The 115,343-nt window shown below is 36.5% G+C and carries 103 protein-coding genes and 1 pseudogene (1 of these 104 running past the window's edge); 46 read left to right on the forward strand and 58 right to left on the reverse strand.

What is annotated here, in order from left to right:
- From DCS95_RS17810 to DCS95_RS17830, 5 genes and pseudogenes are all read right to left on the reverse strand, one after another.
- A pseudogene (locus DCS95_RS17810) lies at positions 1-367 on the reverse strand (hypothetical protein); the annotation flags it as partial.
- A gap of 2 nt (positions 368-369) precedes the next feature.
- Complete coding sequence (locus tag DCS95_RS17815; protein ID WP_116772158.1) at positions 370-951, reverse strand: conjugal transfer protein; 582 nt, start codon at positions 949-951, stop codon at positions 370-372.
- 4 nt (positions 952-955) lie between these two features.
- Positions 956-3,358, reverse strand: coding sequence for a TraG family conjugative transposon ATPase (locus tag DCS95_RS17820; protein ID WP_116772159.1), 2,403 nt, complete (start codon positions 3,356-3,358; stop codon positions 956-958).
- Positions 3,345-3,629, reverse strand: coding sequence for a hypothetical protein (locus tag DCS95_RS17825; protein WP_031427462.1), 285 nt, complete (start codon positions 3,627-3,629; stop codon positions 3,345-3,347). Before DCS95_RS17825 ends, DCS95_RS17820 begins: the two co-directional genes overlap by 14 nt.
- The gene (locus DCS95_RS17830; protein ID WP_116772160.1) at positions 3,630-3,917 is read right to left on the reverse strand and encodes a hypothetical protein; all 288 of its coding nucleotides are present in this window, start codon (positions 3,915-3,917) and stop codon (positions 3,630-3,632) included.
- Positions 3,918-4,106: 189 nt separating this feature from the next.
- On the opposite strand from DCS95_RS17830, the gene DCS95_RS17835 reads away from it, so the two are divergent.
- From DCS95_RS17835 to DCS95_RS20545, 4 genes are all read left to right on the forward strand, one after another.
- Positions 4,107-4,748, forward strand: coding sequence for an N-acetylmuramoyl-L-alanine amidase family protein (locus DCS95_RS17835; protein ID WP_116772161.1), 642 nt, complete (start codon positions 4,107-4,109; stop codon positions 4,746-4,748).
- 210 nt (positions 4,749-4,958) lie between these two features.
- Positions 4,959-5,330: an ArsR/SmtB family transcription factor gene (locus tag DCS95_RS17840; protein WP_116772162.1), complete on the forward strand. Its 372-nt coding sequence runs from the start codon at positions 4,959-4,961 to the stop codon at positions 5,328-5,330.
- A gap of 12 nt (positions 5,331-5,342) precedes the next feature.
- Positions 5,343-5,945, forward strand: coding sequence for a mercuric transport protein MerTP (merTP, locus tag DCS95_RS17845; protein WP_116772163.1), 603 nt, complete (start codon positions 5,343-5,345; stop codon positions 5,943-5,945).
- Complete coding sequence (locus DCS95_RS20545; protein WP_116772164.1) at positions 5,945-6,151, forward strand: GDCCVxC domain-containing (seleno)protein; 207 nt, start codon at positions 5,945-5,947, stop codon at positions 6,149-6,151. Before merTP ends, DCS95_RS20545 begins: the two co-directional genes overlap by 1 nt.
- A gap of 17 nt (positions 6,152-6,168) precedes the next feature.
- On the opposite strand, the gene DCS95_RS17855 is transcribed toward DCS95_RS20545, so the two are convergent.
- The 25 genes from DCS95_RS17855 to mnmE all read right to left on the reverse strand — a co-directional run bounded on the left by DCS95_RS17855 (position 6,169) and on the right by mnmE (position 36,365).
- The gene (locus DCS95_RS17855; protein WP_116772165.1) at positions 6,169-6,831 is read right to left on the reverse strand and encodes a P-loop NTPase family protein; all 663 of its coding nucleotides are present in this window, start codon (positions 6,829-6,831) and stop codon (positions 6,169-6,171) included.
- Complete coding sequence (locus DCS95_RS17860) at positions 6,815-7,567, reverse strand: hypothetical protein (RefSeq protein ID WP_116772166.1); 753 nt, start codon at positions 7,565-7,567, stop codon at positions 6,815-6,817. The genes DCS95_RS17855 and DCS95_RS17860 overlap by 17 nt, the downstream gene beginning before the upstream one ends.
- A gap of 3 nt (positions 7,568-7,570) precedes the next feature.
- Positions 7,571-7,855, reverse strand: coding sequence for a helix-turn-helix domain-containing protein (locus DCS95_RS17865; protein WP_047550478.1), 285 nt, complete (start codon positions 7,853-7,855; stop codon positions 7,571-7,573).
- A 301-nt stretch (positions 7,856-8,156) separates the two neighbouring features.
- Entirely contained in the window at positions 8,157-8,993 is an 837-nt protein-coding gene (locus DCS95_RS17870; RefSeq protein ID WP_116772167.1) for an RteC domain-containing protein, read from the reverse strand.
- Between the two features lie 275 nt (positions 8,994-9,268).
- Positions 9,269-9,673: a helix-turn-helix domain-containing protein gene (locus DCS95_RS20550; protein ID WP_243835334.1), complete on the reverse strand. Its 405-nt coding sequence runs from the start codon at positions 9,671-9,673 to the stop codon at positions 9,269-9,271.
- Between the two features lie 515 nt (positions 9,674-10,188).
- The gene (locus tag DCS95_RS17880) at positions 10,189-10,677 is read right to left on the reverse strand and encodes an asparaginase domain-containing protein (RefSeq protein ID WP_116772169.1); all 489 of its coding nucleotides are present in this window, start codon (positions 10,675-10,677) and stop codon (positions 10,189-10,191) included.
- Positions 10,678-10,757: 80 nt separating this feature from the next.
- The gene (locus tag DCS95_RS17885; RefSeq protein ID WP_116772170.1) at positions 10,758-12,728 is read right to left on the reverse strand and encodes a heavy metal translocating P-type ATPase; all 1,971 of its coding nucleotides are present in this window, start codon (positions 12,726-12,728) and stop codon (positions 10,758-10,760) included.
- Positions 12,729-12,761: 33 nt separating this feature from the next.
- Entirely contained in the window at positions 12,762-13,553 is a 792-nt protein-coding gene (locus DCS95_RS17890) for a cation efflux transmembrane domain-containing protein (RefSeq protein WP_192462282.1), read from the reverse strand.
- 19 nt (positions 13,554-13,572) lie between these two features.
- Positions 13,573-13,995 carry a Fur family transcriptional regulator gene (locus DCS95_RS17895; RefSeq protein WP_116772171.1) on the reverse strand — a complete coding sequence of 141 codons (423 nt, stop codon included), beginning with the start codon at positions 13,993-13,995 and terminating at the stop codon, positions 13,573-13,575.
- On the reverse strand, positions 13,992-14,630 hold the full coding sequence (locus DCS95_RS17900; RefSeq protein WP_116772172.1) for a cation diffusion facilitator family transporter: 639 nt from the start codon (positions 14,628-14,630) through the stop codon (positions 13,992-13,994). Before DCS95_RS17900 ends, DCS95_RS17895 begins: the two co-directional genes overlap by 4 nt.
- A 3-nt stretch (positions 14,631-14,633) precedes the next feature.
- Positions 14,634-15,830 (reverse strand): efflux RND transporter periplasmic adaptor subunit, encoded by a 1,197-nt coding sequence (locus DCS95_RS17905; RefSeq protein ID WP_116772173.1) that lies wholly within the window; start codon positions 15,828-15,830, stop codon positions 14,634-14,636.
- 5 nt (positions 15,831-15,835) lie between these two features.
- Positions 15,836-20,203, reverse strand: coding sequence for a CusA/CzcA family heavy metal efflux RND transporter (locus tag DCS95_RS17910; protein ID WP_116772174.1), 4,368 nt, complete (start codon positions 20,201-20,203; stop codon positions 15,836-15,838).
- Positions 20,204-20,328: 125 nt separating this feature from the next.
- The gene (locus tag DCS95_RS20660; RefSeq protein WP_116772175.1) at positions 20,329-20,637 is read right to left on the reverse strand and encodes a DUF6660 family protein; all 309 of its coding nucleotides are present in this window, start codon (positions 20,635-20,637) and stop codon (positions 20,329-20,331) included.
- A 53-nt stretch (positions 20,638-20,690) separates the two neighbouring features.
- Entirely contained in the window at positions 20,691-22,421 is a 1,731-nt protein-coding gene (locus tag DCS95_RS17920; protein WP_116772176.1) for an efflux RND transporter periplasmic adaptor subunit, read from the reverse strand.
- Between the two features lie 4 nt (positions 22,422-22,425).
- The gene (locus tag DCS95_RS17925; RefSeq protein ID WP_208295117.1) at positions 22,426-22,917 is read right to left on the reverse strand and encodes a DUF305 domain-containing protein; all 492 of its coding nucleotides are present in this window, start codon (positions 22,915-22,917) and stop codon (positions 22,426-22,428) included.
- A gap of 25 nt (positions 22,918-22,942) precedes the next feature.
- Positions 22,943-23,650 (reverse strand): PepSY domain-containing protein, encoded by a 708-nt coding sequence (locus DCS95_RS17930; RefSeq protein ID WP_116772177.1) that lies wholly within the window; start codon positions 23,648-23,650, stop codon positions 22,943-22,945.
- Position 23,651: 1 nt separating this feature from the next.
- Entirely contained in the window at positions 23,652-24,236 is a 585-nt protein-coding gene (locus tag DCS95_RS17935) for a DUF2911 domain-containing protein (protein ID WP_116772178.1), read from the reverse strand.
- A 19-nt stretch (positions 24,237-24,255) separates the two neighbouring features.
- Positions 24,256-26,757 (reverse strand): heavy metal translocating P-type ATPase, encoded by a 2,502-nt coding sequence (locus DCS95_RS17940; protein WP_116772179.1) that lies wholly within the window; start codon positions 26,755-26,757, stop codon positions 24,256-24,258.
- Between the two features lies 1 nt (position 26,758).
- Positions 26,759-27,268, reverse strand: coding sequence for a DUF3347 domain-containing protein (locus DCS95_RS17945; RefSeq protein ID WP_116772180.1), 510 nt, complete (start codon positions 27,266-27,268; stop codon positions 26,759-26,761).
- A gap of 16 nt (positions 27,269-27,284) precedes the next feature.
- Complete coding sequence (locus tag DCS95_RS17950) at positions 27,285-28,586, reverse strand: TolC family protein (protein WP_244178489.1); 1,302 nt, start codon at positions 28,584-28,586, stop codon at positions 27,285-27,287.
- Complete coding sequence (locus DCS95_RS17955; protein WP_116772181.1) at positions 28,583-32,335, reverse strand: efflux RND transporter permease subunit; 3,753 nt, start codon at positions 32,333-32,335, stop codon at positions 28,583-28,585. The genes DCS95_RS17950 and DCS95_RS17955 overlap by 4 nt, the downstream gene beginning before the upstream one ends.
- A gap of 108 nt (positions 32,336-32,443) precedes the next feature.
- Entirely contained in the window at positions 32,444-32,863 is a 420-nt protein-coding gene (locus tag DCS95_RS17960; protein WP_116772182.1) for an HYC_CC_PP family protein, read from the reverse strand.
- A gap of 220 nt (positions 32,864-33,083) precedes the next feature.
- Positions 33,084-33,365, reverse strand: coding sequence for a helix-turn-helix transcriptional regulator (locus DCS95_RS17965; protein WP_116772183.1), 282 nt, complete (start codon positions 33,363-33,365; stop codon positions 33,084-33,086).
- A 264-nt stretch (positions 33,366-33,629) separates the two neighbouring features.
- Positions 33,630-34,796 (reverse strand): tyrosine-type recombinase/integrase, encoded by a 1,167-nt coding sequence (locus DCS95_RS17970; RefSeq protein WP_116772184.1) that lies wholly within the window; start codon positions 34,794-34,796, stop codon positions 33,630-33,632.
- A 171-nt stretch (positions 34,797-34,967) separates the two neighbouring features.
- Complete coding sequence (gene mnmE, locus DCS95_RS17975) at positions 34,968-36,365, reverse strand: tRNA uridine-5-carboxymethylaminomethyl(34) synthesis GTPase MnmE (RefSeq protein ID WP_116772185.1); 1,398 nt, start codon at positions 36,363-36,365, stop codon at positions 34,968-34,970.
- Between the two features lie 111 nt (positions 36,366-36,476).
- Between mnmE and DCS95_RS20330 the strand changes: the two genes are divergently transcribed.
- Together DCS95_RS20330 and DCS95_RS17985 are read left to right on the forward strand one after the other, a co-directional pair.
- Entirely contained in the window at positions 36,477-36,884 is a 408-nt protein-coding gene (locus tag DCS95_RS20330; RefSeq protein WP_116772186.1) for a hypothetical protein, read from the forward strand.
- 70 nt (positions 36,885-36,954) lie between these two features.
- On the forward strand, positions 36,955-37,323 hold the full coding sequence (locus DCS95_RS17985) for a DUF4870 domain-containing protein (RefSeq protein WP_116772187.1): 369 nt from the start codon (positions 36,955-36,957) through the stop codon (positions 37,321-37,323).
- A gap of 75 nt (positions 37,324-37,398) precedes the next feature.
- Here DCS95_RS17985 and dnaN read toward each other — a convergent pair whose 3' ends face one another.
- Positions 37,399-38,517: a DNA polymerase III subunit beta gene (gene dnaN / locus DCS95_RS17990; protein WP_116772188.1), complete on the reverse strand. Its 1,119-nt coding sequence runs from the start codon at positions 38,515-38,517 to the stop codon at positions 37,399-37,401.
- A gap of 277 nt (positions 38,518-38,794) precedes the next feature.
- Positions 38,795-39,625 (reverse strand): SAM hydrolase/SAM-dependent halogenase family protein, encoded by an 831-nt coding sequence (locus tag DCS95_RS17995; protein WP_116772189.1) that lies wholly within the window; start codon positions 39,623-39,625, stop codon positions 38,795-38,797.
- 130 nt (positions 39,626-39,755) lie between these two features.
- Between DCS95_RS17995 and DCS95_RS18000 the strand changes: the two genes are divergently transcribed.
- Positions 39,756-40,709, forward strand: a complete 954-nt coding sequence (locus DCS95_RS18000; RefSeq protein WP_116772190.1) for a PhoH family protein — start codon at positions 39,756-39,758, stop codon at positions 40,707-40,709.
- 8 nt (positions 40,710-40,717) lie between these two features.
- Positions 40,718-41,674, forward strand: a complete 957-nt coding sequence (locus DCS95_RS18005; RefSeq protein ID WP_116772191.1) for a phosphoribosylaminoimidazolesuccinocarboxamide synthase — start codon at positions 40,718-40,720, stop codon at positions 41,672-41,674.
- A gap of 2 nt (positions 41,675-41,676) precedes the next feature.
- Here the strand turns inward: DCS95_RS18005 and DCS95_RS18010 are convergent, their stop codons facing one another.
- From DCS95_RS18010 to DCS95_RS18020, 3 genes are all read right to left on the reverse strand, one after another.
- Positions 41,677-42,333: a 3'-5' exonuclease gene (locus DCS95_RS18010; RefSeq protein ID WP_116772192.1), complete on the reverse strand. Its 657-nt coding sequence runs from the start codon at positions 42,331-42,333 to the stop codon at positions 41,677-41,679.
- Complete coding sequence (locus DCS95_RS18015) at positions 42,333-44,252, reverse strand: DUF294 nucleotidyltransferase-like domain-containing protein (RefSeq protein WP_116772193.1); 1,920 nt, start codon at positions 44,250-44,252, stop codon at positions 42,333-42,335. Before DCS95_RS18015 ends, DCS95_RS18010 begins: the two co-directional genes overlap by 1 nt.
- Positions 44,253-44,330: 78 nt before the next feature.
- Entirely contained in the window at positions 44,331-45,755 is a 1,425-nt protein-coding gene (locus DCS95_RS18020; RefSeq protein ID WP_116772284.1) for an L-serine ammonia-lyase, read from the reverse strand.
- Between the two features lie 188 nt (positions 45,756-45,943).
- On the opposite strand from DCS95_RS18020, the gene dnaK reads away from it, so the two are divergent.
- Positions 45,944-47,848 carry a molecular chaperone DnaK gene (gene dnaK, locus DCS95_RS18025; protein ID WP_116772194.1) on the forward strand — a complete coding sequence of 635 codons (1,905 nt, stop codon included), beginning with the start codon at positions 45,944-45,946 and terminating at the stop codon, positions 47,846-47,848.
- Between the two features lie 102 nt (positions 47,849-47,950).
- The gene (locus DCS95_RS18030) at positions 47,951-48,880 is read left to right on the forward strand and encodes a hypothetical protein (RefSeq protein WP_116772195.1); all 930 of its coding nucleotides are present in this window, start codon (positions 47,951-47,953) and stop codon (positions 48,878-48,880) included.
- A gap of 2 nt (positions 48,881-48,882) precedes the next feature.
- Here DCS95_RS18030 and DCS95_RS18035 read toward each other — a convergent pair whose 3' ends face one another.
- Positions 48,883-49,440 (reverse strand): GNAT family N-acetyltransferase, encoded by a 558-nt coding sequence (locus DCS95_RS18035; protein ID WP_116772196.1) that lies wholly within the window; start codon positions 49,438-49,440, stop codon positions 48,883-48,885.
- Entirely contained in the window at positions 49,440-50,081 is a 642-nt protein-coding gene (locus DCS95_RS18040; RefSeq protein ID WP_116772197.1) for an alpha/beta hydrolase, read from the reverse strand. The genes DCS95_RS18035 and DCS95_RS18040 overlap by 1 nt, the downstream gene beginning before the upstream one ends.
- 64 nt (positions 50,082-50,145) lie before the next feature.
- On the opposite strand from DCS95_RS18040, the gene DCS95_RS18045 reads away from it, so the two are divergent.
- From DCS95_RS18045 to DCS95_RS18085, 9 genes are all read left to right on the forward strand, one after another.
- The gene (locus DCS95_RS18045) at positions 50,146-50,568 is read left to right on the forward strand and encodes a PaaI family thioesterase (protein WP_116772198.1); all 423 of its coding nucleotides are present in this window, start codon (positions 50,146-50,148) and stop codon (positions 50,566-50,568) included.
- Position 50,569: 1 nt separating this feature from the next.
- Positions 50,570-51,682, forward strand: coding sequence for a chorismate-binding protein (locus DCS95_RS18050; RefSeq protein WP_116772199.1), 1,113 nt, complete (start codon positions 50,570-50,572; stop codon positions 51,680-51,682).
- A 49-nt stretch (positions 51,683-51,731) separates the two neighbouring features.
- A complete protein-coding gene (gene menD, locus DCS95_RS18055; protein WP_116772200.1) occupies positions 51,732-53,483 on the forward strand; it encodes a 2-succinyl-5-enolpyruvyl-6-hydroxy-3-cyclohexene-1-carboxylic-acid synthase in 1,752 nt (583 codons plus the stop codon).
- Positions 53,484-53,517: 34 nt separating this feature from the next.
- A complete protein-coding gene (locus DCS95_RS18060; protein WP_071341864.1) occupies positions 53,518-53,862 on the forward strand; it encodes a DUF2853 family protein in 345 nt (114 codons plus the stop codon).
- 92 nt (positions 53,863-53,954) lie between these two features.
- The gene (locus DCS95_RS18065; protein WP_116772201.1) at positions 53,955-54,791 is read left to right on the forward strand and encodes a CvfB family protein; all 837 of its coding nucleotides are present in this window, start codon (positions 53,955-53,957) and stop codon (positions 54,789-54,791) included.
- Positions 54,792-54,961: 170 nt separating this feature from the next.
- Complete coding sequence (locus DCS95_RS18070) at positions 54,962-55,570, forward strand: SPOR domain-containing protein (RefSeq protein ID WP_116772202.1); 609 nt, start codon at positions 54,962-54,964, stop codon at positions 55,568-55,570.
- Complete coding sequence (gene menA / locus DCS95_RS18075; RefSeq protein WP_116772203.1) at positions 55,570-56,478, forward strand: 1,4-dihydroxy-2-naphthoate octaprenyltransferase; 909 nt, start codon at positions 55,570-55,572, stop codon at positions 56,476-56,478. Before DCS95_RS18070 ends, menA begins: the two co-directional genes overlap by 1 nt.
- Before the next feature lie 32 nt (positions 56,479-56,510).
- Positions 56,511-57,278: a LytR/AlgR family response regulator transcription factor gene (locus DCS95_RS18080; protein ID WP_116772204.1), complete on the forward strand. Its 768-nt coding sequence runs from the start codon at positions 56,511-56,513 to the stop codon at positions 57,276-57,278.
- A gap of 423 nt (positions 57,279-57,701) precedes the next feature.
- Positions 57,702-59,654, forward strand: a complete 1,953-nt coding sequence (locus DCS95_RS18085; protein WP_244178490.1) for a tetratricopeptide repeat-containing sensor histidine kinase — start codon at positions 57,702-57,704, stop codon at positions 59,652-59,654.
- A gap of 1 nt (position 59,655) precedes the next feature.
- Here the strand turns inward: DCS95_RS18085 and DCS95_RS18090 are convergent, their stop codons facing one another.
- Positions 59,656-60,441 carry an SDR family oxidoreductase gene (locus tag DCS95_RS18090; protein ID WP_116772206.1) on the reverse strand — a complete coding sequence of 262 codons (786 nt, stop codon included), beginning with the start codon at positions 60,439-60,441 and terminating at the stop codon, positions 59,656-59,658.
- A gap of 54 nt (positions 60,442-60,495) precedes the next feature.
- On the opposite strand from DCS95_RS18090, the gene DCS95_RS18095 reads away from it, so the two are divergent.
- The 6 genes from DCS95_RS18095 to DCS95_RS18120 all read left to right on the forward strand — a co-directional run bounded on the left by DCS95_RS18095 (position 60,496) and on the right by DCS95_RS18120 (position 69,682).
- On the forward strand, positions 60,496-61,548 hold the full coding sequence (locus DCS95_RS18095) for an o-succinylbenzoate synthase (RefSeq protein ID WP_116772207.1): 1,053 nt from the start codon (positions 60,496-60,498) through the stop codon (positions 61,546-61,548).
- Positions 61,539-62,486, forward strand: a complete 948-nt coding sequence (locus DCS95_RS18100) for a CPBP family intramembrane glutamic endopeptidase (protein ID WP_116772208.1) — start codon at positions 61,539-61,541, stop codon at positions 62,484-62,486. Before DCS95_RS18095 ends, DCS95_RS18100 begins: the two co-directional genes overlap by 10 nt.
- A 4-nt stretch (positions 62,487-62,490) precedes the next feature.
- A complete protein-coding gene (locus tag DCS95_RS18105; RefSeq protein ID WP_116772285.1) occupies positions 62,491-63,561 on the forward strand; it encodes an AMP-binding protein in 1,071 nt (356 codons plus the stop codon).
- 40 nt (positions 63,562-63,601) lie between these two features.
- Positions 63,602-64,951, forward strand: coding sequence for a M24 family metallopeptidase (locus DCS95_RS18110; protein WP_116772209.1), 1,350 nt, complete (start codon positions 63,602-63,604; stop codon positions 64,949-64,951).
- A 127-nt stretch (positions 64,952-65,078) separates the two neighbouring features.
- Positions 65,079-67,757 carry a carboxypeptidase-like regulatory domain-containing protein gene (locus DCS95_RS18115; protein ID WP_116772210.1) on the forward strand — a complete coding sequence of 893 codons (2,679 nt, stop codon included), beginning with the start codon at positions 65,079-65,081 and terminating at the stop codon, positions 67,755-67,757.
- A gap of 182 nt (positions 67,758-67,939) precedes the next feature.
- Complete coding sequence (locus DCS95_RS18120; protein WP_164674235.1) at positions 67,940-69,682, forward strand: carboxypeptidase-like regulatory domain-containing protein; 1,743 nt, start codon at positions 67,940-67,942, stop codon at positions 69,680-69,682.
- A 175-nt stretch (positions 69,683-69,857) separates the two neighbouring features.
- Here DCS95_RS18120 and DCS95_RS18125 read toward each other — a convergent pair whose 3' ends face one another.
- Positions 69,858-71,486 carry an acyl-CoA carboxylase subunit beta gene (locus DCS95_RS18125; protein ID WP_116772212.1) on the reverse strand — a complete coding sequence of 543 codons (1,629 nt, stop codon included), beginning with the start codon at positions 71,484-71,486 and terminating at the stop codon, positions 69,858-69,860.
- Between the two features lie 71 nt (positions 71,487-71,557).
- Here DCS95_RS18125 and DCS95_RS18130 point away from each other — a divergent pair, with 71 nt between their 5' ends.
- From DCS95_RS18130 to ettA, 3 genes are all read left to right on the forward strand, one after another.
- Entirely contained in the window at positions 71,558-72,529 is a 972-nt protein-coding gene (locus DCS95_RS18130; RefSeq protein ID WP_341865204.1) for a Gfo/Idh/MocA family protein, read from the forward strand.
- Between the two features lie 76 nt (positions 72,530-72,605).
- On the forward strand, positions 72,606-72,782 hold the full coding sequence (locus tag DCS95_RS20335; RefSeq protein ID WP_164674236.1) for a CAL67264 family membrane protein: 177 nt from the start codon (positions 72,606-72,608) through the stop codon (positions 72,780-72,782).
- A 67-nt stretch (positions 72,783-72,849) separates the two neighbouring features.
- Positions 72,850-74,541, forward strand: coding sequence for an energy-dependent translational throttle protein EttA (gene ettA / locus DCS95_RS18135; protein WP_116772214.1), 1,692 nt, complete (start codon positions 72,850-72,852; stop codon positions 74,539-74,541).
- Between the two features lie 64 nt (positions 74,542-74,605).
- Here ettA and DCS95_RS18140 read toward each other — a convergent pair whose 3' ends face one another.
- Together DCS95_RS18140 and DCS95_RS18145 are read right to left on the reverse strand one after the other, a co-directional pair.
- Complete coding sequence (locus DCS95_RS18140) at positions 74,606-75,424, reverse strand: MBL fold metallo-hydrolase (RefSeq protein WP_425269169.1); 819 nt, start codon at positions 75,422-75,424, stop codon at positions 74,606-74,608.
- Between the two features lie 2 nt (positions 75,425-75,426).
- On the reverse strand, positions 75,427-75,888 hold the full coding sequence (locus DCS95_RS18145) for a GNAT family N-acetyltransferase (protein WP_116772215.1): 462 nt from the start codon (positions 75,886-75,888) through the stop codon (positions 75,427-75,429).
- A gap of 152 nt (positions 75,889-76,040) precedes the next feature.
- Here DCS95_RS18145 and DCS95_RS18150 point away from each other — a divergent pair, with 152 nt between their 5' ends.
- Positions 76,041-76,928, forward strand: coding sequence for a hypothetical protein (locus DCS95_RS18150; protein WP_116772216.1), 888 nt, complete (start codon positions 76,041-76,043; stop codon positions 76,926-76,928).
- A 74-nt stretch (positions 76,929-77,002) separates the two neighbouring features.
- Here DCS95_RS18150 and fumC read toward each other — a convergent pair whose 3' ends face one another.
- Positions 77,003-78,403 carry a class II fumarate hydratase gene (gene fumC, locus DCS95_RS18155; protein ID WP_116772217.1) on the reverse strand — a complete coding sequence of 467 codons (1,401 nt, stop codon included), beginning with the start codon at positions 78,401-78,403 and terminating at the stop codon, positions 77,003-77,005.
- A 172-nt stretch (positions 78,404-78,575) separates the two neighbouring features.
- Here fumC and DCS95_RS20340 point away from each other — a divergent pair, with 172 nt between their 5' ends.
- Positions 78,576-78,749 (forward strand): hypothetical protein, encoded by a 174-nt coding sequence (locus tag DCS95_RS20340; RefSeq protein WP_091609002.1) that lies wholly within the window; start codon positions 78,576-78,578, stop codon positions 78,747-78,749.
- A 69-nt stretch (positions 78,750-78,818) separates the two neighbouring features.
- Here DCS95_RS20340 and DCS95_RS18160 read toward each other — a convergent pair whose 3' ends face one another.
- The 7 genes from DCS95_RS18160 to DCS95_RS18190 all read right to left on the reverse strand — a co-directional run bounded on the left by DCS95_RS18160 (position 78,819) and on the right by DCS95_RS18190 (position 86,780).
- A complete protein-coding gene (locus tag DCS95_RS18160; RefSeq protein ID WP_116772218.1) occupies positions 78,819-81,311 on the reverse strand; it encodes a TonB-dependent receptor in 2,493 nt (830 codons plus the stop codon).
- 4 nt (positions 81,312-81,315) lie between these two features.
- On the reverse strand, positions 81,316-81,816 hold the full coding sequence (locus DCS95_RS18165) for a hypothetical protein (RefSeq protein ID WP_116772219.1): 501 nt from the start codon (positions 81,814-81,816) through the stop codon (positions 81,316-81,318).
- 87 nt (positions 81,817-81,903) lie between these two features.
- Positions 81,904-82,248, reverse strand: a complete 345-nt coding sequence (arsC, locus tag DCS95_RS18170; RefSeq protein ID WP_116772220.1) for an arsenate reductase (glutaredoxin) — start codon at positions 82,246-82,248, stop codon at positions 81,904-81,906.
- Positions 82,249-82,310: 62 nt separating this feature from the next.
- A protein-coding gene (gene prfB / locus DCS95_RS18175) for a peptide chain release factor 2 (protein ID WP_236564497.1) occupies positions 82,311-83,412 on the reverse strand; the annotation gives its coding sequence in 2 pieces (ribosomal slippage) (positions 82,311-83,345 and positions 83,347-83,412; 1,101 coding nt in all).
- Between the two features lie 62 nt (positions 83,413-83,474).
- On the reverse strand, positions 83,475-84,329 hold the full coding sequence (locus tag DCS95_RS18180) for a transglutaminase-like domain-containing protein (RefSeq protein WP_116772222.1): 855 nt from the start codon (positions 84,327-84,329) through the stop codon (positions 83,475-83,477).
- 30 nt (positions 84,330-84,359) lie between these two features.
- Positions 84,360-85,307 (reverse strand): alpha-E domain-containing protein, encoded by a 948-nt coding sequence (locus DCS95_RS18185; RefSeq protein ID WP_116772223.1) that lies wholly within the window; start codon positions 85,305-85,307, stop codon positions 84,360-84,362.
- A 9-nt stretch (positions 85,308-85,316) separates the two neighbouring features.
- Positions 85,317-86,780 (reverse strand): circularly permuted type 2 ATP-grasp protein, encoded by a 1,464-nt coding sequence (locus tag DCS95_RS18190; RefSeq protein ID WP_116772224.1) that lies wholly within the window; start codon positions 86,778-86,780, stop codon positions 85,317-85,319.
- A 194-nt stretch (positions 86,781-86,974) separates the two neighbouring features.
- On the opposite strand from DCS95_RS18190, the gene DCS95_RS18195 reads away from it, so the two are divergent.
- Together DCS95_RS18195 and DCS95_RS18200 are read left to right on the forward strand one after the other, a co-directional pair.
- Positions 86,975-89,383, forward strand: coding sequence for a zinc-dependent metalloprotease (locus tag DCS95_RS18195; RefSeq protein ID WP_116772225.1), 2,409 nt, complete (start codon positions 86,975-86,977; stop codon positions 89,381-89,383).
- A 21-nt stretch (positions 89,384-89,404) separates the two neighbouring features.
- Positions 89,405-90,427 (forward strand): threonine aldolase family protein, encoded by a 1,023-nt coding sequence (locus DCS95_RS18200; protein ID WP_116772226.1) that lies wholly within the window; start codon positions 89,405-89,407, stop codon positions 90,425-90,427.
- 1 nt (position 90,428) lies between these two features.
- Here DCS95_RS18200 and DCS95_RS18205 read toward each other — a convergent pair whose 3' ends face one another.
- Positions 90,429-90,734 carry a YegP family protein gene (locus tag DCS95_RS18205; RefSeq protein ID WP_116772227.1) on the reverse strand — a complete coding sequence of 102 codons (306 nt, stop codon included), beginning with the start codon at positions 90,732-90,734 and terminating at the stop codon, positions 90,429-90,431.
- Between the two features lie 186 nt (positions 90,735-90,920).
- Between DCS95_RS18205 and DCS95_RS18210 the strand changes: the two genes are divergently transcribed.
- Complete coding sequence (locus DCS95_RS18210; protein WP_116772228.1) at positions 90,921-92,021, forward strand: OmpA family protein; 1,101 nt, start codon at positions 90,921-90,923, stop codon at positions 92,019-92,021.
- Between the two features lie 333 nt (positions 92,022-92,354).
- Here the strand turns inward: DCS95_RS18210 and DCS95_RS18215 are convergent, their stop codons facing one another.
- Positions 92,355-92,807 (reverse strand): thioredoxin family protein, encoded by a 453-nt coding sequence (locus tag DCS95_RS18215; protein WP_116772229.1) that lies wholly within the window; start codon positions 92,805-92,807, stop codon positions 92,355-92,357.
- Between the two features lie 41 nt (positions 92,808-92,848).
- Positions 92,849-93,175 carry a YbaB/EbfC family nucleoid-associated protein gene (locus DCS95_RS18220; protein ID WP_116772230.1) on the reverse strand — a complete coding sequence of 109 codons (327 nt, stop codon included), beginning with the start codon at positions 93,173-93,175 and terminating at the stop codon, positions 92,849-92,851.
- A 125-nt stretch (positions 93,176-93,300) separates the two neighbouring features.
- Here DCS95_RS18220 and DCS95_RS18225 point away from each other — a divergent pair, with 125 nt between their 5' ends.
- The 3 genes from DCS95_RS18225 (at position 93,301) to capB (ending at position 97,856) form a co-directional block, all read left to right on the forward strand.
- A complete protein-coding gene (locus tag DCS95_RS18225) occupies positions 93,301-95,358 on the forward strand; it encodes a S9 family peptidase (RefSeq protein WP_116772231.1) in 2,058 nt (685 codons plus the stop codon).
- Positions 95,359-95,438: 80 nt separating this feature from the next.
- On the forward strand, positions 95,439-96,479 hold the full coding sequence (capA, locus tag DCS95_RS18230; RefSeq protein ID WP_116772232.1) for a cysteate synthase: 1,041 nt from the start codon (positions 95,439-95,441) through the stop codon (positions 96,477-96,479).
- 117 nt (positions 96,480-96,596) lie between these two features.
- Complete coding sequence (gene capB / locus DCS95_RS18235) at positions 96,597-97,856, forward strand: cysteate-C-fatty acyltransferase (RefSeq protein WP_116772233.1); 1,260 nt, start codon at positions 96,597-96,599, stop codon at positions 97,854-97,856.
- 64 nt (positions 97,857-97,920) lie between these two features.
- Here the strand turns inward: capB and DCS95_RS18240 are convergent, their stop codons facing one another.
- Together DCS95_RS18240 and DCS95_RS18245 are read right to left on the reverse strand one after the other, a co-directional pair.
- Positions 97,921-99,039 (reverse strand): GTP cyclohydrolase, encoded by a 1,119-nt coding sequence (locus DCS95_RS18240; protein ID WP_116772234.1) that lies wholly within the window; start codon positions 99,037-99,039, stop codon positions 97,921-97,923.
- An 88-nt stretch (positions 99,040-99,127) separates the two neighbouring features.
- Positions 99,128-100,213 (reverse strand): transporter, encoded by a 1,086-nt coding sequence (locus DCS95_RS18245; RefSeq protein WP_116772235.1) that lies wholly within the window; start codon positions 100,211-100,213, stop codon positions 99,128-99,130.
- A gap of 86 nt (positions 100,214-100,299) precedes the next feature.
- Between DCS95_RS18245 and DCS95_RS18250 the strand changes: the two genes are divergently transcribed.
- The 4 genes from DCS95_RS18250 to DCS95_RS18265 are packed head-to-tail and all read left to right on the forward strand — an operon-like array spanning position 100,300 to position 105,745.
- Positions 100,300-100,554 carry a DUF4834 family protein gene (locus DCS95_RS18250; protein ID WP_116772236.1) on the forward strand — a complete coding sequence of 85 codons (255 nt, stop codon included), beginning with the start codon at positions 100,300-100,302 and terminating at the stop codon, positions 100,552-100,554.
- Positions 100,555-100,584: 30 nt separating this feature from the next.
- Positions 100,585-103,020: a YfhO family protein gene (locus DCS95_RS18255; RefSeq protein ID WP_116772237.1), complete on the forward strand. Its 2,436-nt coding sequence runs from the start codon at positions 100,585-100,587 to the stop codon at positions 103,018-103,020.
- Positions 103,020-104,291 carry a glycosyltransferase family protein gene (locus DCS95_RS18260; RefSeq protein WP_116772238.1) on the forward strand — a complete coding sequence of 424 codons (1,272 nt, stop codon included), beginning with the start codon at positions 103,020-103,022 and terminating at the stop codon, positions 104,289-104,291. The genes DCS95_RS18255 and DCS95_RS18260 overlap by 1 nt, the downstream gene beginning before the upstream one ends.
- A 23-nt stretch (positions 104,292-104,314) precedes the next feature.
- Positions 104,315-105,745 (forward strand): lipopolysaccharide biosynthesis protein, encoded by a 1,431-nt coding sequence (locus DCS95_RS18265; protein WP_341865205.1) that lies wholly within the window; start codon positions 104,315-104,317, stop codon positions 105,743-105,745.
- Here DCS95_RS18265 and DCS95_RS18270 read toward each other — a convergent pair whose 3' ends face one another.
- Positions 105,746-106,783: an AI-2E family transporter gene (locus DCS95_RS18270; protein ID WP_116772240.1), complete on the reverse strand. Its 1,038-nt coding sequence runs from the start codon at positions 106,781-106,783 to the stop codon at positions 105,746-105,748.
- Positions 106,784-106,922: 139 nt separating this feature from the next.
- On the opposite strand from DCS95_RS18270, the gene DCS95_RS18275 reads away from it, so the two are divergent.
- Complete coding sequence (locus DCS95_RS18275) at positions 106,923-107,795, forward strand: RluA family pseudouridine synthase (RefSeq protein ID WP_116772241.1); 873 nt, start codon at positions 106,923-106,925, stop codon at positions 107,793-107,795.
- A 67-nt stretch (positions 107,796-107,862) separates the two neighbouring features.
- Here the strand turns inward: DCS95_RS18275 and DCS95_RS18280 are convergent, their stop codons facing one another.
- Together DCS95_RS18280 and uvrA are read right to left on the reverse strand one after the other, a co-directional pair.
- A complete protein-coding gene (locus DCS95_RS18280) occupies positions 107,863-109,071 on the reverse strand; it encodes a hypothetical protein (RefSeq protein WP_116772242.1) in 1,209 nt (402 codons plus the stop codon).
- 162 nt (positions 109,072-109,233) lie between these two features.
- A complete protein-coding gene (gene uvrA / locus DCS95_RS18285) occupies positions 109,234-112,014 on the reverse strand; it encodes an excinuclease ABC subunit UvrA (protein WP_116772243.1) in 2,781 nt (926 codons plus the stop codon).
- Positions 112,015-112,258: 244 nt separating this feature from the next.
- Here uvrA and DCS95_RS18290 point away from each other — a divergent pair, with 244 nt between their 5' ends.
- From DCS95_RS18290 to DCS95_RS20350, 4 genes are all read left to right on the forward strand, one after another.
- Complete coding sequence (locus DCS95_RS18290; protein ID WP_116772244.1) at positions 112,259-112,840, forward strand: RNA polymerase sigma factor; 582 nt, start codon at positions 112,259-112,261, stop codon at positions 112,838-112,840.
- Positions 112,841-112,914: 74 nt separating this feature from the next.
- On the forward strand, positions 112,915-113,058 hold the full coding sequence (locus tag DCS95_RS20345) for a hypothetical protein (RefSeq protein WP_164674237.1): 144 nt from the start codon (positions 112,915-112,917) through the stop codon (positions 113,056-113,058).
- Between the two features lie 400 nt (positions 113,059-113,458).
- On the forward strand, positions 113,459-114,040 hold the full coding sequence (locus tag DCS95_RS18295; protein ID WP_058103181.1) for an RNA polymerase sigma factor: 582 nt from the start codon (positions 113,459-113,461) through the stop codon (positions 114,038-114,040).
- A 71-nt stretch (positions 114,041-114,111) separates the two neighbouring features.
- Positions 114,112-114,255 (forward strand): hypothetical protein, encoded by a 144-nt coding sequence (locus DCS95_RS20350; protein ID WP_164674238.1) that lies wholly within the window; start codon positions 114,112-114,114, stop codon positions 114,253-114,255.
- A 15-nt stretch (positions 114,256-114,270) separates the two neighbouring features.
- Here the strand turns inward: DCS95_RS20350 and DCS95_RS18300 are convergent, their stop codons facing one another.
- On the reverse strand, positions 114,271-114,933 hold the full coding sequence (locus DCS95_RS18300; RefSeq protein ID WP_116772245.1) for an endonuclease III domain-containing protein: 663 nt from the start codon (positions 114,931-114,933) through the stop codon (positions 114,271-114,273).
- Between the two features lie 55 nt (positions 114,934-114,988).
- Between DCS95_RS18300 and bcp the strand changes: the two genes are divergently transcribed.
- On the forward strand, positions 114,989-115,343 hold the 5' portion of the coding sequence (gene bcp, locus DCS95_RS18305; RefSeq protein WP_116772246.1) for a thioredoxin-dependent thiol peroxidase. 98 nt of this gene lie beyond the right edge of the window; 355 of the gene's 453 nt are visible here — the first part of the coding sequence; its start codon is at positions 114,989-114,991; its stop codon lies off the right edge, out of view.

Genomic DNA, 115,343 nt, shown 5'->3' on the forward strand with positions numbered 1-115,343 from the left:
GACTTACATCTTCCTCTAACGGAATATCCTGCATCTGTAATGGCAATAATGCAGGTGCAGTCCCTCGATATTGACTTTCGATGGCCACTAAAATTCCATCGAAAAACCCTAATACCTGCGTTGAGAAAATGACCAAAATGACAATGGCAAAATTCTTGGCGAGTTCGCCTGGACTCAATCCCCAAGTGTAGCCATCCTTATCTGCAATGCCTTCATTGTATTTTTTGAGGATGTTGACCAGAAAGAACAGGACAGCGAGCGTTTTCATTCCCGCAATCGTGTATTGCGAAAAGTCGCTGGCCTGTATGGTCTGGAAGACGGTATCGATGTATTCCAGTCCAATTCCTAAGAGAATGGTCGCAGTCATTTTTAGTATTCGGTTTCTCGATTATTGACTTTATCCTGCATTTTCCTGAAGGAAATGATGTCTCGATAGCGTTTGGTTTTTGTAGTGATGTTGGAAACCATTTGTTTGGATTCCTGCTCTTTTGCTTTTAGAATTTCAGCACGTTCGGCATCGCTCATTTTTAGGTAATCGCTGGATAGGACTTCATCAATAAAATCTACTGTGTCCAATGAGTTTTGTACTATGGCGTCAAACGATTCCACAACCCTTGAAACTTCATCGGGTTTGATATAGGGCGAATTCAAAATATCCTGCAAATCATTTTGCATTACGTTGATAAGACGCTGATTATTCTGTCCAATTTCCTCAACTGCTCTTAGTTGCTCAACAACGCTTGATACTTTCTCTATTGCCTCTTTTGCATCTTTTAGGAATTTTACAGACTTAATCATTTGAGCTGTCTGCTTTCCAGATTCTATAAGCTGTTTTACCAAACTGATAAAATTTGTATTATCGTAAGTAGGCATTCCTTGGGCGGTTGCTTTGCCTGACATAAATAAGGTCAATACTACCGTTGTTACTAAAATTTTGATTTTTGTCTTCATAATATTATGTTTTAGATGTGAATTGAATTATTGCTTTTTGCATATCGTGATGCTCGTTGTAGAGCTTCATTATTTCCACGTTTTCCTGTCCATCGGTCAGGTATGCGGCATATACTTCCTTTGGAACTTCGAGCCGAAAGATGTTACTTTCCCTGCCAATTTTGATAAACATTTCGGTGTACTTCCGTGGACCGGAAAGATTGTTCTTGATGGATTTCAATTGGTTCAAGTCGTGGCTGGATAGATTGAGCCTTTTGACCAGTTCATCATATCCTTTTTCATTGTTAAGGCTGTAAATGACTTGGGTATTTTCAAGAATACTCGCTGAAGTCGAATTGTTCGGAAGCTGATTGATGGATTGCAGAATAATCCCAATCGCACCGTTTTGTTTACGGATGGCTTGATAGTAGAACTCTACGCTTTCCAATACGTTTTCGAACTTTAATTGCTTTGCAAACTCATCAAAAAGGATTATCCCTTTTTCGGCTCGGTTTTTCCAAATGGTTCGTTGGATAGCGGACTTAATTAGCTTCAACATCACGGACAGGATTTCCTTATTGTCCTTAACTTCATCCAGTTCAAAAACAATCAAGCGTTTGTCTTCGATTTTATAAGTCTGGTCTTCGCTTACTTCAAAAAGGAAGCTATATAGACCATCGCCGACATATTCGGACATTACGTGCAAAAAGCTCGTGACATTGAAATAGTCGGGATGGATTTTTAAGGCGCTCAGAAGGTCTTTCTGATTCCTTTCTATAAAACTGTAAAAACCATCCAACGAGTGATTTTCTGAAGTGCTATCGTAATAATGGCGCAGTATCTTTTTAACCGAAACCGATTGTGCTTTCGTTACCTTTAAGTCTGAAGCGAATAACTCGAAAAGGAACACGGATAAATCTTCCAATCGCTCGGGTGTAAGGTCATTTGCACCACTTATATAAAAAGGATTGATGCCCAGATTCTTTCCACTTTCGTAGCGAAGCACCGTGTATTTTTCAGGATAGAGTTTGGCAAACTTGGTATAGGAACCACCCAAGTCGATAATGACCAAGCGAACACCACTTTCAAAATACTGACGTAGAATATTATTGGCTAAAAAGGATTTGCCTTCGCCTGTTGGGGCAAAAATGGCAAAGTTTCGTGCCTTGATGCGTTTCTTCTTTTCATCCCAAACATCTTTCAAAACAGGAATGTTATGCTCACGGTCATTAAAGATGATTCCGGTGTTATCACTTTTATAATTGGTGTTATTGATAAACAGGCAAAGCGCGTGTTTTAAATCGGTTACGTATAAATCATTGTTTGAGAAATTGGTAGAGAAACAGCAGTAACTATTAAGGATGTAATTCTTGCGTTCTTCCCCTTGTGGATAGTATGGTATGATGTCCAATTCCTTAAATTCGGTCTTTATTTTTGAAGTTATCTTGTCAAGCTCTTTAGCTTCCTTCGCCCAATAGACAATATTGAGATGACCACGAATAATCCGAGCATTATCATCGGCATTGATTTGGTCAAGGATGTGTTGGATTTTACCTAAAACCACTTTATTCTGTGAACCGAAGTTGGAACTTTTGTTGAGTTCCTCAACTTTCTTATCGAGCAATTTGCGCCACTTCTGTTTGTCGTCCAAATACAAAATCTGGTTGACAATATGATTTTCGTTAAGCGTAAGCCCTAAACCATCAATAAACCCTTGATGAAAAACAAAATCGTCAGAAGTGAATTTCTCATTGGTTTTGCTACTCTGTACACTTTCGCCAAAGCACAGTTCGCTGTTGATGGCCAGGGCATCAAAATGGTTTTCGCCAATATTGACGCTTTTCTTATCCAGTAAAATATCAGTATCATAGCCTTCATTAAAGCCGTTGAAATAGGAATTAGCCAGTTGTTGTATTTCTTCCGCTTTAAGCGAAACAAAATCCATCTTTCTGCTATTGTTGATAAAGGAAACCGAATCACTAACCGAGTTGGAGAAGCTCTTGATATTATCATCCAATTCCTGTACGATACCTTTTGAAACTTTTCTGAAAGGGTTGACGTATTTCGGATTGTTGAGCGCCTTATTTTTAGTCAAGATGAAAAACAAATAGCAGCTGTGCTCGATATAACCACGACCTTTAAAATGCTCGTGGGTCGCTTTTTCTAAAAATGTAGAATTGGGAAGTTGTTCTGAAGTATAGGATTTCTTGAGGTAGATATCCTGTTTGTGAACCACGGTTCCGACAGGCAAAGATTTTAAAGCCTGAAACCAAGCACCGTGCATATCTTCAAAATCCTTTTCAGACAACGAGTATATTTCCGGCAGATTTCCTTTGTAGCACAAAATAACATTGCCATTATTGGCAAATACGATATTGTCCTGAATATCTACGATGGGTTGATATGCCGAAAGGTTAATCTTGTTCATAATCGAAGCCAGAATTTCTTTTGTTACTAATGATTTTTGGAAAAGCCTTAGCCATTTGGAATAGTTGTGGATTGTGGGCTATTCTCGTCAGCGCCACATAAAGGGAAGCGTTGAAAACCAACACACCTATGATTATCCCAAAGCTGAAAGAGAAGATGATGATGAGCAACGAAGCCAAAATAGAAACCATCATCAAAGCAAACAGGGAAATGGGCAGCCCAAAAATGACCGCCCTTTTCCTGATGTTTTTATAGACCTCGAACCGTTTCATTTATACAACGATTCCTATTAGGTAAGTAAAGATTCCGACTACTGCACCTGCAATCAATACAAATACTAAAACTCGGGTAATCCCCTTTTTTAAATCTGCATTTTCCCCAAAAAAATGTCCTGCGTTAAACAGGAAACCTACAAGGAAGATTACACCGAGAAGTATTGGAAAAATAGTTCGGATAGTGTCGCCTACATCGTTAACTGAATCTTCAATGCCACCAATTTGAGCAAAAAGCGAAGTGGATAAGAGCGAAAGAATGGATGCGAAATAGTGTGATTTTTTCATAACGGAACAGTTTAAATTTTTGGTTCATTTTCGTTATTGGAAATTTACATATATTTGATTTTAAATAACTGAAAATCAAATAATTGTGAATAAAATATTATTTGATATTGTTTGAATTCCGTTGCTATTATTTGGCATCAAATCCAATGGATTTTTGAAGGGAAGTTGTTGATAACCCGAAAATTGAAAATGAAAAATCTGCTCAAAAACGTCAGTTTTGTGATTTTGGTTCTAAAAATGTGCTTCATTTTTGGACAAGAATCGACTGCTCAAAAACGAATAATAATTGACGTTGGACACGGCGGAAAAGATGCTGGTGCAATTGGTATAAATGACATTCAAGAAAAAGATGTGGTTTTATCGATTGCAAATGAGATTTTAAAGTTAAATGACGACTTGGAAAAACCACTCGATATTTATTTGACTAGGTATAAAGACACTTTAATGTCATTATCGGACAGGACTAAACTGGCAAAAGCATTAAAAGCTGACTTGTTTGTGTCCTTGCATTGCAACCATTCTGATAATCCAGATGCGAGAGGGATAGAGGTTTATGCTTCAAGAAAACAAGAAAAGTTCTCAAAAACATCGGCTTTTATGGGCTATCAAATTGAAAGCGCACTTTGTGAAACAATAGGCTACGAAAATCGAGGTGTAAAGTTTGCCAACTTTCAGGTACTTCGGGAAACTGTTGAGTATTGCGCCTCAATACTATTAGAATTGGGTTTTTTGAGCAATAAAGATGAAGGCAGCTACATTTCAGATAAGAACAATATTGAACGCATTGCACTAACCATATTATTATCCATTCAAAAATCAATAGAATTATGAAAGATATTTTTTTAGAGTTAACAAAGAGCTTGAAGGACATTATATTGCAATTCGTTTCAGAAGTGATTTTATTGTACAAATCCTTTAGAAGTTAGATTACCTAAGTTTATTATCTACACATTATAAAAAAAATTTATCCGATAGTATATTTAAGTATTTGCTTAAATAATATAATAATGATATATTTGTGACCACTTTAAATCAAAAAAGATGAGCTTGGAAATAACCTGTACACGGAACGAAGCAGACAAGAAGCAAATATCGAGATGTAAGGAAACCATAGAGAATTCTTCAGGTAGCTTAGAAGCGATAAGCAAAATTTTGTCTCTTGCGGGAAGCGAGGTACGACTGAAAATTCTATTTCTATTGAACATAGAGAATGAACTTTGCCCTTGCGATATTGCTGACATTCTTGAAATGAGTGTTCCTGCCGTATCCCAACATATCCGTAAAATGAAGGATGCAGGAATTATTTTATCGAGACGTGAAGGGCAAACATTGTATTATTCGCTGGTAAAGAGTGAGGACAATGTTTTGAATGGAATTTTCAATTCAATTTCAGCAAGAAAGAAAACAGCTTAGAAAGTTTACATTATGGCACCTAATAAAACTTCAAATACCGCGACCTATACCGGCATTTTTACCGCAGTTGCAGCATCAATATGTTGTATAACCCCTGTCTTGGCACTAATTGCCGGAACAAGCGGAATTGCATCTACATTCTCTTGGGTCGAGCCATTTAGACCCTATCTTATCGGCTTGACCATTATTGTTTTGGTCTTTGCCTGGTATCAGAAACTACGACCGAAAACACAGGAAGAAATAGATTGCGCCTGTGAAGATGATGCGAAACCATCATTTTGGCAATCCAAACGGTTCTTATTGATAGTAACACTATTCGCAGCATTGATGCTGGCCTTTCCGTACTATTCCAATCTATTTTATGCACAGCCCACCAAGGATATTGTCTATGTCTCTCAATCCAATATCAAAAAGCACACTTTTGAAGTCGCTGGAATGACCTGTGCAGGTTGTGAGGCACACGTAGAAAACGAAGTCAATAAATTGGACGGAATTATTTCGGTCAAAGCCAGCTACGAAAATGCCAATACCATAGTGGAATTTGACAAGACCAAAACCAATTTGCCCACAATCCGAAAAGCTATAGAAAGTACGGGGTACAAAATAATAGAATAATGAAGATTCAATTAAAATCTACGATTACCTGTCCTGAATGCGGCCACAAAAAGGCTGAAGAAATGCCAACCACGGCCTGTCAATTCTTTTATGAATGTGAGAATTGCAAAACGGTCCTGAAACCAAAAGAAGGGGATTGTTGTGTATTCTGTTCTTATGGTACTTTGGCTTGTCCGCCGATTCAAGAAAATAAAAATTGTTGTTAAAAAGCCATACCTTAAATTCACTTCCTCTTATCCCCAGCCTTCGTATCAAAAGCAATCAAATTAAAAAGTTCCCGCATTCGACTACGGACACGATTACCATAACGTTCTTCCAGTTCTTCTGCGTTGAGATTGGTGGTGGCGTGGGTCTTGATTTTGTGTTTGGTTTGTAAGTACAGCTCGTATCGAGATAAAAGCACTTCGCCCATCACATTAAGATCCTTTCCGTAGAATCTGCCAGACGGTTCCACGCCTAAATCATCAAAACAGTAAAATTTGGTGTTACCATATTCTTCAACGGTTTTAAAGCCTAAATGATTAAAACTGAAGGTTACGTTTCGGCAGGGAATCATTTCATAAGGACGTTGTAACGGAACCAAATGGCGCAACAATTTCATCAAACTGGTTTTGCCACAGCCAACTGGTCCGGAAAGTAGAATCCCTTTGTCAATGTCAATGCCATAAGTCTCACAGTTATCCTTGTCCTTGATGAAATAGGAACAGAGCTTCAACAGAATATCCTTGTCCTCATCATAAATCCTGAATCTTTTACCAAACAATAGTTTGCCCTTGGCATTCAGGTAAATCAATATTTTTGGAAAATCGTAGAGAACACTTTTACCATCAAATTTTCCGAGCGAATATACCACGCCGCCTTCGGTTATTTTAGAGGGGTTGTCCATAATCTTTGTTTTTAGTGGTTCGCAAGTTGTCCTTGATTTGGGACGCTTGTTTTTCGTTTGCTTTGTTTTCCTCGTCGAATATTTCGGTCCTGTCCATCCAGTTGATGGCTACGGCTCGCCAATCTCTAATCTCTTTTCCATCGCCTGTTTGCCAATTTCTGGTTTGGTAATGCTCATAGAATTTTTTTGCCTCATTAGCATCAAAACCTTTTTCTTCAAAAAAAATAAAAACGGCCTGCCAGCCCTTTGGCTGTTTTATATAGTTTTCCTGTTTGATATTGTTTGTTTCAGATACCAATGCTTGTCCACCTATGGGACGGTGTAGGTTCACAACCTGTCCATTTTTGGGATGGTGGTTTCCCTCAAGCGGTACACCTCTGGGATGGTACTGTTCCGCAAGTTGTTCTAATATGGGATTGTACTGTCCCACAACAGGTTCATCACTTGTCCCAATAATGACCATCTTTATTTTGCTGCCTTTGTATGGATTGTTGGAAGGGAAATAAGACAAGTATTGCCAAGAATCCAGTTCTACAATACATCTATGGTATGTGGACTTTGAACCTATCTTGGCACAGCGCATTAAATCTCGTCGGTTCACGTAGAATTCATCCATAAAGCGGCAACTGTTCCATTCTTGGAACAGCGCCATATAAAGACTGATATGGGTAGGATTTAGGCGGTCATCAAAATAGAACTTCTCAAAAGCCGCATTAAGTAGCTTTATATAGTTCATCGCTTAAGAATTTAGACCGTGGTGCACACGGTTGGCATCCATCACTTTTTGAATTTCCTCTGTGTCATAATAAATGATGCCACCCACTTTGGTGTATGGTAATGTGCCATTGATGCGAAGATTCTGTAATGTGCCTGGACTCACTTGAAGCAAGTCCATAACCTCAGAGGATTTGAGATATTTCTTCAGCTTACCGCTGGCTTGTCTGGTCAATAATTGTTTAATGTCATCGAGCAATTCCATTTTGAATTCCCGAAGGTCGTCTGTGGTAATGATACTTGTCGGCATAATAGAACGGTTTAATGAAAAGGGACTATTTGTGTTTATTATTTTAAATGACAGTCCCTGACCTGATTTGACTTTCGTTCTACAAATTTGAATAGGTTTATTGGATTTTATTCCCCAGTACGACCGTACTACGGTCAAATTTTAACATCTTGAAATTAGATGGATTTTGTGGTGTTTTGAGGCTTCTGAAATAGTAACGGTGTGCTAAATCACATCAAATTATATGAAGACGGCTTCCAAAATTAAAAGACCGTAGGTTAACCGTAGTACGGTCTTTTTTTTTAAGAGAAAAATCCGCTTGTTATTCCTCGCTCTTGTCCATTTCTATGAGCAACGATGTAGAAAGTTCATCGAGGAAAAGTGTCCTACTGTTCTTGCGGTTTTTGATGTCCTGATAGGTTTTGTAGATATCTTTCGGTTCAATATCGAATAGCTGTTGCATTTTTTTGGAAACCTGCATTATGGCCTGATTGTCCTGTTTGCCCAATCCCTTTGAGCAGAGGGCATATACCAATTCTACATAATCTGTATTTGAAAATGGCCAATGTATCTTTTCAATTGGTTTAGCACCATTTAATTTGCCGTTTATTCCATTCCGAATTCGATGCTTTTTTTTATCCAAATAAATCACTAACAAATCATACGCCTTGTATTTGCCAAGCAGCATATCTCTTGGTGTGCAAAACTCTGGGTCTTGAAAGTAAAATTTGGAAGTTGTGATATGGAATGTTTCGAGGTAATCTCTGGTGTAATATTCCTTGTCAAAATGGGTAGCACCGGAATTTACATAACGTCCAAAATCGATATTGTACAGGAAGAAGCGATTTATTTTGCTGATTTTCTTTTTAATCGATTTTAGTTGGGCATCCTTATCGCCCTTTGGAAGTTGAATTTCAAAGGAATGTATTTCTGAAAAATAGATGAGTTTGATGAGGGGAACCTGCTTAGTGTTCTTGAAGAAGTTTATTTCATTTTGAATCGTCTTAAATTTCGTGTCGATGATCTCTTTTTTATAATCACTCAGTAATTTACGGCACGCTTTTATGGAACGATTAGCTTGTTCTAAAATGCTTGTATTCTGGGTTTTAATTTCATCCAGATCCTTTAATAGTTTTTTTGATTGTAATTGAGAATTCATAAGCAGGAACTTTAACGTTGTAAACCATAGATATGGGATTTAGTTGATACGATTGGTTGGTTGATGTCATAGTCCTACAAAATGGTGTAAATGAATGCCAAGGTTCATAAAATTAGTGGCTCATTATTGTATTTTAGGGAACTCTTACTAAAGTACCTTTACTTCTAACTTGTACAAGGAAAACATACCGTATATAATTACGGAATAGTCCGTATTTTTCTACGGATTATTTGTTAGGCACTATAAATAGTGGCTTTTAAATAAACTCAATTTACTTACTTTTTCTTCCGAAATCGCTTCAAAAATTCACGCCTATTCTTTACACCTGTCTTTTTGAAGATATTTGATGCGTGTTTTGATACGGTACTTTCTGCAATGAATAAGTCTTTGGCGATGTTTCTGTAGCTTGAATTACTTAAAATTGACAAAGCCACTTCGATTTCTCTACGGGTCAAATCTTCATATATAATTTTACGCTCTACCGATTCGTCACGTTGTTTTTTCTTTAATGCAAAGACTTCATACATTCGGTTATTGTTTTCTATGAAGTACAAATACCTATCTGCTTCAATCGCTGTTATGGCAAAGAAAGCCAGATTCATTACGGTAAATGTAATCCATTGGTAATCGCCGATGACTGTGCAAATAGGTAATAAGGCAATACTTGCTACACTTACCATTGAGAGTTTATTTCGTCTTACTATGAAAGGATTCGGATTGCTGGGATTTGATATACGACGATAGAAAATAAACAGAAAAACAAAAGTGACAGCAGATATAGGAATGGTAAATAGAAAGCGTGCAGAATTAAGGGAATCTGTTAGAAAATAAGGGATTAGAAACAATACCACAAAACTCACGCTTGCGAGTATAGCAAGGTTTCTTATGGATGAATTGAACCTTAAAACAACAATATCGTATTCTTTATAGAGATAATAAACGATATAGACACACAGGGCTATGGCGACACCATACGTGATAATGTACTGTAAAATAGATGGGTCAGGAAAGTTGTCAATTGGTAAGAAACCACCAGTAGCATTATAAGCAATAAACAGGATTCCGAGGTAGAGGAAACGTCTTAGACTACTGCGCGTTTTCTTTCTGGAAAAGTAGAGTGTAAGCAATACTATGAACGTATCTATTAATAGATAGAAAAAAGTCGTCCAATGTATCGATGTACCAAACATTTACTCTACTTCCCATTGCGCTCAAATTTGTTGGTTTCTAAATTCTTGGAAACATTGTTCCAATCAAAAATTTGTCCGTTCATAGCAATATAAACATCCGGTTTTAGAAGCTGTACTGAGCTTATTGCATACCCTAAATTGAAGGGTGCATCTGTATCTGCAGATGAACCCAAAATGAAAGACCCAACCAAAACTATTGTCTTGTTTAAATTGAGTTTTCCTATATATTTTGCGGTATCTTCTAACGTGAAAGTACCGTGGGTAATCAGTATCTTAGTCGCATTAGTTTCTTTTATCTTGCGAACCAATAGTTCTCGGTCATCATTTGTTATAGCACGACTGTCTTTTTTAAAGACACCTTCGATAGTGTATTCAAAATCGATATTTGCTTTATTTAAAAAATCTTCAATCCCTACATTGGATGAAGTAATACCACCATCATCTGTATAATCCAACCCTTCGATTGTACCGCCTGTTGTGAATATGAGAATCATAAATTAGGACTTCCTCTACTTATAAAGATAGTGTTAATTTATTTAAAACTAATTTTATTGGTTCGGTCAAAATAAACACTCTAAGCATCCTGCCACTTCATTTTCTGCAATCGTACAGCATTGAGAATAGCCAATAAAGCAACACCCACATCAGCAAAAACAGCTTCCCACATTGTCGCTAAACCACCTGCACCAAGAATGAGGACTATGACCTTGACACCAAATGCAAGCGCAATATTTTGCCAGACAATTCTTCGCGTTGAACGACCAATTTTTATTGCTCTTGCAATCTTACTCGGTTGATCGGTCTGAATGATAACATCGGCTGTTTCGATGGCGACATCACTTCCTAAACCACCCATCGCAATACCTACATCACTTGCTGCTAAAACGGGTGCATCATTAATACCATCACCGATAAAGGCTACTTTGGTTTCGGGTTGCTTTTTGAGCTCTTCAACCTCATTGAGTTTATCTTCAGGTAACAAACCACCTTTTGCCCAATCGATATTTAACTCTTTTGCAATCTGTTGTGTAATTGAGTCTTTGTCGCCTGATAGCATTATAATCTTTGAAATTCCCGAATCTCGAATTTGTTTAATGGCTTGGTGCGCATCATCCTTCAGTTCATCTGCAATGGTTACATAACCTGCGAATGTTCCATCTATGGACACCATAACGATGGATTCTACAATACCATCTGTTCCCGAAGGGACTTCTATGCCATTTGAGGTCATCAAAGCTTTATTACCTACCAATACCGTTTTCCCATTGACCGTTCCTTTTAAACCTTTTCCTGCAACTTCTGAAACATCGGTCGCCTCGTAATCCGAACCGTCTGCTTTATATTCGAGAATCGCTTTTGCGATAGGATGCGTGGATTGTTCTTCCATCGCCATCAGGTATTTCATAAATTCGGCTTCCTCAAATGTGAAGGAATTGATTTCTTTGATTTTAAAAACCCCTTTGGTAACGGTACCTGTTTTGTCCATTACGACCGTGTTTACTTGGGTCATTGCATCTAAAAAGGATGCACCTTTAAAAAGAATACCGTTGCGAGATGCCGCACCCAAACCGCCGAAATAGCCCAGAGGAATGGAAATGACCAGAGCACAAGGGCACGAAATCACAAGGAATATCAACGCTCGGTACAGCCAATCCCTAAACACATAATCATCCACGAAAAAGTAGGGCAAAAACGTCAGTCCAATTGCCAAGAATACAACGATAGGCGTATAAATCCGAGCAAATTTTCTGATGAACAATTCGGTCTTTGATTTTCTGGCAGTTGCATTTTGCACCATATCCAGAATTCGTGCAATGGAACTGTCTTTAAATTCTTTAGTGGTTTCAATCTCGATTACACCATCAAGATTTATGCTTCCTGCAAAAACAGTATCACCTTTAGCAATCGTATCAGGTTTGCTTTCGCCTGTCAAGGCAGCGGTATTAAAAGAACCCTTTTCAGAAAGCAGAATACCATCAAGCGGAACTTTTTCGCCTACACGTACCTGTATCTTTTCACCGATTTCAACAGTCTCGGGATTTACTGAAACAAAATCACCATCACGATAAACCAAAGCCTCATTTGGTCTTACATCGAGTAAGGCTTTTATATTTCCCTTCGCACGGTTAACGGCCGCATTCTGGAACAGTTCGCCCACAGCATAAAATAACATTACGGCTACGCCTTCTGGATATTCGCCGATAGCGAACGCCCCTAAAGTGGCTATGGACATCAAGAAAAATTCGGTAAAGAAATCACCATTTTTAATACTTTTCCAGCCTTCTCTTATCACCGGAAAACCAACAGGGATATAGGCTACCGTGTACCATACTATGCGAATCCATCCTTTGAAGAAAGGAAACGCATCAAAGTAATCAATAGCAATTCCGGCTATCAACATCACAAAGCTGAAAATTGCTGGCAGATAAGTTCTAAATTTAGAAACTTCTTCTGGACTGCTGTGGTTATGGCCATCATCGTGACTGTGCTCGCCCTTATGTTCTTTTGGGTCAATGTCCCGTAAATTTACTTTTTTCTTTTTCATATGTTCTAATCAAGTTTGATATCATTTTAAAAACTACTTCGATAATTTCAGTATTCTCAATGCACCGCGCATTACAAAAGTGAAAACGATCCCGCCAATCACTAAATCGGGCCATTTACTATTCAGAAAATAAACCAGCACCCCAGCTACTATAACACCACCATTGACAATAATATCATTGGATGTAAAAATGGCACTTGCCTGCATATGAGCCTCTTGGCTCTTTGCCTTGTTGATGAGCCAGAGCGATATCAAATTACCTGCCAATGCGAAAATTGAAACTATAATCATCCATTGAAACAGGGGCGTTTCGGTATTGCTAAAAAACCTTCTCAAGACCTCTGCAAACCCAAGTATTGCCAATGCCATCTGAAAGTATCCGCTGTATTTCGCAACCTTCTTTTTTCTTGAAATGGCACCGCCTACCGCAAATAGGCTTAATGCATATACGATGGAATCTGCCAGCATATCTAATGAGTCTGCCACTAGACCCATCGAAGAAGAAATCCAACCAGTGGTCATTTCGATAACGAAAAAGCCAAAGTTGATGCCCAAGACCCACCATAGGATTCTTTTTTGTTTGGATTGGTCTTCCATTACGGGTGGTTCGGCTTCTGTGGTTCCTTCTAAGGAATCCCCAAGTTTTAAGCTGGCTATAGACGTTTGTATCGCCTTGACGTCGTCCACGTGATATACTTCCAATTTTCTGTTAGGAATATCAAAATCCAAGTGTTTTACTTGAGCATAAGACTCTAACTTCATCCGAATCATCTGCTCTTCTGAAGGGCAGTCCATTTTAGTTATTATAAAAGTGCTTTTTTTCAAAATCAATCTAATTTGTTTGTTAAAGTAAATTACTGCTACATTTTTCACATATTCCCGTAACCACGAGATTAACATCCTCTGCCAAATATCCATCGGGCAAATTGATATGCGGGATTTTTTGTTCCGTTAAACAAACCGTTTCGTCACAGTTAGTGCAATGGAAATGTAAATGCAAATCCTGTTCTATTTCACAATTACAGCCTTCTTCACAAAGTGCGTATTTAGAGATTCCAGTTCCGTCATCTATGTGATGCACCACGTTTTTTTCTTCAAACGTTTTTAGGGTTCGGTACAATGTGGTTCTATCCGCTTTTGCGAAAGCATTCTCAATATCAGTCAGGGCGATGGCGGCATCCCTATCGGCCATATACTTATAAATCAATATGCGCATTGCCGTTGGGCGAACCCCATTGTCAATCAATCTTTTTTCTATTTCTTTCATTTCTTATCGATGCTGTTTTTGATTTTTTGTGCCTTGGAAAATGCTTCCCAACCCTCTTTTGCCGCGTATGGCACTATCAACAATGCCGCAACAGGGTCGGCCCACCACCAGCCCAGCCATTTCACGAGCAATAGACCTATTAGGACTACTACGGTTTGATACAGACAGATAAAAGTATCCTTGGCATCAGCTAATAAAGCAGGGCTATCCAATTTATGTCCGTACTTTCTTTTGTAATAAATCAGAAATGGATTTACCACCAAGGAAACTATCAGAATCACGATACCTATCGTAGACCAAGATGCCGTTTCTTGACTTATTAGTTTTGATATGGAATCATAGGATATGAAAATGCAGATGAGGGCAAAAGATATTGCGATGACGTATAGCGTTGTCATTTTTCTTTTTTCTACGCGCTTTTCGTCCAAACCCTTGATTTCGCCGTGCAATCGCCAACCGAGAGTGCCAGCACTTATGACTTCAATGGTGCTGTCCAAACCCCAGCCTATTAATGCTGAACTGTTTGCCGTGAATCCCGCGATGAGCGATACGACCACTTCGATAATGTCATAAATGACATTCCATATTTGAAGCGTTCTTGCTTCCTTTAAATTTTGCTTTCTTTTTTGGTCCATTTTTTAATGTCCTTCTTCCTCGTTTTCCCCTTTTTTCATTTCCGCCATTAAGTAGTAGGCGTTATTAAAGGCATACTTAGTATTTGGTTCTTGTTCCATTAGAAAATCAATGGCAATCCAATCGCCATCGTGAGTTCCTTTTATGATTTCCACGGGCATAAACTTCCAATCCTCACCTTCCTTTTTTGCTATAAATACAAAGGACTTTTCGCCATCGGCTGAGATGGCACTTTCAGGAATTGCCGTGGTCATTGTGTTGTCGGTTTGGATGCGCCCTTGAATATACATTCCTGGTATCAGGTTGCCTTCCTTGTTTTCGATTTCGGCGTGTACGTGTATCGCTTTTGGGTTCTGCTCAAAAGTTTTTCCTACGGAATAAATTTCCGCTGTCAGTTCCTTTCCCGGAATGGATTGGACATTGAACCGCACGGTTTGTCCTTCCTTTACTTTGTACACGTCTTTTTCAAACACCATCAAATCGGCGTGAACGTGATGGGTGTCCACGATTTCCATTAGGTCTGTTTGAGGTTCTACAAATTGTCCTGTTTTGACGGCTACTTTTTCTACAAAGCCTTCAATGGGACTTCGTAATGCAACTCTTTGATAAATAGTGCCGTTTCTCACGCCAGACACACTAACGTTCAGTTGTTGTAACTGTGCTTCTAAACCGTTCGCCATACTTCGGGAAGCTTGATATTCAGCTTCTGCTTTTTGGAAATTGGCACCGCTGCCCACACCTGCATCATACAAGGTTTTTTGGCGTTCGTATTCTTTTTTGAGAAACTGACTGTTACTATATGCATTGAGGTAATCCGTCTGTTTCTGTATGATATTGGGATGTGACAGATAGGCCACCGTCTGACCTTTGTTGACCTTATCGCCCTCAATGACTTCAATAGAAACCACATTGGCACCCACAACCGTAGTAATGGTAGCTTCGTTTTGTGGTGGCACTTCCAGTTGACCGTTGGCTTCTACATATCCGCTCATATTGCGCTGGGCAAGCGTATCGACTTCCATTTGTAGGGCATCATACTGTTTTCCAGTAAGTGTTACTATTTCATCTTCTTCAGAGTGATTTTCTTCTTTTTCTGAATGTGCTGCATCATCGTGGTCGCTTTCTGTTTTTGACTCGCCACAGCTGATAACTGCCAATGCAAAAAACATTGCGGTAATCGGTATATATTTTAATTTTTTCATCTTTTTTAGTTTTGAAAGTATTGTAGTTCAAACAAGGCATCTAAATAATTGTCAAGCGCATCGAGCGCATCCATTTCGGTGTTTATGGCATCACGTATAATCTGTGTAAATGCAGCATAATCCACCGCACCTTCCTTGTAGGCAAGTAACGCACCCTTACGCTGTTCTTCTGCAAGTGGCAAAGCTTCATCTTTGTAAAATTGCCAAGATGTTTTCCATTTTTGATAGGCTTGTACTGCCTGCTGAAATTCAGATTGCAATTGACGTTGGGTATAGTCCGCATTTGTCTTTGCGATTTCGCTATTGATTTTAGCGGCTTTGGCTTGACTGCGCTGTGTGCCCGAAAACAACGGGACGGAAATCCCTGCCTGATAGGTATAAAACCCACTATCGCCATTGACCTGTTGCAATCCACCTTGAAGGTTTAATTTAGGAAGTAGCTCGGCACGAGCGGCATTATAGTTTGCTTCGGCTTCATCGATGCGCCTTTGTGAAAGTTCCAACTCTGGATGTCTTTCTAAATTCGCACCCAATCCCAATAGAGCCACCTCATTTTCTTCAAGCAAATCTGGTACAGAATAAAAAATGTCTGTTGCCAGCCAGAGATTTAGCTTTTGCAAGGCAATGGCATAATCGCTTTCGGCCTGTTGCAGTTTGTTACTGATTTGCAACGCTTGGTTTTTCGCCGATGAATATTCCAATCTGGAAATGGCTTCTACTTCAAAGTTGAGTTGGATGGCCGTTTCAAACTGTGAATAAATGGAATCCAGCTCGCGGTACAGTTCAAATTTCTGTCGCTGTTGGTATGCCTGCGACCAAGCCTTTTTCACTTCCTGTTCCACTTGCAGTTCAGACAAGTCGAGAGCGGTTTCGGCCAAAGCAATTCGTTGTTTTTGCAGTCGCTTTTTTGTGCCGATACCTAAAAGGTCAATATTCTGCTGCCCTACACCAACCAAAGTGTAAATACCTTGACCATCCGCAATTTCTTCGCCACCCGTAAAAACTTGGGTGTTTCCTAAATCATAAGCAGCGCCTTTGAGTGCAACCTGTCTCTGAATTTCCAACTGTTTTATTTTCAATAAGGGATAGTTTTCCTTGGAAATATCTACTGCTCTTTCCAATGAAACAATTGGTAAAGAATCTTGAGGTTGGACTTGTTGTGCTTTCCCTTCGACTGCGCTCTGGGCAGGCGCGATAGCGGAAGTAAACAAAAGACAGACCACGGCTGTTGCGGTAACAAATTTTGGATTAAATTTCTTCTTCCGTTCCGAACGTTTCTCGACCCATTGGTAAAAGATGGGAAGGATAAATAGCGTCAAGAGTGTTGAAGTTATCAATCCACCTATAACCACAGTTGCCAAGGGTCGCTGCACTTCAGCACCTGCCGAAGCTGATATTGCCATCGGAAGAAATCCTAAAATATCGGTAAAGGCAGTAAGCATAATAGGACGTATTCTACGCTTCGTGCCTTCAATTATTCGGTCTTTTAAATTGGTCACGCCTTCTTCCTTCAACTCATTCAGGCCGCTAATCATTACCAGTCCGTTCAGGACGGCAACACCAAAGAGGACGATAAAGCCGACCCCTGCGGAAATACTGAAAGGCATATCCCGAAGCCATAGTGCGAATACACCGCCAATGGTCGCCATCGGGATTGCCAAGTAAATCATCAAGGTTTGCGGAAAGGATTTTAATGCGAAATAAATCAAAATGAAAATGAGCAGTAAAGCAATGGGGACCACAGTCTGTAATCGCTCGCTTGCTCTTTCGAGATTTTCAAATGCACCACCATACCGAATAAAATAGCCTGGTGGTAATTCAAGATTTGCGTCCAGTTTATCCTTAATCTCGTTGACCAAGGATTCCACATCACGTCCGCGCACATTTACACCTACGTAGGTTCTTCGGTTGGTATTGTCCCGACTGATTTGCATAGGACCAGGTGTGTATTCAATAGCAGCCAGTTCTTGAAGCGGAATCTGTGAGCCATTGGGTAAATTGATGTACAGATTTCTGATGTCGTTGATGTCAGTACGGTTTTCTTCATCGAGTCTAACGACCAAGTCAAAACGCTTTTCGCCTTCAAAAATGACCCCTGCATATCCGCCCGCAAAAGCGGACTGTACCATTGTATTCAGCTGGTCAACACTCACCCCATACTGAGCCAGCTTGTTACGATTGTATTTAATGGTCATTTGGGGCAGTCCAGAAGTTGCTTCTGCCCTCATATCGCCTATACCTTGAGTACCTGCAATGATTTTTGTAATCTCATCCGCTTTTGCAGCAAGCACATCGATATCCTCACCATAAATTTTGATGGCAACATCTTCTCGAATACCCTCTAACAGTTCATTAAAGCGCATTTCGATAGGTTGGGTAAACTCATAATTGACGCCCGGGATAATACTTACCGCTTCCTTCATTTTATCAATAAGTTCATCCTTATCATCGGCAGACACCCATTCGTCTTGGGGTTTTAGAATAACAAATACATCAGCGAAATCCATTGGCATCGGGTCTGTGGGCACTTCGGCCACACCGATACGGCTTACAATTTTCTCAACTTCCGGAAATTCGGCCTTTATGATGCGCTCTACTTTTGTAGTGGTCTCAATCGTTTCGCTAAGTGAACTTCCAGGCTTAAGAATGGTATGAAATGCAATATCGCCTTCATCCAGTTGGGGAATGAATTCGCCACCCATCCTTGTAAACATAAAAACGGTAAGGGCGAATATGGCGATGGCAATTCCCACAATCCATTTCCCTTTGTTTAAGGTCTTGACCAAAAGTGGTTCATACTTCCGCTGTACCCAATGCACGAAATGGTCGCCCCAAGATTTTTTTTCTTTTTTGGGTGGTTTTAAGAATAAGGCAGACATCATTGGAACGTATGTCAGGCAAAGAAACATAGCACCTATCATTGCAAAAATGAATGTGAGCGCCATTGGTTTAAACATTTTGCCCTCAATACCTTCCAATGCCAGTATGGGCAAGAACACAATTAGAATTATCAATTGCCCGAAAAAGGCAGCGTTCATCATCTTTTTTGATGCATTTGCAGCTATCTCATCACGTTTTTCCTTGTTTAAAGACTTCTTTTTTAGGATGTAGCTTCCCATTAAGAATACGCTGGCTTCCACGATAATCACCGCCCCATCCACGATGATGCCAAAATCGATAGCACCTAAACTCATCAAGTTCGCCCAAACATCAAAAACATTCATAAGAATAAAAGCGAACAATAGCGATAAAGGAATAGTCGAAGCCACTATAAGACCACCACGCCAGTTTCCTAAAAGGAAAACAAGTACAAAAATTACAATGAGCGCACCTTCAAGAAGATTGTTGCGTACCGTGCCAGTTGTTTCACTTATAAGTTTACTTCTATCCAATAAGGGCTGAATAACGACCCCTTCAGGAAGGGATTTCTGTATTTCGGCCATACGGTCTTTCACACGTACAATAACCTCGTTTGAGTTCGCCCCTTTGAGCATCATTACAAGACCACCAACGACTTCCCCTTCGCCGTCCTGCGTCAAAGCCCCATAGCGCACGGCAGAACCAAAACCTACATCGGCAACATCACTTATGGTAATGGGCACACCATTCTCATTTTTGATGACGATTTTTTTAATATCATCAAGGCTTCGCACCAAACCTTCGCCACGTATGAAGTTGGCTTGATGGTTTTTCTCAATGTACGCACCACCTGTATTTTTATTGTTCGCTTCCAATGCTTCGAACACATCGGTAATGGTAAGGCCGATTGCCTTTAATTCGTTAGGGTCAACGGCCACCTCATATTGCTTTATTTTTCCGCCTATGGCGTTTATTTCCACAACACCGGGCACCATTGCCATTTGCCGTTGCACAATCCAATCTTGCATTGTACGCAAATCGGACAATGAATATTTGTCCTGAAAATCAGGTTCTACCTTTAGGGTGTACTGATAAACTTCCCCCAAGCCTGTTGAAATTGGTCCCATACTTGGCTGTCCAAAACCTTCTGGGATTTGTTCACGTACTTCTGTTAGTTTTTCAGAAACAAGTTGACGCGGTAGATAGGTGCCCATATCATCGTCAAAAACGACGGTCACTACGGAAAGCCCGAAGCGGGAAACCGAACGGATTTCCTTGACATTGGGCAGGTTGCTCATTGCAACTTCCACGGGATAGGTTACAAATTGCTCAATATCTTCCGTTCCCAGATTGGGCGATTGCGTGATGACCTGTACCTGATTATTGGTAATATCGGGTACGGCATCAATGGGTACTTGGGTCATACTGTATATGCCAGCACCAATCAATGCCAGCGTGAGCAGACCGATTATAAATTTGTTATTGATTGAAAAATCAATGATTTTGTTAATCATAGATAAGGATGTTAATTCAGTTGAAATTCTTGTTAAGCACATTGAATAAAATGCAATGCACAATGTTGACGAATCCAATAGATGGACACGTCAAAACAGGATATAGTTATCCTATTAAAACTGAATTATACCTGTGGTGGCTGAAAAAGGGAATGTGGAATATCTTTACCAAGGTTATCGAAATGGGCAAAGAATTCGTGTGGAATAGCAGGCTGTAGCGGTTGAAACGCAGCAAGCCCGAAATTTATCGTGTGAACGTGGCAACAATGGCATTGACAGAAAGGCGAGCATAACTCACAGTCTTGGTCGTGGTCGCCATCAATATCTATTACTGTAACAACTTGGGAATCATTTTCACTATCATTCATATCGCTACAAGGCACCACATTGAGTGCTAAGAAATAAAACGATAGTATGATTGTTATAACTTTCACGATGCAAAGATAAAAATTTTTCGGTGCAACTGTGTTGCAAATGATTTTTACAACTAATCAATCACACTTCCGCAAGTCAACATTGCATCGCCATAGTATGGATTTCTTATTTCTTCTTCCATACTTAACCATACCGCACCTTTATTGTTATTTGCCATAGGGCATTTCTGAATGTAATAATTTGTCGAGTTTTCTATGCTCATTGCAATAGGCACGATATTCTCGTTTAGAATGACGAAGTGAGCGCGCTGGTTTTCCAGATTATCATTGTTTGCAATGGCATCCAGCATCTCAATATTTTTGGTTAAATGTTGTTTTTCCATCGTACCTAAATCATCAGTCGATATTGTTTTTAATTTTTCTGAAGTCGTTTTCGCGAAAGCGGAAACCTGACCAGCATCGCTTGCCACAAAGGCATCTTTCATTTTGAGATACGACGGTAATGCTTCACTAAAGTCAGAACTAAACGCATTACTGAAACTCATTTCCATATCACCCATCATAGCCGATTCATCCTGCATCATTTGCTGATTCATCATTGATTTTTTACCCTGTAACTGTGCCGCTGCATCTACTGTAAATGTTCCATTGGTAACAATTTCATCGCCATTATTTAATCCGGCCGATACTTGGTAAGTTTCGCCAGAGCGATTGCCCAAGGTTACTTCGCGCATTTCAAATACAGGCTCGTTAGGATTGGTTTTCACATATACCAATGAGCGCTCGCCCGTCCATAACACAGCACTTGCAGGCACGGTAAGGGTGTTTTCCATAGTTTGTGTTGCGCCTTTGACTTTACCCGTCACAAACATTCCTGGCTTAAACAGGTCATTCTTATTTTGCAGAGTTGCACGTACCGTTATCGTTCGTGTAGCATTATTTAGAATAGGGTCGATGAATGAGATAGTGCCTTCAAATTCCTTATTGGGATAAGCATTGGTCGTGATATTGATTTTTTGCCCAATGTTGAATTGCGCTATTTGATTTTCATAGGCATCAAATTCTGCCCAAACCGAATTGAGGTTGCTCAACTTCACAATAGGCTGTCCTTGATTTACATAATCGCCTTGTGCTGCCATTACTTCTGAAACCGTTCCGGAAACCGTTGCATAAATCGGGAAGTTCTCACGTACCGTTCCACTTTCCTCAATAGCATTGATTTGTGTATCTGAAAGTTTCCAGTTTTTGAGCTTGTTGCGAACGGCTTTGTATAAAGCGGGTTGCGATTCTTTCAGCGATGCTGCGGTAATCAATTCCTGTTGTGCCGCTACAAGGTCTGGTGCATAAATGGTTGCCAATAGTTGACCACGGTTTAATTGCTGTCCTTCATAGTTAATATTGAGTTGCTCTATCCTTCCTTTAAAATAGCTGGATTGTACGGTATTATTTTCTTCGTTTGCAGCTATTTTTCCCGAAAGCGATATCATCCCATCATCAGCACTGGCTTGTGCATTCCCGACGACTGTGGTTTGGATATTTGCCAACGCCATTGCGTTTTCAGTCATTTTTATCTCGTTTGCAGCGAGACCTTCAGCACCAGCTTCAGCAGGAATTAAGTCCATTCCACATATAGGACAATCGCCAGCTTCTGGTTGCATAATCTGTGGATGCATTGAGCACGTCCACATCTGGTCTGCACTCTCGCCAGAGTGGTCGTGTTGATCGGACATATCGGATATATCCTTATTTGCCATAGTATCACTTGACCCGTTTCCAAAAATGAGCCAGCCTGCGCCCAAACCTATTATTACGGCTATTGCTATATATAAAATGTTCTTGTTCATAATTTTATTTTTCGTTCTCTAAACGTTCAATCATTTCTTTCATTTCGGCGATTTCCCTACGTTGCGCTTTAATGATTTCTTCAGCTAATTTTTTGACTTCAGGGTCTTCAATATCTGCCCGTTCACTTGTTAAAATGGCGATGGAATGGTGTGGTATCATTGCTTTCATCCAAAGTACATCGCCCACGGTTGACTTTTGATCACGTACCAGTCCTAATGCTCCCAAAAACAATATAACACTACCTGCGAGAATTGCAATATTCTTTTTCTTGTCTTGATACATATTCAACATAAATAACAACATAATAACAGCCATAGTAGCTATTCCTAAACACACCATATAAAATCGTGTAAGACTGAACCACACGTGGTCAAACTCGTAGGTATTTAAATACATTGTGATGTACATTGCTATAAATGATGACCCTAGCATAAGGAAGAATTTAGTGTATTGGCTCATTCCTTTGTTCTTGTTTTCGTGTTCGTTTGAATTCATAATTTTTGGTTTTATTTGTTACTAATTATTTGATTTTCTTTTTTAGTTTTCTGATTGATGGGGAACTGATATACCACAAAACGAAACCGCTTAAGACAGTTATCAATCCCAAAAGTGAAAATGCCCTTAACAACAACGTATTGAAATTATCCCTTCCCTGATAATCCATTGTATGGGTCATCCATAGAAAATCAAACCAGCGCCAATCCCTGTGTCTCACCGTTTGAAAAGCGCCATTCTCAACCGCCACATAGGCTTTTAAATTTTGTGGTGTCTCATACGAGATTTCATAAGCTGGAAGTGGGCGACCACGATATTCGTGATGAGACCCTACAGAATCGACTAATTGAATTTTTGCTATTTCTAAATCGTTCAACATATACCTATTTGCAACTTGTTGTGCCTCTTCTTTAGAAATTCCATTTTTCATTTGTCCCGTTCTTGCATTGTAAAGCTGTGCTTCATTAATCCAATAGTAAGGTTCATTTGCTATTTCCAGTAGTTCCAAAGATTGTACGGGTTCATTTGTTGCAAGTTGAGATGTGCCGAGCAAATCATTAAAAGAGGTCTGCAAAGGCGCTACTTTCTTAAAATGGTCACCGTGTATCTCGTCGATATCAGTCCAGCTGAAATACATCCCGCTAATCGTCCACATCAGAAACTGAATCCCTAAAAAGATACCCAAATAGCGGTGTGCTTTTCTAATCCATTTCGCTGTTTTTCTGTTGACCATATTATTTTATTTCGAAAGGGAATTCAATAGTGACTTTTTCCCAACTCATTGAGATTGTTCCGGAAGTCTCAGTTGTTTTGTTTACGTTATACTCTAAATGTTCTTTAATTTCTTCGGAAATTTTAGGTGTCACTTTAAATCGTAATACATCATCATTTTCATTATAGTCGTCCTTACCGTGTTGGTTCCAATTCCTGTTGAAAATGACAGTCCATTCTTCTTGATTCGGAATTACAAAAAATCCATATTTCCCGGCTTTCAATTCTTTACCGTCAATTTCTAAATCCTTATTTGTTTCAAGCCAAGTAGCCATATGGGCACCAGCCTGCCAGACTTGGTCGTATGCCATTAAACCACCGAAAATAATTCTATTCCTCACGCCTGGCGACGAATAATCTATGTGAATATGAGCATCACCTATCATCGCCATTGCCGATGTGTGTGGACTTAGGGTTTTTTTGTTCTCAGATTTAGGTTCACTCTGGGTATGATTGTGCTCTGTCTCTATTTTGGTATTATTCTTTTCTTCATTTTTACATCCGCTGACAGCAACTACCAATAGGATTATCAAAATTTTATATTTCATAAGTATTCAATTAGTTAGATTATATTTTTTTACTTTTTAGACGTAATGAGTTGGCAATTACCGATACCGAACTGAAGCTCATCGCCAAAGCCGCAATCATTGGGGATAGTAGTATTCCGAAAAACGGGTACAGTAGTCCTGCTGCAATAGGGATACCCAGCGTGTTATAAATCATTGCAAAAAAGAGGTTTTGTTTGATATTACGCATTACTACATCACTTAGGTTTCTTGCCTTTACGATACCGTGTAAATCACCTTTCACCAAGGTAATGGCTGCACTTTCAATGGCAACGTCCGTTCCTGTTCCCATTGCGATACCTACATCACTTTTAGCGAGTGCAGGTGCATCATTGATACCATCGCCTGCCATTGCAACCACCTTGCCTTGCTCTTGTAATTTCTCGACTTCTTGTAATTTGTTTTCCGGTAGCATACTTGCTTGAAAATCGGCAAGGTTAAGTTCATCTGCGACAGCTTTGGCGGTGTCGTGATTATCACCAGTAAGCATAATGACCGCAATTCCCTTATTCTGCAAATCCTTGATAGCTTTTGCGCTCGTTTCCTTTATTTTGTCACCTATGACCACGTAGCCTACAACTTGACCTTCAACAGCGAGATAGGAAACCGTTTTCCCTTGTTTTTGGTAGGATTGTGCCTCGTTTTCCATAGCTTCGGTAAGTCTGGCATTTGCCTGTTCCATCATTTTGCCGTTACCTAAAGCCACTTCTTTATCGTTTACTTTACCTTCAACACCTTTTCCAGTTACTGCGTTAAATCCATCTGCTTTTAAAAACTCTGCGTTCTGTTCTTTTCCATATTTTACGGTGGCTTCCGCCAGAGGATGTTCACTTTGGCTGTTCAACGAAACGATGTATTGCAGCACTTCGTTTTCGGTAAACCCCTTGTCGAAAGACCCCACTTTCTCGACCGTTGGTTTTCCTTCAGTTATCGTTCCTGTCTTATCAACAATGAGAGTATCGACCTTGTCCATTTTCTCAAGGGCTTCAGCATTCTTGATAAGCACCCCATTTTGTGCGCCTTTACCAACACCGACCATTACGGACATTGGTGTCGCAAGCCCCAAAGCACACGGACAGGCGATAATCAATACGGCAATGGCATTGACCAAGGCATAAACATAGGCTGGCTCTGGGCCCCAAATTGCCCAAACGGCAAATGTAACAACAGCGATTATAACAACTATTGGCACAAAATATCCCGAAACGGTATCTGCCAACTTTTGGATGGGCGCACGGCTTCGACTGGCATCGTTGACCATCTGTATTATCTGTGATAACAAGGTATCGGAACCTACCTTTTCGGCTTTCATTAAAAAAGATTGGTTACCATTGATTGTTCCGCTACTTACTTTATCATCTATTGATTTGTTTACGGGAATGGGTTCACCAGTAATCATCGATTCGTCGATGGAAGTTTCACCTTCGGTAATCACGCCATCCACGGGAATCTTATCGCCCGGCTTCACACGTAGGATATTGCCCAATTCGATTTTATCGATGGCCACTTCTTGTTCTTCGCCATCAACCACCTTTACCGCTTTATTCGGTGCCAATTTTAAAAGTTCCTTGACTGCGGAATTGGTCTTGCTATGCGCACGAGCTTCCAGAACCTGCCCAAGCAATACCAAAGTTAGAATGACCGTTGCCGCTTCAAAATAGACGTGAACCGTACCGGCTTCGGTCTTGAATTGGTCAGGGAAAAAATCGGGTACGAGCATCCCGAACACGCTGAAGAGCCAAGCAACGCCAGCACCGATACCGATAAGCGTAAACATATTTAAGTTCCACGTCTTTATACTGCGGTAGGCGCGTTCAAAGAACATCCAAGTGGCGTAGAATACCACAGGAATAGAAAGCGCAAATTGAATCCAGTTCCAATATTTTAATTCTAAAACATCATATAAGGGGTTGTTGGGCAACATTTCGGACATTGCGATGATAAAAATGGGCAAGGTAAAAGCGACCGCTATCCAGAACTTTTTAAGAAGTTTTTTATAGGTCTTTTCCTCTGCGGATAAATCGGGTTCCATAGGCACTAAATCCATCCCACAGATTGGACAGCTTCCCGGTTCCTCCTTGATAATTTCGGGATGCATCGGGCAGGTATATTGGGTGTCGGAAGTAGCCGTTAGGTTAACTTCTTCAACCAAATCCATTCCGCAAACAGGACAGTCGCCTGGTTTGTCGTAAGTCTTGTCGCCCTCGCAATGCATCGGACAGTAAAATGTTCCCGTTCCTTGACCTTTGGGTTTCTCAACTTTCTTCTTATCGTGGGTATGCTGATGTTCGCCATTTTGATGGATACTGTATTGCCCACCATCGGCTTTAAGCGCCTCTTGAAATTTCTCTATTGGAATATGGGATTCCATTTCTATGGTCGCTTCGGCTTTTTCTAAATTGACAGTTGCATTGGTAACACCTTCAACTTTAGAGAGCGTTTCTTCTACGTGCGTTCTACAACCATTACAGGTCATTCCGTGTATGTGATAGGTGTGTGTCATTTTACTTAATAGTTTCCGTCACTTTACCACATTTTAGCATTCTATCGCCGAAGTAAGGATTACGAATTTCTTCTTCCGTCGATAACCAATAGCCACCTTCATTATTAAAAGCCATTGGACAATATTGCTGGTACACTTCGCCTGAAGAGATTGATGCGTCGACAATCGCTGTCATTTTCTCTGTCACATCAGAAAACAAGCTTCGTTGTTCTTCAATATCACTTGCTTCTGAAATTTTTGAGAGTAACTCATTTAAAGCTGCATCTTCTGAATTTTCCAAAAGCATTTTTGCGCCAGATTTCGCTTCGTCCATATCTGAATTTACCAATGCGGTTTTAAGGTGGATATAATGCTGAAATTGTTTGCCTACATTTTCATCTTCAAATGACAATTCTGCCATCGTAACAGTATCAGAATTTGATTTGTTTTTATCGTTTTTAGTTTCATTTTTACACGAAACGAAGCTTACCAAAGAAAGCATTACTACTGTTATTTTAATTGCATTTTTCATAAGATATTTGTTTAGATTATTGATTTATTAAATAGTTAATAATGGCCGATTGCACATAGTACGTTTGCACCGACTCGATTTGATTCATCTGAAACTTCAACTGCAATTCCTGAATGTCCAATACATCGTTAAAGTCAATAGTGCCTGTTTCATAATTTTTTACCAGAATTTCTTCGGCATCTTGGGCTTGTTTTAGGTTACGAACTTGTGTGTTGTAAGCGATACGGGCTTGGTTGCGTTGTGATTGCGCTTTCGCGAAAGCGGATTCTAACACATTCAATCGCTGTTCCCGTTGGGTCTCAATTTCTTGCTGGCGCAACTCGTTTTGCCTTGAAATAGATTTATAACGGTTGTTGAAAATGGGGATTGAAACCGAAACCATAGGCATCAATACATCTTTCCCATTATCGCTGAAGTTGACATCGCTGCGTTCCGTTACGGGCAGGTAGTCCACACCAAAACCAATCATAGGCAAATTCTCTCGCTGGTTGAGCAGTTCAGATTGTGCCACCGATTCATAGAGTTTGTCATATTTGAGCAGTTCGGGATTGAGTGATAGCGCTTGATTGTCGTAAAAAGGGGCTTCCTGCGGGATTTCCATTTCGGGAACAACGATAACCGTCATCATTGATTCGCGGTTGAGCAAATTGTTAAAAGCCGTTTGTTCTGCTGTAAATTCTTCTTCCAGCACTTCCTTTTGTTGTTGTAATTCATTTTGTCTAATCTGAAGTCGCAATACATCTACAGCACTCGCTTTGCCCACTTCTACAGATGTGAGTGCAAGTCGTTCATAGGTTTCCAGTAATTGTATGTTCTCATCCAGCACAGCTTGCTTGGCTCTTATAGCATAAAGTCGATAATACGATTGTGCGACCGAAAGTGCGAGCTTGCGCTTTGCAATCGTGATGTCCACATATTCGGCATCTGCCATTGCGATGGCATAATTTTCACGAGCGGTAATGGTGCCAAACCACGGCAACATCTGTTTTACGCCTATTCGTGCACGCTGTGCGCCCACTCTGGTTTCTGGCTCGCTCACAAAATAGCCAGCACTTACTTCGGTATTGGGAATCCAGTTGGCTTCGTTTACCTTTTCTTCGGCGATGCTGTATCGCAATTCAAAGGCTTGAATTTCTGGATTGTTGGCTTCGGCTTCCTGAATGTAGGTTTGTAATTGTTGCGCCTGCCCGCCGATTCCGACAAGAAGTAACGCTAAAAACACGAAGACGTTCAGGTGGGCTTTCGCACTTCGTCTTCGCTCAGTATGAACTTCAGCAGAAACAAACAAAAACACCAGTATATATTTTAATTTCTTCATCTGTTTGCTTTTTTAAGTTGGTATTCCTTTTTCCAGCTGTATAAAACTGGTAATAGGAAATAAGACGTAACGTCGATTATCATTCCGCCAAAAATGGGAATTGCCATCGGTATCATTATATCGCTTCCCTTGCCTGTAGATGTGAGTACGGGAAGTAAAGCAAGCACCGTCGTTACGGTAGTCATCAAACACGGACGGATACGTTTACCTGCGGCTTCCAAAGTGGCGAGACGAATGCCCTTTTTATTGTCTGGTTCGTTGCTTTTGAAAGATTGGTCTAAATAGGTGGCCATAACGACACCATCATCCGTTGCAATACCGAACAGGGCAATAAATCCTACCCAAACGGCCACACTTAAATTGATGGTTTTCATATTGAACAAATCCCGTAGATTTTCGCCGAAAAAACTGAAGTTGAAAAACCAATCTTGCCCGTACAGCCATATCATTATAAAGCCACCTGCAAAAGCTACGGCAATGGCAGTAAACACCATAAGCGATGTAGAAACCGACCTGAACTGGAAATACAAAATCAAGAAAATCACGAGCAAACAAAGCGGTACGACAACCGACAGCGTTTTTTCTGCCCGTAACTGATTTTCATACGTTCCCGTAAAGCGATAGCTCACGCCCTGTGGTACGACCAACGAACCGTTATCAATATTTTCTTGTATTAAGGCTTGGGCATTTTCCACCACATCCACTTCGGCAAAGCCGTCGAGCTTGTCAAACAGCACGTAGCCAATTAGAAAAGTGTCTTCGCTCTTAATAACTTGTGGACCTTGTTCGTATCGAATTTCAACCAATTCGCCCAGCGGTACGGGACTTCCTTTTTCAACTGGAACATAGATATTACGCAAGTCATCTGGATTTGCCCGTAATTCTCGTGGATACCGAACCCGAACGACATAGCGTTCACGACCTTCCACGGTTTGTGTGAGTGGCATACCGCCTACAGCCACTTGAAGAATTTCCTGCACGTCCATTATAGACACGCCATATCGAGCCAATTGGTCTCGCTTAATATCTATGAGCAAGTACGGTTTACCCACGATACGGTCTGCAAAAACAGCTTGTTCCTTAACGCCTTCGGCTTGTTTGAGAATGTCTTCCAATTCCAGTCCGAAGTTTTCAATGGACTTTAAATCAGGTCCTTTTACCTTGATGCCCATAGGTGCCCGCATTCCCGTTTGTAGCATTATCAGTCGAGTTTCGATGGGTTGCAACTTGGGTGCCGATGTCACGCCTGGCAATTTGGTCACTCGAACTATCTCGTTCCAAATATCATCTGGACTTTCAATGTCCGGTCGCCAGTTTCGGTAGTACTCGCCATCTTCATCTTCAATCAAATCATTGCGCGTGGCAGTAGTCTTGAGCGATGCTTCGTCATAGTTTGCATCTTCATCTATCTCATTATTCGGGTTGATGATAAATTTGTCGTTCTTCAGTACAAATAATCCATCCTCATTGAATTTGTAGCGTTGTCGCTCGCCAGAACTATTCCGCATATATTCAGATTTATACTGAATGACATTCTCATACATCGATAACGGGGCAGGGTCGAGTGCGCTTTCGGTTCTTCCCGCTTTTCCCACCACGGTTTCGATTTCTGGAATGCTTGCCACCGCCATATCGAGCTGTTGCAATACACGCTTGTTTTCTTCTACACCTGCGTGTGGTAGGGATGTAGGCATCAAAAGAAATGAACCTTCATTCAGCGCTGGCATAAACTCTTTGCCCGTATTGCGCATTATGATAATACCCAACGTGAGCACCGTAGCCGGAACGATTAAGAATAGATATCGATTCTGAAGTGCCCATCGCAAAATACGTTCATAGTATATCCTGAAAATCGAGAACACACCGAGCAGTCCAAAACAGATAATGAAAACAAATATTAGGTTCATCACAATGCTTCGGTCAAAGCCCAATGGTCGCCAGTATTCTGCTAATAAAACGACGATGGCAACAGATGAAATGATAATGTCAAGCAGGTTTTTGCGCTTTTTGGAAAGCGTGCCACGCATCTTCAAGAACGATGTGATGGCAAAGGCGATAAGAATTAGTCCTAACCAATAACCGTAAACGATAGCGAGAATTCCCAATAAAACAAGCAAGCCATTAATGGCATACTGTGTACGTTCTCGCACACTCGTCTTACGGAAAAGAAATGCCGCAATGGGCGGAATGAGAAACAACGCAATGATGAGCGAAGCTGTAAGTGCCATTGTTTTGGTAAAGGCAAGCGGACGAAACAGTTTTCCTTCGGCACCTATCATTGTAAATACGGGTAGGAAACTGATAATGGTCGTCAGGACAGCTGTTAGGATAGCACCAGAAACTTCGGCAGTTGCGTTGTAGATGATTTCGTTTGTGGTGTATTCCTTACCATTTTCATTAAGGCGAAGCTTTTCATCTTCCAAGTGCCGTATCATATTTTCAGCAAGTATCACGCCCACGTCCACCATTGTACCGATGGCAATGGCAATACCGGAAAGTGCGACGATGTTTGCATCTACATTAAAGAGCTTCATCGTGATAAAAACCATCAAAACAGCTACGGGCAATAATCCTGAAATAAGGATGGATGCACGTAGATTGAACACCATAATGATAATAACTAAAATGGTAATCAAGATTTCCAAAGTCAAAGCTTCGTTGAGCGTGCCCAGCGTTTCTTGTATGAGTTCGGTACGGTCGTAAAATGGCACGATGGTTACTTGTGAGGTGCGACCATCTGATAAAATTTTTGTGGGAAGTCCAGAACTAATTTCAGCGATTTGAGCCTTGACATTATTAATAACTTCCAACGGATTTGCGCCATAGCGAGCGACTACAACACCACCTACAACTTCGGCACCTTCCTTATCGAGAATGCCACGTCTGGCAGCAGGTCCCAAATGAACGTTTGCTACGTCTTTAATGCGGATGGAAGTAAAGTTTTCTGAATTTACTACAGCATCTTCGATATCTGCTATGGACTTGACGTAGCCCAATCCGCGCACGAGATATTCCGCTTGATTGATTTCGAGGGTTTGTGCGCCTATGTCTTGATTGCTCTGCTTTACAGCTTTGACCACATCGCCCATACTCACATTGTATTGGCGCATTTTTTCTGGGTCGATATCCACTTGATATTCCTGAACATAGCCACCTATGGAAGCTACTTCAGAAACACCGCTTGCAGATGATAAACCGTACTTTACATAATAATCCTGAATGCTACGCAATTCCTGTAAATCCCAACCGCCTGTTACCTTGCCGTCTTTATCGCGACCTTCCAGCGTGTACCAAAATATCTGCCCGAGTCCTGTGGCATCTGGCCCAAGAGATGGATTGACACCATAGGGCAAAAGGTTTGCAGGAAGTGAGTTCAGTTTTTCGAGTATGCGACTGCGCGACCAGTAGAACTCGATATCTTCTTCAAAAATGATGTAGATGCTGGAAAACCCAAACATAGAAGAACTACGAATGGTTTTTACGCCTGGAATACCCAAAAGGGAAGTGGTAAGCGGATATGTGATTTGGTCTTCAATATCCTGCGGCGAGCGACCTTGCCACTTTGTAAAAACAATTTGTTGGTTCTCGCCAATGTCAGGTATGGCATCTACTGCAACTGGGTCTGTGGGCAGAAAGCCAGTTTCCCAATTAAAAGGCGCATTGACCACGCCCCAACCCACAAATAGGGCAAGTAGTAGAACGGCAACAAGTTTGTTTTCTATGAGAAATTTAATGCTCTTATTTAGCATAGCATTTTGATTATTAGATAATTGGAATTACGTGCTGCAAAAAATGACAAACACGAGTTTTAGCCCACTACAGCGTAGCTGTTGGGCTTCATTCAAAAAATCTAATAATCAAATTAAAAAAGTCTGGTGCAGCACTTGCACATCCCGTTTGACAAAGGGTCGCGGGTAATCTTCAAAAGGAACTTCTTCAGATTTGGTTCCTTCAAATAAATTTATATAAGAGTATGTAAATGCAGCGATGAACGTTTGCTGCTCGAATGAAAGTGTGTCAAAAGATATTTTAAGGTCGTCTTTGCCTTCCTTTACAATTTGCTGGTCAGTACAACAATCTTTTTCGGAAAGCATCAGTTTTTCGCATCCCTTATTTGCCTGTGATTTTTCCATTCCGCAGGTATCAGCTTTTGAGAACAAACTGAAATCGACCAAAGAGTCCCCACAATAATGCATATCCACAGTAAATGACATTGTAGAGAACATCACTACAAAAGCCATTGAGATGGATAATATTTTATGGAAAACTTGTTTCATTGTTGCAAAATTACAAAAATTTAACAGTTTTTATTGGGATTAACAAAAATTTAATTTTGCTGCAAACTAAATTTAATGGACTGATATGAATAAAAATTAGACTTTTAAACTAAAAACTAACCACGCTATCCAATGCATCGTCAGCCTATTTGTGAATGAAAATTTTTTAAATATGAGAGTAGTCTATGTATTTAGTCGACATCTGACTTTCTGGGAAGAACTATCTTTTCTTTAGTACGTAATCCAATGCCTCGCCTTTAATTTCAGCCTTTGATTTACGATTATTTTGAAGTAACCATTCGTTCAGACGGTTGATATCAAAAAATATCAATTTACCATTTGGTTTACTGTGGGGAACAATTCCTGCGGAAGTTAGCTTGTACAAATAACTTCGAGAAATGCCAGTATAATCACAGGCTTCTTCCAAGGTAAGTACCTGTTTTGTACCTAACAATAAACTCTCTATTCTATTGAGTTTTTCTTGAATTTCAATGTTGTCCATCCTAACTTATTTAAAGTCCAAAATTCTATAAAGTGTATCGTTTCTTTTAGTAGAATTCTGAAACTAAAGGTATAAAGAAGGAAAAATAATGTAGACTAAAACTGGTATTAGTTATGCACAAAATGCATAAAATAAGTCACTTATATAGTTTCAGATACAAATGAAATTAAATTTTATTGACTTAATAAATTTGATTATCAAATGATTGATTTTGATATTATATTAGTTTGAGGAAAACAGGATAAATCTTTAGTTATTAACAAATTATACGGTTGTTTCCATAATATCGAGTTCTAAAGTCGGAACTAAATTAGCAGCTTCCTTCATTTTCTTGTCAATTATTTTTGCATAAATTTCGGTCGTCCTTATTTCTTTATGCCCTAATCGTTTTGAAACTGTATAGATGTCAGCGCCATTTTCAAGTAATAATACAGCGTTAGTGTGGCGAGCAGAATGAAAAGTAATGTGCTTAGTGATTCCCGCAAACATACACCATCGCAATAGTTGAAGATTCATATGCGCACTATAACGTAGGTTTGTAAAAACCCTGTCTTTCGGTTCAGAACGTTCGCCCAATAGTTCTCTGGCTTGTTTAGAGATATATAAATATTCCATACCCTCGGTCTTTTTCTGTTTAAAGACGATACGGAAAATTTTATTACCAGAATTGTCAATTCCTTCGTCCCTAACTTCAGACCACGTTAGCTTATGAATATCCGACCATCTTATGCCTGTTAATGCAGAAAATAAAAAAGCCTGTTTAAAGACTTTAATCTTGCAAGGTGTTTTCGCAAGGCTTTTCAATTCGTCTGAAGTCAAATATTCTCTTTTGGATTCGCCCATCGCAAATCCTTTCACTTTTGTAATCAGATTTTCTTTTAGATATCCTTCATCAAATGCAGCTCGCATAGCGGCCTTGAATTTGTTGAAATAGGTATGTTTCGTGTTTTGAGATAAGTTTTTTTCGCTTTTGGTAACCGCAACAGTATCGAGGTATTTTTTAAATCCCTTGATGAAATCAATATCTATATCATTGAATGTAATATGATTGGGACAGTACCTTTCTAAATGCTTTTGAGCAGCATCCCAATTATCATAGTTGCCTTTAGTTTGATAGCGTTCTTCTTTTTTGAGGTCATAAAAATCTATAAAGCTCGTCCGTCCTCTGGAATTATTTTGGATTTTATATTTCCCTTGATAAATTTCTGCCTTACGAATAGCCAGAATTTGTTGAGCCAATTCAAGCTGTTCCTTATTTTTCTTTTTTTCGAAAGCTGAGTTGGGATTAGTAATGAGATAAAGCTCTAAATATTCAAATTCTCGAATATGCTTTATCTTTCCTTCGGAAGTGGTTTTATGTCCTTTATAAAATTCAATATAAAGACTTGTCTTGCCACTTTTCAATTTTTTCTTTCTGAGATGGATTTTCATACGAGGTGTAATTTTTACACCTCGGGTGTAAAAAATAATTTCGAGGTGTAAATTAGATGTAATAAAAGTATGAAAATCGGATAACCAAGAGAAAGTAAAACTTCGAGAGTTATCAACAGTCATTTGATTTACAGGCAATTAAACCCAATTGAAATCAAATAATATTAGCAACTATTTCCCTATACAAAAATTAGCGAAAATATTCCCCAATAATTCATCATTGGTGACTTGTCCTGTAATCTCACCTAAATGATATAGTGCTTCACGTACGTCAATGGCCATTAAATCGCTAGAAAGTTCTGCTTTCATACCGAATTGCACTTTTTCTATTTCTTCTAATGCTTTTAATAGTGAGTTGTAATGACGTGTGTTGGTGACAATAGTCTCATTATTACGGAGTGCTCCTGTATTTACAAATTCTAAAAGGCTGTTTTGTAATTCCTCAACACCTTCTCCCGTTTTTGCGGATAGATATTTGACCTCATTTAAATAAGTAGCTATTTTTTCTTTATCTGTTTCCGAAAGTGTATCGGCTTTGTTCACCAATAGAACTAAAGGTTTTAAAGGATTCTGATTTTTTATTTTTTCAAAATCAATGACAATATTTTTCAACTTTTGATCATCTGCCAAAAGTTTAGATCCATCAACCAATAACAATACTACCTGGGCCTGTTCAATTTTTTCAAAGGTTTTTTTAATGCCCATTCCTTCCACAACATCTTCGGTTTCCCGAATACCCGCGGTATCAATAAATCGAAATCCTATTCCACCAATTGAAATCTCATCTTCTATAGTGTCTCTGGTTGTTCCTGCAATATCTGATACCAACGCACGGTCTTCATTTAAAAATGCATTTAAAAGGGTAGATTTGCCCACATTTGGCTCGCCTACTATGGCAACGGGTATTCCATTTTTTATCACATTGCCGACAGCAAAAGAATCAATCAATCCTTGTAATACTTTTTGAATTCGAGCCAATAGGTCTTTGAACGCGGTTCGGTCGGCAAATTCTACATCTTCTTCCGAAAAATCGAGCTCAAGTTCAATTAGGGATGCAAAATTTAAAAGTTCTGTTCGTAATTGTTTTATTTCATTGCTAAAACCACCGCGCATTTGTTGCATGGCAATTTGGTGGCTAGCGGCATTATCACTGGATATAAGGTCGGCAACAGCTTCTGCCTGACTCAAATCCATCTTACCATTTAAGAAAGCTCTTAGCGTAAATTCTCCCGCATCAGCAGTTCTGCATCCGTTTCTTAGGAATAACTGTATGATTTGTTGCTGGATATAGGGAGAACCATGGCAAGATATTTCTACGACATTTTCACCAGTATATGAATGCGGATTTTTGAAAACCGAAACAAGGGCTTGATCCATGGTGTTTTTTTCATCCATAATATAACCTAAATGAATGGTGTGGCTTTTTTGGTCTTCAAGTATTTTGCCAGATGCCGATTTAAAATGTTTTGATGCTATTGTAATTGCTTCCGGACCAGAAAGTCTAATGACTGCAATTGCTCCTGCGCCTGCGGGAGTTGCTAATGCTACTATAGTATCTGTTTTAATCATCGTGCAAAAATAATCAATTATTACCTGTTGTTCTTTTCTTAATTTTCAAGTGTTATATTTTCTGTATTCAATTATATAGTAATTTTGCGTGTTATAAATTATAATCAGAAAATGAAAAAAGTATTTGTTTTAGTAGTATTTATGTTTGTTTCTTTTGCGGGAGTTGCTCAAAACGACACTACCGAATCTTCTAGCGAAATAACCTTGGAACAAGAAAAGGAAATGGAAGAGGTAAAGAAAAAGGTTGAAAAAGCAGAAGCGAAAGCTAAAAAAGAAAAGAAAGAGGCTGCGGAACAAAAAAAGATCGAAAAATTACAAAAGCAGATCAAGAACAAAGAAAAATCTATTTCAAGCGAAAAAAAGCAAATTGAAAAGTTAAAAGCCCAACTAGAAAAAGGTAAAGTTAAGGGTACTCTTTCTCCTGTAGATATTCAGAAAAAAGAAGATAAAATTGCTAAGAGCCAAATAAAATTAATGAAGGAGCAAGAAAAACTTAAAAAGCTGAATAGAAAACTTTAAAGGCTCTTTTTGTAACATTTATGCGATTTATGCGTCTTATTTGTAGTATTCATCATTAAATCAATCAAAAATGGAACTAGTAAATAAAAATTCAATCGCAGTACGTGAAGACCGAAATCTATTGGTCATAACACATTTATCTCAATATTTAGATTTTGTAACGGGTTTTGGCGGACTACTTGTACCGTTGGTAATTTGGCTAACGACCAAAGATTCTGTTATAGGTATGGACGAGCATGGCAAATCGGTTATTAATTTTCAATTGACCTTGATCTTGTATTTGGTTATTGGTATACCTGGAATATTATTGTTTGGACTGGGAATATTATTATTGATTTTTGCAGGTATTTTATCTATAGTGATGCCCGCTGTCAATGCTATTAGAGCTAGTAATGGAGAATCGCCCAGTTATTTCGGAACGTTTAGATTTATTTCATAAACGAGTTAATAAGACAAAAAAAAAGGGTCAGTTGAAAAACTGACCCTTTTTAATTTATGAATATTTGGTAAATAGTTAGCTATTCAGCATAACCGGCATTACCAACATTGTTACATATTCGCCTTCATCTAAACCATCGGAAGGGGTAAGTATACCGGCCCGGTTAGGTAAGCTCATTTCTAAAGAAACTTCATCTGAGCTTAAGTTGTTCAACATTTCAGTTAAGAACCTTGAGTTAAACCCTATTTGCATGTCATCACCTTGGTAAGCACAAGTCAATCTTTCTTCGGCCTTGTTAGAATAATCGATATCCTCTGCAGATATATTTAATTCTGCACCAGCGATCTTTAAACGAATTTGGTGTGTTGTTTTATTGGAAAATATAGAAACCCTTCTTACAGAACTTAAAAATTGGTTTCTTGCTATTGTAAGCTGATTAGGATTCTCTTTAGGAATTACCGCTTCGTAATTAGGGTATTTACCATCTATTAATCTACAGATAAGCTCTGTATCTTCAAAACTGAACTTGGCATTACTTTCATTATACTCAATAAGGACGTCTGATTCACTGCCTGCTAAAATTCCCTTTAACAATGTCAAAGGCTTTTTAGGCATAATAAATTCTGCAACTTGAGATGCCCTAACATCTGTACGTTGATACTTCACCAATTTATGTGCATCTGTTGCAACAAAGGTTAAATTCTCTGGTGAGAACTGAAAGAAAACACCGCTCATTACAGGTCTTAAATCATCGTTACCGGCAGCGAAAATGGTTTTATTGATCGCAATAGCAAGAATATCACCAAGCAAGGTTGTTGAACTTGGGCTGGTAAGTTCAACTGCTTTTGGAAATTCCGCTCCGTCCGCATATGCTAAAGCATATTTACCGTGATTAGAGCTGATCTCTACCGTATTGTTATCTTCAACTACGAAAGTTAATGGCTGTTCTGGAAAAGTTTTCAGCGTTTCTAAAAGTAATCTTGCCGGTACTGCAATTGTGCCTTCGTTATCAGAATCTACAGTGATCACAGAACTCATGGTAGTTTCTAAATCAGACGCCGATACGGTTAGTTTGTCCTTTTGCAAGTCGAACAGGAAATTATCTAGTATTGGTAATGTATTACTGTTGTTGATTACACCTCCTAATATTTGGAGTTGTTTTAGCAAATAGGTACTTGAAACTATAAATTTCATTCTTTAAATTTTATTGATATCGTTCTTGAAATTATCAAGAAAAATAGGTTTTAATCCTTAATGTTGGCAGTTTTCAATATCAGCAAAGATATTTTAATTGCCCTTTTTTAAGAAACAAACTTATTAACAGTTTGTTGTTGGTCAAGGTACGGTATACTACTAGTTATTACTGCATTATGCTCATTAAATTTTTATTAGTACACTAGTTATTAACTTTTACTATTTTGTGTTAGTACTAAAGTACATCAACCTGCACAATAAATCTACACTATAATGGCTATTCAAAATCTACCATTATAGTGTCTCTATAATCTAACCCTAAAAGGGTAGAGGCTCCACCAACGGTTGTAAGGTTGCTTTTAAATATAGCCAATTCTATGTATTCTGACGAATTAAAAATTGCCAATAGGTCTCCCGCACTTTTTCTATGATTCTTCTCTACACTATAGTCTATAAAGTCATTATAGGCTTTATGAATCGTATTGATTTTATGATTACGAGCCAAAAGGGTGTAATTTCTATCTTTTCTGTAAGCATCGAATAGATTTTTTCTAATATTCGTTACTACATTACCATAGTTATCAATATAAATGACACTGCCAATAATTTTCTTGCCATCTTCTACGATTCTAGGCGCAAATTCCCTTAAATTCTTTAAATCTATAAAAGGCTTGCCTACCAATTCTAAGGTACCACCACGTGCTATATGACAGGCAACCTGTATAAAGACATTAAGAACGGGGAATGAGTTTGCGATTGAATCTGGTAAGTGTATTTCAAATACTTTTTCCGGAGTCATTTCAGATGTGATAAGCCCAATGACACCGGTGTTTGCGCTTATAAAGTAATGTCCGTTGACCAAAGCTACAATGTGCTTGTTGTCTGGAGTTTCTTCTGAATCTACACCAACAATATGTATAGTGCCTTTAGGGAAACTGTTGTATGAATTAGATAAAATATATGCACATTCTTGAATGTTGAACGGCATGATATCATGCGAAATATCAACAATTTTCGCATCGGGCAATTCGGTATATATGGAGCCTTTTAAAACAGCTACAAAGTGATCTTTTAATCCGAAATCTGTTGTTAGGGTGATTATTGCCATACAGCAATGTTGATATGTTTTTGGTTAGTCAAACTTAAAATTTGCTTAAATTTGATATACAAAACTAAACAAAAAAACAGCGATTAGAAATTAATATTCGCTAACTATAAATCATTATAAAAACGACTGTTTGAACGAGATAATTCTAGAACTTACCGAAATTAGCCCAAGAGAATTTTTTGGGCAGCAAAACGAGCATATTGATTTATTGAAAAAGTACTTTCCGAAGTTGAAAATTGTTGCCCGTGGCAATAAAATCAAAGCCTTTGGAGACGAAGAACTTTTAGAAGAGTTTGAAAGGCGGTTCGATTTACTTACCCAGCATTTCATAAAGTACAATAAGTTGGACGAAAATAGCATTGAACGTGTACTCACAAGTTCAGATGACCAAGAGCTACAATCGTCAAAAAACAGCGGCGAAACTTTGGTACACGGTGTCAGCGGCAGATTAATAAAAGCGCAGACCGCCAACCAACGTCGTTTGGTAGATGCCTCTAAAAAGAACGATATGGTTTTCGCTATTGGCCCGGCCGGTACAGGAAAAACATATACCGGTGTAGCGCTAGCAGTAAAAGCATTAAAAGAAAAACAGGTCAAGAAAATCATCTTGACAAGACCAGCTGTTGAAGCTGGGGAAAATCTTGGTTTTTTGCCGGGTGATCTAAAGGAAAAGCTAGATCCTTATATGCAGCCTTTGTATGATGCCCTTAGAGATATGATCCCTGCCGAAAAATTGGTACATTATATTGAAAACGGTACCATACAGATCGCTCCTATGGCATTTATGCGTGGTAGAACTTTAGATAATGCCTTTGTTATTCTAGATGAGGCACAAAATACCACTCATGCCCAAATGAAAATGTTTTTGACCAGAATGGGTAGAAACGCGAGATTTTTAATTACTGGAGATCCTGGGCAGATAGATTTACCGCGTAGAACAATTTCAGGGTTAAAAGAGGCTTTACTTATTTTAAACAATGTTGAGGGTATTGAGGTTATATACCTAGATGATAAAGATGTAATTCGTCATAAGTTGGTTAAAAAGGTAATTGACGCATATAAGACTATTGAACATCACAATTAAAAAATTTCATGGCAAATAATACTATTTACGAAACAGAATTTAATTTTCCGGGACAAAAAGATGTCTATAAGGGCAAAGTGAGATCGGTCTATACTTTAGAGAATGATAGGTTGGTTATGATCGCTACAGATAGGTTGTCTGCATTTGATGTGGTGATGCCAAAAGGAATTCCTTACAAAGGGCAGATCTTAAATCAGATTGCTACCCAAATGATGGCATCTACAGAAGATATTGTTCCAAATTGGCTAACGGCTACTCCTGATCCCAACGTTGCCGTAGGTGTTGCCTGTGAACCTTTTAAAATTGAAATGGTAATTCGTGGCTATTTATCCGGTCATGCGGCAAGAGAATATAAATTGGGTAAAAGAATGCTTTGCGGGGTTGCAATGCCCGATGGTATGAAAGAAAACGATAAATTTCCTAGTCCGATTATTACTCCTGCCACCAAAGCTGAAATGGGTGATCATGATGAAGATATTTCAAAGGAGGATATTTTAAGCAAAGGAATTGTTTCTGCTGAAGATTATGCACTTCTTGAAAAGTATACATATGCACTCTTTCAACGAGGTACTGAAATAGCCGCAGATAGAGGGTTGATATTAGTGGATACCAAATATGAATTTGGAAAGACCAAAGACGGTGAAATTGTTTTAATCGATGAAATCCATACTCCCGATTCATCACGATATTTTTATTCTGAAGGATACCAAGAAAGACAAGATGCGAACGAGCCTCAAAAACAACTTTCAAAAGAGTTTGTAAGACAGTGGTTGATAGCAAATGATTTCCAAGGATTGGAAGGGCAAACTGTTCCAGAAATGTCAGACGAGTATATAGAATCTGTTTCAGAAAGGTATATTGAGCTTTACGAACATATAACCGGCGAACCTTTTGTAAAAGCCGATACTACTCATATTCACGATAGGATCAATAGAAATGTTTTAAATTATTTAGAGAGCTTATAAAGCTATCTAAGTAAAGACTTAAGCGAAAAGTTTTTCTTTTCTTTTAAACGCGATATAATCTTTAAAAAGGCGACTGCTGTAATATAAGCGTCGCCTAATGCTGTATGTCTATCTTTTCTGGAGATAGAAAATTTTTCTGCAAGTTCGTCTAATGAGTAGTTAGATTTTGGTTGTACTAAATAAGATTTTATGAGTGTTTTTTTATAAATGACACCCGTATCAAGTACCGTATTTTTCAGTTTAGGCAATCCATGTCTCTCTAAAGCTGTGTTTAGCATACCCATATCAAACCCTGCATGGTGGGCGACAATAATTGCATTACCAACATATTCAAGGAATTTTTGCATTGCTGAAATTTCACTTATACAATCTCTTTGACCGTTTTTTAATAAGCCATGTACATGTACGGTCTCTTTATTGAATTTCTCTTGCTCTAAATAGATGTCGAATACATCTTGAACAGAGATGATCTCTTTTTTGATTTTTACGGCTCCAATAGATAATATACGATCTTCTTCAAAGCTAAAACCGGTCGTTTCAGTGTCAAGAACAACAAAAACCAAGTCATCAAAATTTTTACTTTGAGTTTCCTTGAATAGATTCTCATAGCTTTTCCAAAATTCCGGAAGATTCTTTGGTGTTTTTTTAAATAGTCCCATTAACCTAAAATATTAGTGACTTTAAAACGTAGCGTAATTAATTCTTGTATTTCTTTGATGGCCTTGAAAGTACGCTTTAATTTCATTTTCTCTTGTTTTGTCAACTGTTCCAACTCAATAAACCTCCCAGAATCATGATGTGACAAACCTTGTTTGGTCCTAAATTTTAATAAGGCCTTGGTGGCGTACGAACAAGCTAAGTAAAGCTCTTTGTTGTTCGGTTCTAATTCAGCTAGTTTTTCATAGCGTTCCCAAGTATTGCTAATTGCTTTTACTGAGTGGGACAAAATTAGCACTCTCGCTGCATCGATCAAAGGTCTTAACGCTCTGCTTTTTAAATCGAAGAAATCTTTATGTTGACCATCCTGTTCTACCAGAAACTGTCTGAAAAATCCGGTAGGCGAAGGACTCTGTAGTGCTCCGTTCGCTAAATGCACCAAAAATATAGGATACTTATCTACGGTTCTAAAAATGTGATCGGACATATTATCTAACAAACTTCGTTCACCATAGGCCAAGCTATAATCGAAAAATATGGAAGACATCAATACTTCATTAGGTCCAGGGTTACTGATCCAGTAAGATAATTTGTTTTTCCATTCTTGTAGGCTAAGGCACCATTTGGGATTAGAAGCCATCATGTCGGCAGGGCAATATTCGTAACCAATTACATTTAAAGCCTTTGTTACGTGTTTTGAAAGTTCTAAAAAATAAGTGGTAGTTTTAGGTAAATCTTCCTCTGGTACATCTTCAAATACCAATGCATTATCTTGATCGGTATGTAAAAGTTGTTCACTTCTACCTTGGCTTCCTAAAGCCAACCATGCGAACTTTACGGGTGGTGGAGTACCCATTTTGTTGATGGATATTTCTACTACTTGTTTTATACATGTATCGTTCAGTTCAGATATGATTTTGGCAATAATTCCTAAAGGAATGTTTTGCTCCAAGTATCCCGCTAAAAGTACCATTATACTCTTTCTAAGCTGCTTTATCTTTTTTGTTCGAGTAGCACGTTTTATGGCTTTGACTAAAACAGCAGGGTTGTCACCCAAGGAGACCATTAAGTCATGTTTAGATAATATGCCTAATGCAGCTGTATTTGGTGTGCCATCTTCCGTAATGACCAAATGACTGATGTTACTCTTCATCATAGCCATTTGAGCTTGGGTTATGGTTAGGTTTTTTGGATAGGTAATTACAGGGGAGGCCATTATTGTTTTTACCGATGCCGTAATGGGCTGCTTTCCTGTAATAACTTTATTTCTAAAATCTTTATCTGTAATAATGCCAACAGGTAATTCTTTGCTGACCACGAGTATGGACCCAATTTGCTTTTTGGTCATTAGCTCGGCAGCCTTTTGTATGCTTGTTCTAGTTGAGCAAGTAATCAGTTTTTTGGAATAGCTTGCTAATTGTAAATCTGGTAGAACAACTTCTTTATTGATCTCTTCATTATCTTCAATATCATAAAGCTGTCCCTTTTGACTTTTTGCATACGGATTACGGGTGTTAGAGGCAAAACTCTCCATTAAAAAAATAGTTACCTGCTCGTTCTGTTTTGCAATAGGTTTAAAAAGATCTATTGGAATTCCGTAAATAATGGATTCCTCATGAGCTCTGGCTTCTAGTTTGTAATTTTCATTTGCAAAAAGTGGTCGTAAACCAAATATATCGCCTTCGTCACAGTAGTCTAGTATGTTTGAGGTTGCAGGGTTGTTCAATGTTACCGCACCTTTATGTACCATGTAGAAATGTGAATGTTGGTTTTCATCTACTGTAAAAATGACACTATTTTTCTCCTTATATACAATGATAACCTGTTCGGCTAACTGAAATAAAGATGTGTTGTCAAGTACATTGAACGGGGGATAGTTTTTAATGAAATCCGCGACCCTTTCAGAAATAAGATTTTTCATAAATTAAAGTTAGCAGAATAATCCTTGATATAAAAGGAGATGTTATTAACGATTGTTTTACTGATAAAACCGGAACTTTTAACAATCACTCAAGAAAACACCGACTGCTAAGCCACCTTCTGAGGTTTCTTTATATTTTGAATTCATGTCCTTAGCGGTTTCCCACATGGTCTGTACCACTTTATCTAGTGGGACTTTAGCTGCAGAAGGATCAGAACCCAATGCTAGTTCTGCAGCATTGATCGCTTTTATGGCACCCATGGAATTTCTTTCTATACATGGTATCTGTACTAGTCCGCCAATGGGGTCACAGGTAAGTCCCAAATGATGTTCCATTGCTATTTCTGCCGCCATTAGTACTTGTTCTGGCGTGCCACCCAGTAACTCGGCCAGCGCACCTGCAGCCATTGCAGATGATACGCCTATCTCGGCTTGGCATCCACCCATTGCGGCCGAAATTGTAGCTCCTTTTTTAAAGATGCTGCCAATTTCTCCTGCAACTAATAAGAACTGTTTTATATGTTCGAAATTACCTGCATGATTTTCAATGACCATATAATACATTAATACGGCAGGTATAACACCCGCACTGCCATTGGTCGGTGCGGTTACCACACGGCCTAGAGATGCATTTACTTCATTTACACTTAAGGCAAAACAGCTTACCCATTGTAAAATTTGCCTAAACTTCACTTCTGTTTGTCTAATACTTTGTAGCCATTCTTGTGGGGAGGAGTAGGGAAGGTCACTCTTTAATTTATTGTGCATTTCAAAAGCCCTACGCTTTACATTTAATCCACCGGGCAAAGTTCCTTCGGTATGGCATCCGGTGTACATGCATTCAAGCATGGTAGCCCAAATTCTATTGAGCTCATGATCTATAATTTCTTCATCCCTTAAAGAAAGTTCGTTTTGCAAAACAAGGTCAGATATCTTTAAGCCTTCACTTTTACAGAATTCGAGCAACTCGGTGCCCTTTTGCACAGGAAAAGGAAACTTTTGGAACATGTCAACTTTTCGCTTGGCATTTTTTCTGTCTTCACCAACTACAAACCCACCACCTATGGAATAATAGGTTTTGGAAATTTTTCTGCCGGATTTCAATTTTGCCTGAAATTTTAATCCGTTAGCATGAAAGGGTAAAAACTTTTTATTGAATATAATATGCTTGCTTGGATCAAAGGTAATACTGTATTTACCATCTAAGAGTAACACATGGTCGTTCTTGATGGTCTTTATTAGCGGGTCTATGGTTTCTATAGGTACTAATTCGGGATCTGCACCTAGTAAGCCTAGCATTACGGCATAGTCTGTGGCATGGCCTCTACCTGTTAAAGAAAGAGAGCCATAAAGATGAACCTCTACTTCTTCTACTTTTTCAAGATTGTTTTTAGAGCTTAAACGTGCCAGCCAACGTTCTGCGGCGCGCCATGGTCCAAGAGTATGTGAGCTGGAAGGCCCAACGCCTATCTTTAACATATCAAAAACGCTAATGCTTTCTATCTCCAAATCTTATCGGTTTTTGTAGGCTAAGGTACAATGTTTCGATAACCTTTTTACTATACTAAATTGGCATATTTATTATGGGTTGAAACATAATAATGACATCATGTCAGTTTTTTGTGCTTGGCATATTGTTTGTCATTTACTAAGCGATTGTAAAATAAAGCACTTAATTTAAAACATATAAAATGAGTAAGATTATAGGAATAGATTTGGGTACTACCAACTCCTGTGTTTCCGTAATGGAAGGTAATGAGCCAGTGGTAATTCCAAATGCAGAAGGAAAAAGAACTACACCATCTGTCATCGCTTTTGTTGATGGAGGTGAAATTAAAGTTGGTGACCCGGCAAAAAGACAAGCGGTAACCAACCCTCATAAAACCATTTATTCTATTAAAAGGTTTATGGGTAATAAATATTCAGAGTCTAGTAAAGAAGCTGGTAGAGTACCTTATAAAGTAGTAAAAGGTGATAATGATACACCAAGAGTAGATATTGATGGTCGTTTATATTCTCCACAAGAATTATCTGCAATGATTCTTCAGAAAATGAAGAAAACTGCAGAAGACTATTTAGGTCAAGATGTTTCTCGTGCGGTAATTACTGTACCTGCATATTTTAACGATGCACAGAGACAAGCTACTAAAGAAGCTGGTGAAATTGCCGGTTTAACCGTAGAGCGTATCATTAACGAACCTACCGCGGCATCTTTGGCTTATGGTATGGATAAAAAAGATACCGATCAGAAGATAGTTGTTTTTGATTTTGGTGGTGGTACACATGATGTATCTATCTTAGAGTTGGGTGACGGTGTATTTGAAGTATTGGCTACCGATGGTGATACACACTTAGGTGGTGATGATGTTGATCAGAAGATTATAGATTGGTTGGCAGAAGAGTTCAAAGCTGAGGAAAGCTTAGATTTAAGAGATGATTCAATGGCTTTACAACGTTTGCGTGAAGCAGCTGAAAAAGCTAAGATAGAGTTGTCATCATCTGCACAGACAGAAATTAATTTACCATATGTAACGGCTACAGCTTCTGGACCAAAGCACTTGGTAAGAACTTTAACGAGATCTAAGTTTGAGCAATTAATTGCTGATTTGGTTAAGAGAACTATTGAGCCATGTGAAACTGCAATGAAAGCAGCGGGACTTTCTAAGAGCGATATTGATGAAATTATCTTAGTTGGTGGTTCTACAAGAATACCAGCTGTACAAGAGGCAGTTGAGAAATTCTTTGGTAAGAAACCTTCTAAAGGTGTTAACCCAGATGAGGTTGTTGCAATTGGTGCAGCTATTCAAGGTGGGGTTTTAACAGGTGATGTTAAAGATGTATTGTTATTGGATGTTACACCACTTTCATTAGGTATTGAAACTATGGGTAGTGTAATGACCAAGTTGATAGAGGCAAATACTACGATACCAACTAAAAAGTCTCAGGTATTCTCTACAGCAGCGGATAACCAACCATCGGTTGAAATTCATGTGTTGCAAGGAGAAAGACCAATGGCGAATGATAACAAGACCATCGGTAGATTCCATTTAGACGGTATTCCACCAGCAAAAAGAGGTACTCCACAAATTGAAGTAACTTTTGATATTGATGCTAACGGTATCATTAAGGTATCTGCGACTGATAAGGCTACAGGTAAATCTCAAGATATCCGTATTGAAGCTTCTTCTGGTTTAACCGAAGAAGAAATCAAAAAGATGAAAGCTGAAGCTGAGGCAAATGCCGAGTCTGATAAGAAAGCTAAAGAAACTGCCGATAAGCTTAATGAAGCTGACGGTATGATTTTCCAGACCGAGAAGCAGTTAGAGGAATTTGGTGATAAATTATCTGATGATAAGAAAAAACCAATTGAAGAGGCTTTAACAGAATTGAAAGCTGCTTACGAGACGAAAGACATAGCGGTTATTACACCAGCTTTAGATAAAATCAACGAAGCTTGGAAAGTAGCTTCTGAAGAAATGTACAAAGCGCAAGCTGATGCCCAAGGTGCTGGTGCTCCTCAAGGAGAGCCAACTGCAGACAGCGGTGCTTCTGAAGGTGATAATGTTGAAGACGTAGACTTCGAAGAGGTTAAGTAATATAACTTTAACTTGATATATAAAAGGGACGGTATTTACCGTCCCTTTTTACTTTTATAGTAATTTATTTTGAACCAAGTATTATTAAACTAATTTTACAGTATGATTAGAAATTACTTTCAAACATTTTTTACTGTATTCATTTCGGTTCTAGGAACAATACAAGGACAGGAGATACAAATTTTTACCGTTGAAGATTTTGATTTAATGGGCGATGTAAAAAAATGTTTGGTGAGTACCGACTATGGTAAAGAAGAATACGACTTTAATAAAAACGGTTTGCTGACAAAGTCGGTTACCAGGTATAATGAACAAGATTATGATGTGGTTTATTATAAGTATAGTAAAGGAGAGCTTTTGGAAAAGCGTTCTGAATCGTACAGAAACAACACGTTTGATGCAAGTACATCGATAGCTCACTTTTATGAAATAGACTCAACGGATAATATAAAAATTCAAGAACGTATATTCTCATATGACAAACAGTTTATCGATGAATATATCTATTACTATGATGAGTTTGGTGATATCATTAGCATCAAAAGAACCAATAACGATGGTACCGATGTTACCCAAGTCGAGCATAAAAAATTTAAAGGGGAAAATACGGTAACCTATTTGTTGAACGACCTACCGATAAAATCTATTCGTACTTCTACTCTAAAGCCAAAGAATAAACCTGCACAAAATGTAGTTTTGACCAAGGAATATTTAAATGGTGAAGAAAATTTTGCTTTTGAAGAGGTATATAGCTTGGACGGAAAATTAATGGCTCAGCAGGAATTTGAATATGATACGTCTGCCAAGAAATTTGTACCAACAACTAGAACTACATATGAATACGATCAAAAAGGCATGTTAGTTGCTGAAACCGCTAAAAGGGGAGCCGGAATCATAAAAAAAGAATATATTTATCAGTATGACAATTCTGAGGTAGGTAATTGGGTAAAGCAAATAGTGACACCAGATAATACGTATACCACAAGAAAAATATTTTACTATCCACCACAATTAAAAACTGACGAAGAATAATGTTATTCGCTATTCTTTAACCATTCATCGCGTAGTAATCCATAACAGCACGTATTTCTTTTAAAACCATTTAATAAGTAGACATCTTTACGTAAAATGCCTTCTAAAGTGCATCCTAATTTTTCTACAGCCTTTCTAGAGGCGATATTTCGCTCATCTACTCGAAATTCTATTTTTTCAAAATCTAAGGTAGTAAAGGCATAGTCTAGCATTAAATTTTTCATTTGAGTGTTTAGTCCCGTGCCTTGAAACTCACGACCGATCCATGTAGAGCCTATGTGCAATACTTTGTTTCTGTGGTTCATATTCATATAACGAGTGCATCCTGCAAACGCTTTATTTTGTTTGTCATATATAATAAAAGGAATGCTAGTGCCAGCTTTTACCTGCTGTAAGGCTATTTCAACATAGTTTTTTAAGCTGCTTGGTGTAGCTATGTCCGATGGAGAATATTGAACTAGATTTTCTTGTGATGCAACAGGAATCAATGATTCGAAATTTTGTAAAGTAAGCGGACTTAATTTGACCCTATCATTTTCTAAAATTATTTGACTGCTCATTATACAAGTTGTTTTATTATTTCTTTTTTTATTTCGTGTGCACCGTTAAAACTAATGTGACGCAAATTTTCTTCGAATAACGAATTAAGTTTTTCGCTTTCTTTTAATAGTCGTTCAGGACTTAGGTATTCATCTTTATCTCCAATTATAGATATAATTTCGGTGTCCCTCTTTAAAAAGTTAAAATCTGTTTTTTGCAATTCATTTGGTAAACCGCCCGCATAAAGAATCAATTTTGAACATTGTATTTTAGAGTGTGCCAAGTATCTAGTAGCTACAGATACTCCTTGAGAGAATCCAAAAAAAATGATTTTACAAGTAGATGGTAAATTTTCGTTTTCAAGTACGGCATCAAGGTAATTGAAAAGATTTGATGTTTCTAAAGCAGTATTTTCTTTGGTCAACCAACTGGCCCCTACATGTTTGTATTCATTTTTTAAATAATATTTCGAAGGAGCTTGAGGGGCAATAATATAGTTTTGGTCCTTTGGTAATTCGTTAAAATATTTCAGAAAAAACCGACTTAAAAAACCTATGCCATGAAAAACTATCCAAACATATGTTGTTTTGCTATTTAGTTCATTTAAAGTCTCGTAGGTATTGGTAGTTTCGTAAGAGACCTTTTTTATCTGTTGGTTCATAAGATGTGCAATTGTATTCAGCTTTTCTGTTGGTAATGTAATGCTTAATTTTACAAAAAAAAGGATGAACGACTACAAAGAAAAAATTCTAAAGATTTGTAACGAAACTTCTAAGAATACCTTAATGGAAACCTTGGATATTGAATATATCGATGTAGGGGAAGATTTTTTAATGGCTAAAATGCCTGTTTCGCCTAAAGTTCATCAGCCTGATGGTGTTTTGCATGGTGGTGCCTCTGTAGCATTGGCAGAAAGTGTTGGTAGTGCTGCATCTTACATTTTTTTAGACGGCAATAAATATTTTGTTAGAGGGTTAGAAATTTCAGCCAACCATGTAAAAAGCATTAAAGATGGTTTTGTGTATGCCAAAGCTACCATTTTACACAAAGGGCGAACCACACAACTTTGGGAGATTAAAATCACTAATGAGGCAGATCAATTGATATCCCTTTGTAAATTAACTACCATAGCATTACCTAAGAGCTAGTATGGCACAAGAACTTTTTGATCGTGCTGCAATGTGCTTAAAAGAGCAGCAGCCTTTTGTGTTATATAGAAAGCCAAATACAACGGAGCTGATCGGGGTGTTTCAACAGACAGATGAGGTTCATATAGTACAAGATTTCACCGAAAGTGGCTTTGTTTTTGCCCCTTTCGATTTAAACTCCAATGCCATTTTATTGAAAATGGACACCGTATTGAAGGGGGTTTTAGATTCTTTCAATGGAGAAGGGGTAAATACGGATAGTATAATAATTGATGAATCACACGATAAACCTCGGTATCTCGATTTAATTACGAAGGCTATAGATCAAATCAATGAAGGTCATTTTAATAAGGTTGTTTTATCCCGTAAAATTGAAGTAACGAACCATGAGGATGATCTTGAAATTTATAAAAGGTTATTGAGCGCATATCAAAAGGCGTTCTGTTATTTATGGTATCACCCAAAAGTTGGAGCGTGGATGGGAGCAACTCCCGAGATACTTGTAAAAACTAATGGTTCTCAGTTTACCACAATGTCTTTGGCAGGTACCAAAAGCTTTATAGATTTAGAGGAACCCAATTGGTCGGAAAAAGAATTGCATGAACAGCAATTGGTAACCGATTATATTTTAGATGCTTTGAAAGATGAGGTGGTATCGATAAAAAGTTCTCAAAGAGAATCGGTAAGAGCAGGTCAACTTTGGCATCTTCGCACCGAAATGAAAGGGACTTTTGCTCCCAATAAATTCGGATCGGTTTTAAAGGCATTGCATCCAACACCTGCGGTATGTGGTACACCTTTGCTTGAGGCAAAAGATTTTATTCTGAACAATGAAATGTATGATCGCTCTTTCTATACTGGTTTTCTAGGAGAGCTTAATGTTAAGTCTGAACTAGCAAGAAACAGAAACAGGAAGAATCAAGAAAATAGTGCTTACCGAAGTGTCATGAAAACTTCTGAGCTTTTTGTAAATCTACGTTGTATGCAGCTACTTAAAGATAAAGTTGCTATTTATGTGGGCGGAGGAATTACTGGTGAATCAAGTCCGGAAAGTGAATGGCAGGAAACCGCTTTGAAAAGCAACACAATGCTTAGGGTTTTAGGTGGTAAATAGAGATCAAACTATTGGGTAATAACCTGCATTGGTCGTATTTTTGAACTACATGAAATACTCCGCTATACCTACCGCACAATCTATTGTTCTTCATTGCCAGGCAAAGAATATTTCCAATATAATAATATCACCCGGCTCTAGAAATGCACCGTTAACAATTGCGTTTGCCGAGAACCCGTTTTTCAAGTGTTTTAGTATTGTAGATGAACGTAGTGCCGCATTCTTTGCACTTGGTATGGCACAACAGTTACAAGAGCCTGTAGTAGTGTTATGCACCTCTGGGAGTGCACTTTTAAATTATTACCCGGCAGTAGCAGAAGCTTTTTATAGCAATATTCCCTTAATTGTTATTTCTGCAGATAGACCCGAGTATAAATTGGGAATAGGGGATGGGCAAACTATTGATCAACGAAATGTGTTTCAAAATCATATTGGCTATTCGGCAAATTTAAAACAAGATGTTAGCCATGCAACCTCTAAAGTTTTACAGTATAAGTCAGAATGGGTTTCTGAAATCTCCGTAGAAGATGTTCAAAATGAGGTGCAGATTTATAATGATCAAGAATTAAATAGGGCTATTGAAAAGGCTTTGACAGCCAACAGTCCGGTTCATATAAATGCTCCCTTTGAAGAGCCGTTGTACGAAACACTGTCTGAACCAACTATATCTCCAAAAATTAATGATATACCTGTTGAGGTAGTTACTAGTATTGATTTAGAAGAACACCGGAATATATGGAATACAGCTACCAAAAAAATGGTATTGGTAGGTGTAAATACTCCGAATGTTATAGACAAGAAGGTTTTAGAGTATTTGGCAAATGACCCTAGTATTTTGGTTTTGACAGAAACAACTTCTAACATACATCACCCTAATTTTTTCAATAGTATAGATTCCTTAATTGCTCCTTTAGAAATGCAATTTGATAATGACGCATTATTTGAAAAATTAAAACCCGATGTGCTGATTACTTTTGGCGGATTAATTGTTTCTAAAAAAGTAAAGGCTTTTTTAAGAAATCATAAACCAAACCATCACTGGCATATTGGTGGGCATACGGCAAACAATACTTTTTTCTGCTTAAATGAGCATCTTAAAATGCCCGTGAATCGCTTTTTTGATGAAATGTATATTTCGCCCCATAAGGTAAATAGCGATTACTTTGTAAATTGGAATAAGGTAAAACAAGGGTATGTATTGAAAAGAGATGCATACCTTAACAAGATTCCTTTCTCTGATTTTTCAGCTTTTGATCTGTTGCTTAAATCAATACCGGATAATTACATGCTGCAGTTGGCAAATAGCTCTACTATTAGATATACACAGCTATTTGAGGTGAATCCTACTTTAAAGGTATTCTGTAATAGAGGAACAAGCGGTATTGATGGCAGTACATCAACAGCGGTTGGCGCATCTTGGGTTAATAGTATGCCAACATTGCTAATTACGGGTGATCTTAGTTTTTTCTATGATAGTAATGCTTTGTGGAACAATTATGTAAAGAGTGATTTTAGAATAATAGTAGTAAACAATAACGGTGGTGGTATTTTTAGAATTCTTCCGGGTAAAGATGATTCTAATGTTTTTGAAACCTATTTTGAAACTCGTCACTCCCTTTCTGCAGAAAACTTATGTAACATGTTCGGTTTTGATTATAGAACGGCTAAATCTTCTCAAGAACTTAAAGAAGAATTAAACGGATTTTTTAATGAATCGGTTCGTCCTCAATTACTGGAAATTACTACACCTACATTAATAAACGATAAAATTTTGATTGATTATTTTCGTTTCATATCTTAGTGGAGTATTAACCATTAATTATAACACAATTAACATGAGTAAAAGAGACGATTTAATTGAAAAGTACGCTGCGGATATCAAAGATAAATTTGGTGAGGATGCAGATATGGACTTGCTTAAAAAAGTAACTGTAGGTTTAGGACCTTCTATTTACAATATTGATGCTTCTAAAGTATCTGGTAGCGACCAAAAAGAATTAGATACTGTTAAGAATAACTATTTGATCAAAAAATTAGGTCTTGCAGATGATTCTAAATTAGATGATGCTATCGCTACAGTTATGGAGAAATATGGTTCTTCTAACAGAAATAAGCATAGAGCTGTTATCTATTATAAGCTTTGTCAGCATTTCAATAAAGCATCTGTTTACGATAAATAGTCAGATGTTATATAATTTAGAGACCGTTATCTTTTTGGTAACGGTCTTTTTTTTGGTCCGGTGTTTAAATATTTAAAATGTAATTTTGCAGCATGATAGAATTAGGACGTATTAACAATCTTGAAATTTTAAGAGACACAAGCGTAGGTCTCTTTTTGGGAGATGAAGAGGGCAATGATGTATTGTTACCAAACAAATATGTACCTGCGGGGTACGAAATAGGGCAGAAAATAAAAGTGTTCTGTTATTTGGACTATGATGAAAGACCGGTTGCAACCACCCTTGAACCAGATATTATGTTGGGTGAGTTTCGACTGTTGCAAGTAGCGGAAGTCAATGAAATTGGAGCTTTTTTGCAATGGGGATTGGAAAAACACCTATTGGTCCCTTTTAGAGAGCAGCGTGTAAAAATGAAAGAAGGTCAATGGTACGTGGTACATTGTTATTTAGATGAGCGTTCAGGTAGATTGGTGGCATCAAATAAACTTGATAAATTTCTTAGTAATGATACCATAGATTTAAAAGAATGGGAGCAGGTAGATCTTGTGGTTACAAGGCAAACGGACCTAGGTTGGGAAGTTATAGTAAATGAAAGACATAAAGGTTTGGTTTATTTTAATGAAGTCTTTAAGCCAATTAATATTGGTGATGTAATACCTGGTTGTGTAAAAACGATTAGAAAGGATAATAAATTGGATATTTCACTACAACCTCTTGGAGCAAAAGTCTTAGAGCCAGCTGCCAAAAAAATCTATGAAGTTTTAGTTGAAAATGGCGGATTTTTAGGTTTACATGACAAATCTGCACCAGAAGAAATTAGAGATGTCTTTCAAATGAGCAAGAAGACTTTTAAAAAAGGTCTCGGTACACTTTACAAAGAAAGGAAGATAAAAATAGAATCTGATGGTATCACATTATCAGATGATTAACTGTTTAAATGTAGGAAAAATCTTAGCTAATTGATTTTCAACGAAATAACTTAAATAATGGTCTAGTTTATTGTGATAACTTACTTTTAATTTTATTTTTGTAGTAAATGAAAAGTTATTAACAATTTTTAACTTACATTTAAGTTTTAAGCATAAAATTTCCCTTGTATATGCCTTTTATAGAAGAAAGTGATTTACTAGAATTACATAAAGATGTAGATAAAGCTCAAATTATTAATGAGCGATTATTGGATCAAATAAAATTTAAGAACAAAGAGTTAAAAAAGAGTAAGATCCAGCGTAATATTTTGGCTGGTATTACCGGTCTTTTCTTGATTGGGGGACTTGCTTTCACTTCTTTTACTGCAGGTATCTCTAGTTCTGGTGGTTTTAATAGAAATAATAATAACGATTTGGTTCTAACGTCAATCGATAGTGTTGACGCCTATAGAACTCGTTTAGAGAACTTAAAAGAACAAAATGAAGAACTAAGTCTTGTAAAAGAGTTCTATCTGGCAAAAGAGTTCTTACAAAAAGAAAAAATTTATTCCGTACAAGTAAAATCATTCGTAGACAATAATGTTACCTTGGCATCAGAAGCATTGACCAATACGCTATTTGTAAAGACCAATCCTTTTTATTCTTATTCATTAGGGAATTTTGAAACATTGGAAGAGGCACAATCTTTTAGAAAACAGTTGGTTGACCTTGGTTTTAATGATGCATTTGTGGCTTCTTATCAAGATGGAAAAAGAATACAAATAGAAGATCCATTTTAGTGACTAAAGTTAAAGCTTGGCTCAACGCAGCAAGACTTAGAACGCTTCCTTTATCAATTTCGGGTATAATAGTAGGTACTGCTTTGGCTGCGTACTATGGTGTAACCAATATAACCATTTTTGCCTTGGCATTATGCAGTACAATCGGTTTACAGGTTACTTCAAATTTTGCGAATGACTATGGTGACGGAGTAAAAGGTACTGACGGTGATGATAGAATAGGACCAAAGCGTGCTTTGCAAAGTGGTCTGCTATCTGCGGCAGAATTAAAAAAAGGTATTTACATCAGTATTATAATCAATGCTGTTTTGATCGTTTCACTGATTATTACCTCTTTTGGCTTAAAGGAAATTTTATACCCTATCTTATTTTTAATGTTGGGATCTTTCGCCATATGGGCGGCTATTAAATATACCGTAGGTAAATCGGCTTATGGTTATCAAGGTCTAGGTGATGTTTTCGTATTTATATTTTTTGGGTTGGTAAGTGTATTGGGTTCTATGTTTTTGTATGTAAAATTCATAAGCCTAATTTCGGTTTTACCGGCTATCGCGATAGGTCTTTTAAGTGTTGGGGTGCTAAATCTCAATAACATGAGAGACATTAAATCAGATGCTGCTGTTGGCAAGAATACGTTGGCTGTAAAAATGGGATGGTCTCGTGCAAAAAATTATCATTATACGATACTTGTACTTTCTCTTTTGTGTTTGTTTTGTTTTCTGCTTACAACAAATGCGTCACAGCTGCGTTATGTAAGTCTTGTAGGCTATATACCTGTACTGGTTCATTTAAGAAAAGTAGCACTAACAAATAAGGCTGTGGATCTTGATCCAGAGCTTAAGAAATTAGCCTTAAGTACCTTTTTTATAGCTTTATTGTTTTTTATTAGTTATTATTATTTTTTGTAATTTTGAGTATAACCCACAAACCATTTTAAGTCTTGGAACAACCCATAAAAATTCTTATTGTTGAGGATAATGTAATCATCGCTGATGATATGCAATCAATGTTAGAGGAAATAGGATATGAAATAGTTGATAATGTAATTGTTTACGAGCAAGCTGTAGAGGTATTGAAAACCCAGCAGGTAGACTTAGTTCTTATTGATATCATTTTAGCCTCAGATAAAACAGGTATAGACCTAGGTAAACATATTAGGGAGAATTATGATATTCCATTCATTTTTGTGACATCTAACTCCGATCGTGCAACGGTTGAAAATGCTAAGACGGTAAAACCTAACGGTTATTTGGTAAAGCCATTTGAGCAACAAGATCTATATACATCCATAGAAATTGCATTATCAAATTTCATTTATGGTAAGCAGAATGCAAGTAATGAAGCGCAATCAAACGGTGGTGGTAATACTGAAGATGTCGCAATGTCCAATTCAATTTTAAAGGACTCCATATTTGTTAAGAAACAACATTTATATTACAGAATTCAATTTGGTGATATTCAGTTTATAAAAGCGGATAATGTATATTTAGAAGTGAATACCGTTGATAAGAAGTTTTTGGTGAGATCTCCGTTAAAAGATTATTTAGAGAAACTTCCGCAGAATAAATTCTATAGAGCTCATAAATCTTACATTGTCAATGTGGATCATATAGACGCCATAAATTCTAAAGATATTATGATCAATAATACCTTGATACCAATTTCTAAAGATTTTAAAGAATTTATTATCTCTGCTATGAATTCATAATCCGTATATAAAAAGTCTAAAACACCTTTTTTAAGGTGTTTTTTTTTGGAATTACCCCAGATGAAAGTAGTATAATCATCGGTAAAGTGTCTGTTTTAATCGATAAAATGCATTGTTAGATAGGGTAAATTCATTTCACAACAAATATTTGGGGTTACACAACAAATAATGCAATACGGTATGGGCTAATTCATAATTTTGATTTATTAATGATTGCACATTGTTTTGGACCTATTTGGATTAAACAACAAGTTTTACATGCAATTTTTAATGATTTAGATAAAAGTACGTAGAACACGCTTTTTTGGGACTATTGTTAGTTAATGATGATTTAACAATGGCTCACAACAAAAATTTAGTAGAATCAGGTATTAGTTTTAGGTTTGATTCCACTTTGATTGAGATATGAAAAAACCTTCTATTTTGAGAATTTTATGCACTATATTTTTTAGTGTGCTAACGTGTACCATAATTGCACAAGATAGTGTAACGGCTCAAAATGAAGATTACTACAGGCAGTTTCAAGATTTAGAGAACGGAGAATTACGTTCTTTCTTCTTTTTTAATACTCCCAATCGTTACAATCAGAATTCGCCTTATGATTGGTTAGATACTGTAAAAGTGTATTTAAACAGTTCTGAAAAAACAAAAGACTCTGTTTCCATTAGAAATTATCAGCTCATAGAATCTCAAATTTATTTTGATTTGGGCAACTATGAAAAGAGTTTGGCAATTGCTAGATCTATTTACGATGATCTGCAAAAATTAGATGTAGAATCAAAGCAAACTATTCTCCAGATTCTGGATAAGAATTATGCAATGCTTGAACTGTACGATAAGCAGATTGAGATTAGAAGGGTAAAGCGTGAACTGGGTTTGACCGATAACGTTGCTTTTTATGATATCTATGCTAGTCTTGGACAATATAGAAAGGCGATGCGAGATTATATGACGGAGGAGAAAAAGGTACTTAAAGATAATGACTATTATGGGCAGGCTATTTACAATAATACAATAGGTAATTATTTAAGATTAGATAAGTCAACACCTACAGCACTTAGTTATTTTAAAAAGGCTGAAGGACTTATTAAAGTTTTTTTAAGTGATGTTACCAATCAACATTCCGATAAGCAAATTGCAGATGGTAGAATTTTGAACGGGGTTATTATTGGTAATATTGGTAAATGCCATGTACAAATGGCCGAATATGAGAAAGCCATACCTTTTTTAGAAGAAAGCAGAGAAATTATTAAAAAATACAATAAGAGTAAATTTTCATCCGATATTATTGAAAATACACTGGCACTAGCAGAGTGTTATTTGAAATTAGATGACTACGCTAAAGCTACCGATTATCTTAGCGATAATATAAACCCTATTAAATCGGAAAATATTCTGAAACGAAATAGAATCTATGCCGATTATTATTTTAAAACAGGCGATTTTAAAAATTCTACGGTTTACCTTAAAAAGAATATAAGAATTAGAGATTCTATCGATGCTTTAGCATCCAATATCAAAAACCAACAATTGACTTCAGTCGTTGCCCAAGATTTAGAAAATTCTAGAAAAACCATGGAGCAGCAAAAGGCACAATTAGAGGAATCAAGAAAAGATATTAAGGCTAGGGACGATAAAATTAGTTTGGTATTCGTGTCGTTGATATTTACTCTTATTGGTTTTGCAGGTTTGGTATATGCTTACCTAAAGAGTATTAAAAATCAACGTCTAATAGCCGAGCAAAAATTTATAATTGAGAATTCTTTAGTTGAGAAAGATTCGCTGTTAAAAGAAATACACCACAGGGTTAAGAATAACTTACAAATGGTTTCTAGTTTGTTGAGCCTACAAACTAAAAATACGAGGAGCAAGGCAGCAATTGCCGCCCTTGAAGAAGGTAAGAGTAGGGTGAAGGCTATGGCTCTTATACATCAGAAGTTATATCAGAATGATGATTTGTCTGTAATTGAAATGCAGGGGTATATTGAAAGCTTGATCAATAGTATTCAGTCGGTCTATAAAAAAGGTGGTCATAATATTAATATTACAATTGATGCCGAAGGTGTTGAGTTAGATATTGACAGAGCTATTCCGTTCGGACTTATATTGAATGAGTTGGTTTCTAACTCGTTTAAGTATGCTTTTCCAGAAGATGATAGTAATGGCAAAATTTATATTCATCTACGTAAAATGGTAGGTCAAGAAGGTTTCTTTGAATATACCGATAATGGTATTGGTTTGCCGGAGGATACCGAAGAACGAGCGAATTCATCTATGGGTATTCGCTTAATGAATAGATTAGCTAATCAGCTTCAAACTTCTTTAAATACTGATAAGACGCAAGACGGAGTTCGTTTTTGGTTTAATTTTAAATAAGTTATCTCACTTTACTTTTCAATACAACCTTATGCAGTAGTTTTGGGAAAAATCGTTTCAGATAAATTCCGAATTTTTCTTTTCCACCTATGTATGTTTCAAAACGTTTTTTTCTAATTGCCGATATAATTTCACGGGCACATTTCTCAACTGGCATTCCGTTTTCCGTGGCATTGTCTTCTTGTTGTAAGGCTGTTCCGTTTCCGGTTAAAGCATTTTTTGCAACATTGGTCTGTATAAATCCTGGGCAAATAATAGATACATCTATATTGTCCTTTTCATGTTCCATTCGTAGTGCGTCAAAGAAGCCGTGTAATGCATGTTTTGCTCCGCAATACCCTGAACGATACGGAGAGGAAAATTTACCCATTAAACTCGTAACAGTTACAAAATGACCACTTTTTTGAGCTATGAAGTACGGTAGTACATGTTTTGTTAGTTTAACAGTACCCAAGTAATTAACATTAATCATTTGTTGATAGACGTCAAAATTGGTTTCAATAATCAACGAGCGCTGGCTGAGTCCGCCATTATTGATTAAAACATCAACTTTTCCGAATAAAGAAAAAGCTTTTTCAGTGATGTTTCCTAGGGATTCAAAATTGGTTAAATCTAGCGAGAGTACGGTTACATTCTCTGGTGATTTACAGTTTTTCTTTACGCTTAAAAGTGCTTCTTCACGTCTTGCCGAAATAAAAACTTTTGCACCTTTCGCATTCAATTGATATGTTAATGCTTCTCCAATTCCTGAAGATGCGCCTGTAATCCAAATTACCTTATTTTCCATTCTTTTAAATCCATCGGTATTAAAGTGAAAATATAGCTAAATTTGGAGGATTATATGAAAACATCTTTTAAAAAGTATATACTCAATTTTAAAAACCCTAGTGGAACCTCTAGAGGTATTCTGCGAACAAAAGAGACTTGGTTTCTAATTTTAGAGGAAAATGGAAAATGGGGGATTGGTGAGTGCGGACTATTTAGAGGACTAAGTTATGATGATGTACCTGAATACGAAGAAAAATGTAGTTGGGTTACAGAAAACATTCATTTAGGAGAAACGGAGTTATTGAAACATTTGCAAAATTTTCCTAGTATTCAATTTGGGGTAGAACAGGCTTTTTTATCACTTCGGTCAAATAATCCCTTTCAACTTTTTGACTCTTCTTTTTTAGACGCCCAAAAACCAATTTCTATTAATGGCTTGGTTTGGATGGGCGATAAAGATTTTATGCATCAGCAAATAGAGCAAAAGTTAAAAGATGGTTTTTCATGCATAAAAATGAAAATTGGTGCTATAGATTTTGATACTGAAATTGCGCTACTTAAATCTATAAGGGAGCGATATTCTAAAGAAGAAATTGAACTTCGTGTAGATGCTAATGGTGCTTTTTCTCCAAAAGAAGCGTTGTCCAAATTGGAGATTTTAGCCAAACTTGATTTGCATTCCATAGAACAACCTATAAAGCAGGGACAATGGGAAGAAATGCAAAAGCTTTGTAAAGCTACACCGTTGCCAATTGCGCTAGACGAGGAATTAATCGGGGTGGTAAATGTAACAAAGAAGCAAGAGTTGCTACAAACTATACAGCCGCAATACATAATTTTGAAACCAAGTTTAGTAGGTGGTTTTGCAGGAAGCAATGAGTGGATCGAAATTGCCGAAAAGAATCATATATGGTGGTGGGTTACCAGTGCATTGGAAAGCAATATTGGCTTGAACGCTATAGCGCAATGGACGGCAACATTAAATAATAAAATGCCACAAGGTCTGGGAACTGGGGCTTTGTTTACAAATAATATTGATAGCCCTTTAGAGGTGCAAAATGGAGGCTTGTTTTATAACAACTCTAAAGATTGGAATTCAAATTTAATGGATAGTTTATGTATATAGAACAGGCGTATAAAGGTCTAATTGATAATTGGAGATACTTGATTGGAATATTGGTAATTGTGGGTGTTTGGCAATTTCTAGGGTCATTTCCTTTGTTGGCGGCCTTGGCTTTGAAAGAAGATGGTATGTCTGCAATGATGAGTGGCAGCATAGGAAAAATGTCTGAGGTATTGGGGTCTAACACTTTTTTGTTTTTTATGCTCTTAACTTTCGTTTTCGGACTTATAGCTGTTTTTCTGGTGGTTAAATTTCTACATCAACAATCGCTTACGGCATTGACCACTTCGAGACCTAAAATAGATTGGAAAAGAGTTACTTTTTCTTTCTTCTTGTGGGCTTCAATTTCTGTACTTTTTATTTTTATTGATATTTATTTTGCGCCTGAAGATTATGAATATAACTTTCAATTGGTACCTTTTTTAATTTTAGCGGTCATTGCTATAGCTATGATTCCATTACAAACCAGTATGGAAGAGTATTTAATGAGGGGGTATATGATGCAGGGGTTGGGCATACTTACTAAGAATAGATGGTTCCCGCTTGTGTTTACATCGCTGCTTTTCGGTTTACTTCATATAATGAACCCTGAAGTGGATAAATTGGGTTATGGCATATTAATTTTTTACATAGGAACAGGGCTCTTTTTGGGCATCATTACACTAATGGACCAGGGTTTAGAATTGGCGTTAGGTTTCCATGCCGCTAACAACTTAACCGCAGCACTTTTGGTAACTGCAGATTGGACAGCGTTTAGTGTAGATTCTCTATATAGAGATATTTCAGAACCTGTACTTGGTTGGGATATGCTTGTTCCTGTATTCGTTGTATTTCCTATCTTACTTTTAGTTTTTTCTAAAAAGTATGGCTGGACCAATTGGAAAGAGAAACTAACAGGGAAAGTATTATCTGAAGAAGAGTTTTTGAAGCTTGATAATTAATGAAATGAATAAACTTTCTTTGCACCAAGATTTTTCCATTCATGGTAGATCAATTTCTTTTGATGATCTAACAGAAGTAAGTTACAGCTTAATTAAGGAAGGTGAAGAATTTGAAAAACATATAGGTGAATTCCTTTTAGATTGGATCGATGATTCGCAAACATTATTCGTAAAAACTTCTGGTTCAACGGGTCAACCAAAAACTATTTCCTTAAAGAAAGATCACATGATTAATAGTGCTCTGGCAACAGGTAGCTATTTTAATTTAACTCCTAAATCTTCTGTCTTATTGTGCCTTCCGGCTACCTATATTGCGGGTAAGATGATGTTGGTAAGAGCCATGGTGCTAGGTTTAGATATATATTTTGTGCCTCCAACTTCCAGTCCGTTAGAAGAGACCTCTAGATCTTTCGATTTTGGAGCAATGGTGCCTATGCAAGTTGCACACTCGTTGCCTAAATTACATCTGATTAAAAAATCGATAATAGGGGGTGCGCCTATTTCTACTACGTTGAGAAAAGAGTTGCTTTCTGTTTGCAATGCTAGTTTTGAAACCTATGGCATGACGGAAACTATAACCCACATTGCTGTAAAACCTTTAACGGTTGGTGCTGAAAATGACCTCCCTTTTTCTACCTTGCCAGATATTGAAATTTCAAAAGATGATAGAGGTTGTTTGGTAATTAACGCACCAAAAATTACAGATGAAATTGTTAGAACCAATGATGTTATTGAATTGGTGTCAAATAGTGAGTTTAAATGGCTAGGGAGAATTGACAATGTTATAAATTCAGGCGGAGTAAAATTACATCCCGAGAATATAGAAAACGTACTTTCAAAGTATATTGATACACCCTTCTTTGTAACGGGAGTTCCAGATGAGGAATTAGGTCAAAAAGTAGTAATTGTCGTAGAAAATACGACTAAACAAAAAATTCAGGAAATAATAGATTCCATTACCGATTTCAAAAAATTTGAGAAGCCGAAAGCTATTTTGATTATAAAACAGTTTCAGCGTACTGAAAGTGGAAAAGTGCAGCGTGCTAAAACGCTTCAACAAATTTTGAAGGCATAAATAATTCAGCTATTTTCATCATTAGAAAAACCAACATCTAATGACCAAAAAACTAATTATCCTATTTATTTGTATTCAGGGCTATGTGTTGAACGCCCAACAAATCCTCAACGAAAAAGAAAGAGCTCAGGTAATCGATGAAATCTTAGATGATCGCTTTAATAATCTGCTACCAGAGCTTATGGATGCTTCGGGTTTAGATATGTGGGTGGTCATTTCTAGGGAATATAATGAAGATCCTGTAATGAAGACTATGCTTCCGGCTACGTGGTTGAATGCCCGTAGAAGAACTATCCTATTGTTTTATAGAGACAAGGCAAAGAATACGATAGAGAAGTTAGCTGTTGCCCGCTATAATGTTGGTAAAAACATTATTTCTGCTTGGGATAAGGAAAAAGAGCCAAATCAGTGGACACGGTTAATGCAATTGATATCAGAAAGAGATCCGAAGAAAATCGGACTTAATTTTTCAAAAGACCACAACATTGCAGATGGTTTGGATAAAACCGACTATGATGAATTCATGACTAACCTGCCTAAAAAGTATATATCAAAAGTAACTTCTGCAGAGCAGTTGGCAGTTCGCTGGATCGAAACGAGATCAGAACGTGAAATGGTTATTTATGATCAATTGGTAGATATTACACATGATATCATAGCCGAAGCATTCTCAGAGAAAGTAATAACTCCAGGAATAACAACTACTTCTGACGTTGAATGGTGGATGCGCCAAAAAGTGACAGATTTAGGTTTAGAAACGTGGTTTCACCCAACCATAGATGTACAGCGAAGTAAAGAGGAATTGGTAAGTCACTTGTACTCTTTCTCAGGTAGACCAGAGGATACAGTGATTTTACCAGGGGACTTGGTTCACTGCGATTTCGGAATTACATATCTGCGTTTAAATACTGATTGTCAAGAATTGGCGTATGTATTAAAGCCAGAAGAAACATCAGCGCCTGACTTTTTAGTGAACGGATTAAAAGATGGTAATAAAGTCCAAGACTTTTTGACTGCCAATATGATTAAAGGCAGATCTGGAAATGAAATCTTGGCGAAGTCATTGAGCCAGGCAAAGAAAGCAGGGTTAAGACCTTCAATTTATACACACCCGTTAGGTAGTTACGGTCATTCAGCGGGTACAACAATTGGTATGTGGGATTCTCAAGGTGGTGTCATGAAAGATGATGGTGAGAACTACCCGTTAAATCCAAACACTGTTTATGCAATTGAATTAAATACCACCATTAATATTCCTGAGTGGAATAGAGATATTCGAATTATGCTTGAAGAAGCCGGTTTCTATAGTGAAGATGGTTTTAGGTACGTTAATGGAAGACAGACCGAATTATTGTTGATTCCACGAGTGAAAGATCATCAGGGCAATTAACCTTAATTTGTATGACAAAATATTGTTGATGTAATAAAATCTTATTTTCTATTTATTGGTGTTAGGTTTAAAAGCTTGTTATTCATATATTTAAGAGTAACCTGACGGTTGTTGAATAACTAACTTAATGAAATTGATTACTAAACTTCATATAAGGTATTGTCTTTTATTGTGTTTGTGCACGTTAAGTTTAGGGCTTTTTGGGCAACATCAATTTAAAGGAACAGTAATAGATGCGGAAACTAAAGAGACGCTTCCATTTGTAAATATTGGAATTGTAAACAAAGGTGTAGGTACCGTAAGTAATTTTGATGGTAAATTTTATCTAGAGATTAATAAGGCTGATTTTTCTAATACAGATGTGCTACAATTTTCTTCTGTAGGTTATAAAACCGTTCAATTTAAAATTTCCGAGGTAAACTTTAATAATACACTTTTTCAAAAAGTTGTCATGCAACCCGAGGCAATGCAACTAATCGAGGCGATTGTAACCGCTAAATACCTAAAAGGTAAAAAAGATGACGTTGTTGGCTTTTCCTATCCCAGTAAAAATAAGTTTGGGTATTGGAAGGGCGATGGTTCTTTGGGTGCTGAATTGGTGACAAGGATAAGTGTGGACAAAAAGAAGCACTTCTTAAAGGATTTTCACTTTTATCTAAACGAGAATTATTCAGATAGTGTATTGGTGCGCATTAATGTATATAAAGGCGGCACCATTTATCCTGAAGATAAATTATTGAAAAAGAACGTTACCAAAATGATAGGCAAATCTCCTGGAATGATAACCGTAGATTTAAAGCCGTACAACCTTATTGTAGATGAAGATTTTAGTATTGGTCTAGAATTATTGGAAGTATATGGTAAGCGAGTGGGCTTGGTTTTGGCTGCGGATTATAGACCAAGTACATCATACAGAAGATATGTTAGCCAAGGACAATGGAAAACGTTCAGGGGAGATGCAATGACTTTTTATGTAAATACTTCTACTTTGAGTGAGGATGACATTTCTCAAATATCAGAATACGCTAGACATAAAACCCTTCAAAATTCGTTCAACACTCCTCAAATAAATATCAACCCTGTCCAAACTCATAGATCAATTACGGGTTTTGTTTTTAATAATGGTAAGCCTGTTGAAAATGCTACTGTTCAAATAGCAGAGTCATTAAAGCATACACAAACAGACGCGTATGGTAGGTATACCGTTATGGCACAAATAGGAGATGTCATTAGTTTTGATTATTTGGGTTTCGAAAAAGTGGAACGTACCGTATTGGAGACTATACATAATATCAACGTCACCATGAATGTGATGGTTGAAGAACTAGAAGGTGTTACCGTTACTGAAAGAGCGCGTTTAAAGAAAACCGAGGCAGAAATGTTCTCTGAATATTTAACGAATGATGAATTTGCTAAGACTGCTTATGGAACTCTTGATAAAAAAACAATTGGTCATGCAATAACTATTGTAGATGGTAAGAGTTTGAACTTATCGGCGCCAAATATTCTAGCAGCCTTAGATGGTAAAATAGCTGGAGTTCGCATTGGTAATGTAACCAATGGAAATACTTGTTTTGGATGTTCTTTTACCAAAGTTGCTGTGTTTATAAGAGGGGGTAAAGGGTCAATTAATAATATTAGACCTGCAATATTCGAAATTGACGGAGTAATTTATGAAGATGTCCCGTGTTTTTTAGATTTAAATGTTATTGAGCGCATAGCGGTGGTAATACCTGGTCTTGCTGGCGTTGGAAGATATGGGCAGGTTGCCGCGGGCGGTGTGATTGCAATAAGTACAAAACATGCCAATTATGCTACCAAGAATAATAGAAATAGTGACCGAGCTCAAATTCGAAATAATATTTATGAACACGATGCTTTAAGTAAAGAGCAGGTAAATAAAAATTTGCCAAGCTACCTTCAAGCTCTTTTAGCTACCACTAGTTTTGAAGCGGCTAAGAAAGTGTATCACGAAAACGAAATACTATATAGTAGTTCTGCTACGTTTTTTCTTGATGCCTATATTTATTTTACTGCCAATTGGGAACAAGAAAAATTCAATAATGATATAATCTCCAATCATCAATCGCTATTTGAGAATAACATCAATGATATGAAGGCATTGGCGTATGCGTACCAGCGAGAAGGTGAATTTGAACAAGCAAACAAACTATATACCAGTGTTTTTGTAAAGAGACCTAATTATGCGCAATCGTATAGAGACATGGCAAATAGTTATGTTGAGGTGAATGAGGTACAGAAAGCAGCTAATCTTTATAGTAGGTACACCAAATTATTGAACGACTCTTTTCTAGTGGCAGATACTACAGGATTACATCCTGTAATTACAACTGAGTTCAATCACTTTTTACAGCATAAAACCGACTATAACATTAGTTCAGAAGATTTAAAAGAAGTAGCTGCTATGCGCGAGGGTGCAGATACCCGTCTTCTTTTTGAATGGAACGATGATGAGGCTGAATTTGATCTTCAGTTCGTAAATCCAGAAAATCGCTATTTTGTTTCGAATACATCGCTAAACAATCAGAATGAATATTTTGGTAAACAAGAATATTCATCGAGCAAAGAGTTCTTTCTTGAAAGTGATATTCAAGGAGAATGGATTGTAAATATAAATTATAAGGGGAATAAAAGTGGTTTGCCTACTTATTTCAAAGTAACCTCTTTTTCTGGTTATGGTACGGATAATGAAGAAAGCATAACCAGAATATATAGGTTGTCGTTAAAAAATGTAAATCAGAATCTATTTTACTTGCCAACCCTGGGCGTTGATAGGTTGAATTAAGGGATGTATTTATTTGAACAACAATGGTTTAGTCAGTTTGGTTAGATATGGTATGTTGTAAATAACCTTAATTATCTATAAAATGTTAAATTTATCACGATTAGTGTGTTGTTTTCTTTCAATTTTAATCATGGATTGATTTTTGATGTCATGTAATGGACTTATCTTCAATACTATATACTATGAAAAAAATTCTATTTCTCTTTGCGCTAATAGCTTGTGTTTTCAATGTGCAAGCACAAAACAAAACAATTAAGGGGAAGGTTACCCAAATGGATTCTCCTTTGGCAAATGTTCAGATATCTATAATAGATTCTGATATTTCTACTACAACTGACGCCAACGGATTATATCAAATATCTGCAGAACCTAAAGATATGTTACTATATAAATATCCTGGACTCAGCGATGTTCAGATTATGGTAGAAGATGTTACTCGTGTTTTGAATATTGAAATGACTCAGAAAATTGAGCAATTAGATGAGGTTACTGTTAGGAACAGTAATAGAAAGTCTCAAAAAGAACTGGAAGAGGAGTATAAATACAAACCAAATTTAATTAAAACGGCTTTCGGAATTCTGGATAGTGAGACTGCACCAGGAAAAATCAGGTTTTTACAAGAAGACGAAATTAATGATGTAGGAATTTGCATTTTAGATGTTGTTAGAAATGAGTTTGCTAGCGTAAGGGTTTTTGGTGATTGTCAGCGTGGAGGGGGAGTATATATTAGAGGTTTCAATTCCATAAGTCAGGCTTCTCCAGCTGTTTATGATGTTGATGGTCAAATATTAACCGATACACCTACGTGGATAGCACCTGCATCTATAGCTAGATTAGCTGTCTTAAATAATTTAGCAATGACCACGAGATATGGATCAATAGGTGCTGGTGGTGTAATTGTTATTAATACTAAAACCCTATTATATGCTGGTAACAAAGACGGTAAGCCTTATGATCAAGCAAAACTAAGAAATAATAAATATGATAACTCAGCATTAACCTCGGTTGATTTTAAGGAAGATAAACCTTCGTATATGAATGAGCTTTTAAATGCGAATACCGAAGAAGAGGCAAAGATGATTTACGCAAATCAAATCAAAAAATACAGTAGTTCATATTACTATGTTTTAGATGCCTATGATTATTTTTCTAATAGATGGAAAAATCAAGAATTTGCAGATAAAGTAATTGAAGAGAATAAGAATATACTTAGCGGAAATCCTAATGCATTAAAATCCCTAGCATACATTTATCAAGCTGAAGGAAAGCTTAAGGAGGCCAATAAACTATATGAAGATGTATATACACATAGAGCAGATTATGCCCAGTCTTATTTAGATTTAGCCAATAGTTATAGAGAACTTGGTTTAAATCAAAAAGCGGCAGCTATGTATTTACGATACGATTATTTATTGGCCGAAAAATTACTGGATAAAGAAGAACAAGTAATAACCATTATGGACCGCGATTTAAATAATTTGATTTCCTTAAAAGGCGATGATTTGGTTTCAACTGATAAGGTGAATGAAATTAAGCTTGATGATGATTTTAAAGGAACACGCTTGGTTTTTGAATGGAGTGATAGTGAGGCTGAATTTGAATTGCAATTTGTAAATCCTGAGAAAAGATACTACAAAAGTGAACACTCTTTAGCGGCAGATGCTGAGCGAATTCAAATTGAAAAACGTTCTGGTTTCTCTAGTGAAGAATATTTAATAGATGATACACTTCGGGGTAATTGGTTGGTTAATGCAACCTATTTAGGTAATAAAAGCTTGACTCCAACGTATTTGAAAGCCACTGTGTATTATAACTACGGTAGTGCATCGCAACGAAAAGAAACAAAAGTCTTTAAACTGGGTCTACGTAATGTAAATCAGCAATTGTTTTCAGTATCAAATGCAGTAAGTATAGTTGCTAACTAAACTAGATAATCGAGATTTATATGAAAGCGGACTCGCTCTGAGCTTCTTTTTTTAGATAAAGAGTAAAACTGATAAATGTTTAGATATTGAAATACCCACATTATACTTAAAGTATATTGTGGGTATTTTTATTAATCTATATGGATTGATAATCTCTTAACTACTTCCGTTTACATTAAACCTGTAAAACCCCCATGTTAAAAGGCTTTTCAATAGGCGCATGATCAGCGGCTTCTATACCCATAGAAATCCATTTTCGGGTGTCTTTTGGATCTATGATAGCATCGGTCCATAATCTTGACGCTGCATAGTATGGAGAAACTTGATTGTCGTAACGCTTCTTGATTTTATCGAATAGCTCAGTTTCCTTTTCTTCTGTAATAGTTTCACCTTTCTTTTTCAAAGAAGCTTTTTCAATTTGTAATAGTACTTTTGCTGCTGAATTTCCGCTCATTACTGCTAGTTCTGCACTTGGCCAAGCGACAATTAATCTTGGGTCATAAGCTTTACCGCACATGGCATAATTTCCTGCTCCGTAGCTGTTTCCGATTACAATGGTGAATTTTGGTACGACGGAGTTACTTACCGCATTAACCATTTTAGCGCCATCTTTAATAATACCGCCATGCTCACTTTTGCTACCGACCATAAATCCGGTTACGTCTTGCAAAAAGACCAACGGAATTTTCTTTTGGTTGCAGTTTGCTATAAATCGGGTTGCCTTATCTGCAGAATCGGAATAAATTACTCCACCAAATTGCATTTCACCTTTTTTGGTTTTTACAACTTTTCTTTGGTTGGCAACAATACCAACTGCCCATCCGTCTATACGTGCGTATCCGGTTAAAATAGTTTGTCCGTAGCCGGCTTTATATTCTTCGAATTCAGAATCGTCTACCAATCGTTTTATGATTTCCATCATATCATACTGCTCAGCTCTTGAGCTTGGTAGAATTCCGTAGATATCATCAGGATTTTCTTTTGGCTTCACACTTTTCTTTCGGTTGTATCCCGCTTTAGGGAAATCACCGATTTTATCCATAATATTCTTTATGGTATCCAGAGCGGCCTTATCGTCTTTCGCCTTATAATCGGTTACGCCACTTATTTCACAATGTGTAGTAGCTCCGCCCAACGTTTCATTGTCTATACTTTCACCTATCGCCGCTTTTACCAAATAGCTACCCGCCAAGAAAATACTGGCAGTTTTATCTACTATCAAAGCTTCGTCGCTCATAATAGGTAAGTAGGCACCACCGGCAACACAACTGCCCATAACGGCAGAAATTTGTGTAATGCCCATACTGCTCATTACCGCATTGTTTCTAAATATGCGGCCAAAGTGTTCTTTGTCAGGGAAAATCTCATCTTGTAGCGGTAAATACACACCAGCGCTATCCACTAAATAAATTATAGGCAGTCTGTTTTCAATAGCTATTTCTTGTGCTCTCAAATTCTTTTTAGCGGTAATTGGAAACCATGCACCCGCTTTAACTGTAGCATCATTGGCAACCACTATACATTGTTTGCCTTTTACATAGCCAATTTTAATAACAACACCACCAGATGGGCATCCGCCGTGTTCTTTATACATGCCATCACCAACAAAAGCTCCCACTTCAATTTGTTCTGTTTTTGGATCAAAAAGATAATCAATACGTTCTCTGGCGGTCATTTTACCTTGGTCGTGCTGTTTGGATATTTTGGCTTTTCCTCCACCTAAATAAACCTCGTTCAGCTTTCTTCTAAGGTCAGATAATAACAACTTATTCCTATCTTCGTTTTGATTGAATTTTAAATCCATTCTGTATATTTATTTTCTTCGGATAAAGATAAGAAGTTAATTTTGGTGTACATGCAACAAAAATGAAAAGTATGATAAAGTGGGGTATTGTAGGGGCAGGTAACATTGCTCATAGTTTTTCTAAAGATCTGGCCTTGGTAGAAGGCGGTAAATTGATTTCGGTAGCATCTAGAAGCTTGGAGAAGGCACAAAATTTTGCAAATGAATATGGTGCACCAAATGCTTATGGTAGTTATGAAGAACTGTTTAATAGTAATACCGTAGATATTATTTATTTGGCCACTCCGCATACTTCTCATGCCGATTTGAGTATCGCTGCAATGAAGGCCGGTAATGCCGTGCTTTGTGAAAAACCTATGGGTGTTAATAAAGCTGAGGTAGAAAAAATGGTATCGGTAGCTAAGGAGAGCAACGTCTTTTTAATGGAAGCTTTATGGTCTCGTTTTAACCCAACCATTGTCAAAGTAAAAGAATTAGTAGATAATGGTACTATTGGTGACATTGGTTATTTGCATTCAGATTTTGCCTTTTATGCTTTGGATAGGGATGAGAAAGGAAGGCTGCTCAACCCTGAGTTGGCAGGTGGTTCTCTTTTGGATATTGGTATCTACCCAATATTTTTAGCTTATCTTCTATTGGGCAAACCAAAGGATATTAAAGCTTCGGCTAACTTTTATAAGACAGGAGTTGAAATGCAATGTAGTATGATTTTTAATTACGACAATGCCCAAGCAATCTTATATAGCGGACTCAATTCAAATTCAGAAAAGAAATCTGAAATAGCGGGAAGTAAAGGAACTGTTTTTATTCATCCGAGGTGGCATGAGACTATTGGGTACACCTTGGAAAAAGACGGTGAGTCAATTTCTACCGAGGTTGGAAAAAGAGGTAAGGGCTATGTACATGAAATAGAGGAGGTTCATAACTGCTTAAACCATGGCAAAAAGGAGAGCGACTTATGGAGTCATCAAAATAGTTTGGATTTAATTGAGATTATGGATTCTGTACGCGAAATGACGGGAATTGTGTTTCCTTTTGAATAATAGCGGGTCTAATACTGGATAAATGTCTTAAAATTTCCGATATTTGATGTTCGCTTAAAATTTAATCGACTCGAAAATGAACAAGAATGCTGTGCTCACTTGGGCTACTTTTATTATGATTTTTGTAGGGCTTGCACTTATTGCATTAGGTGCTTTTCGTTATGACCAGGTTGCTGGTTGGGGTTTTGCATCTGTTGGAATTGGTTTTTTTGCTATTGCTTGGGTGTTCAACGCACTTAAGGGTAGAGTATAATTAATAGTTTAACCAGTAGTGAATTTCTTCTGCTGGATGATAATTTTTCACTAAACACTATAATTTTATGTCAGATGATAAGAAGGTAATCTTCTCCATGTCAGGAGTTACGAAAACCTATAAAAATGCTAATACCCCAGTTTTAAAGAATATTTATCTAAGTTTTTTCTACGGTGCCAAAATAGGGATCTTAGGTTTAAACGGTTCGGGTAAATCTACTTTGTTAAAAATCATTGCTGGAGTTGATAAAAACTTTCAAGGAGATGTTGTTTTCTCCCCTGGGTATAAAGTAGGTTACTTGGAACAAGAGCCAGAATTGGATGAGAACAAAACTGTGCTTGAAATTGTAAAAGAAGGGGTTGCGGAAACTGTGGCAATTCTTGATGAATACAATAAGATAAACGATATGTTCGGTCTTCCCGAGGTTTATGAGGATGCCGATAAAATGCAGAAGTTGATGGATCAACAAGCTGTGTTACAAGATAAAATTGATGCTGCAAACGCTTGGGAACTGGATACCAAGTTAGAAATTGCAATGGATGCTCTGCGTACTCCGGATCCTGACAAGAAAATAGCAGTTCTTTCAGGTGGTGAAAGAAGAAGGGTAGCTTTATGTAGACTACTACTACAAGAACCAGAGATTTTGTTATTAGATGAACCTACTAACCACTTAGATGCAGAATCTGTGCATTGGTTAGAGCATCATTTGGCGTCTTATAAAGGAACGGTAATTGCCGTAACGCACGATAGGTATTTCTTGGATAATGTTGCCGGTTGGATTTTAGAATTGGACAGGGGAGAAGGTATTCCTTGGAAAGGGAATTATTCATCTTGGTTAGATCAAAAGTCTAAGCGTATGGCTCAAGAAAGTAAAACGGCTTCAAAAAGACAAAAAACCCTTGAACGAGAGCTTGATTGGGTACGCCAAGGAGCAAAAGGTAGACAGACAAAACAAAAAGCACGTCTTAAGAACTACGATAAATTAATGAGTCAGGATCAAAAACAACTTGACGAAAAACTTGAAATCTATATTCCTAACGGACCACGTTTGGGTACCAATGTAATTGAAGCAAAAGGAGTAAGCAAAGCTTATGATGATAAGTTGCTTTACGAAGACTTAAATTTTAAATTGCCACAAGCTGGTATTGTAGGTATTATTGGACCAAATGGTGCCGGTAAGACCACTATCTTTAGAATGATCATGGGTGAAGAAACTCCAGATAAGGGTGAGTTTGAAACTGGTGAAACAGCTAAAATTGCATATGTTGATCAAAGCCATTCTAATATTGATCCTGAAAAAACCATTTGGCAGAATTTCAGTGATGAGCAAGAATTGGTGATGATGGGTGGTAAGCAAGTAAATTCTCGCGCTTACCTAAGTAGGTTCAATTTTTCTGGTAGTGAGCAGAACAAAAAGGTAAATATGCTATCAGGTGGTGAACGTAACCGTTTGCATTTGGCAATGACATTGAAAGAAGAAGGTAACGTGCTTCTTTTAGATGAGCCTACCAACGATTTAGATGTAAATACATTGCGAGCTTTAGAAGAAGGTTTAGAGAATTTTGCTGGTTGTGCAGTAGTGATTTCTCACGATAGATGGTTCTTGGATCGTATTTGTACACATATCTTAGCTTTTGAAGGTGATTCTCAAGTGTATTTCTTTGAAGGTTCTTTCTCTGATTATGAAGAGAATAAAAAGAAACGTTTAGGCGGAGATCTTATGCCGAAACGAATTAAGTATAAAAAGTTGATTAGATAATGGTTTAGTCAAATAATTAAAAAGCCCGCAAACGCGGGCTTTTTAATTTTCAGCTAACAGCTGACTAATATTCCTCATTTGGGTACCAATCTAATTGAACAACCTCTATATCTTGATTGGCTGCATTTACGAGATTTTTAAATTTTTCAACATCGCTTACATCTGGTTTACCTCTATAGTGATAAGGATACACCTGTTTTGGTTTGAAATCCAATACCGCAGCTGCAGCACTTTCTTCGGTCATGGTGTATGGAAGATTCATACATATAAAGGCTTTGTCTATATTTTTTAAAGCGCGCATTTCAGGTATATCTTCTGTGTCTCCAGAAAAATAAATTCGTTGATCATCTATATTTAAAACATAACCATTACCTCTCCCGTTACTGTGAAATTTTAGAGCTTCTTCTCTTAAGTTGTACATGGGTATAGCTTCAATGGTAATTCCGCTTACCACTTCACTGGTTCCATTGTTCATGATTACCAATTGTTCAGAGAATTTTTCAGGTAATTCGTCGGCAACCGCTTGTGGTACAACAAAAGTTGCATTTGAAGTATCTAATTCGTTCAAAGTCTCAATATTCAAATGATCACCGTGAATATCCGTAATCAAAATTAAAGTAGGTTGTTTTTGTCCTTCAAAAGCTTCTGCGCCACCTACGGGGTCAAGGTAAATGACCACATCGTTCCACTCTAACACGGCAGTAGCATGTTCAATTGGTGTAATATCAATTTTGGCGTTGGTATTTTCGCTTTTCATTGTAGATGATATATCTTCTTCAACTTCTTGGGTGGATTTCATATCATTTTCCGATTTCTTAGCCTCTTTGCAAGAGAAAGAAATACTAGTAATAAAAATTAATAGGAGTAATTTATTCATGTTCATCGTTATTTTAGTTTTAATTCCATTTTTATATCAGACCTAAGGTAGTCTATATAATCTACCATTGGTTTAATTGTAAACCCATGTTTTCTGTAAATATGTAATGCGGTATCAAGCTTGGTACTTGAATAAAGCTCTAATACTTCATAGTTTTTATTTTTTGCGAAGTTAATAGCGTATGACAATAATTGTTGACCTATTCTTAAACCTCGATGGGATTTGCTTACCGCCATTTTTCCCAATTCAAAACGTTTTTCGTTTTTTTTAATCAAAGCAAAACATCCAACTGGCTCATTGTGCCATAGCCCTATAAATATATGTCCGCCTTTATCGATGATTGCTGCTTGGCTGTCATCTAAAAGTTCCCTGTCTTTGTCTTCCACTTCAAAATATTCTGTTATCCAGGCAATATTTAAGTCTTTAAAGTTTTGAGTATATTTAGTCTCAAAAGGCACAATAACAAGCATGATCAATATTTAATCTGTTGGTTGCATCTAAATTATAGTATATTTTATGGTATTTAACACGTTTTATAATTTAATTTTATGCTAAAGAATCTAAATTTTGAATTAACACGTATATAAACTGAACAAACAGACACTTTATTAAATTTACAATTATGACTGAAACAAAAAACAACAATGGTTTAAAAGTTTTGACCGCTCTTTTAGGTGTTGTGCTTTTAGCAACTATCATTTATACAGTAAGTCTTTATCAAGATAAAAAGAAGACAGAAGTTGTTCTTTCTAAAGAGAAAGAATTGGTAGTTGAAGATTTAAATAGCTTAAAATCTGAATATGATAAAGCTATTTTAGAAAGCAACGCTACTAATGAAGAATTGGTTAGTGCAAGGGATAATATTGCAAAGTATATTGACTCTGTAAAAACTATGAAGGCAGATATTAGTTCTTTATCTAGATATAGAAGACAAGTAGGTGTTCTTAAAGCGGAGAGAGAGCAATTGTTAAAGCAAGTGGATTCTTTAACACGTTCAAATTCAATGATCGCTATGCAACGTGATAGTACGTATGTTGAATTAGAGAAGCAAACTGTTTTTAATGATTCTTTGGTTGTACAAAATACAAACTTGGCTCAAGTAGTTGAGAAGGGTTCAGCATTGAACCTATCTAAATTTAACGTTGATGCGGTTAAAGAACGTAATAGTGGAAAATTGGTTTCTACACAACGTGCAAGAGCTACCGACAAGTTTAAAATTTGTTTTACAGTTGCTGATAACGTAATTGCTCAAGCTGGAGACAGAGAGTTTTTCTTAGAGGTTTTAGATCCTCAAGGTAACGTACTTGGTGGTGGTAATTCAATGACCAATGATAACGGAGCTTCAATTACTTATAGTAAACAAACAGGTTTCTACTATGAAAACAAATCTTTAGATGTATGTGATTACATTAATAAGCCAGCTGGTGATTTTAAAGATGGAAACTACATGGTTAACGTATATGATGACCAATTGAAATTATTGGGTACTTCTAAATTTATGTTGAAGTAAGTTTACATATTAGTTCAAAATATAAAAGGCGACCAATATGGTCGCCTTTTTTTTGTTAAGAAGTTATTGAAGTCTTAGTCTTTTAGACTACCTACCATATTTTCTGGTTTTACCCATTCATCATAGTCTTCGGCAGAAACATAGCCTAAGTTCACTGCTTCCTCTTTTAATGTTGTACCGTTCTTATGGGCGGTGTTTGCTATCTCTGCAGCTTTGTAATACCCTATTTTGGTATTCAAGGCAGTTACAAGCATTAAAGAATTGTTCAATAATTCTTTAATTACGGCATGATTTGGCTCTATACCAGCTGCACAATGCTCTTCAAAGCTTACACAGGCATCGCCGATAAGTTGTGCAGATTGTAATATGTTAGCTGCCATCATTGGTTTAAAGACGTTTAATTCATAATGCCCTTGTGTTCCACCAACACTAACGGCAACATCGTTACCCATAACCTGGGCGCAAACCATAGTCATTGCTTCACACTGTGTAGGATTAACTTTTCCTGGCATAATAGAACTACCGGGCTCATTTGCAGGAATAATAATTTCACCAATACCTGAACGTGGTCCAGAAGCCATCATTCTAATATCATTGGCAATCTTGTTCAAAGAAACAGCCAATTGCTTCAATGCGCCATGGCTTTCAACAATAGCATCATGAGCAGCAAGAGCTTCAAATTTATTTTCAGCGGTAATAAATGGTAAGCCCGTAAAATCTGCTATGTATTTTGCGACCAAAACATCATAACCTTCAGGAGTATTCAGTCCTGTACCAACTGCAGTTCCCCCAAGTGCTAACTCGCTCAAATGTTCCAGCGTGTTTTTTAATGCCTTTAAACCGTGATCTAATTGAGATACATAACCAGAAAATTCTTGACCAAGGGTTAGGGGAGTTGCGTCCATTAAATGGGTACGCCCTATTTTAACTACATCTTTAAACTCTTTCGATTTTTTATGTAATGTATCTCTTAGTTGGGTTACACCAGGTATGGTTACTTCCACAATTTTTTTGTAGGATGCGATATGCATACCGGTAGGGAAGGTATCGTTAGATGATTGGGATTTATTTACATCATCATTAGGCTGTATAGTTTTTTCTCCTTCGCCAATAACTTTACCTGCAATTTCATGGGCTCTATTGGCAACAACTTCGTTTACGTTCATATTACTTTGCGTGCCAGAACCTGTTTGCCATATTACCAATGGAAATTGGTCATCATGTTTTCCTTCTAAAATTTCATCACAAACTTGTGCGATTAAATCTCTCTTTTCTGCACTTAATACTCCTAGTTCACAGTTAGCATAGGCTGCAGATTTTTTTAAATAGGCGAAACCATAAACGATGTCCAATGGCATAGAAGCAGATGGACCAATTTTAAAATTATTACGTGAGCGTTCTGTTTGTGCGCCCCAATATTTGTCTTTGGGCACTTCAACATTACCCATGGTATCTTTTTCGATTCTGAACTCCATAATCTTATATTTTATATGAATCTTAAATAAACTTATTTATGTAGCTTCAAAAATAAGGTTTACATTTATTTTTATAGTGACAAGTTTGTAGTGAAATGTGAAATTAATTTTGCAGAACGTTTGCAAAAAATAATTCGTTTATGGTATCTTTGTCATATATAAGCAAGAAGATATGTTTGATTTTGACCAATATTTAGGATTTTTAGCTTTTTTAACCATTTTAACAATAGGTTTCTGGCTGATGATGTTTTTGTTATTATTTGTTGTGCCTTACTGGTTAGGTGGTAACATTATTGAATTATTAAAAGAAAGACGCGACAAGAAAAAAGCCGCAAGAGAAGCATAAATAATTAAGTATATAAAAAAAAAGGAAGCCAATTGGCTTCCTTTTTTTGTTGCTATTTTTTTCGTTGTGTTATCCTTCAATTTCTTCTTCACCTTCATCATTGTTGCTTCCTCTGCCATTTCTATTTCTTTCTTTTGGCTGGTTAAAACGATATACAAAGCCCATTGTAATTTGGCGTCTTCTCCACTGAAATTCACTGTCTGATGTAAAGAACTCTGTTTCTGTATAAGAGGTTCTTTTTCTTGAGTTTAATAAATCACTTACATTAAGAGATATGGTTCCGTTATCTTTCAATATATCTTTACTGAAGGCTAGGTTTAAAGAGAAAATTCCCCCGTTTTCGGTTTGAGCTGTAGAAGAAGGTCCTCTGTAGAATGCATTGGTCTGCCAATCTATCTTCGCTGGTAACGATACTTTAGAGCTGAACCTTGCGAACCAGCTTGTGTTTGTTGTGCCATAATCAACGCCATTAAATTCACCTTCTGTAGAAAACTGGAAGAAATTAAAACTTGAATTTAAACGTAACCATTTAGCGGCACTGTATAACATACCGGCTTCAACACCAATTCTGTCATTTGTAGAAAGGTTAATTGGTATAGATCTAATAATTTCAATACCATCTGTAGTCGTTTGTCCGGTTTCTTCTTGTATACGCTCAAATGAATCTGTTTCTCTTTGGTAGTAAATAGAAGATGTCAAAGTTATTTTATCCCATCTTTTAAGGTATCCGATGTCAAATGCATTCGCAAATGCCGGATTTAAGTCTGGGTTACCTTGAAAAATATTTGTTCTACTAGATCTAGAAGGAAATGGGTTTACATATCTTCCTCTTGGTCTATTGATTCTTCGGTTATATCCTAGTGATATATTTTCATTTTCGGCTAGTTCGTAAATCAAATTTATTGTTGGGAAAAGTCCTAGATAATTTTTATCAAAATTTGCATCGACATCAACACCTAATTGTTCTTCAAGTTCTGCAGTGTCATATAAAGAAGATAACTCTCCTTTTAACTGTGTGTTTTCTAAACGAAGTCCCAATAGAAACGAGAAGTCACCAAATTTATTCCCGTATTGGGTGTATAGGGCATTTACGTTTTCAGTATAGGTAAATATATTGGTAAGATCTTCATTGATATCAAACTGACCTGTATCTTGATTTAAAGAATCTAACCTATAATCTGTTCCTGTTTCTTCAAAGGTACCTCTATAACCAGCTTCAAATTGAGAATCACCCATTGGTAATACATAGTCTGCCTGTATTAAATACTCATTTTCAGTTTCTTGTTCAAATACATTCTCCAATACAATTAAATCGTCATTTGGTAAAGTATTGTTCTCTTGTATAATTGAAATTTTATTTTCCTTACCTTTAGAATATTGAGCATCAATCGTCAGTTTTTGACCATCGTCATCTAAATTGTTGATATAGTTAAGTGAGAATTGATAATTGTCGTCATCTTCATTTTCATCTTCAGTTCTATATGTTTCACTGTCTAATGAGTTGCTAATAAACCTCTGATTGGTATTTCCTGTTTCATCTTCACTTTTAGATGTTCTGTAAAACACACTACCTGTAATTGAAGATTGCTCGGTAATAAAATACTCAAGACCTAAATTGGTATTAAATCCTTTTCTAAGCCTGTTGTATTCTCTGTCTTCTATAATTCGATCATAAGTTCCAGAAGTGTACGTATTATCGTAATAAGCGTTACCAGGGGCATCTCTGTAGTTGTAGCCTGTTGTGTTGAATAAATTGAATTTATCGGTACGTAAATTGGCGTTAACCGAAATACCACTATTTACAGGGTAGCCGATCGTTGTGTTAACAGAGCCATTGAAACCTAAGGTTTTTTCTTTTTTAAGTACAATGTTCAAAATACCTGCTGTTCCTTCAGCATCATATCGTGCAGAGGGGCTGGTAATTACTTCTACCTTTTCAATAGCATCTGCAGGTAGTTGTGTAAGTGCATCTGTTGAGCCAAAACCTGCCAATGCAGAGGGTTTTCCGTTTATTAATATTCTTACGTTTTCGTTTCCTCGTAAGCTAATTGCACCTTCAACATCCACATCTACAGATGGTACATTGTTTAAGGCATCGGTAATGGTTGCGCCACTATTGGTTAAGTCTTTACCAATATTGTAAATCTTTTTGTCTAAGCGAACTTCTACCGTAGTTTTTTCTCCGACCACTTCAACAGCTTCTAATTGAGCAACATCCAAAGCAAGTTTGATGATGCCTAAATCTGTTGATTCCGTTAATGTTTGATTTGGTAATCTATAAGTTTTGTATGAAATATATTCAATCGAGATATTGTACTTGCCCGGTGGGGTCTCAACTTTGAAATTACCATCTATATCGGTAATACCGCCAGTAATTTTATCTGGGTTGTTTACACTTTGTAGTACAAGTGTTGCGTATTCTAATGGTAGGTTGTCATCTTTGTCCACAACCTTTCCGCTAATGACAATTGGACCTCTTTCCCGGTCTCCTCCCGGTCTTTGACTATGTATGTAATTGAATGATAGTGTTAAGAGTAGGAGTAAAGGGTAAAGTTGTCTCATTAAGTCAGTTTTTTGATTTCTTTCGTTTTTGTTTTTTCTTCTTTTTTATCGTTTTTGAAACACCATCTTTTTGTAGTGCAACAAAAGCTTCATACTTTTCTAATGGCAGACCGGCTTTTAATTCCTCATCTTGCCTTTTAGTAATATTTTCATATACCTCTGCCATTTTTTCTGGCGGAAGCTTTAATATTTGAGCCTCTATTCGTTCTTGAACATATTTCTTAAGAACAGAGCTTAATACTGCTTGTTCAAATTCATTTAGCTCAAGTGCCTCGGTAATTCTTGGCATTTGCTCATCTACCAGTTCCTCGGCAGTTTTTGGTTTTGGTTCTTCGGCTGGTGTTTGTGCTTGGGGAATAGAACTCCTTTGACTTCCATAACCACCTCTAGATCCATAACCATATTGCGATCCATAACCATATTGTGCGTAAATCGCTGTAGTGCCAAATAAGGCAAACAACAATGTCAATACATTTAGTCCGCTATGCTTTATTACTTTTTTCATGTCATTAGATTATAAAGTTATACTATGGTTTAACCTAAAATGGTTAATTGTTTGTTAAGATAATTATCTTAACAATTATACTAAATTCTATTTTAACAAAGAGTCAATGTTAGAGGCTGGTCTACCGATTACTGCACTGTTTCCATTGATTACAATTGGTCTTTCAATAAGTTTTGGGTAGGAAATCATAGCATCGATCAATTCTTCATCGTTCAACGATTGATGTTTAAATTTCTCTTTCCAAATGGCTTCAGACTTACGTATTAAATTAATTGGTTTTATGTCTAAGCAACTAATTATATTTCTAAGTTCATCTTTAGTAGGTATGTCTTCCAAATACTTAACTACCTCAAATTTCTTGCCAGACTCTTCAAGAACTTTTAAACCTTCTCTAGATTTACTGCATCTAGAATTGTGATATATTTTAATCATAATTAATTTCTTTAAAATTAAAACCCCTACCTATCAAAGATAATACATAGGGATTCTTCGTTTTATTCTTCTTCTTTTTGTCCCATCATCATTAGAAAAGCTTTAAGAAACTGATCAATGTCTCCGTCCATTACATTGTCCACGTTGCCCGTTTCTTCGCCAGTTCTTACATCTTTTACAAGCTTGTACGGATGCATGACATAATTTCTAATCTGTGAGCCCCATTCAATTTTCATTTTAGAGGATTCAATTTCTTGACGAGCTTCCATTTTTTTACGAAGTTCTATTTCATACAATTGAGATTTCAACATTTTCATGGCCGTAGCTCTATTGTCATGTTGACTTCTACTGTCTGAACAAGAAATTTGAATACCGGTAGGGTGGTGGGTCAGTTGCACTTTGGTTTCTACCTTGTTTACATTTTGACCGCCCGCACCACTAGATCTTGCAGTGGTAATAGTAATATCTGCCGGATTTACGTCTACCTCAATACTGTCATCTACCAATGGATATACATATACCGAAACAAATGAGGTATGTCTTTTGGCGTTACTATCAAAAGGAGATATTCTTACCAAGCGATGTACCCCATTTTCCCCTTTTAACCAACCAAAGGCAAATTCACCGTCAATTTCAAGGGTTACGGTCTTTATACCGGCTACATCACCATCTTGGTAGTTGAGCTCCTTTATTTTATAACCGTTCTTTTCTGCCCACATCATATACATGCGCATGAGCATAGCTGCCCAATCGCAACTTTCTGTACCTCCTGCACCAGCGGTAATCTGCAATACGGCAGGTAACTCATCACCTTCTTCCGAAAGCATATTCTTGAATTCCATTTTTTCAATGGTATTCACCGCTTTTTCATATTGCTTTTCAACTTCGGCTTCGGTTACCTCACCTTCTTGTTGAAATTCTATAAGCACTTCTAAATCGGCAACCAGTAGCTGGGCGGCATCAAAATCATCGACCCATTGCTTTTTAGATTGAATGAATTTCATGTGTGCCTGTGCCTCTTGGGGGTTGTCCCAAAAATCAGGAGCTAAAGTTTTTTCTTGCTCGTTCTCTATTTCTATTAATTTGGCATCAATGTCAAAGATACCTCCTTAACGCACCAAGGCGATCTATAAGACCTTTGTAGTGGTCTGTACTTATGTTCATACAATTCTAAATTTTGAGTAAAAATAATACTCTTTTAAGTAATGTTTAAAGATATTTTTAGATTAACTATTGCAACTATGCAATGTAACCGAATAGGTAGTCTTATTCTTGCCTTGTGTATTAACAATGCCTTTTAAAGGTGAACAATCATTATAATCTTTGCCATGGCATATTTTAATATGATTGATATCTGCTAAGACATTATTGGTAGGGTCAAAACCTTTCCAACCTATTTGGGGTATATAACATTCTACCCAGGCATGTAATTGAGAATCACCTTTAAAACCATTTGTTCGATCTAAGTAGCCAGATACATACCTGGTAGGAATACCATTGATACGTGCCAATGCACAGAAAAGGTGGGCAAAATCTTTACAGTCACCTTTTTTATTTAATATAACCTCATTTAGCAGCGTGCCCTTGTCTATATCATTTCTTGAAAACTGTACGTAATTATAAATCCAATGATTTAAATTTTCAAGATTTTTAAAAATTGAAATAGATACATCAAAACTATATAATTGATCTTGTGTTGCGGTAATATTTGTAAACGGGGTAGCTTTTAAAAATCGCTCGTGATTAATTTTAAAATCGAGCTTATGCAACTCTTCATGTTCCAATGCGATGTTGAAATTGGTCTTGAATTTTAAAGGGTCAATGTCTTCCTTTATGAATTTAATTGTAGCTTCAAAAGTAACTTCTTTAAATTTTTTCTTAGGATGTACTCTTAGGGTTTTAAATCCATATCCGTTTATAGAATACTCTGTGATTGCGAATAATGAGTTGTTGAATTCTACTTCAACATCGTGTTGGCTATCATTCTCAATAGGAATTATTAAAAACTGCCAATAGGCATTATGAACCCAATCTTCGTATGTAATTTCGGTCCTGTACTTTATTTCAAATTCTCTCGGCATAAGAGGGCAAAGATACCTTATTTAACTTGGCTAATAGTTAAAAAACTCTTCGTCAACTTTATCACTTATATCCACAAGGCTTTTTAAAATATTTTCTATAAACGACTTAATATCTTGATCTATTTCCTCTATGTATTTATACTCATATTCAGACCTGACCCTACCTATTAGAAAAGCAGTGGAGTCTTTGTTGTAGCGTCTTTCAGGATTTAAAATTTTCACATGCTGGTTCACTTGGTTTAATGAATTCATTACAGACCTTGGGCAATTAGGGTTTAGAATTAAAAACTCTAATGTAGTTATGCTGGTAGGTGTCTTTTTGTAAAACCTGCGCATCATATCATAAGACTCTGCGCATTTTAATAGAGTGGTCCATTCAAAGCTTTTGCTGAATTTATCATTTTCTCCACCTTGAGAAAGTAATGCATCATTAAATTTTGCATTGATCATTCTGGTTATTTGAGTGGCTCTTTCAATATTGATGCCCATTGATATTATAGCATATGTTGCATCATGCAGAAGGGTGCCCCTTATTTTACCACGAAGTATGTCGGTCATTTCAGCAACATTGGTTGTGAAGTCATGTAAGCCATTTTTCACGAAAATCTCTTTTGGGTAATTAATTACAAAGTGGTAAAACTTATTGATCGCCTCATACAGTTCTGTTGAGATCAAATCTCTGGCACTGTTGGCATTCTCTCTGGCAAATTTTATATTATTTATTATAGAAGAAGAATAGGTTGGGTCTAGCCCTATTTTATAAAGTACATCTTCTTCTTTTAGAAATTTGTCTGGATCTTCCTCTGGGTCACCTACCATAAAAAGCATTGATCGTAATACAAATTGACGGTCTTGAGATTTTAAGTTTGGTGCATCTAACGAGGAGAAATAATTTACATTTAAATATCTTGCTACGTGTTCTGAACGTTCAATATAACGTCCCATCCAAAATAGATTATTGGCAACTCTTGCTAACATATAGTTTCTTTATTTTTTTAATACCCAGGTGTCTTTTGATCCGCCTCCTTGAGAAGAGTTAACTATTAAGTTACCTCTTTGAAGCGCTACGCGTGTCAATCCGCCTTTAAGAACAAACTCTTTGTCTTTGCCAAGAACGGTGAAGGTTCTTAGGTCTACATGTCGTTGTTCAAAAGATTCGGTATCGTCAATATACGTAGGGTGTACCGACAATGACATTATTGGTTGGGCAACATATTTTCTAGGGCTAGCCTTAACTTCAGCTTTTACCTTTTCTATTTCTTCCTTGCTTAATTTATTTCCTATGGATATACCGTAACCACCAGCTTCGTCAACCGGTTTGATTACAAGTTCATGAATATGCTCTAAAACGTATTTTAATTCGTCGGGCCTACTACAGTGATAGGTATGTACATTATTTAATATAGGTTCTTCGTTGAGGTAGTACTTAATGATTTCTGGCATATATGTATACACGGCCTTGTCATCTGCTACACCGGTGCCTGGTGCATTGGCCAATGTAACATTTCCTTTTTTATATGCGGCGAATAAACCCGGTACTCCAAGAACGGAATCTGGATTAAATTCTAATGGGTCTATGAATTGGTCATCTATTCGTCTGTAAATAACATCTACCTTTTCTGGTCCTTTAATGGTTTTCATGTAAACAAAATCATTTTCCACAAAAAGATCACGGCCCTCCACAAGTTCAACGCCCATGGTTTTGGCTAAATAAGAATGCTCATAAAAAGCAGAATTGTACATGCCTGGGGTTATAACTACTACATTGGGAACATCTACACCTTTTGGTTTTACCGATTCTAGTAGCTCTAAAAGGTTTTCAGCATAATTGGTTACGGTATGCGTCTGGTAGTGGTTAAATACTCCAAAAAGTGCTTTTTTAAGTGCAGTACGGTTGCAGATGACATAACTTACTCCCGACGGACACCTTATATTATCTTCTAATACGTAGTACTTTCCGTCTTTGTGCTTAATGACATCGGTTCCGGAAATGTGATTGTATATTCCTCCCGGAGGATTTAATCCGTTCATCTGATCGAGGTAATTGGCAGATGAAGTAATCAGTTCTACAGGAACAACTTTATCCTTTAATATCTTTTTGTCATGATAAATATCCCATAAAAATAAATTCAGTGCTTTACTTCTTTGTATAGATCCTCGTTCTATAATATCCCAATCTACCGGGTCGATAATTCTAGGGAATAAATCAAAAGGAAAAATCTTTTCTTGAATGTTGTTCTCACCATAGACTTGAAAAGTTATCCCTTGGTTAAAAAATGAAGATTTGGCTTTATTGTTTAAGGTAACATAATCCTTAATCGAATGTTCGCCATAGAGGTTGAATAGTTTTTGATAAACCTCTTTTACTTTTCCTTTCTTATCATGTATTTCGTCATATAGATCTGGGTTTTTTTGATAAGAAGAGAAAATTTGATTTTCAATGTTCTCCATAAAAATTGTTTTGTTAAAAGGTACATGATAAATTGCAAATATCAAGTGTCATATTTACAATAATTGGTAGTATTTTTCCTTATTCTATAATTATTAGATAGCTTTTTTAACAAGTATGATAATTATAATATAGTTAAGCTTTCCTGTTTTTCATTCGTTGGTTTTTCTATACTTTTAAGGAAAACTTATAGAGAATGAGAAAGCACTATGTACTTTTTGTTGGATTGATACTTTTATCGATCTCAATGGTATCCGCACAGTTTAGCGATAAAAAGAAATACTTTGAAAAATATGAAGGGTTTTATAATTTTTACTACGACGAGGGAAGTGATAAAATATACTTAGAAGTTGAAAAATTAGATGAAGAATTTCTATATGTATATTCACTAAGTAGTGGTATTGGTAGCAATGATATAGGTTTGGATAGAGGGCAGTTGGGCGACGAGCAAGTTGTTTACTTTACAAAAGCGGGCAACAAACTATTGTTGATACAGCCTAATTTAAAATATAGGGCCATTACCAATAATGAACTAGAACGTAAATCTGTAGAACAGGCTTTTGCTAAATCCGTTTTATTTGGCTTTCCTATTGTAGAAGAGAATAACGGTACATATATAATAGATATCACAGATTTTTTAATGCAAGATGCTCACGGAGTTTCTAGTCGGTTAAAGAGAAGAGAACAAGGTTCTTATAGCCTTGATAAATCTAAAAGTGCATTTGCTTTAGATAGAACCAAGGCTTTTCCTAAAAATGTAGAGTTCGATGTTACGATGACTTTTAAGGGGCAGGCGAAAGGAAGCTATATAAGAAGCGTAGCTCCAAATGCAAACCTGGTTACCGTTGCAGAACATCATTCATTTATAGAGTTACCGGATAATAAGTACAAAAAACGTGTATTCGACCCAAGGTCGGGCTCTTCTCCTTTTAACTACTATGATTATGCTACTCCTGTTGAAGAAAATATTTTAAAGCAATTTATAAGAAGACACCGCTTAGAGAAAAAAGACCCTACTGCAGAAGTGAGCGAGGCGGTTGAACCTATAATTTATTATTTGGATAATGGTACACCAGAACCTGTAAGATCTGCTTTATTAGAAGGTGGTCGTTGGTGGAACCAGGCTTTTGAAGCTATTGGATATAAAGATGCCTTTCAGCTAAAAATGTTACCAGATGACGCGGATCCTTTAGATGTTCGCTACAATGTAATTCAATGGGTTCACCGATCTACCAGAGGGTGGAGTTATGGTAGTAGTATTACCGATCCAAGAACTGGTGAAATTATGAAAGGTCATGTAAGTCTGGGTAGCTTGAGAATACGACAAGATTTTTTAATCGCTCAGGCGTTAATGAATAAACCATTTGCCGAGCGAGACGATAATTATGAGCACATGTTAGAAATGGCCATAGCGCGTATTAGGCAATTGTCTGCTCATGAAATAGGACATACTTTAGGGTTTGCGCATAATTATGCTGCCAGTACCACGGGCAAAGCCTCGGTGATGGATTATCCTCATCCACAGTTTACTTTAAAAGATGGCGAGATCAACTTTGCAAATGCCTATGAAACCGGTATCGGTGATTGGGACAAGGTAACTGTGGCTTATTCTTACCAAGATTTTAAGAATGGGGAAAGTGAAAAAGAAGGCTTGAACAAGATTTTAGATAAAGCAAAAGCCGACGGACTACGTTACATTACCGATCAAGATGCAAGACCGCAAGGTAGTGCCCATGTTTTAGCCCATTTGTGGGATAATGGTACCGATGTCAGTAAAGAGTTAGAAGATATGCTGAACATCCGTAAGGTTGCAATAGATAATTTTTCTGTTGATAATATTCAAGAAGGTACACCGTATTCTGTATTGGAAGATGTGTTTGTGCCGCTATATTTCTTTCATAGGTACCAAACTGAAGGTGTAGCCAAAATAATAGGTGGGTTGGAATATAATTATGCCGTAAAGGGTGATGGGCAAGAAGTGGTCGCTATTGCCAATAAAGCGATGCAAGAAGAAGCCCTGAAGACTGTGTTGAAAACCTTGGATGCCAATGAGATCGCAATACCAAAAGATAAGTTAAGCTTATTTCCGCCGCGTTCTTTTGGTACACCTAGAACAAGGGAATCCATAAAAGGTAAAACAGGTGTGTCATTCGATGCACTATCAGCTGTAGAAACTGCTTCTGATATGACTTTGAAGTTTTTGTTGCATCCAGAAAAGGCATCGAGACTTATTCAGCAAAAAGCTGTTGATACCGATAATGTTGGTTTAGATGAGGTTTTAGATAAATTGATAGCCTCAACTATTAATAAAAAGCAAAAAAACGCATATTTAAACGAAGCACAGACCATTATAAACTTTAGGGTTTTACTGCATGTTATGAACTTGGCTGGTCATAATAATGTACACCCACAAGTAAATGCCATTGCTTCTCAAAAATTAAAAGAACTACGTTCTCAATTTTCGAAGGATTCTGGAAGTAATGCCATTAGTGCAGAAATGGTCAAAAGAATTAACGCCTTTGATGAGCATCCAGAATTGTTCAAAGTGATACCTTCGCCAAAAATTCCAGATGGTTCGCCAATTGGAACAACATGTTTTCACTAATTCACTTATTATAATTCAAGTATGCTTATTAATCTTATCAGTGATACGGTAACCAAACCAACCCAAGGTATGTTAGATGCTATGATGTCTGCAGCCGTTGGTGATGATGTGTTTAAAGAAGATCCAACGGTAAATGCCCTAGAGGAAAAGGCAGCTAAACTTTTTGGAATGGAGTCGGCACTTTTTTTTCCAAGTGGCACCATGACCAACCAGACTGCGATTAAGTTACATACACAGCCTGGTGAACAGTTAATTTGTGATAAATATGCCCACATTTATAATTATGAGGGTGGTGGTGTTAGTTTTAATAGCGGAGTGTCTTGTAGATTGGTTGATGGTGATAGAGGAACCATGACCGCTGAGCAGGTTACGGCAGCTATAAATCCACCAGATTTTTATCATAGCCCATTAACTACATTGGTAAGTATAGAAAACACCGCAAATAAAGGAGGAGGAACTTGTTGGGATTTTAATGAGTTGCTAGCGATTAGAAAAGTGTGCGATGAACATAATTTAGGGTATCATTTAGACGGTGCCCGATTATGGAATGCCATGGTAGAAATGAAAGAGACTCCTTTGCAATACGGTGAGCTTTTTGATACTATTAGTGTCTGTTTAAGTAAAGGGCTTGGTTGCCCTGTAGGGTCATTATTATTGGGTACAAAAGTACAAATGGAAAAAGCTATTCGTATTCGTAAAATATTTGGGGGCGGTATGAGGCAATCTGGTTTCTTGGCCGCAGCTGCTATTTATGCGCTGGATAATCATGTAGACCGTTTAGCCGATGATCATAAAAGAGCAAAGGAAATAGGGGAGGCTTTATCGGCAAAGTCATTCATTAAAAAAGTGGAGCCTATAGAAACCAATATCGTCATTTTTGAAATTGATGAGTCATTTATGACAAGTGATCAATTTGTAAATAGATTAAAAGAAAAAGAAATTCTAATAATAGGTATGGGACAAGGAAAATTGCGAATGGTAACCCATTTAGACTATACAGATAATATGCATAACGAATTGCTTAAGCATTTGGCCGCTTTTTAATTCACTCTTCTAAACTGTTCTTAATATTGAGTATGCCATTTTCCATTCCTGCTTCAGAAGAATAAAATCCGCTAGCGCCTACAATCTTACCAGTAGAATTTTTTAATTCCACCAAAAATTTACCATCGGTGTTGGTTCTTCTTTCAAAGAATTTTCCGTTAGATTTTTTTAGTGATTTAATATCCCTTATTGTCTTATCTGTTTCATTTTCACTATTAAAGGGTATACTTTTTAATAATACTTGCCCATTGCCAGACTTTAAAATAAACTGGTAGAATCCGTCTTTATCTTTAATAATTTTAATCATATCCTTAAAGATAAATAATATTTTCTCTGCTTTTTAGTGACTTTTTAAATAATAGTGTGTCTTAATTATTGAGGCGTTAAATAAAGGTTTTTTTAATAGAGCTCGACACTCAAATTAAACCGGTTAACAGGAAACCTCGGATAAATAATTATAAATAACCAATTATTAATTTTAAACACTATCAAAATGAAGAAAGTATTATTTCTAGCAGTTGCATTTTCTGCTTCTTTTGCAATGGCACAAGACTTGCCGTCAAACCCAGAACCAGGTAAATGTTATGTTCGTTGTACAACGCCAGATGTTTATGTGAATGAAACAACTACTATTACAACAAATCCATCGTACAAAATTTTAAAAACGATTCCTGCTACTTTTAAGACAATTACAGAGCGTGTATTGGTTAGAGAAGAAGAAAAAGTGCTTACCGTGGTTCCTGCTAAGTGGGGAACGGAAACGGTAACTTACGTATCTAAAGGAGGTGGAAATTCTTTAAAAGTAATCCCTGCTTCTTTTTCTCCCAGTACACAAACTATAGAAATTAAGCCTGCATATGCACAGTGGGAACTTGGTGTTGCCGCTCCTGATTGTGAGTCAGGAAATCCAGATGATTGTAGATACTGGTGTTACAAAGGGTATCCTGCACAGTTCGAAACAGTTTCAACTCAAGTATTGGCTAGTGATGCCTCTACAACAAGTTCTCCTTTAGGATCTCAAAATGGTTCTTATACTAAAGCTGTATTGCTTTCGCCTGCTACTGTAGTTGAAAAAATTATACCAGCAGAATACAAAGAAATCACTAAAACCGTATTGGATAAAGATGCCTATACTGTTGAAGAGATTATACCTGCCAAAACAACTACGATCACCAAAGAAGTTTTAAAGGAAAAAGGTGGTTTAACTACGTGGAAAGAAGTGGAATGTGCTTTAGTTGAGTACCAAGCTTTACCTATAAACTGGAACTCTGGTAGTGCAACATTGACTTCAGAAGCTAAGAGTATTATTGATAACAGATTACTTCCAATATTGGCGCAAAACCCAGGAGTGAAAGTTGAATTAGCTTCTCATACAGATTCTCAGGGTAGTTCAGTATCTAACCAAGACCTATCTGAAAGAAGAGCTAAGGCTGTAGCTGATTACCTAATTACAAAAGGTGTAAACTCTAGTCTTTTAGTAGCTAACGGTTACGGTGAAACTAGATTATTGAACAGATGTAGTGATGGTGTTTCTTGTACGGCAAGAGAGCATGCAGTAAATAGAAGAACTCAATTTAGATTAATTAACAATTAATAATTAGGTTGTTTTTTTGATTGAAAAGGGCTTACATAAAGTAAGCCCTTTTTTAATGCTTTAAACTTAAATCATAATAAACATCTTACTTTATTGTTTGATGCTGTTTTGTTTTGGTAAGAATGTTTTTTCGTAAAGGTTGTAGTTGAGGTTATTTTTTGATCTTATCACAATCTTAAACTAATAATGCTCTTTATTACAGTCGTAAAAATTATCTATTATGCAGGGTAATAATTGTAAGTAGATAAAGCTTATAATAATATAATAGAGTGATGTTGAGGTAAAAAAAATGGTCTATGTTTCATAGACCATTTTTTTTTGAATATTAATAAATTACTTATTCTTTTCAAGAAGTCTAAGATGAGAATCTATAACACCGTTCATGCTATAACCAGAAAGGGCATCTAACTCTTTTCCTTTATAATCCAATACTTTAAAAAGTGGAAACACTTTCTTTTTGTTCAGTTTGGTTAGTAAATCTTTATTGTGGGCCAATTGTTTTGCGCTTAAAAGGTCCTTGTTTCTAGGTACATCTATATATAACAATATGTAATTGTCAGATAGTTCTTGAAATTCATTTGTGTCAAATAAATCGGTCTTTAACATTTTACATGGAGGGCACCAATCACTACCTGTAAAATATACAAGTACATTTTTTTTCTGCTTTTTTGCTTTTGAAATAGCAGTTTCGTAATTCGTGATCCATTTAGAATCATTTACAGTTGTAATTTCCGCTTGGGCAGTAGCTAAAAACGGAATCATAAATAATAAAAAAAGATATTTCATGAATTTTATTTTAAATGTCAATTGCAAATAACCTGCCAATCTTACTTGAATAACGAATCCATTCCCGGAATATTGGGCATACCGTCTTTGGCAACAGCAGCCAATTCGGTTTCATTTACGTTCGTTGCGTTTTGTATGGCTTTGTTCAAGGTTAGTATTAAATAATCTTCTAGTTGCTCTTTATCTTCTAAAAGACTGTCATCTATTGCTATTTTTTTAATTTCTCTATTTGCAGTTATGGTTATCGAAACCAATTCGTCATTAGACTTTTCTTCAAGAGTAACTGTATTTAACCTTTTTTTGGTTTCTTCAACTTTTTTTTGGGTTTCTTTGAGTTTTCCCATCATACCCATCATATCTCCGAACATAGTTTTGTTTTTTAATTTTTTGGTAAAAATACTAAAAATAGGAGCATTTTAGTTTTTGGTCATATTAAAACGGGGGTCTATGAATTAGTCTTATTTTTGCCGTCTTATTTTATAATGAAGTTGGTATGAGTATTAAGCATCCGCCAAAGGCGAAAAAAATTCCTAAAGAATTAATTATTCATAATGATGTTAGAATAGACAATTACTATTGGCTTAACGACAAGGAAAATAATGAGGTATTAGCTTATCTTGAGGCAGAAAATAACTATTACGATGCTATAACAGCGCACACCAAGGATTTTCAAGAAGAATTATTTCAAGAAATGAAAGGTAGGATTAAGGAAGATGATTCTTCTGTGCCTTATAAATTGAATGATTACTGGTATAGTACCCGATATGTTATTGGAGGTGAATATCCCTTATACTCTAGATTCAAGCATGATTTGAGTGCTGAGGAGGAAATTATGTTCAATGGTAATGAAATGGCAAAGGGGCACGATTATTTTAATCTTGGTGGTATTGCCATTAGCCCTAATAATAAATTAGCCGCATATGGAGTAGATACTGTTTCTAGAAGGCAATATACCTTACAGATCAAAAACCTGGAAACGGGTGAAATCTTAGATGATAAAATAGAAAATACTACAGGTGGCGGTGTATGGGCAAATGATAATGAAACTTTGTTTTATACCCGTAAAGACCCTGTTACATTGAGGTCGGATAAAATTTATAAGCATAAATTAGGTACGCCTACTTCTGAAGATGTTTTAATTTTTCATGAACAAGATGATACCTTTAGCACGTTTATTTATAGAACCAAATCGAAGAAATTTTTGGTCATAGGATCGTTTAGCACCTTAACATCAGAATTTCAGATATTATCTACGGATAATCCTGATGGGGAGTTTGAAGTATTTTCTCCTAGAGAACGTGGTTTGGAATATACTATTTTCCATTATGCAGATAGTTTCTACATTCTTACCAATAAGGATAAGGCAGAGAATTTTAAGTTAATGCGCACTGCAGAAAATCAAACTTCATCAGAGCATTGGCAAGAATTTATACCACATCGTAAAGAAGTATTGCTAGAGGACGTTGATATTTTTAAGGAATATTATGTACTATCTGAGCGTGAAAACGGATTGAATAAAATTAGGATTGTGAGATGGGATGGCGCAGAGGAATACTATCTGCCTTTCCAAAGTGAAACGTATACCGCTTATGTAGGGAACAATCCTGATTTTGATACTGAAATACTAAGGTATTCCTATAATTCTATGTCGACGCCCAGTTCCGTAATAGATTTTAATATGCGAACGAAGGACAAAGTCATCAAAAAAGAACAAACGGTACTTGGTGGCTTGTTCAATAAAGAAAATTATACAGAAGTTCGTCTATGGGCTATCGCTAGAGATGGTGTAAAGATACCCATGTCGGTAGTGCATAGAAAAGATACGGAGTTAAATGAAGATACTCCCATATTACAATATGCATACGGGTCTTACGGTTCAACTATTGACCCGTACTTTTCTACTGTAAGGTTAAGCTTGCTAGACCGTGGTTTTGTGTTTGTTATTGCCCATATAAGAGGAGGCGAGTACCTTGGTCGTAATTGGTACGAAAACGGTAAATTATTACAAAAGAAAAATACTTTTACCGATTTTATAGATTGCTCCAAATTTTTGATTGAACAGAAAATGACCAGTGCCAAGCATTTGTATGCCATGGGCGGTTCTGCCGGTGGTTTGCTAATGGGGGCGGTTATAAACATGCAGCCGGATATTTATAATGGTGTTATAGCAGCCGTGCCATTTGTTGATGTGGTTACGACAATGTTAGATGATTCTATTCCTTTGACTACGGGTGAGTATGATGAATGGGGCAACCCTAATGATAAGGTGTATTATGAGTATATGAAATCATATTCCCCTTATGATAATGTGGTTGCACAAGAGTATCCGAACATGTTGGTGACAACAGGTTTACATGATTCGCAAGTGCAGTATTTTGAACCTGCAAAGTGGGTTGCCAAGTTGCGAGAGTTAAAGAAAGACGACCACCAATTACTATTGAATACTAATATGGATGCGGGTCATGGCGGTGCTTCAGGTAGATTTGAGTCGTTAAGGGAAGTTGCTAAAGAATATGCATTTCTTTTAGATTTAGAAGGAAAAATCACATAGTTGAAAAAAAATGGTACTTTTGCCTCATAAATTTTAAGAAATTTCTTTTAATAAAATAACTAAACATTGATATCCCCCTTATGAAAAATGAGATCAGGGCTTACAACAATATTTTAGAACTAGTTGGTAATACTCCATTAGTTAAGTTAAATAGAATAGCAGAAAATCTTACTGGTAATTTTTACGCCAAGGTAGAAGCGTTCAATCCGGGTCACTCTTCTAAAGATAGAATTGCGATTCATATTATTGAGCAGGCAGAAAAGGCAGGTATACTTACCGAAGGTAGTACTGTAATAGAAACAACTTCTGGAAACACTGGTTTTAGTATTGCAATGGCAAGTATCATAAAAGGGTACGATTGTATACTGGCGGTAAGTTCCAAGTCTTCTCCAGATAAAATAGACATGTTGCGCTCAATGGGTGCGAAAGTATATGTTTGTCCGGCTCACGTAAGTGCAGATGATCCTAGGTCATATTACGAAGTAGCTAAGAGATTACATAAAGAAACAAAAGGTTCCATATACATTAATCAGTATTTTAATAAACTGAATATGGAAGCGCACTATAAATCTACTGGTCCAGAGATTTGGGAGCAAACCGGTGGGCAAATAACACATTTGGTTGCTTGCAGTGGTACTGGAGGTACTATTTCTGGTACTGCTCGTTTTTTAAAAGAGCAAAACCCGAACATTAAAGTTATAGGTGTTGATGCTTTCGGTTCGGTATTAAAAAAGTATCATGAAACCGGTGAGCTAGATACTAATGAAATCTATCCATATAGAATAGAAGGTTTAGGTAAAAACTTAATTCCTGGTGCTACTGATTTTAGTACAATTGATGAATTTATAAAGGTTACCGATGCAGAAAGTGCCCATACGGCTAGAGAAATTTCAAGAACAGAAGGTATTTTTGTTGGGTATACTAGTGGTGCAGTTATGCAGGCTATTAAGCAATTAAATGAATTAAATACATTTGACAAGAACAGTAATGTTGTGTGTATTTTCCCTGATCACGGTTCTCGCTATATGAGTAAAATATATAGTGACCAGTGGATGGAAGATCAAGGTTTCTTGAATACCAATACTGTTGAAGAGACACAAGAAATACAATACGTAAAGTAAAAAGAAGCTCTTTAAAATTTATAAAAAGTGGGTCTTTGACCCACTTTTTTGCATAATAAATAATTTATGAATCTTTATCAATTTTTTTTACTTTTGCAGACAGATCCAAATTAAACAATGAAAGACTTATTTGATAGAATTTTAGCTAATAAAGGCCCTTTAGGTAAATGGGCTTCACAAGCAGAGGGGTACTTTGTTTTCCCTAAATTGGAAGGTCCTATTTCTAATAGAATGAAATTTCAAGGTAAAGATGTTATTACTTGGAGTATCAATGACTATTTAGGGTTAGCGAATCTTCCTGAGATTAAGAAGGTAGATGGAGAGGCTGCAGCTGAATATGGTTCTGCATACCCCATGGGTGCAAGAATGATGAGTGGGCATACAGAATTTCATGAGCAATTGGAGCGCGAATGTGCTGCCTTTGTACAAAAAGAAGCTTCTTACTTGCTGAATTTTGGTTACCAAGGCTTTATGTCTGTAATCGACGCTCTTGTAACCAAAGATGATATTATCGTTTATGATGTAGACTGTCATGCTTGTATTATTGATGGTGTACGTTTGCATATGGGCAAGCGTTTTACCTTCGTGCATAATAATGCAGAGAGCTTAGAAAAGAATTTGGAGCGTGCCACTAAATTGGCCGAGCAAACTGGGGGAGGTATTTTAGTGATATCCGAAGGTGTTTTTGGTATGCGTGGTGAGCAAGGTATCTTAAAGGAAATCGTTGCTTTAAAAGAAAAATTCAAGTTTAGATTATTGGTCGACGATGCACATGGTTTTGGAACTTTAGGTGAAACCGGTGGTGGTGCAGGGCAAGAGCAAGGTGTACAAGATGGTATAGACGTTTATTTAGCAACTTTTGCTAAGTCTATGGCCAGTATTGGTGCATTTGTAGCTGCAGACCAAGAAATCATTGATTATTTAAAATATAATTTACGTTCGCAAATGTTCGCTAAATCATTACCAATGGTTTATGTAAAGGGAGCATTAAAACGTTTGGATATGTTACGAACACAACCAGAGCTTAAAGCTAAACTTTGGGAAAACGTAAATGCATTACAAAACGGATTAAAAGAAAAAGGTTTCGATATTGGTACAACTACAAGTTGTGTTACACCGGTATATCTTAACGGTAGTATTCCAGAAGCAATGGCTTTAGTGAAGGATTTACGTGAAAATCACGGTATTTTCTGTTCTATCGTAGTGTATCCTGTAATACCGAAAGGATTGATTCTTTTACGTTTAATACCAACTGCTACGCATACGTTGCAAGATGTTGAAGAAACATTATCGGCATTTTCAGCTATTAGAGAGCGCTTGCAGAACGGTACTTATAAAAGATTGTCTGCTGCCGTTGCGGCTGCAATGGGCGAGTAGTCCAATTAAGTTATTCATAAAAAAAGCCCGGAACCAAATTTGGTTCCGGGCTTTTTTTGTTTTGTTAAAGTGGTCTTCTATATGTTCTTCTGCGTTTATAGACCACAGGGTCAAAATGTTTCCACATTTGTTTTATAGCAATGTTCTCTTCTAGCTCTGGAGTTCTGTAGCACATATCGATCCCTTTCTCTTTGAAGGTTTTGTAGTATTCGTTAAAAATGACCGCGGTAACGCCTTTATTTTGGTATTCAGGTAATATGCCTATCAAATAGAAAATAACGTCTTTACTATTTTTCTTGGCTTTTAATAAATGGTATAACCCGAACGGAAACAACTTACCTTTTGCTTTTTGCAAGGCTTCTGAAAATGAAGGCATAACAATGGCGAAGGCTACCAGTTTATCTTCCTTGTCCTTTATGAATTTTATATACTCGGGATTTATAAAACTTATATACTTCTTTTTAAAGTAAGCTTTTTGTATTTCGGTAATAGGTACAAAAGATGAAAGGTTGGCATAGGTTTCATTGAACAAGTCGAACATTTCATCTGCCAATGGCATTACTTCTTTGGTCTTGGTGAAATTAACTTCTTTAAGACCATATCTTCTTTTTACAAGGTCGTTCAGCTTTGTAAATAGTGCAGGGTCTGCATTACCTGCCGGAAACTTGTTTTCCATGTACTCTTTTTCCTTTACAAACCCAAGATTCTCATAATGATCTTTGTAATAAGGGTGATTGTACCAAGTAATCATAGTACCAATATGATCAAACCCTTCAACGAGTACACCAACTTTGTCCAAATTTGAAAAGCCAACCGGACCTTCCATATATTCTAACTGATGTTGTTTTCCTATTTCGGCAACTTTGTCTAAAAGAGCTTTTGATACCTCAGGATTGTCCACAAAATCAAACCAGCCAAAACGCATTTTCTTTACGTTCTGTTGATCAACCTCAAGGTGATTGACAATTGCGGCTACACGACCTACTATTTTGTCACCATCCATGGCAAGGAAAAACCATGCCTCTGCATCTTTAAAAACAGGGTTTTTTTCTTTATCGAAACTTTCAAGCTCGTCATTGATAATGGGTGGTACCCAATATTTGTTGTTTTTATATAACGAAAAAGGAAAAGTTACAAAACGCTTTAGGTCTTGCTTTGATTTGGCTTCATGTATCGTAATCATCGAACTTCTTTAGAAGTGTCAATATTAGTGATATTAATCTATATTCTAAAGTGGTTTAGACTGAAATATTGAAGTGAAAGATATAGTTTTAGAAGTCGATTTCGCTACTTTCTTTCTTTTTCTTTTTTTCTGCTTTCTTTAGTTTTTTCAGCTGTTTTTTAGTGGGACCAAGGTCAATGTCTTCCGCACCGCTGCCTTTTTTCTTTCTCTCCTTCTTTTTCTTTTTCATGGCTTTCTTATCTATGGCTCCACCATTTTGATCAGCTTCTTGATCTTCGATCGGTTTTAGGCTATCTTTATGAAAATCCATTCGGTAAGATCCACCAATACCAAAGAAAATACGAGTAGGTGTGTTTTTTAAACTAGCGCCCATATTAAAGTCCAGTTGAAGATTTTCTTTTAATAGATGGGCAATACCACCACGAATCAATAAATCTGAATAACGGTCGCTATCTATGCCTTGGTGCTCAACAAAAACACTCCATTTAGGATTTCTAAATGCGTGAGATAATGATATTGTATAACTTAATTCTGGGTCATCGGTACTTATACGGTCGTATGCCGTGTTTGTTATTAAAACAAACCTTGGTGTTAATCTACTTTGTGTAGCTATCATACCACGATAAGAAATTGTAGGTTCTCCAATGTAGAAAGGATTGTCTCCTAAAACAAAATTTGCACCTCCATATAAGGAAACTGCCGGTAATAAATTCTTGAATTGAAATTTGTGATTGGCTCGCCAGCTATACAAATTTGGTTTATTGGCTTCAGGATTCTTAAAGGGGTCATAGATTAAATATTTTAAGCCTATTCTATTTCTGGAAAAATCTCTTCGTTTACCTTCTAGGTCAAAGTTCAAAAAAGTGATTTTTTGACCCTGGAAAGTACCCTCGTAATTAAGTTCTAACGCCTCAAATAATAGTCCATATCGTAAAGAAATATCTGTGCCCCAAATATTCGATTCTGTATTTAAAAGTGTGTGATCTTTTTGCTCGTAAAACAATCCCATCTCGGCTTGTACTACATTTTTTCCTACGGCATAAGCGCTTACCGAAACACCTGGTCGGTTAGAATTTATTACATCGGTATACTGAGAATAACCGGTTAACGGAAATAATAAAAGTAAAGCCAATACGTATTGATATGATTTAGAGTAGGCAAAAAGACTATTCATGAACACGATTTTATATATATTTTAATAATATGATTCTACATATACAACGTGATAATTGTATTTTTGATATATATAAGCAGTAATAAATGGCTTTTTTAAAAACTATATTAATTATTCTTTTGGTGTATTACCTTCTAAAAATTTTAGCAAGGTTATTTGCGCCAAAAATTTTGAGTTACGCAGCAAAGAAAACAGAATCTCATTTTAGACAAGCTTTTGATAATCAACACCCATATAACGAACAAGAAGAAGAGAGTGTAATTATCAATAAAAAAACCACTCGAAAAAAGAAGGATTCGGAAAAAGTAGGTGAATACATTGATTTTGAAGAGCTAGACTAGTTATCTTTGTCTAAACACTACTTTTAGAAAATGAAGCAAGGTCTAAAATTCTTTTTCATCAATTTTTTTGTTGTCGTATTTTTCATCATCGCCGCCTTGGTTTACTTTAGTCCGGTTCTGCAGGGTAAGGTTATGTACCAGCACGATATTGCCCAATATACGGGTATGGCTAAGGAGCAGAATGATTTCCGCAAGGCCAACGATCAAGAACCATACTGGACCAATAGTGCATTTGGTGGTATGCCAACTTACCAATTAGGTGCCAATTATCCACATAACTACATTAAGAAATTAGATCGGTTAATTCGATTTTTACCAAGACCTGCAGATTATCTTTTTCTATATTTTATTGGCTTTTACATTTTATTATGCTGTTTAAAAGTAGATTATAGATTAGCCATTGTTGGTGCATTGGCTTTTGGTTTTTCTACCTATTTGATTATCATTTTAGGCGCTGGGCATAATGCCAAAGCTCATGCAATGGCGTACTTACCTATGCTTTTAGGTGGTATTGTTTTGGTGTTCAGAAAAAAATATCTCTGGGGATTTGTGTTGACCGCCTTGGCCATGGCTTTAGAAATTACGGCCAACCACTATCAAATGACCTATTACTTTATGTTGCTTGTTTTGGTGTTAGGAGTTGTCTATTTGGTGTATGCTATTAAGGATAAAAAATTAAAACACTTTTTTACTTCAGTAGGAATTTTGCTTGTCGCTGTAACCTTAGGTGTTGCCGCAAATGCAACGGGATTAATGGCAACAAAGGAATATGCCGACTGGAGTACACGTGGTAAAAGCGAACTGACCATAAACCCAGATGGTTCACTTAAAGAAGATACGGGCGGATTAAGTAAAGCCTATATTACCAATTGGAGTTACGGTATTGCCGAATCATTGAACTTATTTGTTCCACGTCTTTTTGGTGGTGCAAGTCAAGAGAATTTAGGAGAAAATTCAAAAACATATAATTACTTAATCGATAAAGGTTTGCAAAGGTCAAGTGCCTTGGATTTTGTTAGCGGATTACCTTTGTATTGGGGAGAACAGCCTGGCACCTCTGGACCTGCATATTTAGGAGCTGTCGTATTTTTCTTGTTTGTATTAGGGTTGTTTTTGGTAAAAGGAAAACACAAATGGTGGTTACTTTTCGGTTCTTTACTTTCCTTAATACTCTCTTGGGGTAAGAACTTTAGTGTTTTGACCGATTTTATGATAGATTACTTTCCGTTATACGATAAGTTTAGAGCGGTATCTTCCATACAGATCATTTTAGAACTTTGTGTGCCTGTTTTGGCTATTTTGGCTTTAAAGAAATTGTTTAAGGACAAGGTTCCACAAGCTGATAAAATTAAATCTTTAACCCTAGCGGCCGCTACTATTTTAGGGTTGGGAGTCGTGTTGTACATATTCAAGGGAGCCTTTCATTTTGTAGGTGCTGCCGATGATAATTTGAGAATGACAGGGTTGGAGGAATTACCAGAAATGCTTCGATTGGATCGTAAAAGTGTTTACACTAGCGATTTGTTACGTTCATTAGGTTTTGCATTAGGTACCGCATTGTTAATTTGGTTGTATTTGAAAGAGAAATTAAAAATGAATTTCTTGATTATTGCAATTGGAGTTCTAGTAGTGGTCGATTTGGTTGGGGTCGATTTACGATATGTAAACAATGACAACTTTGTATCTAAGCGTAAAATGCTAGAACCATTTCAAGAAACAACAGCAGATAAAATTATTGCAAAAGATGACGGTGTTTTCCGTGTTTTTGATCAAACAGACGGTTTTGATTCCGCAAAAACGGCTTATTTCCATCAAAGTATAACAGGGTATCACGCAGCAAAACCTGCAGGTATGCAAGACTTGTTTAATTTTCATGTGTACAAAGGCAATTTGTCTGTCTTGAACATGATGAACATCAAATACGTTATCAGGCAAGATCAAGAAGGAAATGTCTTTCCGATTGAAAACCCTAATGCAAATGGTAATGCTTGGTTTATTTCTCAATTAGAACCTGTGGCTAATGCCGATGATGAAATAATGGCTTTAGATAGTTTAGATACTAAGAATGTAGCCGTTGTTAATTCTTCTAAGTTTTCTGATATTTATCCATTGACTTATCAAGTAGATTCTACGGCTTCAATCTCTTTAATTGATTACGAACCCAATCATTTAACGTATATGTCTAAAAATAGCAATGAAGGAGTAGCTGTTTTTTCAGAGATGTATTACAAAAATGGATGGAATGCTTATATCGACGGAAAAGAAAGTGATTACTTCAAAGTTGATTATGTATTAAGGGCATTAAAAATTCCTTCAGGAGAACATAAAATTGAATTTAAATTTGAACCAGAAGTAGTGGCTACAGGAAGTAAAATTACTTTGGCAAGTACCATTTTGCTAGGGTTGGTAATCGTTGGTGGCTTAGGTTTTACCTTTTGGAGGTCGAAAAAAGAAGAGGAAGCATAATGAGGAAGGTGCTGGTCATTACCTATTATTGGCCACCCGCTGGCGGACCGGGAGTACAACGTTGGCTCAAATTTGTAAAATATCTCAAAGATTTTGGTGTTGAACCCGTTCTTTATATCCCTGAGAACCCACATTACCCAATGCTAGATGAGTCCTTCGCTAACGATGTGCCAAAAGATATAAAGATTTATAAGCATAGAATAAAGGAGCCGTACCGTATTGCATCACTTTTTTCAAGTAAGAAAACCAAAAGTATAAGCTCGGGAATTATTCAATCTAAAAATCAGTCTTTCATTGAAAAAATTCTGTTGTGGGTACGTGGTAATTTGTTTATACCAGATGCTAGAAAATTTTGGGTAAAGCCATCGGTCAATTACCTTAAAGATGTTTTGGATAAAGAGGGAATCGATACTATTATTACTACAGGTCCTCCACATAGCGTGCATTTAATTGGGTATTATTTGAAGCAATCAATGACTTTAAATTGGCTTGCCGATTTTCGTGATCCATGGACCACAATTGGTTATCATAAAAAGTTGAAACTTACCACATCTGCTGAAAAAAAACATAAGAAATTAGAGGCAGATGTTTTAAATGCGGCCAATAAAATTATTGTTACTAGTAATACAACAAAAGAAGGATTTAAACGGATAACAAACAAACCCATTCAAGTGATTACAAATGGGTTTGATGGTGAAGTGGTTAATGCAAAACAGTTAGATTCAAGGTTCACTATTTCTCATATTGGCTCATTATTAAGTGGTAGAAACCCTATTAAATTGTGGGAGGTCTTGGCCGAGTTGGTTCAGGAAAATCAAGATTTTAAAAAAGCTTTAATGTTGCAGTTTATTGGGGTGGTCAGTGATGAGATACTGGCAACAATAACAGAAGTAGGATTACAGGACTATATAGAAGTAGTAGGCTATGTCTCTCATCAAAAAGCTTTGGAATATCAGAAAGCATCACAAGTTTTATTGTTGGTGGAAATAGATTCACAGGATACTATTGGAATTATACCTGGTAAACTATTTGAATATATGGCGGCTAAGCGACCCTTATTGGGTGTGGGACCACGAGATTGGGAGGTTGCAGGCATTGTAAAGGAAACAAATACTGGCTCAATATTTAACCATTCTGACGATATTGCTTTAAAAAATGTACTTTTAAGTTGGTTTGAAAATTACCGGAAAGGAGAATTGATGATAACTTCTAGCAATATTGAGCAATATAGTAGAAGGGAACTCACCAGAAAATTGGCCGAATATATTTAATGGGTATCGTACTTAAACAATCTTTGAACAATACAATTGTAACCTATATTGGTTTTGCAATTGGGGCGGCCAATACCTTGTTTTTGTACACCAATTTTATGCAACCCAGTAATTATGGTCTAATACAGGTTATATTGTCTGTGTCTGCTGTATTAATGCCCATTTTGGCATTTGGGGTGCCTAATAGTTTGGTGAAGTTTTATTCTAGTTTTAAGAATGAAAAAAGTCAAGATTCATTTTTGACTCTTATGCTGGTATTACCGTTGGTATTGATTATTCCTGTTGCTTTTATTAGCTATGTTGCCAATGATGCGATTGGTAGTTTACTTTCTCGACAAAATGATGTGGTTAAAGATTATGTTTGGCATATTTTTTTGGCCGGTATGGCAATGTCTTATTTTGAGGTCTTTTATGCCTGGGCACGAATACAGATGAAATCTATGTTCGGTAACTTTATGAAAGAGATATTTTGTAGGGTGGGGCAAACCATTTTATTGATTCTGCTATGGTTCAAATTAATTGAAATCGATTTTTTTATTAATGCTTTGATAGGGTTTTATTTAGCTCGTGCATTAATAATGAAACTATACTCTTTTAGCTTAAGAGCCCCAAGATTAGATTTTAAACTACCTGATAATTGGAAAAATATAGTAAGATATAGTGCCTTAATAATTCTTGGAGGATCAACTGCAATTGTTTTATTAGAGATAGATAAGGTAATGTTGAACAATTATCTTGAACTTGAAAATGTGGCATTCTACGCAGTGGCTGGTTTTATAGCATCAACCATAGCCGTGCCATCTAAAGCAATGCATCAAATTACATATCCATTAACGGCAACATATCTAAATAATAAAGATATGGCTGCACTTTCACAGTTATATCAAAAAAGTTCATTGACGTTGTTCATTGTATCTGGAATTCTATTTCTATTGATTCTTTTAAACCTTAATGAGCTTTACGAATTTTTGCCCGAGAAATATTCTGGTGGTTTTATGATCGTATTTTGGGTGGGTTTGGCAAAGGTGTTCGATGCAATTTTGGGAAATAATAATTCTATTCTGTTCAATTCGGACTACTACACATCTATTTTATTATTTGGGGTTTTGTTGGCAGTTCTTGCCATTTTATTTAATCTTTGGTTAATTCCAAATTTTGGAATAGATGGGGCGGCCATAGCTAGTTTTAGTGCCTTTTTCGTGTATAATACCTTAAAACTTGGCTACGTAAAGTCAAAATTTAAAATGCAACCTTTTACCAATGAAACAGTAAAGGTATTGGGTTTATTGATAGTTATAGGGATTGTTTTTTCTACATTCTCATTTTCTTTTCATCCGTTGGTGAACATAGTTTTAAAAAGCATTTTAATGATATTGGTTTATGTTACGTTCCTGTATCGTTTTAAAATATCTGAAGATGTTTATGGGTTTTTGAACAAGTTTTTAAAGCGTTGATTACATTCTATTTTCTTCTTGTTTGCTTGATTTTTGAATACCGTATTGCTGCTTGTATATCTTAACAATGATGAGGAATAAATTAATGATAAGCGGACCAAATATTAAACCTACGAATCCAAATAACGGAATACCTATTAACACCCCAATTAGTGTGATTAACGGGTGAGTGCTATCAAGTGATTTCAAAACAAAAAGTCGAATTAGGTTGTCTGTCATGCCCACTACTAAAATTCCATAAATCAATATTCCCCAAGCTTGAAACTCATCGCCGCTTGCTAAACTCAATACAAAAACAGGGAATATGCCTACAAAGGTGCCTATAAACGGAATCATAGAACCAATTGTCACTATCACAAACCAAAATAACGGATTGTCTACGCCAAAAATATAGAATCCGATGAGCGCAATAATACCTTGGGCTAAAGCAACTAGTGGAATAGCTATGGCATTTGATCGTACTACGTTGTCAATTTCCTTACCTAAGGTTACCAGGTTTTTATTACTTAAGGGAATATATTCAAGCAATGAATCTTTGAGCTGTTTAGGGCTTTTAAGCATGTAGTATAGTAGAAATAACAAGATGCCTAGAGATATAAATACATTAAATGTACCACTCGCAAAACCTTGCATATTATCCGTTAACCAACCCGATGCCTGTTTGGGGTCAATGGTAGACGAGACATCATAATCTATATATTTCTCTACTTGAAATAACTGGTCTTTAAAAGCTTTGGTTACCTGTTCCGATTTATCTGCTAAATTTCCTAATTCTGAGCTCAGCATGAATCCTGCTCCGGTCAAAGGGATAAAAATTCCAATGAAAGCTATGAATATGAGCAGTATGGCCGCCCACATTCTTTTAACTCCTTTATTAATCAATTTTAGCATCCATTTTCTAAGCACTACGTAAAGCGTGAGTGCACCCAAGACTCCAGAAATATAAGGAAGCATGTATTTGATGATCAATCCGCCTAAAAAAATAATAAGAGACAATATAATGAGTTGCCTAAGAACCTTGTGATTAATTTTTTTCATTGCGGTTGTTGAAGATGGATTGTTAACTGGGTGAAAATTAAACTTATATACGTAGCTTGGTTAACTCACATACGTATTTTAGTAGTCCTAAAGTATTTTTAGCGATAACTGATGAAACCTAGTTAACTTTGGGGCTGCAATGACTTTAAAACAGACACATATAGTTGAAGAAATTTCCTGTCCAATGAGGTTGCAGGAGTATGGAGTAGGGGTGTTTCAACAAATTGCAACCAAATCGGCTTTAAAAAAAGCGCTCAAAAAAAGTCTGATAACAGTTAATGGGCAAATAGCCAGTTCAGCTACCGTAATTAAAGGTGGTGAAAGAATAGAGTACCAGTTTACTTCTGATCAAAAAACGAAAACACGACTTGTTCTTAAATTAGATGTGGTTTATGAAGATGAGTATTTGGCTGTTATCAACAAACCAGCGGGCATTTTGGTAAGTGGTAACGGTTTCAAGACGGTAGCTAATGCATTGGTTCAGAATCTAAACCCTAGTAAAGCGGCAGATGCGGTTAGTCCTCAACCGGCACATCGTTTGGATTATGCAACTACAGGTTTACTTTTAGTAGGTAAAACCAGTAGTGTTATCACCAAACTAAATCGGTTATTTGAATATAAAAAAATAGCTAAAGAGTATAATGCCGTTACCATTGGTGCAATGCAACCTGAAGGTAGTATTGAATTAAAAATCGATGATAAACCTGCTAGTTCAACTTTTAAAGTTATGGCATCGGTAGTATCAGAAAGATTTTCATTTTTAAATTTGGTAGCACTGAGTCCACATACTGGTCGAAGGCATCAACTTAGAAAACACCTATTATCTATTGGTCATCCAATTTTAGGGGACGCTACCTATTATTTAGATGGTTTGCAGTTAAAAGGAAAAGGAATGTATTTACACGCAAGTAAACTTCAGTTCATACATCCTATTACACATGAGGAAATGAATATATCTTCTAGTCTACCAAAGATGTTTATCAAATTATTTCCAGAAATGCATTTTGAATAATAAAAAAAGCGCCGCAATGAATGAATTCAATACGGCGCTTTACAACTAACCAACCTAAAAACTTCTTTTAATTTCTTCTGCTACTTCTAGTGGCTGCACTAGTTCTAGAGCTTGAGCTTCTAGACGGAGCTTTACTTACGGTTCTTGAACTAGAGCTTCTACTTACCGTACTTCTAGAAGGACTCTTAGTCGCTTTTCTAGTAACTGTACTACGTTGTGTTCTTGTAGTAGTAGCGGTTCTAGTATTTGCACTTTTCCTAACGGGCTTTTTATACGTTGTTGTACTTCTTTTTACGGTTGTACTTCTTGGTGTACGTGTAACTTCTCTTTTAGTTACGGTTCTATTAGGTGTGCTACGGTTTACGGTAGTGCTTGTACTTCTTTTAACCGTACCGTTTTTAGAACTTCTGGTTACAGATCTGTTTTGAACGGCTCTACCGTTATTGGTATTACTACGTTTTACTGTTGTTGATCTTTTAACCGTTGAATTTCTATTGTTCCTTGACGTGTTATTAGAAGCTACTGTTCTACTTGTTCTTAAACCATTATCTCTTTTGGCTACAGTTCTATTACTTCTGTACGTATTGTTTCTAACCGCAACACGTTTGTCGTTTCTATAAATGTTAGCTCTATTTCTTCTTACTTTGTTATATCTATAAGGCTTACCAATATTTACATATGCCCTTCTAAAATTATTTCTGTAAGGTCTATAGTAAGAATATCTTACTGGTGTATAATATCTTCTATATGGACTATTGAATACCAAACTAAAACCAATTGCCGGTCTAACAAACCATCTATGGAAAGGACGGTAAACATAGTTTCTATTGTACACATTTATGTAACCAGTATGGTAATCATAAAAACCACGGTTGTTATAATATACATACATACCACCTATATTACGCACTCTGTTATTTCTATAGTTGATGTCAACATCACCAATTTGACTAACACGACCATAATAATCATAATAGATAGGCACGTTTTCTACTTGAATAACTGCACCATAATCATCATATTGAGCATAAGGACTATAGTCGTAACCTGAGTTGAACGTAACTCCGTTCTTACTACCTGTTACTTGGTTTTCGATATAAAAATCGAATTCACCATCTGGGTAAACAGAAAAAGTAATTCCGTTTTCTATAAAAATAAATGAGTTGTCATATCTATAAGTATTGCTGGTTGCAACCTTATCTTCGCTAATACCTGAAGCGAAAACACCTGTGGTGCTAAAAATCATCGCTGTAAAAAGGAGTACTAAGTTCTTCATAATATAAGGTTTAAATCTGCCCCTTAGGCAGTTGTTCTAAATGTAATTATTTACATTCCCTTAGTACATTACAAACAGCGTGCCAAAAAACAAAACCATTGATTATGATTCTGATAATCAATGGTTTAAAATATATTTGAATACTTTGTTTTTTAAGTAAAATTAATTTATTTTCTCTTTTAGGTAGTTTGCTGTGTACGATTTTTTACTTTTTACAACCTCTTCTGGAGTACCTTCGGCTAATAATTGTCCCCCATTTTCTCCACCACCCCGTCCAAGATCAATGATGTAGTCTGCACATTTTATTAAGTCGATATTATGCTCAATGACTACAATAGAATGTCCTTTCTTTATTAGTGCATTAAAGGACTTTAATAATTTTTGAATATCGTGAAAATGTAAACCCGTTGTTGGTTCGTCAAAAATGAAAAGTGCCTTTTCTTTAGTGCTTCCTTTAATTAAGAAAGAAGCCAGTTTAATACGTTGAGCCTCACCACCGGATAGGGTAGAAGATGATTGCCCTAAAGTTACATAGCCTAAACCTACATCTTGTAAAGGTTTTAATTTGGTTACAATTTTGGTCTGCTCTCCGGTTTCAAAAAACTGAATAGCATCATCAATAGTCATATTAAGTACATCGTCAATGTTGGCATTATTGAAGGTTACTTCCAATACTTCTTTTTTAAACCTTTTACCGCCACAAGTTTCGCATTCTAAATGCACATCTGCCATAAACTGCATTTCTACGGTAATCTCACCTTCTCCTTTACATTTCTCACATCTTCCTCCATCAACATTAAATGAAAAATGCTTTGCCTGGTAGTTTCTTATTTTGCTCAGTTTTTGACCGGCATACAAGCTTCTAATATCGTCGTATGCTTTTATATAGGTTACAGGATTAGAGCGTGAAGACCTACCAATGGGGTTTTGGTCTACAAATTCTACATGCTTAATATGTTTAAATTTACCTTCAACGGATGTATGCTGACCTGCTTTTTCTCCATAACCACCGGTTTCTTTTAATACAATAGGATACAGCAGTTTCTTCACCAAAGTACTTTTTCCACTACCGGATACTCCCGTAACCACAGTAAGCATATCTAAAGGAAAAGTTACATTGATATTCTTTAGGTTGTGTTCGCGCACGCCATTTATGGTAATATGGTTTTTAGAAGTTCTACGTTCTTTGGGAACTTTAATCTCCATTTTTCCATTTAAATACTGAGCTGTGAGCGATTTTGATTTAAGTATTTCAGTAAGGGTGCCTTGAGCTACTACTTCACCGCCATGTGTACCGGCTTCCGGACCTATATCAATAACCACATCTGCAGCTTTCATGATATCCTCATCATGTTCAACTACAATTACGGTATTCCCTAGATTACGTAACGAGAGCAAGACTTCAATTAAATTTTCAGTATCTCGTGGATGCAAACCTATACTTGGTTCATCTAATATGTACATGGATCCTACCAAACTACTACCTAATGAAGTTGCCAAATTTATTCGCTGACTTTCCCCACCTGATAGGGTATTGGATTTTCTATTAATGGTAAGGTAATTTAATCCCACCTTATCCAAAAAACCTAAACGAGTGTTTATTTCAATCAAAAGCCTTGACGCAATTGTAGCATCATTTTCATTCAGCTCAAGTTCATTAAAGAAGGCTATTAATTTTTCTATGGACAAACCAACTAAAGACGAAATAGAGGCTCCCCCAACTTTTACATAATCCGTTTCCGGTCGTAAACGTTTTCCATTACAGACATTACATTTGGTTTTTCCTCTATATCTAGAGAGCATTACCCTGTTCTGAATTTTATAGCTTTTCTCTTCTAACATTCCAAAGAACTTATGAAGTCCTATAAAATGTGCATTTCCGTCCCATACCAGTTGTTTTTGCTCTTCAGAAAGTTCAAACCATGGTTTATGAATAGGAAAATCATATTTGTATGCCGAGTTGACCAGTTGATCTCTGTAAAAACTCATGCTTTCTCCTCTCCATGGGAAAATTGCATTTTCGTAAACGGATAATGCTGTATTTGGTACAACTAAATCTTCATCTATACCAATAACATCTCCGTAGCCTTCACATTTAGGACAGGCGCCATACGGATTGTTAAAGCTAAAAAGGTGAACATTTGGTTCTAAGAACGTCATGCCATCTAGCTCAAACTTATTGCTAAAAAGTGTTTGTTCGCCATCTGCCAATTCCTCTATCATACATTCGCCTTTACCTTCAAAAAAGGCAGTATCCACAGCATTTGCCAGTCGATTATAAAAATCCTCGTCGTCTTTGGTAATGATCCTGTCAATTACTAGATCAAATTGCTTTCCAATATCTTCGGGTGCTTGGTCAATACGAATTACTTTGTCGTTATACTTAATACGTGCATAACCTTGTTTTGAAAATAACTCCAAAGATTTTAGGGCATCTCTATCTTCCCGAATGGTAATAGGTGCCAGTAGTAATAACTTTGTGCCCTCATCATAGCTTTTTACATGATCCACAACATCGGTTACGGTATGTTTTTTTACTTCCTTGCCAGAAATAGGGGAAAAAGTCTTGCCTATACGTGCGTATAATAATTTTATATAATCATATATCTCAGTTGTGGTGCCCACCGTAGACCTTGGGTTGGTAGAGTTTACTTTTTGCTCAATAGCAATAGCGGGGGCTATACCTTTAATATAATCTACTTTTGGTTTGTCTAGCTTGCCCAAAAACTGTCGGGCATAAGAAGATAAACTTTCTACATATCGTCTTTGACCTTCAGCATACAGTGTATCAAAAGCTAGACTAGATTTACCAGAGCCAGATAAACCGGTAATGACAACCAGCTTATTTCTAGGTATTACAACATCTATATTTTTTAAGTTGTGCAGTTTAGCACCCTTAATTATAATGTTCTCTTTCGGATTTACTTCGGCAAGTGTGGGCATAAAAATATCTAAGATTACAAAGATACACTTTGCCTTTTTTCTGAACTAAAAAATGCCGCTTATCTAAATTTATCGGAAGAAATTTTCACATTTTTATAAGAGTATTTATTTTTTTATATCTTTGGAATCTCATTATAATTCAATTCGCCTATAACGCAACATTACTTTTAAAAGTTAGAATTTAACCATTAGACCCTTATTCTTTTTGAATTTGGGGCTGCATTTTAACCCTACAAGTAACGTTATGGTAGTACAAGTTGAAGATTCCCAATTAGTAAAACAATACATTCTAGGTGACGAAAAAGCTATCGAAGCTTTGATCAACCGTCACAATTCTCGCTTAACCGGTTTTATCTATTCTAAAGTAGGTGACCGCGAATTGACCGAAGATATTTTTCAAGATACATTTATGAAAGTTATACGTACCCTTAAAAGAGGTGCTTATAATGAAGAAGGTAAATTTTTACCTTGGGTAATGCGAATAGCTCATAATTTGGTCATCGACCATTTTAGAAAGCATAATAGAATGCCTATGTACAATAGTAAAGAAAGCTATAATATCTTTTCTTTATTAGGTGATGATAGATTGAATGCAGAAAAGCAATTGATAAAGGAACAAATTGACACTGATCTTTTAAGAATGATCAAAGAACTTCCTGAAGATCAACAAGAGGTTCTAGAGATGCGTATATATAAGGATATGAGCTTTAAGGAAATTTCCGATAATACTGGCGTGAGTATTAATACCGCTTTAGGCAGAATGCGTTACGCTTTAATCAACTTAAGAAAGCTTGTGGAAGCTAATAATATAGTTTTAACGAATTAATTGGTCTTAGGTCGAGTGGATCTACTATCTTCATGTATGTGTCGTTCTTTAGATGAACCTAAACAACATATAGCATGGAAAAAATATACACAAAGAACCAGAGTAACACTAAAGAGGTAAAAGCTAAACCAGAAACAATTCAGTTTTTACTATCTTATTCTAAGTCTTTGAATATTACCGAAGCAGATGGATTACAGTTCGAGACGAATTTAAACTAAGAACAATCTTACATTATATATAAACCCTTAAGCAATTGCTTAAGGGTTTTTTTATGCCCAATTCTTAAAACTTTTTAAAAACTCAGTTTATTGAGAATATTTTTCTTGTAGGACAATAATTTATTATAACTCCTTATATATATGTATTCCATTGTATTGCAATACTTATGGGCAATTATCACATTTGCTGCTTTCTTACAATTTACCCGCCGAACTATGCTAAATACTATTTATTGTATGGAAATATACTTTTTCGATGTTTCACATCAAAAAAACGCGGTTTGACAACATACTTTTTCCTACAGCCCCCCTTTTCTATAGTTTTATATCAGAAATAAAAAACAAACCAATTAACTAAAAAGATTTTCCCAATCTTAACCAATTAAAGAAAGTAACTCGTATGAAACTACAAATTGAAGACTCAGAATTAGTTAAGGATTATATCAATGGTAACGAAGGTGCCCTTGAAATTTTAATTAACAGACACAATCAACGTATTACTAGTTTTATCTATTCTAAGGTTTTAGATAGGGATATCACAGAAGACATTTTTCAAGATACTTTTATTAAAGTAATCAAAACTTTAAAAAGAGGTAAGTATAGTGAAGAAGGTAAATTTTTACCATGGGTAATGAGAATTTCACATAACCTTATTATTGATCACTTTAGAAGAAACAAGAGAATGCCAATGTTTGAAGGTAGCGATGACTTTAATATTTTCTCTGTAATTGGAGATGATAAGTTGAACGCCGAAAAACAATTAATAAAAAATCAAATAGATACTGATCTTAGACAATTGGTTGAAGAGTTACCAGATGATCAAAAAGAAGTGCTTTTAATGCGTATCTATAAAGATATGAGCTTTAAGGAAATATCTGAAAATACGGGTGTTAGCATAAATACTGCTCTTGGTAGAATGCGTTATGCATTAATAAACCTTAGAAAAATCATAGAAAAAAACAACATCGTTCTTACCAATTAATATGGAGTAGAAATTAAATAAACAATATTTCCAAATTTGCTGCGTTATTTTATTGTAACAACGTAGGAAGTATGGAAAAAATTTACTCAGATTACCAAGAACAGACCGGATTTAACAAAGTATGTCCTAAAACAATCAATTTCTTATTGAGCTATTCACAAGCGCTCTATGAGTTTGAATACGAAGATTTAGAATTCGAAACATTTTTGAATTAATAAAAAAACCCGCAATTAGCGGGTTTTTTTATTTTTATAGTAGTCGTTAAGTACTGTTTTTCTTCCAATGGTCTTTGTAATGATATCTTTTTCAAGATCCCATCCTCTAGCTGGTGAGTATTCTCTACCATACCAAATAATTTGTAAATGAAGATCGTTCCATATTTCTTTTGGAAATAATCTTTTAGCATCCTTTTCTGTTTGTACTACATTTTTACCGTTGGTAAAACCCCACCTGTATAGCAACCTATGTATATGGGTGTCTACAGGAAATGCCGGTATACCAAATGCTTGAGATATTACCACACTCGCCGTTTTATGGCCAACTGCCGGTAATTCTTCTAAATCTGGCAAATTCTGGGGTACTTCACCATTATGTTTGTCTATCAATATTTTAGATAATCCATGAATACCTTTGGCTTTCATAGGAGACAAACCTACGGGTTTTATAATTTCCCTAATCTCATCTACACTTAGCTTAACCATGTCATATGGGTTGTCTGCCCTGGCAAAAAGTAATGGGGTAATTTTGTTGACCCTTACATCTGTACTTTGTGCCGACATCAATACGGCAATTAATAATGTATATGGGTCTTTATGGTCTAAAGGAACAGGAATTTCAGGATATAACTCTTGTAAAGTATCAATTGTAAAAGCTATTTTTTCGGCTTTCGTCATTAATTGTTTAATTTTGATTGAAAATATTTAAACACAAATTTAAAAAATATCATAGATGAATACATTAAAAGTTGGTGATAAAGTACCATCGTTTTCTGCAAAAGATCAAGATGGAAATACGGTCAATTTAACAGACTTTAAAGGGAAAAAATTAATCGTATTTTTCTATCCTAAAGCAAGTACACCAGGTTGTACTGCAGAAGCTTGCAATTTAAGGGATAATTATGCTGAATTACAAGCTCAAGGATATGAACTTTTGGGTGTAAGCGCGGATTCTGAAAAAAGGCAGACCAATTTTAGAAATAAATATGAGTTTCCTTTTCCTTTATTGGCAGATGAAGATCATACGGTAATCAATGCATTTGGTGTGTGGGGATTGAAGAAATTTATGGGGCGTGAGTATGATGGTA

It is taken from the genome of Maribacter litoralis (genome assembly GCF_003075045.1).
Lineage (GTDB): Bacteria > Bacteroidota > Bacteroidia > Flavobacteriales > Flavobacteriaceae > Maribacter > Maribacter litoralis.

Coding starts and splice junctions, on each gene's coding strand:
- DCS95_RS17815 (WP_116772158.1), bottom strand. CDS start 951: ATGAAGACAAAAATCAAAATTTTAGTAACAACGGTAGTATTGACCTTA.
- DCS95_RS17820 (WP_116772159.1), bottom strand. CDS start 3,358: ATGAACAAGATTAACCTTTCGGCATATCAACCCATCGTAGATATTCAG.
- DCS95_RS17825 (WP_031427462.1), bottom strand. CDS start 3,629: ATGAAACGGTTCGAGGTCTATAAAAACATCAGGAAAAGGGCGGTCATT.
- DCS95_RS17830 (WP_116772160.1), bottom strand. CDS start 3,917: ATGAAAAAATCACACTATTTCGCATCCATTCTTTCGCTCTTATCCACT.
- DCS95_RS17835 (WP_116772161.1), top strand. CDS start 4,107: ATGAAAAATCTGCTCAAAAACGTCAGTTTTGTGATTTTGGTTCTAAAA.
- DCS95_RS17840 (WP_116772162.1), top strand. CDS start 4,959: ATGAGCTTGGAAATAACCTGTACACGGAACGAAGCAGACAAGAAGCAA.
- merTP (WP_116772163.1), top strand. CDS start 5,343: ATGGCACCTAATAAAACTTCAAATACCGCGACCTATACCGGCATTTTT.
- DCS95_RS20545 (WP_116772164.1), top strand. CDS start 5,945: ATGAAGATTCAATTAAAATCTACGATTACCTGTCCTGAATGCGGCCAC.
- DCS95_RS17855 (WP_116772165.1), bottom strand. CDS start 6,831: ATGGACAACCCCTCTAAAATAACCGAAGGCGGCGTGGTATATTCGCTC.
- DCS95_RS17860 (WP_116772166.1), bottom strand. CDS start 7,567: ATGAACTATATAAAGCTACTTAATGCGGCTTTTGAGAAGTTCTATTTT.
- DCS95_RS17865 (WP_047550478.1), bottom strand. CDS start 7,855: ATGCCGACAAGTATCATTACCACAGACGACCTTCGGGAATTCAAAATG.
- DCS95_RS17870 (WP_116772167.1), bottom strand. CDS start 8,993: ATGAATTCTCAATTACAATCAAAAAAACTATTAAAGGATCTGGATGAA.
- DCS95_RS20550 (WP_243835334.1), bottom strand. CDS start 9,673: ATGGTAAGTGTAGCAAGTATTGCCTTATTACCTATTTGCACAGTCATC.
- DCS95_RS17880 (WP_116772169.1), bottom strand. CDS start 10,677: ATGATTCTCATATTCACAACAGGCGGTACAATCGAAGGGTTGGATTAT.
- DCS95_RS17885 (WP_116772170.1), bottom strand. CDS start 12,728: ATGAAAAAGAAAAAAGTAAATTTACGGGACATTGACCCAAAAGAACAT.
- DCS95_RS17895 (WP_116772171.1), bottom strand. CDS start 13,995: ATGAAAGAAATAGAAAAAAGATTGATTGACAATGGGGTTCGCCCAACG.
- DCS95_RS17900 (WP_116772172.1), bottom strand. CDS start 14,630: ATGGACCAAAAAAGAAAGCAAAATTTAAAGGAAGCAAGAACGCTTCAA.
- DCS95_RS17905 (WP_116772173.1), bottom strand. CDS start 15,830: ATGAAAAAATTAAAATATATACCGATTACCGCAATGTTTTTTGCATTG.
- DCS95_RS17910 (WP_116772174.1), bottom strand. CDS start 20,203: ATGATTAACAAAATCATTGATTTTTCAATCAATAACAAATTTATAATC.
- DCS95_RS17920 (WP_116772176.1), bottom strand. CDS start 22,421: ATGAACAAGAACATTTTATATATAGCAATAGCCGTAATAATAGGTTTG.
- DCS95_RS17925 (WP_208295117.1), bottom strand. CDS start 22,917: ATGAATTCAAACGAACACGAAAACAAGAACAAAGGAATGAGCCAATAC.
- DCS95_RS17930 (WP_116772177.1), bottom strand. CDS start 23,650: ATGGTCAACAGAAAAACAGCGAAATGGATTAGAAAAGCACACCGCTAT.
- DCS95_RS17935 (WP_116772178.1), bottom strand. CDS start 24,236: ATGAAATATAAAATTTTGATAATCCTATTGGTAGTTGCTGTCAGCGGA.
- DCS95_RS17940 (WP_116772179.1), bottom strand. CDS start 26,757: ATGACACACACCTATCACATACACGGAATGACCTGTAATGGTTGTAGA.
- DCS95_RS17945 (WP_116772180.1), bottom strand. CDS start 27,268: ATGAAAAATGCAATTAAAATAACAGTAGTAATGCTTTCTTTGGTAAGC.
- DCS95_RS17950 (WP_244178489.1), bottom strand. CDS start 28,586: ATGAAGAAATTAAAATATATACTGGTGTTTTTGTTTGTTTCTGCTGAA.
- DCS95_RS17955 (WP_116772181.1), bottom strand. CDS start 32,335: ATGCTAAATAAGAGCATTAAATTTCTCATAGAAAACAAACTTGTTGCC.
- DCS95_RS17960 (WP_116772182.1), bottom strand. CDS start 32,863: ATGAAACAAGTTTTCCATAAAATATTATCCATCTCAATGGCTTTTGTA.
- DCS95_RS17965 (WP_116772183.1), bottom strand. CDS start 33,365: ATGGACAACATTGAAATTCAAGAAAAACTCAATAGAATAGAGAGTTTA.
- DCS95_RS17970 (WP_116772184.1), bottom strand. CDS start 34,796: ATGAAAATCCATCTCAGAAAGAAAAAATTGAAAAGTGGCAAGACAAGT.
- mnmE (WP_116772185.1), bottom strand. CDS start 36,365: ATGATTAAAACAGATACTATAGTAGCATTAGCAACTCCCGCAGGCGCA.
- DCS95_RS20330 (WP_116772186.1), top strand. CDS start 36,477: ATGAAAAAAGTATTTGTTTTAGTAGTATTTATGTTTGTTTCTTTTGCG.
- DCS95_RS17985 (WP_116772187.1), top strand. CDS start 36,955: ATGGAACTAGTAAATAAAAATTCAATCGCAGTACGTGAAGACCGAAAT.
- dnaN (WP_116772188.1), bottom strand. CDS start 38,517: ATGAAATTTATAGTTTCAAGTACCTATTTGCTAAAACAACTCCAAATA.
- DCS95_RS17995 (WP_116772189.1), bottom strand. CDS start 39,625: ATGGCAATAATCACCCTAACAACAGATTTCGGATTAAAAGATCACTTT.
- DCS95_RS18005 (WP_116772191.1), top strand. CDS start 40,718: ATGGCAAATAATACTATTTACGAAACAGAATTTAATTTTCCGGGACAA.
- DCS95_RS18010 (WP_116772192.1), bottom strand. CDS start 42,333: ATGGGACTATTTAAAAAAACACCAAAGAATCTTCCGGAATTTTGGAAA.
- DCS95_RS18015 (WP_116772193.1), bottom strand. CDS start 44,252: ATGAAAAATCTTATTTCTGAAAGGGTCGCGGATTTCATTAAAAACTAT.
- dnaK (WP_116772194.1), top strand. CDS start 45,944: ATGAGTAAGATTATAGGAATAGATTTGGGTACTACCAACTCCTGTGTT.
- DCS95_RS18030 (WP_116772195.1), top strand. CDS start 47,951: ATGATTAGAAATTACTTTCAAACATTTTTTACTGTATTCATTTCGGTT.
- DCS95_RS18035 (WP_116772196.1), bottom strand. CDS start 49,440: ATGAGCAGTCAAATAATTTTAGAAAATGATAGGGTCAAATTAAGTCCG.
- DCS95_RS18040 (WP_116772197.1), bottom strand. CDS start 50,081: ATGAACCAACAGATAAAAAAGGTCTCTTACGAAACTACCAATACCTAC.
- DCS95_RS18045 (WP_116772198.1), top strand. CDS start 50,146: ATGAACGACTACAAAGAAAAAATTCTAAAGATTTGTAACGAAACTTCT.
- DCS95_RS18050 (WP_116772199.1), top strand. CDS start 50,570: ATGGCACAAGAACTTTTTGATCGTGCTGCAATGTGCTTAAAAGAGCAG.
- menD (WP_116772200.1), top strand. CDS start 51,732: ATGAAATACTCCGCTATACCTACCGCACAATCTATTGTTCTTCATTGC.
- DCS95_RS18060 (WP_071341864.1), top strand. CDS start 53,518: ATGAGTAAAAGAGACGATTTAATTGAAAAGTACGCTGCGGATATCAAA.
- DCS95_RS18065 (WP_116772201.1), top strand. CDS start 53,955: ATGATAGAATTAGGACGTATTAACAATCTTGAAATTTTAAGAGACACA.
- DCS95_RS18070 (WP_116772202.1), top strand. CDS start 54,962: ATGCCTTTTATAGAAGAAAGTGATTTACTAGAATTACATAAAGATGTA.
- DCS95_RS18090 (WP_116772206.1), bottom strand. CDS start 60,441: ATGGAAAATAAGGTAATTTGGATTACAGGCGCATCTTCAGGAATTGGA.
- DCS95_RS18095 (WP_116772207.1), top strand. CDS start 60,496: ATGAAAACATCTTTTAAAAAGTATATACTCAATTTTAAAAACCCTAGT.
- DCS95_RS18100 (WP_116772208.1), top strand. CDS start 61,539: ATGTATATAGAACAGGCGTATAAAGGTCTAATTGATAATTGGAGATAC.
- DCS95_RS18105 (WP_116772285.1), top strand. CDS start 62,491: ATGAATAAACTTTCTTTGCACCAAGATTTTTCCATTCATGGTAGATCA.
- DCS95_RS18110 (WP_116772209.1), top strand. CDS start 63,602: ATGACCAAAAAACTAATTATCCTATTTATTTGTATTCAGGGCTATGTG.
- DCS95_RS18115 (WP_116772210.1), top strand. CDS start 65,079: ATGAAATTGATTACTAAACTTCATATAAGGTATTGTCTTTTATTGTGT.
- DCS95_RS18120 (WP_164674235.1), top strand. CDS start 67,940: ATGAAAAAAATTCTATTTCTCTTTGCGCTAATAGCTTGTGTTTTCAAT.
- DCS95_RS18125 (WP_116772212.1), bottom strand. CDS start 71,486: ATGGATTTAAAATTCAATCAAAACGAAGATAGGAATAAGTTGTTATTA.
- DCS95_RS18130 (WP_341865204.1), top strand. CDS start 71,558: ATGATAAAGTGGGGTATTGTAGGGGCAGGTAACATTGCTCATAGTTTT.
- DCS95_RS20335 (WP_164674236.1), top strand. CDS start 72,606: ATGAACAAGAATGCTGTGCTCACTTGGGCTACTTTTATTATGATTTTT.
- ettA (WP_116772214.1), top strand. CDS start 72,850: ATGTCAGATGATAAGAAGGTAATCTTCTCCATGTCAGGAGTTACGAAA.
- DCS95_RS18140 (WP_425269169.1), bottom strand. CDS start 75,424: ATGAACATGAATAAATTACTCCTATTAATTTTTATTACTAGTATTTCT.
- DCS95_RS18145 (WP_116772215.1), bottom strand. CDS start 75,888: ATGCTTGTTATTGTGCCTTTTGAGACTAAATATACTCAAAACTTTAAA.
- DCS95_RS18150 (WP_116772216.1), top strand. CDS start 76,041: ATGACTGAAACAAAAAACAACAATGGTTTAAAAGTTTTGACCGCTCTT.
- fumC (WP_116772217.1), bottom strand. CDS start 78,403: ATGGAGTTCAGAATCGAAAAAGATACCATGGGTAATGTTGAAGTGCCC.
- DCS95_RS20340 (WP_091609002.1), top strand. CDS start 78,576: ATGTTTGATTTTGACCAATATTTAGGATTTTTAGCTTTTTTAACCATT.
- DCS95_RS18160 (WP_116772218.1), bottom strand. CDS start 81,311: ATGAGACAACTTTACCCTTTACTCCTACTCTTAACACTATCATTCAAT.
- DCS95_RS18165 (WP_116772219.1), bottom strand. CDS start 81,816: ATGAAAAAAGTAATAAAGCATAGCGGACTAAATGTATTGACATTGTTG.
- arsC (WP_116772220.1), bottom strand. CDS start 82,248: ATGATTAAAATATATCACAATTCTAGATGCAGTAAATCTAGAGAAGGT.
- DCS95_RS18180 (WP_116772222.1), bottom strand. CDS start 84,329: ATGCCGAGAGAATTTGAAATAAAGTACAGGACCGAAATTACATACGAA.
- DCS95_RS18185 (WP_116772223.1), bottom strand. CDS start 85,307: ATGTTAGCAAGAGTTGCCAATAATCTATTTTGGATGGGACGTTATATT.
- DCS95_RS18190 (WP_116772224.1), bottom strand. CDS start 86,780: ATGGAGAACATTGAAAATCAAATTTTCTCTTCTTATCAAAAAAACCCA.
- DCS95_RS18195 (WP_116772225.1), top strand. CDS start 86,975: ATGAGAAAGCACTATGTACTTTTTGTTGGATTGATACTTTTATCGATC.
- DCS95_RS18200 (WP_116772226.1), top strand. CDS start 89,405: ATGCTTATTAATCTTATCAGTGATACGGTAACCAAACCAACCCAAGGT.
- DCS95_RS18205 (WP_116772227.1), bottom strand. CDS start 90,734: ATGATTAAAATTATTAAAGATAAAGACGGATTCTACCAGTTTATTTTA.
- DCS95_RS18210 (WP_116772228.1), top strand. CDS start 90,921: ATGAAGAAAGTATTATTTCTAGCAGTTGCATTTTCTGCTTCTTTTGCA.
- DCS95_RS18215 (WP_116772229.1), bottom strand. CDS start 92,807: ATGAAATATCTTTTTTTATTATTTATGATTCCGTTTTTAGCTACTGCC.
- DCS95_RS18220 (WP_116772230.1), bottom strand. CDS start 93,175: ATGTTCGGAGATATGATGGGTATGATGGGAAAACTCAAAGAAACCCAA.
- DCS95_RS18225 (WP_116772231.1), top strand. CDS start 93,301: ATGAGTATTAAGCATCCGCCAAAGGCGAAAAAAATTCCTAAAGAATTA.
- capA (WP_116772232.1), top strand. CDS start 95,439: ATGAAAAATGAGATCAGGGCTTACAACAATATTTTAGAACTAGTTGGT.
- capB (WP_116772233.1), top strand. CDS start 96,597: ATGAAAGACTTATTTGATAGAATTTTAGCTAATAAAGGCCCTTTAGGT.
- DCS95_RS18240 (WP_116772234.1), bottom strand. CDS start 99,039: ATGATTACGATACATGAAGCCAAATCAAAGCAAGACCTAAAGCGTTTT.
- DCS95_RS18245 (WP_116772235.1), bottom strand. CDS start 100,213: ATGAATAGTCTTTTTGCCTACTCTAAATCATATCAATACGTATTGGCT.
- DCS95_RS18250 (WP_116772236.1), top strand. CDS start 100,300: ATGGCTTTTTTAAAAACTATATTAATTATTCTTTTGGTGTATTACCTT.
- DCS95_RS18255 (WP_116772237.1), top strand. CDS start 100,585: ATGAAGCAAGGTCTAAAATTCTTTTTCATCAATTTTTTTGTTGTCGTA.
- DCS95_RS18260 (WP_116772238.1), top strand. CDS start 103,020: ATGAGGAAGGTGCTGGTCATTACCTATTATTGGCCACCCGCTGGCGGA.
- DCS95_RS18270 (WP_116772240.1), bottom strand. CDS start 106,783: ATGAAAAAAATTAATCACAAGGTTCTTAGGCAACTCATTATATTGTCT.
- DCS95_RS18275 (WP_116772241.1), top strand. CDS start 106,923: ATGACTTTAAAACAGACACATATAGTTGAAGAAATTTCCTGTCCAATG.
- DCS95_RS18280 (WP_116772242.1), bottom strand. CDS start 109,071: ATGAAGAACTTAGTACTCCTTTTTACAGCGATGATTTTTAGCACCACA.
- uvrA (WP_116772243.1), bottom strand. CDS start 112,014: ATGCCCACACTTGCCGAAGTAAATCCGAAAGAGAACATTATAATTAAG.
- DCS95_RS18290 (WP_116772244.1), top strand. CDS start 112,259: ATGGTAGTACAAGTTGAAGATTCCCAATTAGTAAAACAATACATTCTA.
- DCS95_RS20345 (WP_164674237.1), top strand. CDS start 112,915: ATGGAAAAAATATACACAAAGAACCAGAGTAACACTAAAGAGGTAAAA.
- DCS95_RS18295 (WP_058103181.1), top strand. CDS start 113,459: ATGAAACTACAAATTGAAGACTCAGAATTAGTTAAGGATTATATCAAT.
- DCS95_RS20350 (WP_164674238.1), top strand. CDS start 114,112: ATGGAAAAAATTTACTCAGATTACCAAGAACAGACCGGATTTAACAAA.
- DCS95_RS18300 (WP_116772245.1), bottom strand. CDS start 114,933: ATGACGAAAGCCGAAAAAATAGCTTTTACAATTGATACTTTACAAGAG.